The 111571-nt window shown below is 59.8% G+C and carries 112 protein-coding genes, 1 other RNA gene and 1 pseudogene (1 of these 114 cut by a window edge); 51 read left to right on the top strand and 63 right to left on the bottom strand.

Going from position 1 to position 111571, the window contains the following annotated elements; translation table 11 throughout:
* On the top strand, positions 1-186 hold the 3' portion of the coding sequence (locus CFE47_RS21145) for a carboxymuconolactone decarboxylase family protein (protein ID WP_286840149.1). Its footprint begins 168 nt before the window's first position; only the last 186 of its 354 coding nucleotides appear in the window; its start codon lies off the left edge, out of view; its stop codon occupies positions 184-186.
* Here CFE47_RS21145 and CFE47_RS21140 read toward each other — a convergent pair.
* Positions 164-1129, bottom strand: a complete 966-nt coding sequence (locus CFE47_RS21140) for a GlxA family transcriptional regulator (RefSeq protein ID WP_286840146.1) — start codon at positions 1127-1129, stop codon at positions 164-166. The two genes, CFE47_RS21145 and CFE47_RS21140, sit on opposite strands and share 23 nt — an antisense overlap.
* A 262-nt stretch (positions 1130-1391) precedes the next feature.
* Between CFE47_RS21140 and CFE47_RS21135 the strand changes: the two genes are divergently transcribed.
* A complete protein-coding gene (locus tag CFE47_RS21135) occupies positions 1392-2033 on the top strand; it encodes an HD domain-containing protein (RefSeq protein ID WP_286840144.1) in 642 nt (213 codons plus the stop codon).
* A 133-nt stretch (positions 2034-2166) separates the two neighbouring features.
* Here CFE47_RS21135 and CFE47_RS21130 read toward each other — a convergent pair whose 3' ends face one another.
* From CFE47_RS21130 to CFE47_RS21095, 8 genes are all read right to left on the bottom strand, one after another.
* Complete coding sequence (locus CFE47_RS21130) at positions 2167-3051, bottom strand: ABC transporter permease subunit (RefSeq protein ID WP_003176774.1); 885 nt, start codon at positions 3049-3051, stop codon at positions 2167-2169.
* Positions 3048-3968, bottom strand: a complete 921-nt coding sequence (locus CFE47_RS21125) for an ABC transporter permease subunit (RefSeq protein WP_185709766.1) — start codon at positions 3966-3968, stop codon at positions 3048-3050. Before CFE47_RS21125 ends, CFE47_RS21130 begins: the two co-directional genes overlap by 4 nt.
* Positions 3965-5107 (bottom strand): ABC transporter ATP-binding protein, encoded by a 1143-nt coding sequence (locus CFE47_RS21120; RefSeq protein WP_286840141.1) that lies wholly within the window; start codon positions 5105-5107, stop codon positions 3965-3967. The genes CFE47_RS21125 and CFE47_RS21120 overlap by 4 nt, the downstream gene beginning before the upstream one ends.
* A 64-nt stretch (positions 5108-5171) precedes the next feature.
* A complete protein-coding gene (locus tag CFE47_RS21115) occupies positions 5172-6266 on the bottom strand; it encodes a polyamine ABC transporter substrate-binding protein (protein ID WP_185709768.1) in 1095 nt (364 codons plus the stop codon).
* Positions 6267-6420: 154 nt separating this feature from the next.
* On the bottom strand, positions 6421-7515 hold the full coding sequence (locus CFE47_RS21110; RefSeq protein WP_286840176.1) for a polyamine ABC transporter substrate-binding protein: 1095 nt from the start codon (positions 7513-7515) through the stop codon (positions 6421-6423).
* A gap of 195 nt (positions 7516-7710) precedes the next feature.
* Entirely contained in the window at positions 7711-9075 is a 1365-nt protein-coding gene (locus tag CFE47_RS21105) for an aspartate aminotransferase family protein (protein WP_286840139.1), read from the bottom strand.
* 58 nt (positions 9076-9133) lie between these two features.
* Positions 9134-10492, bottom strand: a complete 1359-nt coding sequence (locus tag CFE47_RS21100; protein ID WP_185709770.1) for a glutamine synthetase family protein — start codon at positions 10490-10492, stop codon at positions 9134-9136.
* A 39-nt stretch (positions 10493-10531) separates the two neighbouring features.
* The gene (locus CFE47_RS21095) at positions 10532-11311 is read right to left on the bottom strand and encodes a gamma-glutamyl-gamma-aminobutyrate hydrolase family protein (RefSeq protein WP_286840137.1); all 780 of its coding nucleotides are present in this window, start codon (positions 11309-11311) and stop codon (positions 10532-10534) included.
* 278 nt (positions 11312-11589) lie between these two features.
* Between CFE47_RS21095 and CFE47_RS21090 the strand changes: the two genes are divergently transcribed.
* Complete coding sequence (locus CFE47_RS21090; RefSeq protein WP_003213894.1) at positions 11590-12966, top strand: glutamine synthetase family protein; 1377 nt, start codon at positions 11590-11592, stop codon at positions 12964-12966.
* Positions 12967-13196: 230 nt separating this feature from the next.
* Positions 13197-13826, top strand: a complete 630-nt coding sequence (locus CFE47_RS21085; RefSeq protein ID WP_185709772.1) for a TetR/AcrR family transcriptional regulator — start codon at positions 13197-13199, stop codon at positions 13824-13826.
* 119 nt (positions 13827-13945) lie between these two features.
* Here CFE47_RS21085 and CFE47_RS21080 read toward each other — a convergent pair whose 3' ends face one another.
* The 8 genes from CFE47_RS21080 to CFE47_RS21045 all read right to left on the bottom strand — a co-directional run bounded on the left by CFE47_RS21080 (position 13946) and on the right by CFE47_RS21045 (position 21147).
* Positions 13946-14161, bottom strand: a complete 216-nt coding sequence (locus CFE47_RS21080; RefSeq protein WP_003213899.1) for a TOBE domain-containing protein — start codon at positions 14159-14161, stop codon at positions 13946-13948.
* A 28-nt stretch (positions 14162-14189) separates the two neighbouring features.
* A complete protein-coding gene (ssuB, locus tag CFE47_RS21075; protein WP_185709773.1) occupies positions 14190-14996 on the bottom strand; it encodes an aliphatic sulfonates ABC transporter ATP-binding protein in 807 nt (268 codons plus the stop codon).
* Positions 14993-15778: an aliphatic sulfonate ABC transporter permease SsuC gene (gene ssuC / locus CFE47_RS21070; protein ID WP_185709774.1), complete on the bottom strand. Its 786-nt coding sequence runs from the start codon at positions 15776-15778 to the stop codon at positions 14993-14995. Before ssuC ends, ssuB begins: the two co-directional genes overlap by 4 nt.
* Positions 15779-15786: 8 nt before the next feature.
* Positions 15787-16935: an FMNH2-dependent alkanesulfonate monooxygenase gene (gene ssuD, locus CFE47_RS21065; protein WP_122488699.1), complete on the bottom strand. Its 1149-nt coding sequence runs from the start codon at positions 16933-16935 to the stop codon at positions 15787-15789.
* 25 nt (positions 16936-16960) lie between these two features.
* Positions 16961-17929, bottom strand: coding sequence for a sulfonate ABC transporter substrate-binding protein (locus CFE47_RS21060; protein ID WP_286840126.1), 969 nt, complete (start codon positions 17927-17929; stop codon positions 16961-16963).
* Positions 17930-18024: 95 nt separating this feature from the next.
* On the bottom strand, positions 18025-18618 hold the full coding sequence (gene ssuE, locus CFE47_RS21055) for an NADPH-dependent FMN reductase (RefSeq protein WP_124526829.1): 594 nt from the start codon (positions 18616-18618) through the stop codon (positions 18025-18027).
* Between the two features lie 238 nt (positions 18619-18856).
* A complete protein-coding gene (locus CFE47_RS21050; protein WP_032884255.1) occupies positions 18857-19495 on the bottom strand; it encodes a peroxiredoxin in 639 nt (212 codons plus the stop codon).
* Between the two features lie 290 nt (positions 19496-19785).
* Complete coding sequence (locus tag CFE47_RS21045) at positions 19786-21147, bottom strand: OprD family porin (RefSeq protein ID WP_185709776.1); 1362 nt, start codon at positions 21145-21147, stop codon at positions 19786-19788.
* 370 nt (positions 21148-21517) lie between these two features.
* Between CFE47_RS21045 and tauA the strand changes: the two genes are divergently transcribed.
* Positions 21518-22504: a taurine ABC transporter substrate-binding protein gene (tauA, locus tag CFE47_RS21040; protein WP_286840121.1), complete on the top strand. Its 987-nt coding sequence runs from the start codon at positions 21518-21520 to the stop codon at positions 22502-22504.
* A gap of 52 nt (positions 22505-22556) precedes the next feature.
* On the opposite strand, the gene argA is transcribed toward tauA, so the two are convergent.
* Both argA and argE read right to left on the bottom strand, forming a co-directional pair.
* Positions 22557-23858: an amino-acid N-acetyltransferase gene (argA, locus tag CFE47_RS21035; RefSeq protein ID WP_286840118.1), complete on the bottom strand. Its 1302-nt coding sequence runs from the start codon at positions 23856-23858 to the stop codon at positions 22557-22559.
* Positions 23859-23993: 135 nt separating this feature from the next.
* On the bottom strand, positions 23994-25142 hold the full coding sequence (gene argE / locus CFE47_RS21030; RefSeq protein ID WP_286840115.1) for an acetylornithine deacetylase: 1149 nt from the start codon (positions 25140-25142) through the stop codon (positions 23994-23996).
* Positions 25143-25300: 158 nt separating this feature from the next.
* Between argE and CFE47_RS21025 the strand changes: the two genes are divergently transcribed.
* A complete protein-coding gene (locus CFE47_RS21025; protein WP_286840112.1) occupies positions 25301-26668 on the top strand; it encodes a CYTH domain-containing protein in 1368 nt (455 codons plus the stop codon).
* A gap of 87 nt (positions 26669-26755) precedes the next feature.
* On the opposite strand, the gene CFE47_RS21020 is transcribed toward CFE47_RS21025, so the two are convergent.
* On the bottom strand, positions 26756-27226 hold the full coding sequence (locus CFE47_RS21020) for an Lrp/AsnC family transcriptional regulator (RefSeq protein ID WP_286840110.1): 471 nt from the start codon (positions 27224-27226) through the stop codon (positions 26756-26758).
* 126 nt (positions 27227-27352) lie between these two features.
* On the opposite strand from CFE47_RS21020, the gene CFE47_RS21015 reads away from it, so the two are divergent.
* The 6 genes from CFE47_RS21015 (at position 27353) to CFE47_RS20990 (ending at position 32592) form a co-directional block, all read left to right on the top strand.
* Positions 27353-27691: an ACT-like domain-containing protein gene (locus CFE47_RS21015; protein ID WP_286840108.1), complete on the top strand. Its 339-nt coding sequence runs from the start codon at positions 27353-27355 to the stop codon at positions 27689-27691.
* Between the two features lie 81 nt (positions 27692-27772).
* Entirely contained in the window at positions 27773-29452 is a 1680-nt protein-coding gene (locus tag CFE47_RS21010) for a GspE/PulE family protein (protein ID WP_286840106.1), read from the top strand.
* Between the two features lie 76 nt (positions 29453-29528).
* Entirely contained in the window at positions 29529-30449 is a 921-nt protein-coding gene (locus CFE47_RS21005; protein WP_105521176.1) for an SPFH domain-containing protein, read from the top strand.
* Positions 30450-30453: 4 nt separating this feature from the next.
* Positions 30454-30900, top strand: a complete 447-nt coding sequence (locus CFE47_RS21000) for an NfeD family protein (protein ID WP_286840105.1) — start codon at positions 30454-30456, stop codon at positions 30898-30900.
* A gap of 69 nt (positions 30901-30969) precedes the next feature.
* Entirely contained in the window at positions 30970-31284 is a 315-nt protein-coding gene (locus CFE47_RS20995) for a DUF2388 domain-containing protein (RefSeq protein WP_010564480.1), read from the top strand.
* A gap of 165 nt (positions 31285-31449) precedes the next feature.
* Positions 31450-32592: a DegT/DnrJ/EryC1/StrS family aminotransferase gene (locus tag CFE47_RS20990; protein ID WP_286840102.1), complete on the top strand. Its 1143-nt coding sequence runs from the start codon at positions 31450-31452 to the stop codon at positions 32590-32592.
* A 113-nt stretch (positions 32593-32705) separates the two neighbouring features.
* Here CFE47_RS20990 and gcvH read toward each other — a convergent pair whose 3' ends face one another.
* From gcvH to CFE47_RS20945, 9 genes are all read right to left on the bottom strand, one after another.
* Positions 32706-33089 carry a glycine cleavage system protein GcvH gene (gene gcvH / locus CFE47_RS20985; RefSeq protein ID WP_185709786.1) on the bottom strand — a complete coding sequence of 128 codons (384 nt, stop codon included), beginning with the start codon at positions 33087-33089 and terminating at the stop codon, positions 32706-32708.
* A 53-nt stretch (positions 33090-33142) separates the two neighbouring features.
* Positions 33143-34225, bottom strand: coding sequence for a glycine cleavage system aminomethyltransferase GcvT (gene gcvT, locus CFE47_RS20980; RefSeq protein WP_286840099.1), 1083 nt, complete (start codon positions 34223-34225; stop codon positions 33143-33145).
* Positions 34226-34381: 156 nt separating this feature from the next.
* Positions 34382-35998 carry an ABC transporter permease gene (locus CFE47_RS20975; RefSeq protein WP_286840097.1) on the bottom strand — a complete coding sequence of 539 codons (1617 nt, stop codon included), beginning with the start codon at positions 35996-35998 and terminating at the stop codon, positions 34382-34384.
* A 162-nt stretch (positions 35999-36160) separates the two neighbouring features.
* The gene (locus CFE47_RS20970; protein WP_185709789.1) at positions 36161-37165 is read right to left on the bottom strand and encodes an extracellular solute-binding protein; all 1005 of its coding nucleotides are present in this window, start codon (positions 37163-37165) and stop codon (positions 36161-36163) included.
* Between the two features lie 296 nt (positions 37166-37461).
* Positions 37462-38679, bottom strand: coding sequence for a 2-octaprenyl-3-methyl-6-methoxy-1,4-benzoquinol hydroxylase (locus tag CFE47_RS20965; protein WP_286840173.1), 1218 nt, complete (start codon positions 38677-38679; stop codon positions 37462-37464).
* 9 nt (positions 38680-38688) lie between these two features.
* On the bottom strand, positions 38689-39174 hold the full coding sequence (locus tag CFE47_RS20960) for a DUF4442 domain-containing protein (protein ID WP_286840093.1): 486 nt from the start codon (positions 39172-39174) through the stop codon (positions 38689-38691).
* Complete coding sequence (gene ubiH / locus CFE47_RS20955; protein WP_286840091.1) at positions 39167-40354, bottom strand: 2-octaprenyl-6-methoxyphenyl hydroxylase; 1188 nt, start codon at positions 40352-40354, stop codon at positions 39167-39169. The genes CFE47_RS20960 and ubiH overlap by 8 nt, the downstream gene beginning before the upstream one ends.
* Positions 40351-41673, bottom strand: a complete 1323-nt coding sequence (gene pepP / locus CFE47_RS20950) for a Xaa-Pro aminopeptidase (protein WP_286840089.1) — start codon at positions 41671-41673, stop codon at positions 40351-40353. The genes ubiH and pepP overlap by 4 nt, the downstream gene beginning before the upstream one ends.
* Before the next feature lie 20 nt (positions 41674-41693).
* Positions 41694-42251 carry a YecA/YgfB family protein gene (locus tag CFE47_RS20945; protein ID WP_105521187.1) on the bottom strand — a complete coding sequence of 186 codons (558 nt, stop codon included), beginning with the start codon at positions 42249-42251 and terminating at the stop codon, positions 41694-41696.
* Between the two features lie 138 nt (positions 42252-42389).
* On the opposite strand from CFE47_RS20945, the gene CFE47_RS20940 reads away from it, so the two are divergent.
* The 4 genes from CFE47_RS20940 (at position 42390) to CFE47_RS20925 (ending at position 43810) form a co-directional block, all read left to right on the top strand.
* Positions 42390-42599 carry a TIGR02449 family protein gene (locus tag CFE47_RS20940; RefSeq protein ID WP_007982902.1) on the top strand — a complete coding sequence of 70 codons (210 nt, stop codon included), beginning with the start codon at positions 42390-42392 and terminating at the stop codon, positions 42597-42599.
* A complete protein-coding gene (locus CFE47_RS20935) occupies positions 42596-42913 on the top strand; it encodes a cell division protein ZapA (protein WP_003176812.1) in 318 nt (105 codons plus the stop codon). The genes CFE47_RS20940 and CFE47_RS20935 overlap by 4 nt, the downstream gene beginning before the upstream one ends.
* 30 nt (positions 42914-42943) lie before the next feature.
* Positions 42944-43122, top strand: a non-coding RNA gene (gene ssrS, locus CFE47_RS20930) — 6S RNA.
* A 58-nt stretch (positions 43123-43180) separates the two neighbouring features.
* Positions 43181-43810, top strand: coding sequence for a 5-formyltetrahydrofolate cyclo-ligase (locus CFE47_RS20925; protein ID WP_286840170.1), 630 nt, complete (start codon positions 43181-43183; stop codon positions 43808-43810).
* Between the two features lie 7 nt (positions 43811-43817).
* On the opposite strand, the gene CFE47_RS20920 is transcribed toward CFE47_RS20925, so the two are convergent.
* A complete protein-coding gene (locus tag CFE47_RS20920; protein ID WP_010207387.1) occupies positions 43818-43967 on the bottom strand; it encodes a hypothetical protein in 150 nt (49 codons plus the stop codon).
* A gap of 195 nt (positions 43968-44162) precedes the next feature.
* Between CFE47_RS20920 and CFE47_RS20915 the strand changes: the two genes are divergently transcribed.
* From CFE47_RS20915 to CFE47_RS20900, 4 genes are all read left to right on the top strand, one after another.
* Positions 44163-44612, top strand: a complete 450-nt coding sequence (locus CFE47_RS20915; RefSeq protein ID WP_286840085.1) for an EVE domain-containing protein — start codon at positions 44163-44165, stop codon at positions 44610-44612.
* 142 nt (positions 44613-44754) lie between these two features.
* Positions 44755-45720, top strand: coding sequence for an HlyD family secretion protein (locus CFE47_RS20910; protein WP_286840083.1), 966 nt, complete (start codon positions 44755-44757; stop codon positions 45718-45720).
* The gene (rbbA, locus tag CFE47_RS20905; protein WP_286840080.1) at positions 45717-48434 is read left to right on the top strand and encodes a ribosome-associated ATPase/putative transporter RbbA; all 2718 of its coding nucleotides are present in this window, start codon (positions 45717-45719) and stop codon (positions 48432-48434) included. The genes CFE47_RS20910 and rbbA overlap by 4 nt, the downstream gene beginning before the upstream one ends.
* On the top strand, positions 48434-49552 hold the full coding sequence (locus tag CFE47_RS20900) for an ABC transporter permease (protein WP_286840079.1): 1119 nt from the start codon (positions 48434-48436) through the stop codon (positions 49550-49552). Before rbbA ends, CFE47_RS20900 begins: the two co-directional genes overlap by 1 nt.
* 96 nt (positions 49553-49648) lie before the next feature.
* On the opposite strand, the gene CFE47_RS20895 is transcribed toward CFE47_RS20900, so the two are convergent.
* Complete coding sequence (locus tag CFE47_RS20895; RefSeq protein ID WP_135290713.1) at positions 49649-50056, bottom strand: flagellar basal body-associated protein FliL; 408 nt, start codon at positions 50054-50056, stop codon at positions 49649-49651.
* A gap of 150 nt (positions 50057-50206) precedes the next feature.
* On the opposite strand from CFE47_RS20895, the gene CFE47_RS20890 reads away from it, so the two are divergent.
* From CFE47_RS20890 to glpT, 3 genes are all read left to right on the top strand, one after another.
* Entirely contained in the window at positions 50207-51184 is a 978-nt protein-coding gene (locus CFE47_RS20890) for an NADPH:quinone oxidoreductase family protein (RefSeq protein ID WP_286840076.1), read from the top strand.
* Positions 51185-51260: 76 nt separating this feature from the next.
* Positions 51261-51860, top strand: a complete 600-nt coding sequence (locus CFE47_RS20885; RefSeq protein WP_286840073.1) for a flagellar basal body-associated protein FliL — start codon at positions 51261-51263, stop codon at positions 51858-51860.
* 155 nt (positions 51861-52015) lie between these two features.
* On the top strand, positions 52016-53353 hold the full coding sequence (gene glpT / locus CFE47_RS20880) for a glycerol-3-phosphate transporter (RefSeq protein WP_135290715.1): 1338 nt from the start codon (positions 52016-52018) through the stop codon (positions 53351-53353).
* Here glpT and CFE47_RS20875 read toward each other — a convergent pair.
* Positions 53350-54006, bottom strand: a complete 657-nt coding sequence (locus CFE47_RS20875; RefSeq protein ID WP_185709801.1) for a gamma-glutamylcyclotransferase — start codon at positions 54004-54006, stop codon at positions 53350-53352. The genes glpT and CFE47_RS20875 overlap by 4 nt on opposite strands.
* Before the next feature lie 269 nt (positions 54007-54275).
* On the opposite strand from CFE47_RS20875, the gene CFE47_RS20870 reads away from it, so the two are divergent.
* Positions 54276-54758: a sn-glycerol-3-phosphate transporter gene (locus CFE47_RS20870; protein ID WP_286840067.1), complete on the top strand. Its 483-nt coding sequence runs from the start codon at positions 54276-54278 to the stop codon at positions 54756-54758.
* Positions 54759-54892: 134 nt separating this feature from the next.
* Here CFE47_RS20870 and CFE47_RS20865 read toward each other — a convergent pair whose 3' ends face one another.
* The 5 genes from CFE47_RS20865 to CFE47_RS20845 all read right to left on the bottom strand — a co-directional run bounded on the left by CFE47_RS20865 (position 54893) and on the right by CFE47_RS20845 (position 60125).
* On the bottom strand, positions 54893-55861 hold the full coding sequence (locus CFE47_RS20865; RefSeq protein ID WP_185709803.1) for a CDP-6-deoxy-delta-3,4-glucoseen reductase: 969 nt from the start codon (positions 55859-55861) through the stop codon (positions 54893-54895).
* Positions 55861-57327, bottom strand: a complete 1467-nt coding sequence (gene ubiD, locus CFE47_RS20860) for a 4-hydroxy-3-polyprenylbenzoate decarboxylase (protein WP_071490463.1) — start codon at positions 57325-57327, stop codon at positions 55861-55863. The genes CFE47_RS20865 and ubiD overlap by 1 nt, the downstream gene beginning before the upstream one ends.
* 156 nt (positions 57328-57483) lie before the next feature.
* Complete coding sequence (gene rho / locus CFE47_RS20855) at positions 57484-58743, bottom strand: transcription termination factor Rho (RefSeq protein ID WP_016973082.1); 1260 nt, start codon at positions 58741-58743, stop codon at positions 57484-57486.
* A 235-nt stretch (positions 58744-58978) separates the two neighbouring features.
* On the bottom strand, positions 58979-59308 hold the full coding sequence (gene trxA, locus CFE47_RS20850; protein WP_003213989.1) for a thioredoxin TrxA: 330 nt from the start codon (positions 59306-59308) through the stop codon (positions 58979-58981).
* A 121-nt stretch (positions 59309-59429) separates the two neighbouring features.
* Positions 59430-60125: a FadR/GntR family transcriptional regulator gene (locus tag CFE47_RS20845; RefSeq protein WP_185709804.1), complete on the bottom strand. Its 696-nt coding sequence runs from the start codon at positions 60123-60125 to the stop codon at positions 59430-59432.
* 256 nt (positions 60126-60381) lie between these two features.
* On the opposite strand from CFE47_RS20845, the gene CFE47_RS20840 reads away from it, so the two are divergent.
* From CFE47_RS20840 to CFE47_RS20825, 4 genes are read left to right on the top strand one after another with little or no spacing between them, the layout of a single operon-like run.
* Positions 60382-61167, top strand: coding sequence for a transporter substrate-binding domain-containing protein (locus CFE47_RS20840; protein WP_286840059.1), 786 nt, complete (start codon positions 60382-60384; stop codon positions 61165-61167).
* A gap of 15 nt (positions 61168-61182) precedes the next feature.
* Positions 61183-61851, top strand: a complete 669-nt coding sequence (locus CFE47_RS20835; protein WP_286840057.1) for an amino acid ABC transporter permease — start codon at positions 61183-61185, stop codon at positions 61849-61851.
* Positions 61848-62498 (top strand): amino acid ABC transporter permease, encoded by a 651-nt coding sequence (locus tag CFE47_RS20830; protein ID WP_286840055.1) that lies wholly within the window; start codon positions 61848-61850, stop codon positions 62496-62498. The genes CFE47_RS20835 and CFE47_RS20830 overlap by 4 nt, the downstream gene beginning before the upstream one ends.
* Positions 62485-63222, top strand: coding sequence for an amino acid ABC transporter ATP-binding protein (locus CFE47_RS20825; RefSeq protein WP_286840032.1), 738 nt, complete (start codon positions 62485-62487; stop codon positions 63220-63222). Before CFE47_RS20830 ends, CFE47_RS20825 begins: the two co-directional genes overlap by 14 nt.
* Positions 63223-63226: 4 nt before the next feature.
* Here CFE47_RS20825 and CFE47_RS20820 read toward each other — a convergent pair whose 3' ends face one another.
* The 4 genes from CFE47_RS20820 to CFE47_RS20805 all read right to left on the bottom strand — a co-directional run bounded on the left by CFE47_RS20820 (position 63227) and on the right by CFE47_RS20805 (position 67674).
* Positions 63227-63796 (bottom strand): DUF1120 domain-containing protein, encoded by a 570-nt coding sequence (locus CFE47_RS20820; protein WP_286840029.1) that lies wholly within the window; start codon positions 63794-63796, stop codon positions 63227-63229.
* The gene (locus tag CFE47_RS20815; RefSeq protein WP_286840026.1) at positions 63768-66224 is read right to left on the bottom strand and encodes a fimbria/pilus outer membrane usher protein; all 2457 of its coding nucleotides are present in this window, start codon (positions 66222-66224) and stop codon (positions 63768-63770) included. The genes CFE47_RS20820 and CFE47_RS20815 overlap by 29 nt, the downstream gene beginning before the upstream one ends.
* A gap of 6 nt (positions 66225-66230) precedes the next feature.
* Positions 66231-66935: a fimbria/pilus chaperone family protein gene (locus tag CFE47_RS20810; RefSeq protein WP_286840023.1), complete on the bottom strand. Its 705-nt coding sequence runs from the start codon at positions 66933-66935 to the stop codon at positions 66231-66233.
* Between the two features lie 106 nt (positions 66936-67041).
* Positions 67042-67674: a DUF1120 domain-containing protein gene (locus tag CFE47_RS20805; protein ID WP_286840021.1), complete on the bottom strand. Its 633-nt coding sequence runs from the start codon at positions 67672-67674 to the stop codon at positions 67042-67044.
* 482 nt (positions 67675-68156) lie between these two features.
* Here CFE47_RS20805 and ppx point away from each other — a divergent pair, with 482 nt between their 5' ends.
* Entirely contained in the window at positions 68157-69659 is a 1503-nt protein-coding gene (gene ppx, locus CFE47_RS20800) for an exopolyphosphatase (protein ID WP_185709812.1), read from the top strand.
* Positions 69660-69838: 179 nt separating this feature from the next.
* On the opposite strand, the gene ppk1 is transcribed toward ppx, so the two are convergent.
* Together ppk1 and hemB are read right to left on the bottom strand one after the other, a co-directional pair.
* The gene (gene ppk1, locus CFE47_RS20795; protein ID WP_286840018.1) at positions 69839-72061 is read right to left on the bottom strand and encodes a polyphosphate kinase 1; all 2223 of its coding nucleotides are present in this window, start codon (positions 72059-72061) and stop codon (positions 69839-69841) included.
* Between the two features lie 18 nt (positions 72062-72079).
* Positions 72080-73093, bottom strand: a complete 1014-nt coding sequence (hemB, locus tag CFE47_RS20790) for a porphobilinogen synthase (RefSeq protein WP_286840016.1) — start codon at positions 73091-73093, stop codon at positions 72080-72082.
* 209 nt (positions 73094-73302) lie between these two features.
* Here hemB and CFE47_RS20785 point away from each other — a divergent pair, with 209 nt between their 5' ends.
* On the top strand, positions 73303-73938 hold the full coding sequence (locus tag CFE47_RS20785; RefSeq protein WP_185709833.1) for a DedA family protein: 636 nt from the start codon (positions 73303-73305) through the stop codon (positions 73936-73938).
* On the opposite strand, the gene CFE47_RS20780 is transcribed toward CFE47_RS20785, so the two are convergent.
* A complete protein-coding gene (locus CFE47_RS20780) occupies positions 73919-75154 on the bottom strand; it encodes a sterol desaturase family protein (RefSeq protein WP_286840013.1) in 1236 nt (411 codons plus the stop codon). The genes CFE47_RS20785 and CFE47_RS20780 overlap by 20 nt on opposite strands.
* 116 nt (positions 75155-75270) lie before the next feature.
* Between CFE47_RS20780 and elbB the strand changes: the two genes are divergently transcribed.
* Positions 75271-75936, top strand: a complete 666-nt coding sequence (gene elbB, locus CFE47_RS20775) for an isoprenoid biosynthesis glyoxalase ElbB (RefSeq protein WP_286840011.1) — start codon at positions 75271-75273, stop codon at positions 75934-75936.
* A gap of 99 nt (positions 75937-76035) precedes the next feature.
* Here the strand turns inward: elbB and CFE47_RS20770 are convergent, their stop codons facing one another.
* Positions 76036-76485 carry a YaiI/YqxD family protein gene (locus CFE47_RS20770; protein WP_286840008.1) on the bottom strand — a complete coding sequence of 150 codons (450 nt, stop codon included), beginning with the start codon at positions 76483-76485 and terminating at the stop codon, positions 76036-76038.
* A gap of 37 nt (positions 76486-76522) precedes the next feature.
* On the bottom strand, positions 76523-78418 hold the full coding sequence (locus CFE47_RS20765; RefSeq protein WP_286840005.1) for a cytochrome c/FTR1 family iron permease: 1896 nt from the start codon (positions 78416-78418) through the stop codon (positions 76523-76525).
* A gap of 267 nt (positions 78419-78685) precedes the next feature.
* Between CFE47_RS20765 and CFE47_RS20760 the strand changes: the two genes are divergently transcribed.
* The 8 genes and pseudogenes from CFE47_RS20760 to CFE47_RS20725 all read left to right on the top strand — a co-directional run.
* Entirely contained in the window at positions 78686-80080 is a 1395-nt protein-coding gene (locus CFE47_RS20760; RefSeq protein ID WP_286840001.1) for a COG3014 family protein, read from the top strand.
* A gap of 10 nt (positions 80081-80090) precedes the next feature.
* Positions 80091-80462 carry a YcfL family putative periplasmic lipoprotein gene (locus CFE47_RS20755; RefSeq protein WP_185709820.1) on the top strand — a complete coding sequence of 124 codons (372 nt, stop codon included), beginning with the start codon at positions 80091-80093 and terminating at the stop codon, positions 80460-80462.
* Positions 80463-80497: 35 nt separating this feature from the next.
* Positions 80498-81085 (top strand): penicillin-binding protein activator LpoB, encoded by a 588-nt coding sequence (lpoB, locus tag CFE47_RS20750; protein WP_185709821.1) that lies wholly within the window; start codon positions 80498-80500, stop codon positions 81083-81085.
* Between the two features lie 3 nt (positions 81086-81088).
* Positions 81089-81829, top strand: coding sequence for a penicillin-binding protein activator LpoB (locus CFE47_RS20745; protein ID WP_286839997.1), 741 nt, complete (start codon positions 81089-81091; stop codon positions 81827-81829).
* A gap of 223 nt (positions 81830-82052) precedes the next feature.
* Entirely contained in the window at positions 82053-82268 is a 216-nt protein-coding gene (locus tag CFE47_RS20740) for a hypothetical protein (RefSeq protein WP_286839994.1), read from the top strand.
* Positions 82269-82644: 376 nt separating this feature from the next.
* A complete protein-coding gene (locus CFE47_RS20735) occupies positions 82645-83832 on the top strand; it encodes a reverse transcriptase family protein (RefSeq protein WP_286839991.1) in 1188 nt (395 codons plus the stop codon).
* Positions 83825-84556 carry a retron Ec48 family effector membrane protein gene (locus tag CFE47_RS20730; protein ID WP_286839988.1) on the top strand — a complete coding sequence of 244 codons (732 nt, stop codon included), beginning with the start codon at positions 83825-83827 and terminating at the stop codon, positions 84554-84556. The genes CFE47_RS20735 and CFE47_RS20730 overlap by 8 nt, the downstream gene beginning before the upstream one ends.
* A 94-nt stretch (positions 84557-84650) precedes the next feature.
* Positions 84651-84995 (top strand): annotated as a pseudogene (locus CFE47_RS20725) (penicillin-binding protein activator LpoB); the annotation flags it as partial.
* A 152-nt stretch (positions 84996-85147) separates the two neighbouring features.
* Here CFE47_RS20725 and CFE47_RS20720 read toward each other — a convergent pair.
* The 3 genes from CFE47_RS20720 to CFE47_RS20710 all read right to left on the bottom strand — a co-directional run bounded on the left by CFE47_RS20720 (position 85148) and on the right by CFE47_RS20710 (position 88316).
* Entirely contained in the window at positions 85148-85780 is a 633-nt protein-coding gene (locus CFE47_RS20720) for a LysE family transporter (protein WP_135290740.1), read from the bottom strand.
* A 71-nt stretch (positions 85781-85851) separates the two neighbouring features.
* Positions 85852-86406: a mechanosensitive ion channel family protein gene (locus tag CFE47_RS20715; protein WP_185709823.1), complete on the bottom strand. Its 555-nt coding sequence runs from the start codon at positions 86404-86406 to the stop codon at positions 85852-85854.
* Positions 86406-88316: an ATP-binding cassette domain-containing protein gene (locus tag CFE47_RS20710; RefSeq protein ID WP_286839986.1), complete on the bottom strand. Its 1911-nt coding sequence runs from the start codon at positions 88314-88316 to the stop codon at positions 86406-86408. Before CFE47_RS20710 ends, CFE47_RS20715 begins: the two co-directional genes overlap by 1 nt.
* Before the next feature lie 50 nt (positions 88317-88366).
* Between CFE47_RS20710 and CFE47_RS20705 the strand changes: the two genes are divergently transcribed.
* Positions 88367-88831: a TIGR02444 family protein gene (locus CFE47_RS20705; protein WP_286839984.1), complete on the top strand. Its 465-nt coding sequence runs from the start codon at positions 88367-88369 to the stop codon at positions 88829-88831.
* Here the strand turns inward: CFE47_RS20705 and CFE47_RS20700 are convergent.
* On the bottom strand, positions 88828-89610 hold the full coding sequence (locus tag CFE47_RS20700) for an AlgP family protein (protein WP_286839982.1): 783 nt from the start codon (positions 89608-89610) through the stop codon (positions 88828-88830). The genes CFE47_RS20705 and CFE47_RS20700 overlap by 4 nt on opposite strands.
* Before the next feature lie 193 nt (positions 89611-89803).
* Between CFE47_RS20700 and CFE47_RS20695 the strand changes: the two genes are divergently transcribed.
* Positions 89804-90481, top strand: coding sequence for an FKBP-type peptidyl-prolyl cis-trans isomerase (locus CFE47_RS20695; protein WP_286839979.1), 678 nt, complete (start codon positions 89804-89806; stop codon positions 90479-90481).
* 50 nt (positions 90482-90531) lie between these two features.
* Here the strand turns inward: CFE47_RS20695 and rsd are convergent, their stop codons facing one another.
* The 7 genes from rsd to CFE47_RS20660 form a co-directional block, all read right to left on the bottom strand.
* Positions 90532-90990: a sigma D regulator gene (gene rsd / locus CFE47_RS20690; RefSeq protein ID WP_286839977.1), complete on the bottom strand. Its 459-nt coding sequence runs from the start codon at positions 90988-90990 to the stop codon at positions 90532-90534.
* 210 nt (positions 90991-91200) lie between these two features.
* Complete coding sequence (locus CFE47_RS20685) at positions 91201-91722, bottom strand: disulfide bond formation protein B (RefSeq protein ID WP_286839974.1); 522 nt, start codon at positions 91720-91722, stop codon at positions 91201-91203.
* A gap of 237 nt (positions 91723-91959) precedes the next feature.
* Positions 91960-93201 carry a heme biosynthesis protein HemY gene (locus CFE47_RS20680; RefSeq protein WP_286839971.1) on the bottom strand — a complete coding sequence of 414 codons (1242 nt, stop codon included), beginning with the start codon at positions 93199-93201 and terminating at the stop codon, positions 91960-91962.
* Positions 93202-93206: 5 nt separating this feature from the next.
* Entirely contained in the window at positions 93207-94331 is a 1125-nt protein-coding gene (locus tag CFE47_RS20675; RefSeq protein WP_286839968.1) for a uroporphyrinogen-III C-methyltransferase, read from the bottom strand.
* Positions 94332-94372: 41 nt separating this feature from the next.
* Positions 94373-95122, bottom strand: coding sequence for a uroporphyrinogen-III synthase (locus CFE47_RS20670; protein ID WP_286839965.1), 750 nt, complete (start codon positions 95120-95122; stop codon positions 94373-94375).
* Positions 95119-96060: a hydroxymethylbilane synthase gene (gene hemC, locus CFE47_RS20665; protein WP_286839963.1), complete on the bottom strand. Its 942-nt coding sequence runs from the start codon at positions 96058-96060 to the stop codon at positions 95119-95121. Before hemC ends, CFE47_RS20670 begins: the two co-directional genes overlap by 4 nt.
* A gap of 138 nt (positions 96061-96198) precedes the next feature.
* Positions 96199-96945: a LytR/AlgR family response regulator transcription factor gene (locus tag CFE47_RS20660; RefSeq protein ID WP_185709957.1), complete on the bottom strand. Its 747-nt coding sequence runs from the start codon at positions 96943-96945 to the stop codon at positions 96199-96201.
* Positions 96946-97450: 505 nt separating this feature from the next.
* Between CFE47_RS20660 and argH the strand changes: the two genes are divergently transcribed.
* Positions 97451-98845, top strand: a complete 1395-nt coding sequence (gene argH, locus CFE47_RS20655; RefSeq protein ID WP_185709958.1) for an argininosuccinate lyase — start codon at positions 97451-97453, stop codon at positions 98843-98845.
* 143 nt (positions 98846-98988) lie between these two features.
* On the opposite strand, the gene CFE47_RS20650 is transcribed toward argH, so the two are convergent.
* Positions 98989-99648 carry a glutathione S-transferase family protein gene (locus CFE47_RS20650; protein WP_286839960.1) on the bottom strand — a complete coding sequence of 220 codons (660 nt, stop codon included), beginning with the start codon at positions 99646-99648 and terminating at the stop codon, positions 98989-98991.
* A 126-nt stretch (positions 99649-99774) separates the two neighbouring features.
* Between CFE47_RS20650 and CFE47_RS20645 the strand changes: the two genes are divergently transcribed.
* From CFE47_RS20645 to CFE47_RS20635, 3 genes are all read left to right on the top strand, one after another.
* Positions 99775-100059 carry a hypothetical protein gene (locus CFE47_RS20645; RefSeq protein ID WP_185709959.1) on the top strand — a complete coding sequence of 95 codons (285 nt, stop codon included), beginning with the start codon at positions 99775-99777 and terminating at the stop codon, positions 100057-100059.
* A gap of 96 nt (positions 100060-100155) precedes the next feature.
* Entirely contained in the window at positions 100156-100410 is a 255-nt protein-coding gene (locus CFE47_RS20640) for a TIGR02647 family protein (RefSeq protein ID WP_014720451.1), read from the top strand.
* A gap of 168 nt (positions 100411-100578) precedes the next feature.
* Entirely contained in the window at positions 100579-103419 is a 2841-nt protein-coding gene (locus tag CFE47_RS20635) for a class I adenylate cyclase (RefSeq protein WP_286839957.1), read from the top strand.
* Here the strand turns inward: CFE47_RS20635 and rnk are convergent.
* From rnk to cyaY, 3 genes are all read right to left on the bottom strand, one after another.
* Positions 103416-103829, bottom strand: coding sequence for a nucleoside diphosphate kinase regulator (rnk, locus tag CFE47_RS20630; protein ID WP_135311347.1), 414 nt, complete (start codon positions 103827-103829; stop codon positions 103416-103418). The genes CFE47_RS20635 and rnk overlap by 4 nt on opposite strands.
* Before the next feature lie 131 nt (positions 103830-103960).
* On the bottom strand, positions 103961-104179 hold the full coding sequence (locus CFE47_RS20625) for a DUF1289 domain-containing protein (protein WP_286839951.1): 219 nt from the start codon (positions 104177-104179) through the stop codon (positions 103961-103963).
* Positions 104180-104181: 2 nt separating this feature from the next.
* Positions 104182-104514 carry an iron donor protein CyaY gene (gene cyaY, locus CFE47_RS20620; RefSeq protein WP_034116382.1) on the bottom strand — a complete coding sequence of 111 codons (333 nt, stop codon included), beginning with the start codon at positions 104512-104514 and terminating at the stop codon, positions 104182-104184.
* Between the two features lie 238 nt (positions 104515-104752).
* Between cyaY and lptM the strand changes: the two genes are divergently transcribed.
* From lptM to CFE47_RS20590, 6 genes are read left to right on the top strand one after another with little or no spacing between them, the layout of a single operon-like run.
* Positions 104753-104914 carry an LPS translocon maturation chaperone LptM gene (lptM, locus tag CFE47_RS20615; RefSeq protein ID WP_074851643.1) on the top strand — a complete coding sequence of 54 codons (162 nt, stop codon included), beginning with the start codon at positions 104753-104755 and terminating at the stop codon, positions 104912-104914.
* A 9-nt stretch (positions 104915-104923) separates the two neighbouring features.
* A complete protein-coding gene (gene lysA, locus CFE47_RS20610; protein ID WP_286839945.1) occupies positions 104924-106171 on the top strand; it encodes a diaminopimelate decarboxylase in 1248 nt (415 codons plus the stop codon).
* Positions 106172-106174: 3 nt separating this feature from the next.
* Positions 106175-107005, top strand: a complete 831-nt coding sequence (dapF, locus tag CFE47_RS20605; protein WP_286839942.1) for a diaminopimelate epimerase — start codon at positions 106175-106177, stop codon at positions 107003-107005.
* 13 nt (positions 107006-107018) lie between these two features.
* Entirely contained in the window at positions 107019-107735 is a 717-nt protein-coding gene (locus CFE47_RS20600) for a DUF484 family protein (RefSeq protein ID WP_286839939.1), read from the top strand.
* Between the two features lie 2 nt (positions 107736-107737).
* Complete coding sequence (gene xerC, locus CFE47_RS20595; RefSeq protein WP_010207453.1) at positions 107738-108637, top strand: tyrosine recombinase XerC; 900 nt, start codon at positions 107738-107740, stop codon at positions 108635-108637.
* Entirely contained in the window at positions 108634-109329 is a 696-nt protein-coding gene (locus tag CFE47_RS20590) for an HAD family hydrolase (protein ID WP_286839934.1), read from the top strand. Before xerC ends, CFE47_RS20590 begins: the two co-directional genes overlap by 4 nt.
* Positions 109330-109475: 146 nt before the next feature.
* Here CFE47_RS20590 and sutA read toward each other — a convergent pair whose 3' ends face one another.
* Together sutA and CFE47_RS20580 are read right to left on the bottom strand one after the other, a co-directional pair.
* Positions 109476-109802: a dormancy-specific transcriptional regulator SutA gene (gene sutA, locus CFE47_RS20585; RefSeq protein ID WP_135289349.1), complete on the bottom strand. Its 327-nt coding sequence runs from the start codon at positions 109800-109802 to the stop codon at positions 109476-109478.
* A 402-nt stretch (positions 109803-110204) separates the two neighbouring features.
* Complete coding sequence (locus CFE47_RS20580; RefSeq protein ID WP_025856327.1) at positions 110205-111542, bottom strand: ammonium transporter; 1338 nt, start codon at positions 111540-111542, stop codon at positions 110205-110207.
* Positions 111543-111571: the final 29 nt, after the last annotated feature.

Below are 111571 nucleotides of genomic sequence, written 5' to 3'. Positions count from 1 at the left end.
ATTACCACGCGCTGCGACGGTTGCATCGGTGTGCACGCGGATGCGGCGATCAAGGCCGGCGCCACTCGCGAAGAAGTCGCCGCGACCCTGGCCACCGCAATCTCGCTGAACGCAGGCGCGGCGTATATCTACTCGCTGCGCGCGCTGGAAGCCTACGACACGCTCAAACCGGCGCAGCAAAATTAAGCCGGAACTGTTGCGGCGTCACGCCCAGCCGACGGTTGAACACACTGCGCATGTGCTGGGCGTCGCGAAAGCCGCATTGGTAGGCCACGGTTTTCAGCGGTGCGGGGCTGCTCTCGAGCATCACCCGCGCCGCGTCTACCCGTGCTCGCTCGACAAACTCCGCCGGAGTGATCCGTGCTTCGCGGGCAAACACCCGGGAGAAGTTGCGCGCACTCATGTTCGCCGCCTTGGCCAGGTCGGCGATGGTCAAATCCCCCGTCAGGTTCGCCAATACGTACAACTGCACCAGCGCCACCGCCGAGGTGGTTTCGGCGTGGGGTGTCAGAAATGGACTGAACTGCGACTGCCCGCCCGAGCGCTGAGTGAACACTACGAGGCGCTTGGCCACGCTTAGCGCGACTTCCGGGCCGTGGTCCTGAGCCAACAGGTACAGCGACAGGTCGATGCCCGCCGTCACACCCGCCGAGGTGTAGAGGTTGCCATCCTGCACATACAGGCGGTCGGCTTCGACCTGGGCCGTGGGGCACAGGCGCGCCAGGTCGGCGGCATCGTTCCAATGAGTGGTGACGGTCTTGCCGTCCAGCAGCCCCGCGCGGGCGAGCATGAAGGCGCCATTGCAGATCGAGCCGAAGCGCTGTGCTCTTTGGGTTGCGCCGCGTAGCCAGTCATCAAAGAGCGCGCCGAAGTCCTCGAAGGGCAACTGCGGGCCACCTGCGACCAGCAACAGGTCATAGGCGTTCAGGGCTTCGCTGTAATGCCGGTGTGCCTGCAATGACAAGCCGTTGGAGGCCGCCATGCTGCCGTGGCCGAGGCCGATGACTTCCAAGTGGTAATGGTCTTGCGGCGGTAGAAACCGATTGGCCTCGCAGAACACGTCCATAGGGCCGGTCACATCCAGCGACTGGACGCCGGGGAAGATCAAGATGGCGACGGTTTTGCTCATACTCACAAACACCTTTTCTAACTGGACAAACACAAAACCTCTGTGGGAGCTGGCTTGTCGGGTCGCCGCATCGCTGCGATGCAGGCACCCCGGTCCATCAGGTATACCGAGTTGATCCTATCGCAGGCAAGCCAGCTCCCACATTTGACCGAGTGCACCCTTGGCACGATGTGAAGGCACATTGGCCGGGATCGCTCCCTCGCCGCGATAGCCCCATCGCGGGCACGCGACCAGACTGGAATCTTTCCAGAGGAGCACCACCATGACCACCACCATCGCCGGTATCCAGATCCCCGACAGCGCCTTGGCCAAGGCCACCACCGAATACATCCGCGACGTCGAATCCGACCTGCTCTACCACCACTCCCGCCGGGTATTCCTGTTCGGCGCGTTGAGCGGTGAGCGCAAGCAACTGGCCTACAACCCGGAACTGCTTTACGTCGGCGCGATGTTCCATGACCTGGGCTTGGTCGAAGGCCATCGCAGTGACAACGAACGGTTCGAAGTGGACGGCGCCAATGCAGCGGCGGCGTTCCTCAAGCCCTACGGGCTGAGCGATGACGATATCGAACAGGTGTGGTTGTCCATCGCGCTGCACACCACACCGGGCGTGCCGCAACATCTGCGCCCCACCGTCGCGCTGGTCACGGCGGGCGTGGAAATGGACGTGCTGGGCATGGACTACGCAGCGTTTTCTACCGTGCAGCGCGAAGCGGTGGTACATGCGCATCCACGCGGTGAAGGGTTCAAGGAGTGCATCATCTGCGCATTTGCCGATGGTTTGCGTCATCGTCCGCAGACCACGTTTGGCAACGTGAAGACCGATGTGCTGGTGGATCAGGAACCGGGGTTCAAGCCGATGAATTTTGTGGAGGTGATTCGTAAATCGCCTTGGGCTGCCTGAAACACAACCTTATAAACACCACAAAACCACTGTGGGAGCTGGCTTGCCTGCGATAGCGGTGTATCAGTAAACAAATCAGTCACTGATAGATTGCTATCGCAGGCAAGCCAGCTCCCACATTTTGATCCGGTTTTTAGACCGGTGCAGGCGCCCGACGCTTGTCCGGCTGTTGCCAGCCATCCGCCGCCGCTTCTTCAATCGCTTGCTGGATGGCTTTCTTGCGGTGTTCTTCGGCACGACGGCTGAAGAACCACACCAGGAATGTCACCAGCGACACCGCCAACAGGATCAGGCTGGCCACGGCGTTGATCTCGGGTTTAACCCCAAGGCGCACCGCGGAAAACACTTCCATCGGCAAGGTGGTCGAACCCGGGCCCGACACGAAGCTGGCCAGTACCAGGTCATCGAGGGACAGCGCGAACGACATCATGCCGCCCGCCGCCAACGAGGGCGCGATCATCGGGATCGTGATCAGGAAGAACACCTTCCACGGCCGTGCGCCCAGGTCCATCGCCGCTTCTTCAATCGACAGGTCCAGCTCACGCAAACGTGCCGACACCACCACCGCCACATACGCCGCACAGAACGTGGTGTGGGCGATCCAGATGGTGACGATGCCCCGCTCCTGGGGCCAGCCGATCATCTGCGCCATGGCCACAAACAGCAGCAACAGCGACAGACCGGTGATCACTTCCGGCATTACCAACGGCGCGGTCACCAGGCCGCCGAACAGCGTGCGGCCCTTGAACTGGCTGATGCGCGTCAGCACGAATGCCGCCAACGTACCCAGCGCCACCGCTGCCACCGCCGTGTAGCAGGCGATTTCCAGGGAGCGCGCGACCGAGCCCATCAACTGGGTGTTGTCCAGCAGGCCCACGTACCACTTGATCGACCAACCGCCCCACACTGTCACCAGCTTGGATTCGTTGAACGAGTAGATCACCAGGATCAGCATCGGCAGGTAGATAAACAGCAACCCCGCCACCAGCATGAAGCTTGAGAAACTGACGCGCTTCATATCTTGCCCTCCATCTCTTTGGCTTGGCTGCGGTTGAACAGGATGATGGGCACGATCAGGATCGCCAGCATCACCACCGCCAGGGCAGACGCCACCGGCCAGTCACGGTTGTTGAAGAATTCTTGCCACAACACTTTACCGATCATCAGGGTTTCCGGGCCGCCCAGCAGTTCCGGGATCACGAACTCGCCCACCACCGGGATGAAGACCAGCATGCAGCCGGCGATGATGCCGTTCTTGGACAGCGGCACGGTGATTTTCCAGAAGCTGTTGAAGGTGCTCGACCCCAGGTCGGATGCAGCTTCCAGCAGGCTCTGGTCGTGCTTCACCAGGTTGGCGTACAGCGGCAGGATCATGAACGGCAGGTACGAATAGACCACGCCGATATACACCGCGATGTTGGTGTTGAGGATCTGCAGCGGTTCGTTGATCAACCCGATGGACATCAGGAAGCCATTGAGCAAACCGTTGTTGCTGAGGATGCCCATCCACGCATACACGCGGATCAGGATCGCCGTCCAGGTCGGCATCATGATCAGCAGCACCAGCACGGTTTGCATCTCTTTGCGCGCACTGGCAATGGCGTAGGCCATCGGGTAGCCGATCAACAGGCACAACAGCGTGCTGAAAAACGCCATTTTCAGCGAGCCCAGGTACGCGGCGATGTACAACTCGTCGTCGCCGAGCATCGCGTAGTTGGCCAGGTTGAGCACCAACTGCAGTTTCTGCTCAACGAAGGTGTAGATCTCGGTGTAAGGCGGGATCGCTACGTCGGCTTCGGCGAAGCTGATCTTCAAGACGATGAAGAACGGCAGCATGAAGAACAGGAACAACCAGAGGAAGGGGATCCCGATGACCACATGCCGGCCACCGGGTGTTATTCGTTGCAACTGGCGCTTGAGCTTCTTCATGTTCATGAGCGAAGTACCACGCCGCTGTCGTCTTCCCACCACACGTACACCTGGTCACCCCAGGTCGGTCGCTGGCCACGGCGCTCGGCGTTGGCGACGAAGGACTGCACCAGCTTGCCGCTTGGCAGTTCGACGTAGAACACCGAGTGGCCGCCGAGGTAGGCAATGTCATGTACCTTGCCGCTGGACCAGTTGTATTCGCAGGTCGGCATATCGGCGGTCACCAGCAGCTTTTCCGGGCGAATCGCGTAGGTAACGGACTTGTCCTGCACCGAGGTGCTGATACCGTGACCGACGTAGATGTTGCGGTCGAGGTCCTTGCAGGTGATGGTCGCGTGGCCCTCGGCGTCGTCGATCACTTCACCTTCGAAGATATTGACGTTGCCGATGAACTCGCACACCAGGCGGCTGGTAGGCGTTTCGTAGATGTCGATCGGGCTGCCGATCTGCGCAATCCAGCCCAGGTGCATGATCGCGATGCGCTCGGCCATGGTCATGGCCTCTTCCTGGTCGTGGGTCACCATGACGCAGGTCACGCCCACGCGCTCGATGATCTCCACCAGTTCCAGTTGCATCTGCGAACGCAGCTTCTTGTCGAGGGCGCCCATGGGCTCATCGAGCAGCAGCAGTTTCGGACGCTTGGCCAGGGAACGCGCCAACGCCACACGCTGACGCTGGCCACCGGACAACTGATGCGGCTTGCGCTTGGCGTACTGGCTCATCTGTACCAGCTTGAGCATCTCGGCCACACGGGCGTCGACCTCGGCCTTGGGGATCTTGTCCTGTTGCAGGCCGAAGGCTATGTTCTGCGCCACGGTCATGTGCGGGAACAAGGCGTAGGACTGGAACATCATGTTGATCGGCCGCTCGTAGGGCGGCATATCGGTGATGTCCACACCGTCGAGGTAGATGCGACCTTCCGTTGGGCGCTCAAAGCCTGCGAGCATGCGCAGCAAGGTGGATTTGCCCGAACCCGAACCGCCGAGCAAGGCGAAGATCTCGCCTTTCTTGATTTCCAGGGACACATCGTCCACGGCAATCGTCTCGTCGAACTTCTTCGTGACCCGGTCGATTTTGACCAACACCTGTTTAGGTGTCTGGTCGCCCTCGAGGGCTTTCTTATAGGCGCCGGAGGCAACTGCCATTTACGAAACTCCCAACAAAAAATTCTGTGCGCCCGAGGCGGGCGAACCTTGGATAGTTTGAGCCTTACTTGCCCGTCTTGACCTTGGTCCAGCTACGGGTCATTAAACGCTGCACTTTCGGGGGTAACTCGAAGTTGACGAACGTCCGGTCGAGAACCGCCTGCGGTGGGTAAACCGCTTCGTCGGTGCGTATCGATTGCTCCATCAGTTTGTCCGCCCCTGGATTAGGGTTGGCATAACCGACGTAATCACTGACCTGAGCGATCACCTCAGGTTGCAGCAAATAGTTGATGAAGGCGTGGGCCTCTTTGACGTTGGCGGCGTCCTTGGGGATCGCCAGCACGTCAAACCACAGGTTGCCGCCTTCTTTCGGAATCGCGTAGGCGATGTTCACGCCCTTGCCAGCCTCGGCCGCACGGGCCTTGGCCTGGAACACATCGCCGGAGAACCCGGCGGCCACGCAGATGTTGCCGTTGGCCAGGTCGGAGATGTATTTGGAAGAATGGAAATAGGTCACGTAGGGCCGCACTTTAAGCAGCTTCGCTTCGGCCTTCTTGTAGTCTTCGGGGTTCTCGCTGTTAGGGTTCAGGCCCATGTAATTGAGGACCGCCGGCAGCATTTCATCGGCCGAGTCCATGAACGACACGCCGCACGTCGCCAGCTTCTTCATGTTCTCCGGCTCGAACAAAACGGCCCAGGAGTCGATATGGTCGACACCCAGCACTTCTTTCACTTTATCGACGTTGTAACCGATGCCGTTGGTGCCCCACAGGTACGGCACGGCGTACTGGTTACCCGGATCGTTCTTTTCCAGGCGCTTGAGCAGCGCCGGGTCAAGGTTTGAATAGTTAGTCAGCAACGACCTGTCGAGTTTCTGGAACGCCCCGGCCTTGATTTGCTTGCCGAGGAAGTGGTTCGACGGCACGACCACGTCGTAGCCGGTACGCCCGGCCAGCAACTTGCCTTCCAGGGTTTCGTTGGAATCAAACACGTCATACACAGGCTTGATACCGGTGGCCTTTTCGAAGTTGGCCAGGGTGTCGGTGCCGATGTAGTCCGACCAGTTATAAATATGCACCGTCGGTGCGGCCTGCACGCTCAATGTCAGCGTGATACCTGCACCCACCAGCATGGCTTTGCGAAATAAAGAAATTGGCAAGTGGAGGTCCTCTTAAATAGTTGGGCCTTAAAGTTGTTGCCCGGCAACAAAACCGGCGCGCAACTTACCCTCGATAAACCGATCCGGCAAAACTTTCTGTCATTTATTTATGTCATCCGCCACCGCGGCATTCGCGGTGGCGGACAAAGACCGGTTACTTACCGGATTTGATCTTGGTCCAGCTGCGCGTCATTTCACGCTGGGTCGCAGCCGGCAAGTCAGCAATCGCGTAGAGCTTGGCTTGCACGTCCGCCGATGGGTAGATGCCTGGGTCGCTGGTGATGTCTTTATCCACCAGTGCTGTGGCTTTCTCGTTACCGTTCGGGAAACGTACGCTGTTGGTGATCCCGGCCATCACTTTTGGCTCAAGCAGGTAGTTCATGAACTTGTAGGCCGCTTCGACGTTTTCGGCATCTTTAGGGATGGCGACCATGTCGTAGAAGCTACCGGCGCCTTCTTTCGGAATGTCGTAGGCAACCTTGACCTTGCCGCCGGCTTCAGCCGCACGGGACTTGGCCTGTTGCACGTCACCCGAGTAACCCACGGCTACGCAGATGTTGCCGTTGGCCAGGTCCGAGATGTACTTGGACGAGTGGAAGTAACCGATCGATGGACGCAGCTTGAGGAACAGGTCCTCGGCTTGCTTGAGGTCGGCTTTTTTCTGGGTGTCGGTCGGCAGGCCCAGGTAATGCAGCGCTACTGGCAGCATTTCGGTAGGCGAGTCGAGGAAGCTCACGCCGCAGCTTTTGAGCTTGGCGAGGTTTTCTGGCTTGAGGATGAAGTCCCACGAGTCGATCTTGTCCACGCCCAGCGCAGCCTTGACCTTCTCCGGGTTGTAGCCGATGCCGATCGAGCCCCACATGTACGGGAAGGCGTGCTTGTTGTCCGGGTCGCTGACCGACACGGCTTTAAGCAGGGACTTGTTCAGGTTGTCGTAGTTGGACAGCTTGGACTTGTCCAGCTCCTGGTAGACACCCGCCTTGATCTGCTTGGCCAGGAAGTTGTTCGACGGTACGACGATGTCGTAACCGGACTTGCCTGCCAGCAACTTGGCTTCCAGGGTTTCGTTACTGTCGAAAACGTCGTACACCACTTTGATGCCCGACTCTTTTTCAAAGTTGGCGATGGTGTCCGGTGCAATGTAGTCGGACCAGTTGTAGACGTGCAGTACTTTATTGTCTGCCTGGGCCGCGCCCGCCATTGCGCCCATCAGGGACAAGGCGAGGAGGGTCTTGCCAGCGTTCTTCAAACCTAATGCCTTCATTTGGTGATGCTCCAATTTTTCTTTTTTGGGCCACGTTCTTACTAGGTTCTGCGGCCCGTCTAAAGGGCAACAAAACAGGGCGACAGTCTGGCAAGTTCTGAGGCCGGCTTTCAACCAAAGCCTCATTTATCACTGCTCAGGACGCAGCGCCCGAAAGCTGCTGCGTCCTGAGCCTAGCACTTAGCCCTGCAATGCCGCCAAAGTCAGGTCCAGGCACTGGCGAGCCTTGGTCACCAGCTCGTCGATCTCAGCCTTGCTGATCACCAGCGGCGGCGAAATGATCATGGTGTCGCCCACGGCGCGCATGATCAGGCCATTCTCGAAGCAGAACGTCCGGCAAATCATGCCAACACCACGGCCTTCGTAGCGTTTGCGCGTGGCCTTGTCCTGCACCAGTTCAATCGCACCGAGCATGCCTACACCGCGCACTTCACCCACCAACGGGTGATCAGCCAGTTCCCTCAGACGTTTCTGCAAATACGGTGCCGTTTCGTCATGCACGCGGTTAACGATTTTTTCATCGCGCATAATGCGGATGTTTTCCAGGGCCACCGCTGCGGCCACCGGGTGACCGGAGTAGGTGAAACCGTGGTTGAAATCACCGCCTTCATTGAGCACATCCACCACTTCATCGCGCACGATCAAACCGCCCATGGGGATATAACCCGAGGTCAGGCCCTTGGCGATGGTCATCATGTGCGGCTTGAGGTCGTAGAAATCGCTACCGAACCACTCACCGGTACGGCCGAAACCACAGATCACTTCGTCAGCGATAAACAGGATGTCGTACTTGGCGAGGATTTCCTTGATGCGCGGCCAGTAAGTGGCTGGCGGCACGATCACGCCACCGGCGCCCTGGATCGGCTCGGCAATAAAGGCACCGACGGTGTCCACGCCCAGTTCCAGGATCTTTTCTTCCAGCTGGTTGGCGGCCCACACGCCGAATTCTTCCGGGCTCATGTCGCCGCCTTCGCCAAACCAGTACGGCTGGGCGATGTGGGTGATGCCCGGGATCGGCAAGTCGCCTTGTTCGTGCATATACGTCATGCCGCCCAAGCTGGCGCCGGCCACGGTGGAGCCGTGGTAGCCATTCTTGCGGCTGATGATGGTTTTCTTGTTCGGCTGGCCTTTGATCGCCCAGAAGTGGCGGACCATGCGCAACATGGTGTCGTTGCCTTCGGAGCCGGAACCGGTGAAGAACACGTGGTTCATGCCGGCAGGTGCGATGTCGGAAATGGCCTTGGCCAGCTCCAGCACCGGCGGGTGAGCGGTCTGGAAGAACAGGTTGTAGTACGGCAGTTCTTTCATCTGCTTGGCGGCGGCGTCAGCCAGTTCATCGCGACCGTAACCGATCGCCACGCACCACAGGCCGGCCATACCGTCGAGGATCTTGTTGCCTTCGCTGTCCCACAGGTAAACGCCGTGGGCTTTGGTAATGATGCGCGGACCTTTCTCTTTCAATTGCTTGAAGTCGCTGAACGGCGCCAGGTGGTGATCACTGCTCAAGGCTTGCCATTCACGGGTTTGCGGGTTGTTGCTGGACATACCAATCTCCTAGACTTTTCAGTGAAGGGCGCGCCGTTTAAAGGGCGCGCCCGGCGCATCAGACGGCGAAGAGCAGGAATTCCCGCTCCCACGAACTGATCACGCGCTTGAAGTTTTCATGCTCGGCCCGCTTGACCGCGACGTAGCCTGTGATGAATTTCTGACCCAGGTATTTCTCGATGGTCTTGCTGTTTTCCATGCGCTCCAGGGCGTCTTCGATGGTCAACGGCAGACGCAGGTTGCGCCGCTCGTAACCACGACCCACCACCGGCGCGCTCGGGTTATGGCCTTCGACCATGCCGATGTAGCCACACAGCAAACTGGCGGCGATCGCCAGGTACGGGTTGGCGTCGGCACCCGGCAGACGGTTTTCCACACGACGGTTTTGCGGGCCGGCATCCGGTACGCGCAGGCCGACGGTGCGGTTTTCTTCGCCCCATTCCACGTTCACCGGCGCCGAGGTATCGGGCAGGAAGCGGCGGAACGAGTTCACGTTGGGGGCAAACAACGGCAGCAATTCAGGAATGAACTTCTGCAAGCCGCCAATGTGGTTGAGGAACAGCTGGCTCATGGTCCCGTCTTCATTGGAGAAGACGTTCTTGCCGGTGGCGATGTCGATGATGCTCTGGTGCAGGTGCATCGCACTGCCGGGCTCGCCGGTCATGGGCTTGGCCATGAAGGTGGCAGCCACGTTGTGCTTGAGCGCGGCTTCACGCATGGTGCGCTTGAACACCAGGATCTGGTCGGCCAGGGACAGGGCATCGCCGTGACGGAAGTTGATTTCCATCTGCGCAGTGCCGTCCTCGTGGATCAGGGTGTCGAGGTCCAGTTCCTGCAGTTCGCACCAGTCGTAGACGTCTTCGAACAACGGGTCGAATTCGTTGGCGGCTTCTATAGAGAAGGACTGGCGACCGGTCTCCGGGCGACCGGAACGGCCGATCGGCGGTTGCAGCGGGAAGTCCGGGTCTTCGCAGCGCTTGGTCAGGTAGAACTCCATCTCCGGCGCCACGATGGGCTGCCAGCCTTTATCGGCGTAGAGCTGGAGGACTTTCTTGAGCACGTTGCGTGGCGACAGCTCGATCGGGTTGCCTTGCTTGTCGTAGGTGTCGTGGATCACCTGGGCGGTGGGCTCGATGGCCCAGGGCACCAGGTAAACCGCGTTCTGGTCGGGCCGGCAGATCATGTCGATGTCGGCCGGGTCGAGCAATTCGTAATAGATGTCGTCTTCGACATAGTCGCCGGTCACGGTCTGCAACAGAACGCTCTCGGGCAGGCGCATGCCTTTTTCGGCGATGAACTTGTTGGTCGGCGAGATCTTGCCACGGGTGATGCCCGTGAGGTCGCCAATCATGCATTCGACTTCTGTGATCTTGTGGTCTTTCAACCAATCGGTGAGCTGGTCGAGGTTGTTACTCATAAATGCCTCTGGGCTGGGTTTCCTGACATCCATTAAAGGTCAGGCGTTGGTTGACGCAGCATCCGCGTCGCGTTGCATCGCCCGCTTTCGACAGGCGGTGCCAAATGCCTGGAAGATCGCGAGATAGTGCGGGTTAGAGCTTACCTGCCATTCGGGGTGCCATTGCACTCCTAAAGCAAAAGCCTTGCCCTCTTTCACCGAGAAAGCTTCGATCAAGCCATCGGGCGCCGTGGCTTCGACTTGCAAGCCGGGCGCAAGGCGGTCAACGCCCTGGCTGTGAATCGAGTTGACCTGAATCGTCGGCGGCAACCCCAGGCTTGCCAATACCCCATTCGGGGAGATCGCCACGGCGTGCGCCGGACCGTACTGGACGTCCAGCGGTTGGGTGTCGTCTTCGCGGTGATCCATCATGCCCGGCACTTCATGAACCTTCTGGTGCAGGCTGCCGCCAAAGGCCACGTTCATCTCCTGGAAACCCCGGCAAATGCCCAGCACCGGTACGCCTGCGGCAATCGCGGCGCGCAACAGCGGCAGGGTGGTTTGGTCCCGTGCAGAATCATGAGCAGTCCCGGGCGCGCTGGCCGGACCGTCGTAGTGAAAGGGTTCGATATTGGAGGGAGAGCCGGTAAACAGGATGCCGTCCAGACCGTCAAGAATATTGGCCGGTTCGAACAAGTCCCCAAGGGACGGAATGATCAATGGCAAGCCCTTGGCAGCGGTGGCCACTGCACGGACGTACTTGTCGCCACTGATGTGATAAGCATGCAGACCAACCTGTTTGGAGCAGGCGGTGACGCCGATTAACGGCAGGCGAGACATGAAGCACCCCGGTATTATTGCTGTTATGGGTTTGAATCGAGCTTAGCCTTGTTCATTTTTTTACACAACACCCCCGTAAAAAATACAACACGGCCCGCTCAAGCCTGCGAGTCCCAAGCCCCCCAAACCCAAAAAACCGCCCCAAAAAGCCCCAAAAAAGCCTCCGAGGCGCTTTTTTAGGGCAAAAAAGGCCTCGCTTGACTTCGGCATGCCGTTCGGGTTGACTGAAACCAGAAAAGATCAATGATTGATATTTTTAACAACAAAGGTGTTGCATCATGTCGGTACCCCCGCGTGCCGTTCAGCTTAACGAAGCGAACGCGTTCCTTAAGGATCATCCTGAGGTTCTGTACGTAGACCTTCTAATTGCGGATATGAATGGTGTGGTGCGCGGCAAGCGCATCGAACGCACCAGCCTCCACAAGGTTTACGAGAAGGGCATTAACCTGCCTGCCTCTTTATTTGCCCTGGATATCAATGGCTCGACGGTGGAAAGCACCGGCCTGGGTCTGGACATCGGTGATGCTGACCGAATCTGTTATCCGATCCCTGACACCCTGTGCAATGAACCCTGGCAAAAGCGCCCTACCGCGCAACTGCTGATGACCATGCACGAACTTGAAGGTGAACCTTTCTTCGCCGATCCGCGCGAAGTGCTCCGCCAAGTTGTAAGCAAATTTGACGACCTCGGTCTGACCATCTGCGCAGCCTTCGAGCTTGAGTTCTACCTGATCGACCAGGAGAACGTGAACGGCCGCCCACAACCTCCCCGCTCGCCGATCTCCGGCAAACGCCCGCACTCGACACAGGTCTACCTGATCGACGATCTCGACGAATACGTCGACTGCCTCCAGGACATTCTGGAAGGTGCGAAGGAGCAAGGCATTCCCGCCGACGCCATCGTCAAGGAAAGTGCCCCGGCGCAGTTCGAAGTGAACCTGCACCACGTCGCCGACCCGATCAAGGCGTGCGACTACGCGGTATTGCTCAAGCGTCTGATCAAGAACATCGCCTACGACCATGAGATGGACACCACCTTCATGGCCAAGCCTTACCCAGGTCAGGCAGGCAACGGTTTGCACGTACACATCTCCATTCTGGACAAGGACGGCAAGAACATCTTTGCCAGCGAGGATCCCGAGCAGAACGCCGCATTGCGTCACGCAATCGGCGGTGTGCTGGAGACCCTGCCCGCCCAAATGGCGTTCCTGTGCCCTAACGTCAACTCCTACCGTCGTTTCGGCGCACAGTTCTACGTGCCGAACTCGCCGTGCTGGGGCCTGGACAACCGCACCGTGGCGATTCGCGTACCGACCGGCTCGTCCGACGCCGTACGTATCGAACACCGTGTGGCCGGTGCCGACGCCAACCCTTACCTGCTGATGGCTTCGGTGTTGGCAGGCGTGCACCACGGCCTGACCAACAAGATCGAGCCTGGCGCACCGGTGGAAGGCAACAGCTACGAGCAGAACGAACAGAGCCTGCCGAACAACCTGCGCGATGCCCTGCGCGAGTTGGACGACAGCGAGGTGATGGCCAAGTACATCGATCCTAAATACATCGATATCTTCGTCGCCTGTAAGGAAAGTGAGCTGGAGGAGTTCGAACACTCCATCTCCGACCTTGAGTACAACTGGTACCTGCATACCGTCTAAACGGCGGCTGCAATAAAAAACGCCACAGGCTTTTGGTCTGGGGCGTTTTTTTATGGGTTTTTCCAGGTAGACCGAGGTGGATTCATCGCAGGCAAGCCAGCTCCCACAGTTGACCGAGTTCCAACGTTGAAATGCAGTCAACTGTGGGAGCTGGCTTTCCTGCGATGGCGGCCTTGAAGACAACACCCATTCCTGCTCATACAATGCCCGCTGCCTTGTAGGAGACTTCCATGACCACCCGCCCCGCCGCCCCTCGCAAACCCCGCGCCCGCAGCCAGGCCCGGATCGACGCGATTCTCGACGCCGCCCGCACTCTGCTGGCCGCCGAAGGCGTGGCCGGTTTGTCGATCTACAGCGTGGCCGAGCGGGCGCAGATTCCACCGTCGTCGGTGTACCACTTTTTCGCCAGCGTGCCGGCGCTTCTAGAGGCGTTGACCGCCGATGTGCATGCCGCTTTCCGCGCGGCCATCCAGGCGCCTATCGACCACGAATCACTCAAGCACTGGCGGGACCTGTCCTACATCGTCGAGCACCGCATGCTCACCATCTATGACCAGGACGCCGCCGCCCGCCAGTTGATCCTGGCGCAACATGGGCTGACCGAAGTGACTCAGGCTGACCGTCAGCATGACTTGGAGTTGGGTGATTTGATGCTTGCGGTATTCAACCGCCACTTTGAAGTGCCGACACTTCCCAGCGATGTGGATGTGTTTGCGTTGGCGCTGGAGCTCAGTGACCGCGTGTATGCACGCTCGGTGCATCAGCATGGGCTGATCACGCCGCGTATGGCGGAGGAAGGGATGCGGGTGTTTGATGCGTATGTGGGGCTGTATTTGCCGGCTTATCTGCCCAAGCGTTGAGGCCTGTGGTGGCAGGTAAGGCCTCATCGCAGGCAAGCCAGCTCCCACATTTGACTGTATTCACATATCAAAATGTGGGAGCGGGCTTGCCCGCGATGACGGCCTCAAAACGACGCCAATCACAACTTGGCGATCGACACCTCAGTGGATTTAACGAAGGCAATCACCTCACTGCCAATCACCAATTCCAGCTCTTTGACCGAGCGGGTGGTGATCACGGAAGTCACGATGCCCGACGCGGTCTGCACGTCGATTTCCGACAGCACGTCGCCTTCGACGATTTCCTTGATGGTGCCTTTGAACTGGTTACGTACGTTGATCGCTTTAATAGTCATGTCGTTCTCTCTTCGTAGGACAAGTGAGTTATTGAGCCCAACGCAATTGCGTAGGCAGCGGTGAAACAGGTTCGGGTTCAGGCGGTGTGCCAGGCAACGACAGCACACGGTTAAGCACTTCGGCCTCCAGCGCAGCCAGGCGATATGAGCCACGCGCCCGTGGGCGTGGCAGGTCGACAATCAGGTCAAGACCGATTTCGCCGTCTTCGATCAGGATCACCCGGTCGGCAATGGCGACGGCTTCGCTGACGTCGTGAGTCACCAGCAACACGGTGAAACCGTGCTTCTGCCAGAGGTTTTCGATCAGTTGCTGCATCTCGATGCGGGTCAGGGCATCCAATGCACCCAACGGTTCATCGAGCAGCAGCAGGCGTGGCTGGTGAATCAGTGCGCGAGCCAGGGCCACACGTTGCTTCTGGCCACCGGACAACGCCGCCGGCCACTCATTGGCACGCTCGGCCAGGCCGACCGCTTCCAGCGCTTCCAAGGCTTTGGGGCGCCAGTTGCCTTTAAGGCCCAGGCCTACGTTGTCGATGATCTTTTTCCACGGCAGCAAGCGCGCTTCCTGGAACATCAACCGCGTGTCTTCAATCGCTTCGCTCAGCGGTGCGGAGCCGGCCAGCAGCTCGCCGCCACTGGCCTTGTCGAGGCCGGCCAGCAGGCGCAGCAAGGTACTTTTACCGCAACCGCTGCGACCGACCACGGCCACGAACTGGCCTGCCGGAATATGCAGGTCGATGTCCTTGAGTACTTCACGCGCACCAAAGGCTTTGCGCAATTTGCGTACCGCCAGCGGAATCCCTTTGAGCAGGCGTGGAGGTTGTTGAGCAGTCATGCCGCACCTCCTTTTACTTGATAAGCCGGGTGCCAGCGCAGCCACACACGCTCCAGGCCACGGGCGGCCAGGTCGGCCAACTTGCCGAGGATGGCGTACATGACGATGGCCAGTACCACCACGTCGGTTTGCAGGAATTCACGGGCGTTCATCGCCAGGTAACCGATGCCGGAGCTGGCCGAGATGGTTTCCGCCACGATCAGCGTCAACCACATAAAGCCCAGGGCAAACCGCACGCCCACCAGGATCGACGGCAGCGCGCCCGGCAGGATCACCTGACGAAACAGGCTGAACCCGGACAAGCCATAGCTGCGCGACATTTCCACCAACGCCGGGTCGACGTTGCGGATGCCGTGGTAGGTATTCAGGTAGATCGGGAACAGCGTGCCGAGTGCGACCAGGAAAATCTTCGCCGTCTCGTCAATGCCGAACCACAGGATCACCAGCGGGATCAGCGCCAAATGCGGCACGTTACGGATCATCTGCACCGAGCTGTCCAGCAGGCGTTCGCCCCATGTCGACAGGCCCGTAATAAAGCCCAGGGCCAGACCGATGCTGCCACCGATCACAAAGCCCAGACCCGCCCGCCAGCCGCTGATGGCCAGGTGGGTCCAGATCTCGCCGCTGGCGACCAGATGGACCCCGGCTGCAATCACAGCGCTGGGCGCCGGCAGAATGCGCGTCGACAACCAACCTGCCGACACCGACAACTGCCATATCGCCAGCAATAAGATCGGCAGCACCCAGGGCGCCACGCGATGGCTCAATTTTTCATAGTTCATGGGCTGCCTCAGCTCGCCGACGCAGCTTTGGGAAGGATATCGTTGGCGACCATTTCGCCGAACGGGCTCACATACCCAGCGCCTTTGGGCAGCTCGGGACGCTCGATATCCAGGTGGGGGAACAGCAACTCAGCGACCCGATACGACTCTTCCAGGTGGGGATAACCGGAGAAGATAAACGTGTCGATACCCAGGTCCGCGTATTCCTTTACCCGTGCCGCAACGGTCGGGCCATCGCCTACCAACGCAGTACCGGCCCCGCCACGCACCAAGCCTACGCCGGCCCATAGATTTGGGCTGACTTCGAGGTTGTCGCGGCTACCGCCGTGCAAGGCAGCCATGCGTTGCTGGCCCACTGAATCAAAGCGCGACAACGAGGCTTGAGCACGGGCGATGGTGTCGTCGTCCACATGGGAGATCAGTTTGTCGGCGGCTTTCCATGCCTCTTCGTTGGTTTCGCGCACGATCACATGCAAGCGAATACCAAAACGCAGGGTGCGCCCGAGCTTTTCAGCCTTGGCCCGCACTTGTGCAATTTTTTCCGCCACGGCGGCCGGAGGTTCGCCCCAAGTCAGCACCATTTCCACTTGCTCGGCTGCCAGGTCCTGCGCCGCGTCGGAGGAACCGCCGAAGTACAACGGCGGACGTGGCTGCTGGATCGGTGGGTAGAGCAGCTTGGCGCCTTTGACGCTGATGTGCTCGCCGTCGTAGTCCACGGTTTCGCCTTCCAGCACACGGCGCCAGATGCGGGTGAATTCCACCGAGGCTTGGTAGCGCTCCTCGTGGCTCAGGAACAATCCATCGCCGGCCAATTCTTCTGGGTCACCACCGGTTACCAGGTTGAACAGCGCACGACCGCCAGACAAACGGTCCAGGGTCGCTGCCTGGCGCGCCGCTACCGTCGGGGAAATGATCCCGGGGCGCAGGGCGACAAGGAATTTCAAACGCTGGGTCACCGGGATCAGCGACGCCGCCACCAACCACGAGTCTTCGCAGGAACGGCCGGTGGGGATCAGCACCCCGCCAAAGCCCAGGCGGTCAGCGGCCTGGGCCACTTGCTGCAAATAACCGTGATCAACGGCGCGAGCGCCTTCGGCGGTGCCAAGGTAATGGCCGTCGCCGTGGGTAGGCAGGAACCAGAAAATATTGAGGCTCATGGAGTTGTCTCCTGAAGAAGTCGGATTACGGCGCTTTGGCAACGGCGGCGGGTGGAGTCCAGATCACGTCCTTGATGCTCAAGGGTTTGGGGATCAATTTGAGTTGGTAGAAGGTGTCGGCGATTTTTTGCTGGGCGGCGATCACTTCCGGGGTCAGGAACAGCGCGCCGTAGCCTTGGCGTTTCACCGAGGTCAGGGTGATGTCAGCTGGCAGGCCGAGCAGCGGAGCGACTTGTTCGGTGACTTCCTGGGGGTTGGCCTTGGACCACTCGCCCACAGCGCGCACTTCTTCCACCAGCGCCTTGATCACTTCCGGATGTTTTTCGGCGTAGGGCTTGGTGGCCAGGTAGAACTGATGGTTGTCGGCGATGCCGGTGCCGTCACGCAGGGTGCGGGCTTGCAGTTGTTTCTCGGCGGCGGCCTGGTACGGGTCCCAGATCACCCACGCGTCCACGCTGCCACGTTCAAACGCGGCTCGGGCATCGGCGGGCGGCAGGAACACCGTCTGGATGTCGGTGTATTTCAGGCCGGCATCTTCCAGCGCACGCACCAGCAGGTAGTGCACGTTGGAGCCTTTGTTGAGCACGACTTTCTTGCCCTTGAGCTCGGCCACGGATTTAATCGGCGAGTCTTTCGGCACCAGGATCGCTTCGCTGGTGGGTGCCGGCGGCTCGTAGGCGACGTAGAGCAGATCGGCGCCGGCAGCCTGGGCGAACACCGGCGGCGTCTCGCCGGTGACACCGAAGTCGATGGAGCCGACGTTCAGGCCTTCAAGCAATTGCGGGCCGCCAGGGAACTCGGTCCACTGCACGTTCACGCCTTGGGCGGCCAGGCGCTTTTCAAGCGTGCCCTTGGCCTTGAGCAGCACCAGGGTGCCGTATTTCTGATAACCGATCCGCAGGGTCTCGGCGGCTTGGGCTTGAACAATGGCGCCGAAGGACACAGCCGCAGCAAACAGTGCGACCAGACCACGACGCAAGATGACAGTGCGCATGGCGCTCTCTCCACATAGTGCGATAAGGGGGTTGGCTGCACCTGCTTGGCCGTTGGCGGCTGAGTAAGGTGAGTGCTTCTACAAAACGGTACGGCTCAAATGCTCCAGCGAGCACTCAACAAACGTTCATTCAACACATGGGGGTCCAGCGGTTTAGGGCGACGGGCCATGGCGCCGTACAGCGTCTCCAGGGCCTCGTGTAAACGGTGTTCAAGTACCGGCACCAATTGCGCCTGGGCACTGCCTTCGGCGTAAGCGATCTGGCTGTCTTCGGCAAAGATGCCGTGGAGCAATTCCTGGGCTTTCAAGGCCGACAACACCGGCTTCAAGGCGTAGTCCACTGCGAGCATGTGGGCGATGCTGCCACCGGTGGCCATCGGCAAGACGATCTTGTGAGCCAGGGCGCGTTCGGGCAGCAGGTCCAGCACGGTCTTCAGTGCACCGGAGAACGAGGCCTTGTACACCGGCGTGGCGATCACCAGGCCATCGGCGTTGGCCACTTGCTGCAACAGGTCAATGACCTTGGGGCTGTCAAAGCGTGCATGCAGCAAGTCTTCAGCCGGGAAGTCCCGTATCTGGTAACTCACCACTTCCACACCTTTGTCTTGCAGCCACTGACGGGTTTTTTCCAGCAGGACCCCGGAGCGGGAGCGCTGGCTGGGACTGCCTCCAAGTGTTACGACCAACATGCAGGAATTCCTTGAGCAAGTGCCGGCGGTTCGCTGTGTGGCGATGGCGCCAAGATGGAACAGACCATATCAGTTGATTTATATATCTTTAAATCTCATTTTTTCATGTGTTTATTCTTTAAATGCATATAAGGCTTATTAATCGCCAGGCGAAAAAAAAGGCCGTGAAAACGGCCTGAAAACCCCTGCATTGTGAGACGGGTCTTACTCAAATTCTGTGTTGCCTGTAATGACGGTATCAGCGGTTTGGCTGCGGGGTCAGGCGCAGGTATGGCTTCACTGCGCGGTAACCTTTGGGAAAGCGCTTCTTGATCTCTTCCTCGTCCTTGAGCGATGGCACGATCACCACTTCATCACCGTCCTGCCAGTTGGCGGGCGTGGCGACTTTGTAGTTGTCGGTCAACTGCAGCGAATCAATGACCCGCAGGATTTCGTGGAAGTTACGGCCGGTGCTGGCCGGGTAGGTGATGGTCAGGCGAATCTTTTTGTTCGGGTCGATCACGAACAACGAGCGCACGGTGAGGGTGTCATTGGCGTTCGGGTGGATCAGGTCGTAGAGGTCCGAAACTTTGCGATCGGCATCGGCCAGGATCGGGAAGTTGACGATTGTGTTCTGGGTTTCGTTGATGTCTTCGATCCACTTGTGGTGCGAGTCCACGGGGTCTACCGACAGTGCGATGGCCTTGACACCGCGCTGGGCGAATTCGTCCTTGAGCTTGGCGGTAAAACCCAGCTCCGTGGTGCACACCGGGGTGAAGTCCGCCGGGTGAGAAAACAACACACCCCAGCTATCGCCCAACCATTCGTGGAAACGAATCTTGCCGGCGCTGGAATCCTGTTCGAAGTCGGGGGCGATGTCGCCCAATCTTAGGCTCATGGTGTGGCTCCTGGTGAGTGCTTATTGAGCCTACTGTGCATGCATTGGAGTTTATTTAAAAAGAATAAATATCGATTTATCTAGACGATAAAGGAATATTAAAAATCTGTTCATTGGACGCCGCAGCGGGCGAGGAGCAACATCCGCTTCAAGGTTCGAGAAGGCCTTGAGACGCTGTACAAGAGGGATTCAGGAAGGGCTTGCGGGGGTTTAGCCCGACTTGAAAGTAAAGCAACCTTGCCCGGCAAAGGCCGGGCAAGGTTTTACAGACTTACAACAGCTTCACGCTACTAGAACAGTGGCAGCGAGTAGCTGACGATCAGGCGGTTTTCGTCCTGGGAACGAGTGTTCGCCAGGTCGGTACGCCACATAGCGTTTTTCCAGGCAACACCGAGGTTTTTCAGCGGGCCTTCCGGGATTACGTAGGCAACAGTGATGTCACGTTCCCACTCGGATTGACCGGTCAGCTCAGCACGGGTGGAGGTGACGGTGTCGATGTCGGTACCTTTGAGGTAAACAACACCGGCAGTCAGGCCAGGTACGCCGACTTTAGCGAAATCGTAAGCGTAACGTGCTTGCCAGGTGCGCTCGCCAGCACGGGCGAACTTCTGGATTTGCATGTCGGTAGTGATGTAAGCCGACGAACCGTCGCCCTGGTTCAACCAAGGGAAGTCGCTGCTGCCATTGCTCACCTGGTAACCACCACCAAAGGTGTGACCGGCAACGGTGTACAGGAACAGGCCGCTGTACAGGTTGTTATCAACCTTACCCCTGCCTGATGCAAAACCCTGGTAGTTACCACTGGTGTAGTAAGCGGCGGTGTTGCCGTTTTTACCGTCGTCAGAGCTGTTGAAATAACGCAGGTCAGACTTCAATACACCTGGGCCGATTGCCCAGTTGTGGGTCAGGCCCAGGAAGTGCTGCTTGTAGAAGTCTTCCAGATTGCCGTAGTAGTACTGGGCAGTCAGGTCTTTGGTCAGCTTGTAGTCACCACCGGCGTAGTAGAACTTGTTGCTGAACTTGCCAGCGCTGTAGTTCGAGCTGGCGTTTGCGCTAGCAATCGACAGGTTTTCGTTGTTGCTGGAGTTACGACCCTTGGCTTTTTCGATCTGGCCGGCAACCAGTGTCAAATCCTTGATGTCGTTGGTGGTGATCTGGCCGCCTTGGAAGGTTTGCGGCAGCAGACGACCATCGTTGGTCACGATAACCGGCAGCTTAGGCTGCAGGGTGCCCAGCTTCAGTTCGGTTTGGGAGATCTTGACCTTACCGGTCACGCCCAGGCTGGCGAAATCGTTGACGGCAGTGTTGCCATCGCTTGGGAACACGGTGCCACCGGAAGCGGTGCCAGTGTAGTTACCGTGTTCTGCATGGCTGGAATCGAGGCGTACGCCGTAAAGGCCGATCGCATCAACACCAAACTGGACAGTACCTTGGGTGTAACCCGAGATGAAACGCAGGTCGAAGCCTTGGCCCCACTCGGCGTTTTTGCTAGCCGAGTTGGATGTGCCGCGGTGACCATCGCGGTTATCAGTGTTGATGTAAAAGTTACGCAGACCCAGGGTGGCTTTGCTGTCTTCGATAAAACCAGCAGCGCTTACCTGTTGGGCAATGCCAGCGACAGCCACAGCCAGCGCCAATGTTGACTTCTTCATGTACCGCTCCTCTCATTTCTAATTTTTGTATTTCTTTGGTCTCGGGTCTGACGCCCTTGATCCACAGATGCGCGATTAGCACCGGATAGTGACTACCAAGTCAATCGTAACCTTGTGTGTCTACTACCTTCGTCTAATCGCAGTTAATTTGGTCCCTGCAGGGTAATGAGTTTTTCATACACCCAAAAAGAATTGTTTCATTCTTTTTCATACGATTTAGGCATAAGGCTTTCCATGAGGCGGGAAGGTCCGGGGGGACAAACCGCTCCATAAGCTAATGCCTAAAGGGTATTTGTTAGCGCTTTTTTAGATCGATTAGTGTGGCCGTAGGGTTTCACACGTCACCCACGATCAAAAAGGCGACGCCATCATGGCCAAAGGCACATCCTCCCGTCAATTTGTTACAGTTTTTGTGTCACTAATACTTTCTTTTGGTGTCAAAGCGGCCGATTTAACCGTCGGCTACCAAACCGGCATCGATCCAAGCAAGGTTCCCCAGGCCGACGGCCTCTATGAAAAGGCAATCGGCGAGAAAATTGCCTGGCGTCGATTCAACAGTGGGCCAGAAGTCGTAACGGCTATCGCCTCGGGCGACGTGCAAATCGGCAATCTCGGCTCCAGCCCTCTCGCAGCAGCGGCTTCGCGTAATCTACCGATCGTGGCATTTATCGTATCGGCGCAGATCAATGCTTCTGAAGCATTGGTGGTGCGCAACGGCAGCGGCATCGACAAACCCGAAGACCTGGTCGGCAAGACCATCGCCACACCCTTCGTTTCGACCTCTCATTACAGCCTGCTCGGCGCCTTGAAGCATTGGGGCCTGGACAGCAAAAAAGTCAAAGTGGTGAACCTGCAACCCGCCGAAATTGCTGCCGCGTGGAAACGTGGCGATATCGACGGCGCGTTCGTGTGGTCGCCAGCGCTTGGCGAAATCCGCAAGACCGGGAAAACCCTGACAGACGCGGCCCAGGTGGGTCAGTGGGGCGCGCCCACGTTTGAAGTGTGGGTGGCGCGCAAGGATTTCGCGGAAAAACATCCTGACGTAGTGGCCAAGTTTGCCAAGGTCACGCTGGACGCCTTCGCTGAATACGCCGCCCATAAAGACGGCTGGACAGTGGACTCTGAACCCGTGCAAAAAATCGCCAAATTGACAGGCGCCAATGCTGCCGACATTCCAGAGTTGCTAGCCGGCACTACGTTCCCGGATGCCCAGGCACAGCAAACCGATGCGCTGCTCAAAGGCGGCACGGCGAAGGCAATTGGGGAGACGGCGAAGTTTTTGAAGGAGCAGGGAAAGGTTGAGGCGGTGCTGCCGGACTACTCAGCTTATGTGACTGACAAATTCGCCCGAGACTAAATGCAATCCAATGTGGGAGCGGGCTTGCTCGCTCCCACATTTTAGGCCGAGTTCACAGGGCCTTTTCGAAGATCTTCGAATTGCGCTGATAGTTGTACAGCGACGCCCGCGCCGATGGCAGGCGATCAACCGTGCTCGGCACAAAGCCGCGCTCACGGAACCAATGGGCGGTACGCGTGGTAAGGACGAACAACGTCTTCAAGCCCTGTGCCCGGGCACGGGTTTCGATGCGCTCCAGCAACTCATCCCCGCGCCCGCCATGGCGGTACTCGGGATTCACCGCCAGGCACGCCAGCTCGCCCGCATCCGAATCCGCGATCTGGTACAGCGCCGCACAGGCGATGATCATGCCTTCGCGTTCTACCACGCTGAACTGCTCGATCTCGCGCTCCAGCACTTCCCGCGAACGGCGCACCAGAATGCCCTGCTCTTCCAACGGGCTGATCAAGTCCAGCAAGCCGCCCACGTCTTCAATCGCCGCTTCGCGCACCAACTCGAATTGCTCCTGGGCCACCAGCGTACCGCCGCCATCCCGGGTGAACAGTTCGGTGAGCAAGGCGCCATCTTCGGCGTAGCTGACGATATGACTGCGCCCTACTCCGCCACGGCAGGCCTCGGCGGCCGCATCGAGCAGTTCAGCCTGGTAATTGCTTTTGCCAAGCCGTTGCAGGTGCGCCGGCACTTGTTGTGGGCGCAACTCACGCACCAGGCGGCCGTGCTCATCGATCAGGCCCATGTCGGCGCCAAACAGCAGCAACTTGTCGGCACCCAGGTCGATGGCGGCGCGGGTGGCGACGTCTTCGCAGGCCAGGTTGAAAATCTCACCGGTCGGCGAGTAGCCCAGCGGCGACAGCAGCACGATGGAGCGCTCGTCCAGCAAGCGGTTGATGCCCTTGCGGTCGACACGGCGCACTTCGCCGGTGTGGTGATAATCCACGCCTTCAAGCACGCCAATCGGGCGCGCAGTCACCAGGTTGCCGCTGGCCACCCGCAGGCGCGAACCCTGCATCGGCGACGAGGCCATATCCATGGACAGGCGCGCTTCGATGGCGATACGCAGATGGCCCACCGCATCGATCACACATTCAAGGGTCGGCGCATCGGTGACGCGCAAGCCTTCGTGGTAAGCCGGGACCAGACCACGCGCTTCAAGACGCGCTTCGATCTGCGGGCGCGAACCGTGCACCAGCACCAGCCGCACGCCCAGGCTGTGGAGCAGCACCAGGTCGTGGACGATATTGCCGAAGTTGGGATGTTCCACACCGTCGCCGGGCAGCATGACCACGAAGGTGCAGTCCCGGTGAGCGTTGATGTAAGGGGAAGCGTGACGAAGCCAATTGACGTATTCGGGCATAACACCTGGGCCTGTAATAAAAAGCAGCCGAAAAAGGATGAATCGTGAAAACGCACAGCGGGCTGATGGTTATCGTCGGAACAGGCTTGGCGACACGCTCGCTCTCCTTTTATGTACGAACAGGCAAGGGTTAATTTATGCAGGTTTCAGGCAGTAATGCTCGATCAGTTCTCGCAATAGACGCACTGTAGGCGTCAAGCGTGACATTTCGAGGTACTCACCCGGCTGGTGGGCGCAGGCAATATCGCCGGGGCCAAGCACCAGGGTTTCGCAACCAAGGCGCTGAAGATAAGGCGCTTCGGTGCCGAACGCTACTGCTTCGGCACGATGACCGGTCAATCGTTCCGCAACCCGCACCAACTCGGCGTCTTCGGGCTGCTCAAACGGCGGCACTTCGGGGAACAACGGCGCGAAGTCGATCTTGACCTGATGACGCTCGGCCAAGGGTTGCAGCTTCTGCCGAATGGCATCGCGCAACACCTGGGGGTCCATACCCGGCAGCGGCCGCAAGTCGAACTCCAGCGAACACTGGCCACAGATGCGGTTGGGGTTGTCGCCGCCATGGATGCAACCGAAGTTCATGGTCGGCTGCGGCACGCTGAATTGCGGGTTGCGGTATTCGCGCTGCCAGGCCAGGCGCAGGCCGCGCAATTCACCAATGGCATCGTGCATGGCTTCGAGGGCGCTGTGGCCCAGGCTTGGGTCTGACGAATGGCCACTTTGGCCTAGGATATCGATGCGCTCCATCATCACGCCTTTATGCAGGCGGATCGGCTTGAGGCCCGTCGGCTCGCCGATCACCGCTGCACGGCCCAGTGGGCGCCCCGCCTCGGCCAGCGCTCGGGCGCCGGACATGGAGCTTTCTTCATCGCAAGTGGCAAGGATCAGCAGCGGCTGCTTGAACGGCTGGTCCAGCAGCGGCAACACGGCTTCAATGGCCAGCGCGAAAAAGCCCTTCATGTCGCAACTACCCAATCCTACCCAGCGGCCGTCGACTTCCGTCAGCTTGAGCGGATCGGTCTTCCACAGCGCCGCATCATAGGGGACGGTGTCGCTGTGACCGGCCAGCACCAGGCCGCCGGGGCCGCTGCCGAAGCTGGCCAACAGGTTGAACTTGCCGGGACTGACTTGCTGGATGTCGATGACGAAACCCAGATCCCCCAGCCAGCCGGCGAGCAAATCGATCACCGGGCGGTTGGTCTGGTCGAGAGACGCTTGGGTGCAACTGACCGATGGCGCGGCAATCAGCGCGGCGAACTGTTCTTTCATGGACGGTAACGGCATGCGCGGTCTCTCAACTTCCCGGATGAGCCCCACTATAGAGCCATCTGCACGACACAATAAACCGTTGCGGCACGTTGCCGGGCTCAGTCCTGTACACTGCACGACCTTGGCAGCCACACTTTTCCCCGGCTGCGCTCCCGATCCTGGATTTTCCGGCCATGCAGAAAGAAACCGAAATCAAGCTCCGCGTCAGCCGCGAAACACTCGCCGCGCTGCGTGAGCACCCGTTACTGAAAAAACGCAACAAAAGTGGCTGGGAACGCCGTGAGTTGATGAACCAGTATTTCGACACCCCCGAGCGCGACCTGGCCCAGGCCAAAGTCGCCCTGCGCCTGCGCAAGGACGGTGACGACATCATCCAGACCCTCAAGACCCGCGGCCAAAGCATCGCTGGCTTGTCGGAGCGGAACGAGTACAACTGGGACTTGCCCAAAGCCAAGCTCGACGTAAAGAAACTCGACGGCGAATGCTGGCCCGAGCAACTGGCCGAGCTGGACAAAAAGACCCTCAAGCCGATCTTCACCACCGACTTCGTGCGTGAACGCGCCGAAATCGCCTGGGGTCGCGGCAAGGCCAAGGTGGTGATCGAAGCCGCCCTGGACCTGGGCCACGTGGTGGTCGGCAAGCAGAAAGAAGAAATCTGCGAGCTGGAGTTGGAACTGCGCGAAGGCGAACCGGCAGCCCTGCTGGAATTGGCCGCCGAACTGGCCGCCACCCTGGCGCTGATGCCGTGCGATATCAGCAAGGCCGAGCGCGGCTACCGCCTGTACGATGCGAGCAGCTATTCACTGAGCCTGCCGGCGCCGCAGATCCACGCCGAAATGCCGCTGGATGATGCCTTCGCCGCGATCATGTGGCACCTGCTGGGCAGCAGCCAGCGCCTAGCCGAACAATATCGCTTCAATGGCCACTGGCGCCTGCTGCAAGACTGGGTCGACAACCTCGGCGAACTGCGCGCCCTGGTCGGCAGCCTCGGCCAGGCCGCACCGCGTCAATCCACCAGCGAACTGCGCAGCGCACTCGATGCCCTGCTGGAAGACTGGCGCCCACTGGTACAAGCCGGTGACGACGACGAAGACATCCGCAAGGCCGCACCGGAGCAATTCGCCGAAGAATTGGAAGACGTGCGCTGGGGTCTGTTCTCGCTGAACGCTTCGCGCTGGCTGCTGGCCCGCACCTGGACCGCCGACCGCAACGTGCGTGGCAACCGCCAGGGCGCCGCGCAAATCACCAACTGGTTGCCGCGCCTGCTGGCCGACGACGCCGTCGCCCTGCAACTGCCGCGTTACCAGCAGCAGCCGGAAGACCTCGCCGAGCAACTGCCGCGTATCGAGCGTATCCAGGCGTGGCTGCACCATGCGCGTCACGTGGTGGACATTCCGGAGCTGGACCGTTTGTACGGTGAGCTGAACAAGCTGGCGCAATTGGCCAACCAGCCGATCACCGATGAGTCGCTGGATGCGCGGATGCATCAGGCGATTGCGGTGTATCAGAACCGGGCCTGGAAGACTTTGCTGCGTCTGTAAGGACGCCTTCGCGGGCAAGCCCGGCTCCCACACTTGGAATGCACACCACTGTGGGAGCCGGGCTTGCCCGCGATGAGGCCAGCACTGTCAGCGCAACACTGGCAGGCTGGTGGTCGACTTGATCTCAGAAAGCGCCACAATCGAATTGACCTCCTGAATCCCCGGCACCATCGACAACTTCTCAAAGAAAAACCGCTCGTACGCCTCAATATCCGCCGTCACGATGCGCAACAGAAAATCCACTGCCCCCATCAGCACATAACACTCCAACACTTCCGGAAACTCGCGAATCGCGTCGGTGAACTCGGTGAAGTTGGAACGCCCGTGGGCGTTGAGTTTCACCTCGGCGAAAATCTGCGTGTTCAGGCCAATTTTCTTGCGGTCCAGCAGGGTCACCTGGCCACGAATCACCCCCTCCTCCTTGAGCCGCTGAATCCGCCGCCAGCATGGCGATTGAGACAGGCCCACCTGCTCGGCGATCTGTGCACTGGACAGCGAGGCGTCTTCTTGCAACAGGGCCAGGATGCGGCGGTCGTAGGCGTCCAACTCGCTATGCATAAAAATACCTTTGAAAGTGCTTAGATTGGATTAAACGATTCAATCATCTGCCATTTATGCTCATCTTAGATAAGAAATCTCCCGTGGCGAATGTAAAAATTTCTCCATCGAATCTGGAGAACACCCATGCATGCCGTCGAAACCACTCTCCCCGTGACCCGCGTCGATGCGTGGGCCGTCAACAGCGCCCACTGCCAGGCGCATTACCAAATCGTCGCCGAGGCAGAACCTGACGTGCTGTGTCGGGTACTCAACTATTTCGCCCTGCAATTCCTCACGCCTCGGCAGGTAGCGGTGAACCGGGAAGATGACCTGATGAACATCGATATCGTGATGGACGGCCTCAGTTGGCACCGCGCCCAGGTGATCGGTGAAAAGATTAGAAACCTGATCAGCGTGTGCTCGCTGGAGATGTGGCCGGCTGATTCCGTGGGGCCTGAGGAGATGTTGGCGGTTGCTCGGTAAAAGCCTGCAATACACGCTGGGAGGAGGAAATCCAAGCGCTGGCTAGCCTGGGACTACGCCCGTTCCCCCCAGGAAAACTCGATGCCCATTGATCAACGATTGGAACTGCAGGCGTTATTACCCGCCTTGATCGAGGCCGGACTGATACCCGCTGATGTTGCAAAACGCTTGTCGGTACTGCCGGCGAGGGACACTGAGCATCCGCTGGAATGCATCGCCGCCCATAACGTCTGCCTCGAAACCCTGACGCAATGGCTTGCCCGGCATGCGGGGCAACCGTACCTGCGTATCGACCCATTGCAGATCGATGTGGCCACAGTGGTCCCGCTGATGTCCCATGGGTTCGCCCAACGCCATGCCATTCTTGCGGTCGCGCTGGACAGCCACACCGTTACCATCGCCAGCGCCCAGCCCTACGTCAGCGCCTGGGAAGCCGGGCTAGCCCAGGTGCTCAAGCGTTCGATCAAACGCGTAGTGGCCAACCCCCAAGCTATCCGGCGCTACATCGACGAGTTTTATCGGCTGGCCAAATCGGTCAGTGGCGCCGACCAGAAGATCGCCGCGCCCGGCAATTTCGAACTGCTCAACTTAGGTGCCAGCGACCAGGAGCCGGATGCCAACGACGCGCATATCGTCAATATCGTCGACTGGTTGCTTCAATACGCCTTCGGCCAACGGGCAAGCGATATCCATATAGAACCGTGTCGGGAACAAGGCCGCGTGCGCTTTCGGATTGATGGGTTGCTGCATGACGTCTATCAGTTTCCACCCCAAGTAACGATGGCAGTGATCAGCCGCCTGAAAAGCCTCGGGCGAATGAACGTGGCCGAAAAACGCAAACCCCAGGACGGCCGGGTCAAGACCAAAGGTCCGGCAGGGGCGGAAGTGGAGTTGCGCCTTTCCACGTTGCCCACCGCATTCGGCGAAAAACTGGTGATGCGGATCTTCGACCCGCAGGTGTTGCTCAAGGGCTTCGACGAGTTGGGCTTGTCCAGTGAAGACCAGCAGCGCTGGCACGCCATGACGCGCCAAACCAACGGCATCATCCTCGTCACCGGCCCGACCGGTTCGGGCAAGACCAGTACCCTCTACACCACGCTCAGGCAACTGGCGACCCGGGAGGTCAACCTGTGCACGGTGGAGGACCCTATCGAGATGGTGGAGCCCGCCTTCAACCAGATGCAGGTGCAACACAATATCGACCTGACCTTTGCCAGCGGTATCCGCGCCCTGCTGCGCCAGGACCCGGACATCATCATGATCGGCGAAATACGCGACCAGGAAACCGCCGAGATGGCGATTCAGGCCGCGCTGACCGGGCACTTGGTGCTCTCGACCCTACACACCAACGACGCGCCCAGTGCCATCAGCCGTTTGCAAGAGCTGGGAATTGCTCATTATTTGATCAAAGCTACGCTTATAGGAGTGATGGCACAGCGCTTGGTGCGGCTCTTGTGCCCCCATTGCAAGCGCGCAACAGGTTCCGCCCATGAAGCCATCGGATGCGTAGAGTGCCGTAACAGCGGTTACCAGGGGCGCGCAGGGGTCTACGAAATAATGCTCATGGACGAGACGCTCAAGGCACTGATCACCCCCGGTGCGGATCTGCAGGTACTGCGTCAGGCAGCGGTTGCGCAAGGCATGTGCAGTCTGCGAATGGCCGGCACACAAAAGGTTGACGCCGGCCTTACAACGATGACCGAGGTCTTGCGAGTAACGCCTGGGGATTCAGTAACAAATGCTTTGATTACCGGGGCGTGAAACCGTTCTTATCCGTGACGAGACCGTTACAATCGGCGACCGTCGTTTCACTGACACCATTAGATAGGGAATCGTTATGCAGATCGGAACCGTACTGCTTCTTTTCGTGGGTTTGGCCGTGGCCATCCTGTTCATGGGCTTCAAGGTGGTACCTCAGGGCTACCAGTGGACCGTCGAGCGTTTCGGCCGCTATACCAACACCCTCAAGCCCGGCCTGAACATCATCATCCCGGTCATGGACCGCATCGGTCGCAAGATCAACGTGATGGAAAGCGTGCTGGACATCCCACCGCAGGAAGTCATCACCGCTGACAACGCCACCGTGCAGATCGACGCCGTGTGCTTCTTCCAGGTGGTCAACACCGCCCAGGCCGCCTACGAGGTCAACAACCTCGAGCACGCCATCCGCAACCTGCTGCAAACCAACATCCGTACCGTGCTCGGCTCCATGGAACTGGATGCCATGCTCAGCCAACGGGACGGCATCAACGAAAAACTGCTGCGCACTGTCGATGAAGCCACCGCGCCGTGGGGCATCAAAATCACCCGTATCGAGATCAAGGACATCAGCCCGCCCGCCGACCTGATGGCCGCCATGTCCGGCCAAATGAAAGCCGAACGGATCAAGCGTGCGCAAATTCTCGAAGCAGAAGGCCTGCGCGCGTCGGCGATCCTGACCGCCGAGGGCAAGAAACAGGCGCAGATCCTAGAGGCGGAAGGTAGCCGTCAGGCTGCGTTCCTGGAGTCCGAAGCACGTGAGCGTCAGGCCGAGGCCGAAGCCCGTGCCACTCAGGTGGTATCGGAAGCAATCGCGTCGGGCAACGTGCAAGCGGTCAACTATTTCGTCGCACAAAAATACATAGACGCCCTGGGCAAACTGGCGTCGGCCAACAACAGCAAGGTCATCCTGATGCCGCTGGAAGCCAGCCAGGTGATTGGTGCCGTTGGCGGCATCGGCGAGATCGTCAAGGCCACCTTCGACAGCAAGAAAGGCTGAAGCCATGTGGGACTTCCTGCAGCACCTGTCGTTCTGGGATTGGCTGGCACTGGGCACGGTGTTGCTGATTCTCGAGGTATTCGGCGCCGGTGGTTACCTGCTGTGGATGGGCATCGCCGCAGCCGCCGTGGGCGTGATCAAGTTTCTGGTTCCGCCCCTGGGGCTGGAATGGCAACTGTTGCTGTTCGCCGTGTTGTCGATATTGACCGCGGTGTACTGGTGGAAGCGCCAGCGCAGCAGCGCCAAGGCCAGCGACCAGCCGGGGCTCAACGAGCGAGGGTCGGAGTTGGTCGGGCGCACCTTTGTGGTGCATCAGGCCATTATCGAGGGCCGAGGCAAAGTGAAAGTCGGTGATGGCGTCTGGATCGTCACCGGCCCCGACACTCCTGTAGGCGCTCAAGTACGGGTGATTGGTCAGAATGGTGCGGTTTTGAAGGTTGAAACTGTTTAGTCGGCGATGGAACTCGGTTGGGCTAACTACAATCATAAAGTACAGATCACCCAACCGGAGTCACCCATCATGCGTCTTAAATATGCTGTCGTAACCCTTGCTGTGCTTTCCCTTCCTGTCGGTTCAGCGATGGCCGACAGTTTCTGGCGCAACGTCATCTCGTCGGGTGCCACAACTGGCTCGACGTACCTGACCTTCAAGGATCACAAGTTGGTAGTCGCTGCACAGGACGACGCCGGCAGCTTCGTTGCCAGCGACGGTGGTATCCGTGGCCCATACCTGGAAGCCGCCATGCAGAAAGTCCGTGCCGACAACCCTGGCCTGCAAGCCACCGACATGGAACTGGCCAACGCCATCCTCGCGAAAAACGCTGTTACCGAGTGATTCCACATGCTCTAAAAAATGCCGCTTTCCCAAGCGGCATTTTTTTGTCTGCGCGATGACGATTCATTCACGGGTGACAGGCTATATTCAGTCGTGCCGTGCAACCATGCCGGTACTGATACGTCTTTTACTCATCGCCAATCTGAAACGGATGCCTTCGTCGTCATGAGCCAACAGCCCTTTCTGCCGTTCTCCAAACCCACCATCGATGAAGCCACCATCTCGGCAGTCGGCGATGTACTGCGCTCGGGCTGGATCACCAGCGGGCCAAAAGTGCAGGCATTCGAAGCTCAGCTGTCGGAATACTTTGGCGGGCGCCCAGTGCGCACGTTCAACTCGGGCACCTGCACCATGGAGATTGCCTTGCGCATTGCGGGTATCGGGCCTGGGGATGAAGTCATCACTACGCCGATCTCCTGGGTCGCAACGGCCAACGTGATCCTGGAAGTTGGCGCCACGCCGGTGTTTGCCGATATCGATCCGGTGACCCGCAATATCGACCTGGCCCAAGTGGAAGCCGCGATCACTCCACGGACCAAGGCGATTATCCCGGTGTACCTGGCCGGCCTGCCTCTGGACATGCCGATGCTTTACGCGCTGGCCAACAAGTACAACCTGCGCATCATCGAAGACGCCGCCCAGGCATTGGGATCGAGCTGGGATGGCGAGCGCATCGGCGCCACCGGCGACTTCGTGTCGTTCAGTTTCCAGGCCAACAAGAACATCACCTCCTCCGAAGGCGGTTGCCTGGTATTGAACAACGCCGAAGAAGCGCGTCTGGCCGAGAAATATCGCCTGCAAGGCGTGACCCGCACCGGTTTCGACGGCCTGGATGTGGATGTGCTGGGTGGCAAGTTCAACATGACGGACATCGCCGCCGCCATCGGCCTGGGGCAGTTTGCCCATATCGAGAAGATCACTGCCCATCGCCAGAACCTGGCGCGTCACTACTTCAAATGCTTCGGTGCCGATTTTGAAGAACAATACGGCGCACAACTGCCGCCGGCGGATTTCGAAAACAGCAACTGGCACCTCTTTCAACTGGTGCTACCGGAGCGTCAGGACGGCTTGCCCGCCCGCGCTACTTTCATGGAGCAGATGCAGGCCCATGGCGTCGGCATTGGCTATCACTACCCGCCGATCCACATGCTGAGCCTTTATCGGGCACAGGGGTTCAAGGAAGGCATGTTCCCGGTGGCGGAGAAGGTGGGGCGTTTGATCGTGTCGTTGCCGATGTTTACGGCGATGACTGAGGCGGATGTGGAGCGGTCGGTGGCGGCGGTCAAAGCGGTGCTGAAAGCAGGTTAAGCACCACCACAATCAAATGTGGGAGCTGGCTTGCCTGCGATGCAGACACCTCGGTGGATCAGTCACACCCCGGTGATGCTATCGCAGGCAAGCCAGCTCCCACACTGGTTACTTTATTCGCCGATGGCGGCTTTGTAGCCAGCAGCATCCAGCAGTTTTTCCAGGTCAGCCGGGTTGCTTGGCTTGAGCTTGAAGATCCACGCACCGTAAGGGTCGGAGTTCAACAGCTCAGGCTCGCCGCTCAGGGCATCGTTGACCGCAATCACTTCGCCAGCAATTGGCGAGTAGATATCCGAAGCAGCCTTCACCGACTCAACCACACCGGCCTGATCAGCCGCAGCAAATACGTTGCCGACTTCGGTCAGTTCAACGAACACCACATCACCCAACGCTTCCTGGGCATGGTCGGAGATACCGACGGTCACGGTGCCGTCAGCTTCCAGACGAGCCCATTCGTGACTTTCGGCAAAACGCAGGTCCGCAGGGATATCGCTCATAGTCTGTGTCCTCAAGAAGAAATGTCAGCGGCCTTTGGCCTGCCAGAAATAGGTTAGATCAAGGTTTTACCATGGCGCACGAACGTCGGTTTGACCACCCGAACCGGATACCACTTGCCGCGGATTTCCACTTCGGCCCGGTCGGCCGTCGCCGTCGGAACGCGCGCCAAGGCAATGGATTTGCTCAGCGTGGGAGAGAAACTACCACTGGTGATCTCTCCTTCGCCAACATTGGCGATACGAACCACCTGATGAGCGCGTAAAACCCCACGCTCTTCCAGCACCAACCCTACGAGTTTGAACTGCACGCCCGCCGCCAGTTCGGCTTCCAGTGCAGTGCGACCGATGAAATTGCGCCCAGCAGGTTCCCACGCGATGCTCCAGGCCATATTGGCAGCCAGAGGTGAAACCTCCTGGTGGATATCCTGGCCGTACAGGTTCATTCCGGCTTCCAGACGCAAGGTGTCGCGGGCGCCGAGACCGATGGGCGAAATACCCGCGCCCACCAGATCGTTGAAAAAGCCTGGCGCCTGATCAGCCGGCAGGACAATTTCCAGGCCGTCTTCACCGGTGTAGCCGGTGCGGGCGATAAACCAGTCACCGTCTACCTGGCCCTCGAAAGGCTTGAGCTGGTGAATCAGGGTGCTGCGCGATTGGGTGACCAACTCGGCGATCTTCTGCCGGGCATGGGGTCCCTGAATGGCCAGCATCGCCAACTCGGGTCGCTCGTGCAGTTGCACCTGGTAGTTATCCAGCTGCGCCTGCATCCAGGCCATGTCCTGGTCGCGGGTGGCGGCATTGACCACCAGCCGGTAACCGGCGTCGGTGCGGTAGACGATCATGTCATCCACGACGCCGCCCTTTTCGTTGAGCATGGCACTGTACAACGCACGGCCGCAGCTGTGCAGGCGATCCACATCATTGGCCAGCAAATGCTGGAGCCATTCCTTGGCCTGATGGCCTGTGATATCGATCACGGTCATATGGGATACATCGAACACCCCGCAGTCGCGTCGCACCTGATGGTGTTCTTCAACTTGAGAGCCGTAATGCAGGGGCATATCCCAACCGCCAAAATCGACCATTTTCGCGCCGAGGGCGAGATGCAGGTCATACAGAGGCGTACGCTGTCCCATGGGTTTCTCCTTCCGGGCTTGGCGAAGGTACGCAGCGTTGCTGTTTGCGCTGGACGCCTTGATTTACAAGGCTTGCAGCCACTTACAGCAACCCGATCCGAAAGACGGAGCGCACCGAATGCCGCGCATTGTAGCCGCAAGCCGTAGGACTGGCACCTAACCGATTTGCCGTGCGGAGCGTCGAATCAGCCCGATCACTGGCAGCAAGCCTACCAACACCAGGGTCAACGCCGGCAATGAGGCCCGCGCCCACTCGCCTTCACTGGTCATTTCAAAGATGCGAACCGCCAGGGTGTCCCAGCCGAACGGGCGCATCAGCAGGGTTGCGGGCATTTCCTTGAGCACATCGACAAAGACCAGCAGCGCTGCGCTCAGCGTCCCCGGCAGCAACAACGGCAGATACACTTTGCAAAACAGTCGCGGTCCGCTCACACCAAGGCTGCGCGCGGCCTCCGGCAACGATGGGCGGATTCGCGCCAGGCTGTTTTCCAGCGGTCCATAGGCCACCGCCAGGAAGCGCACCAGATACGCCAGCACCAGCGCCGACAGACTGCCCAGCAGCAACGGCTTACCCGCGCCGCCGAGCCAACCGGACATCGGCACTACCAGCTCTCTATCCAAGTAACTGAATGCCAACATGATCGACACCGCCAGCACTGAACCCGGCAAAGCGTAACCAACGTTGGCCAGGCTAATGCCAGAGCGGATTGCCCGTGTGGGTGCCAGGCGGTTGGCAAACGCCAATACCAGCGCCACGCTGACGGTGATCAGCGCGGCAATACCGCCCAGGTAGAGGGTGTGGAGGATAAGGCCCGAATAGCGCTCATCCAGATCGAAGCGACCACGTTGCCAGAACCAGGCGACCAGCTGCAGCATCGGGATGACAAAGGCACAGGCGAATACCAAACCGCACCAAGTGCTGGCCGCTGCCGCCTTGAAACCGCGCAGGTGATACAACGCCTTGCCCCGTGGCCGTTCATTGCTCGGACGGCTGGCGCCACGGGCGCGGCGCTCGCCATACAGCACCAGCATCACCACCAGAAGCAACAGGCTGGCGAGTTGGGCCGCGCTGGACAGACTGAAAAAGCCGTACCAGGTCTTGTAGATGGCGGTGGTGAAGGTGTCGAAATTGAACACCGAGACCGCGCCGAAATCCGCCAGGGTTTCCATCAACGCCAGCGCCACACCCGCCCCAATCGCCGGCCGCGCCATCGGCAGGGCTACGCGCCAGAACGCCTGCCACGGCGATTGCCCGAGCACCCGCGCAGCTTCCATCAAGCCTTTGCCCTGAGCCAGGAACGCGGTACGCGCCAGCAGGTAGACGTAGGGATAAAACACCAGCACCAAGACGATGATCACACCGCTGGTAGAGCGCACACGTGGCAAACGCAGGCCTGTGCCAAACCATTCACGCAGCAGGGTTTGCACCGGGCCCGCAAAGTCCAACAGGCCGACAAATACAAAGGCCAGTACATAAGCAGGGATCGCAAAAGGCAGCATCAACGCCCAATCGAGCCAGCGCCGCCCGGGGAATTCGCAGAGGCTGGTAAGCCAGGCCAGGCTCACGCCGAGCAAGGTCACGCCGACGCCCACGCCCAACACCAGCGTCACGGTGTTGCCCAGCAAGCGTGGCATCTGGGTTTCCCAGAGATGGGACCAGATTTGCGCATCGATGCTTTGCCAGGACAGCAGCAGCACGCTCAGCGGCAGTAGCACCAGGGCGGCGACGGTGAACACCGGCAGGTACCAGCGGCGTTGGGCGGGGTGGGCCAAGGAAAAACTCTCAGGCAAATGAAGATTTCGAAGTCACTGCTAACTAATGTGGGAGCTGGCTTGCCTGCGATGCATCACCTGGGTATCACTGATACACCGAGGTGACTGGATCGCAGGCAAGCCAGCTCCCACACTTGAACTGCCATATTTTCTAAAAGTGTGTCAGTTCCAGCCGGCCCGATCCATCAAGCGGATCGCCTCGGCCTGGCGCTTACCCGCCACTTCCACCGGCAGGGTGTCTGCCACGAACTTGCCCCACGTCGCCACTTCGGCTGACGGCGGTACGGCAGGGTTGGCCGGGAACTCCTGGTTCACATCGGCAAAGATCTTCTGCGCCTCAGGCGTGGTCATCCACTCCACCAATGCCTTGGCCGCTTCCGGGTGCGGCGCATTCTTCGTCAGGCCGATGCCCGACAGGTTCACATGCACGCCACGGTCGCCCTGGTTCGGCCAGAACAGCTTCACTGCCAGGTTTGGGTTCTGCTTGTGCAAACGGCCGTAGTAGTAGGTATTGACGATGCCCACGTCGCACTGCCCGGCGTTGATCGCTTCCAGCACGGCGATGTCATCGGAGAACACATCGGTAGACAGGTTGTTGACCCATCCCTTGACGATTTCTTCGGTCTTGGCCGCGCCATGGGTTTCGATCAGGGTGGCGGTCAGCGACTGGTTGTAGACCTTCTTCGCGGTACGCAGGCACAGGCGGCCTTCCCACTGTTTGTCGGCCAGCGCTTCGTAGGTGGTGAGGTCACCCGGTTTTACGCGATCGGTGGAATAGGCGATGGTGCGCGCGCGTAGGCTCAAGCCGGTCCAGGCGTGGCTCGAGGAGCGATATTGCAGGGGAATATTCTTGTCAATCACCGGGGAGGTGAACGGTTGCAGGATGCCCATTTGCTCGGCCTGCCACAGGTTGCCGGCATCGACGGTGAGCAGCAGGTCGGCGGTGGCGTTTTCGCCCTCGGCCTTGATGCGCTGCATCAGCGGGGCTTCCTTGTCGGTGATGAACTTGATCTGAACGCCGGTCTTCTGGGTGTAGGCGTCGAATACCGGCTTGATCAGTTCGTCGATGCGCGATGAGTAGACCACGACTTCGTCGGCCGCCTGTGCGGTGGTGCTGCCGATAAGGGTGAGTGCCAGGGCAGTCAGGAGGCGCTTGGGTGCCAACATGGGTGCGGTCTCTCATTTGCAAAAAGAGAGCAAATGATAAGGACTCACATTTGGTAACGCTCGGTGGAGGCGTTACCAGATGTTGCATAGCTATGATTTGTGCTGAAACTATCTACACCTCTGTCAACGGCAAAAGCGCACCTGTAGTGAGCGGGCTTGTCCCGCGCTGGGTGGCGAAGCCGCCCCACAACCAAGCACCTAGGTTTTTCTGAAGCACCGCGGCGTTCTGGTTAGGGCGGCTTCGCCACCCAGCGCGGGACAAGCCCGCTCACTACAGGTTGTGTGGAGACTCATGCTCAGGGTTTGGCGAGCTCAGGGAGATCGCCAGACAGGCCGAGGGCTTGTCGCACGAACACCGCCTTGGCTTCGGGCATCTGGTCGACCAGTTTCAAGCCGGCATTGCGCAACCAGCGCAGTGGCAATTGGTCGGCCTGGAACAGTCGTTCAAAGCCCTCCATCGCCGCCATCAAGGCCAGGTTGTGGGGCATGCGTCGGCGCTCGTAGCGGCTCAGTACTTTCACATCCGCCATGCGCTCGCCGCGTTCGGCTGCCGACAACAGCACCTCGGCCAAGGTCGCCGCATCCAGGAAGCCCAGGTTTACGCCCTGCCCAGCCAACGGGTGGATCACGTGAGCGGCATCCCCGATCAACGCAAGGCCTTCGGCCACGTAGCGCTTGGCGTGTCGTTGACGCAATGGCACGCAAACACGTGGATCGGCGCTGAGCACAGTTCCCAGTCGGCCTTCAAAGGCGCGTTCCAGTTCACGGCAGAAGCGTTCATCATCCAGCGCCATCAAGCGCTCCGACTCAGCCGGCGTGGTCGACCAGACGATCGAACACCAATCTTCCTGCCCATCGCGCACCAGCGGCAAAAACGCCAGCGGGCCGGTGTCGGTAAACCTCTGCCAGGCCGTGCGCTGGTGCGGCTGGCTGCTGCGCACGCTGGTGACGATGGCGTTATGCAAGTAATCCCATTCGCGGGTTGCGGTGCCGGTCAGGCGGCGCACGGCGGAGTTGGCGCCGTCGGCCGCCACCACCAGCGGCGCACGCAGCTTGCGGCCATCGGCCAGGGTCAGCAGCCAGTCGTCGCCGGAGCGGCGCATCTGCTCCAGGCGTGCGTTGGCCAGCAGGCCTAGGTCACAGTCGTGCAGGCGATCAAGCAAGGCGTCCTGAACCACGCGGTTCTCAACGATATGCCCAAGCACTTCGGCGTGCACACTGGCGGCCGAAAAGTGGATCTGCCCAGTGCCGCTGCCGTCCCACACTTGCATTTCGCCGTACGGGCTGGCGCGCCGCTCGACGATGCCGTCCCACACGCCAAGACGCTCCAGGATGCGCTGGCTGGCGGCCGACAAGGCGCTTACGCGGGGTTCGAACGCTGCGTCATGGTCGAACGGCTTGACGCTCAGCGGGCTGCCGTCGAGCAGCAGCACCTGCAGGCCACTGCCCTGCAACGCCAGCGCCAAGGCGCTTCCGACCATTCCGGCCCCGACAATCAGCACATCTGCGCGCATGTCCATGCTTTAAGCCTGTCTCGCTGGCGGCTTGCGCCGCACGTAAAGGGTTTTGTCGACACGCGCCACCAGGGTGCCGGAGCCGTCATGAATCTGTACCTTGAGGTGGGGAAGGTACTTGTCACCACCTTCGGTCTGCCTGCGAATCTCGTCCAACAAGGCATCGTCGATAGAAAATTCGGCGTACACCGGGCCTCTGCCCGGCGAAATGAAATCAATGCTCGCGGCCTTGTCCCAGACGATGTAGTCGCGCCCCAGGTTCTCCATCAACAGCAGCATGTAGAACGGGTCGACCATCGAATACAGGCTGCCGCCAAACTGCGTGCCGACGTAATTGCGGTTGTACCAGCCCAGGCCCATGCGCACTTTCACATGGCGAAAATCCGCACTGAGTTCCTGTACCCGCACGCCCGCGCCGAGGTACGGCGGGTACAAGCTCAGGAACCAACGCAACAACCGCGCCTTGCCCAAGCGCTGGGTCAGCCAGTTACGCATCGGGGCGCGTGCCCAGGCCCATGGCCTGACGGGCGAACCAACGCTTGGCCGGCGGCAACAAGTCCAGGCCCAACAGGCCCATGTTACGGCCTAGCGCGACCAACGGTTGGGCGCTGCCAAACAGCCGTGTGACCTGGTCGGAGAAACCCACCGTCAGCTTTTGGTCGAGGCGCTGGCGCTCGCGATAGCTTTGCAGCGTTGCCAAGTCGCCGGGCACCGCAGGCCCGGCCAGCAGGGCCTCGGCCAAGGCATTCGCATCGCGCAGGGACAGGTTGAAACCCTGTCCGGCAATCGGGTGCAGGCTGTGGGCGGCGTTGCCGAGGATCGCCAGGTGCGAGCGTACTTGTTCTTCGGCTTCCACCAGGGTCAGCGGATACAGGTGGCGTGCACCCACTTGTTTCAGCGTGCCCAGGCGGTAGCCGAACACGCTTTGCAATTCGCTGAGAAAGGCGCGCTCGTCGAGGCTGGCCAGGCGCTGGGCGTCCATGCCGATACGCGTCCACACCAGTGCGCAACGGTTGTCCGGCAGCGGCAGCAACGCCATCGGGCCTTCATCGGTGAAGCGCTCGAAGGCTTCGCCGTTGTGGGCTTCGCTCGGGGTGATGTTGGCGATCAGCGCGCTCTGGTTGTACGGGCGGGTTTTCACGCCGATACCCAGTTGCTCGCGCAGGCCGGAGCGGCCGCCGTCAGCCAGAACAGCAAGGTCGCACTCCAGCACGGTTTCATCATTGAGGGTCAGGCGGTAGCCATCGGGCAGCGGTTCCATGCGCGTGACCTCGGCCGGGCAGCGCCAACTGACCACGTCCTTGTCCAGGCCCTGCCACAGGCATTGGCCGAGCCAGGCGTTTTCCACCACATAACCCAGGGCCGGCACGCCCTCTTCCATGGCAGACAACCGTGCGGTGGAGAAACGCCCACGGTCCGACACGTGAATCTGCTTGATCGGCTCGGCGCGGTGGGAGATGGCCTGCCACAGGCCCAGGCGCTGATAAATCTGCTGGGCGCCGTAGGACAGCGCCGACGAGCGTGCATCGTAGCTCGGTTGGTAGCTGTCACCCGGGGCGAACGGCTCGATCAGCACGATCTTCCAGCCCCGGGCCTTGGCCCCGGCCTGCAACGCCAGCGCCAGGCTGGCGCCTACCAGGCCGCCACCGATAATGGCCAGATTGACCCGGCTCATCGGGCAGCCGCCATCAGCGCTTCGATCTCGGCGACCGCCTTGGGTACACCGCTGGTCAGGATTTCACAGCCTTGCTTGGTCACTACCACGTCGTCCTCGATGCGTACGCCAATGCCACGCCATTTCTTTGCCACGTTCTGGTTGTCCGGTGCGATGTAGATGCCCGGCTCCACGGTCAACGCCATGCCCACTTCCAGCACCCGCCATTCACCGCCCACCTTGTACTCGCCCACATCATGCACATCCATGCCCAGCCAGTGGCCGGCGCGGTGCATGTAGAAGGCTTTGTAGGCTTCGTTGGCGATCAACTCGTCGACGTCGCCCTGCAACAAACCCAGCTTGACCAGCCCGGCGGTGATGACTTGCACCGTCGCTTCGTGAGCCTGGTTCCAATGCTTGTCCGGGGCGATCTCGGCAAAGGCGGCTTCCTGGGAAGCCAGCACAATTTCATAGATCGCCTTCTGCTCCGGCGAAAACCTGCCGTTGACCGGCCAGGTGCGGGTGATATCGCTGGCATAGCAGTCGATCTCACAACCGGCGTCGATCAGCACCAGGTCACCGTCCTTGAGCACCGCGTCATTCTGCTGGTAATGCAGGATGCAGCTGTTGCGTCCGGCGGCGACAATGGAGCCGTAGGCCGGCATTTTCGCGCCGCCCTTGCGAAATTCGTAGTCCAGCTCGGCTTCCAGGCTGAACTCATGCAACCCCGCACGACTGGCCTGCATCGCCCGTACATGGGCGGCGCAGGAGATTCGCGCAGCCTCGCGCATCACCTTCACTTCTGCCGCCGATTTATACAGGCGCATGTCGTGCAGCAGATGATCCAGGGCAACGAATTCGTTCGGTGGCTGGGCGCCAAGGTGCGCCTTAGAGCGGATCACGTTGATCCACTCCATCAGGTGACGGTCAAATTCGGCATTGCTGCCCATGGCCGAATACACCCGGTCGCGGCCTTCGATGAGGCCGGGCAGGATGTCGTCGATATCGGTGATGGGAAATGCGTCGTCGGCGCCAAAGTCGCGGATCGCGCCTTCGGTACCGGCGCGCAAGCCGTCCCATAGTTCGCGCTCGGCGTTGCGTTCGCGGCAAAACAGCACGTACTCGCCGTGCAGGCGGCCGGGCATCAGCACGATCACCGCTTCCGGTTCCGGGAAGCCGCTCAGGTACTGGAAGTCGCTGTCCTGACGGTACACGTGCTCCACATCACGGTTGCGGATCGCCACGGCGGCGGCCGGCAGGATCGCGATGCTGTTGGGTTCCATCTGCGCCATGAGCGCCTTGCGACGCCGGGTGTATTCCGCTCTGGGGATATGAATCATGGGCAGATGGGCTTCCTTACTTAGTGCAGCGACGGCTTTGGCGCAGCAGGTTCAGCGGACTTGCGCGTCTCGGTGAACAGTAGCAGCGGCGCAACGCGCAGGTATTCCATGACTTCCATGTAGTCGCCTTCACCGTCTTCGGACTCTTCCAGGGCGTCTTGCACCTGGGAGATCGCTGCCAGGTCCTGCAGCACTTCCTTGGCGTCGGTGCTCAGTTCCAGGCCGCCGGCATTCACGCCGAAACCGTGGAGGAAACCCTGGCACCATTGGCCCAGGGCGGCGGCACGCTCGGTGAGCGGCGCGTCATCGGTCGGCAGCAGCAGGACTACGGTGACGTCATCACCGGTCAGCTCGCCCTTGACCATTTCCTGCAGGCCGATCAGCGCGTTGCGCACGTTGTCTTCGGGTTCTTTTTCCAGCAGCTCGGCCACATCGGCCAGCCAGTTGTCGGCATCAAAGCCAACGCCGGTGCAGCTGCGGCCCAGCAACACGCCGTGCAGTTCGGCAGGCGAGCATGGGTGGCCGCTGGTGCTCAGCAGTTTGGAAAAAGCGTCGTACGGGGAGTTCTGAATGGGCATGGTGAGCTAGGCGCCAGACGGCGCAATGTCTAGAATGGAGCGCTGTATCCTAGCACCGGCAGACGTACCAAGACTATCAAGGGCGTCAGATCGTTTATCCTGAAGTTGCCATTCATCAGACAAATCCAGTGGAACCCAATGGAAGACACCGACCTGCAAGCGCTGATGGCCAGACTCGAATTGCTAATTACTCGGGTCGAGCAACTTAAGAGTCAAAACGGACTCCTATTAGCTCAGGAAAAGACCTGGCGCGAGGAACGCGCTCACCTCATTGAAAAAAACGAAATCGCCCGGCGTAAGGTCGAATCGATGATTTCGCGCCTGAAGGCCCTGGAGCAAGACTCATGAGTTCAAGCAATAGCGTCACCGTGCAGATCCTCGACAAAGAGTATTCGATCATCTGTCCCCAGGAAGAGCGCAACAACCTGGTGAGCGCCGCCCGTTACCTGGATGGCAAGATGCGTGAAATCCGCAGCAGCGGCAAAGTGATCGGTGCCGACCGTATCGCCGTGATGGCCGCGCTGAATATCACCCACGATTTGCTGCATAAGCAGGAGCGCCCTGACGTACAGGCCAGCGGCTCGACGCGCGAGCAGGTGCGCGACCTGCTGGAACGTGTGGACTTGGTGCTTTCCAGCGATTCAGACGCACCCAAGGGCTGATTGCCGCGACTGTTTAAGGTATACTCGCCCCACTCCCTGGCGTGTTTGCCAGTCGGCGATGTCCCTGAGCCGATTCGCACTACCCTGGAAGTTGCACGTTGGGCTGGTGTGCATGTCCGCTAGACGGAAAGCCTTAAAGCCTACTGCTTCTTCCACCTTGAACTTTCGGGTTCAAGGGCTAAGTCGACAGCGGCTCTGTCGGGGAGCCTGAATTCCCAAACTCAATGCCAGTCTTAGGACTGGCATTGTTTTATGAGCCGAAAAACCATGACCGAACCTGCGCCGCTTTCCCGTCCGCAACTTCGACGCATGTTGCGCAAAGCCCGCCGTGCACTCACGCCGAGCGAGCAGCGCCGGGCCGCCCTGGGCCTGTATCGGCAACTGGCACAGCACCCGCTGTTTCGCCGGGCCAAACACATTTCCCTGTATCTACCGACGGACGGTGAAATCGATCCGCGCCTGCTGCTGCGTGCTGCCCAGCGCCGGGGCAAGGCCACCTACCTGCCGGTGCTCAGCGCCTGGCCACGGACCAAGATGGTGTTCCAACGCGTGCGGCCGGGGGAAAAGCTGCTGCACAATCGTTTTCGTATCCTGGAACCGCGGGTCAATATCAGCCAGCAACGCAAGGTGTGGGCGCTGGACCTGGTGCTGCTGCCATTGGTGGGGTTCGATGATGCGGGCGGACGCTTAGGGATGGGCGGCGGTTTCTACGATCGCAGCCTCGCTTACCTGGCGCGTCGCCAAAGCTGGCGCAAGCCGACGCTATTGGGCCTGGCTCATGAATGTCAGAAAGTCGAACGGCTGGTACAGGCGAGCTGGGATGTGCCGTTGGCAGGCACCGTCACCGATAAGCAGTGGTATGTCGCGCAAACGCCGCTGGAAAAAGCGGCGTCTTGAAGAAGGGTTAACGCTTGAACGGTTGCGGCTGCTGCTGAGCCAGTTCGACCGGCGCATCGGTCTTGTTCGACCACAAGCTTTGCGCATACCCGGTGGTCACGACGCCCAGACCAAACAAAATAACCAAAATCCATAGTAAATCCGGTTTACGTTGCATCGATTGCCCCCCTTCAGGCACCTCGTACACGATGACAACAACGTTCCAAAGTAGTCCGTTGCAGCTGCGTCAAGCTTTAAAAGCCGGCATTCTGCGGTAACGTGAACCAACACGCAAACCTTGGCGCCAACCGACTGTCGGTTTGTCATCAAATTGCCAGACAACTTGCCCACTGCCTTTTTCAGGAGCCCAAAAATGGCCTACTGGCTGATGAAATCCGAGCCCGACGAACTCTCGATCAAGGGCCTGGAAAAGCTTGGCGAAGCCCGTTGGGACGGGGTACGCAATTATCAGGCGCGCAACTTTTTGCGGGCCATGGCCGAAGGTGACGAGTTTTTCTTCTACCACTCCAGCTGCCCGGAGCCCGGTATCGCCGGCATCGGAAAAATCATCAAGGCGGCGTACCCGGACCCCACCGCCCTGGAGCCGCAAAGCCACTATTTCGACGCCAAGGCCAGCCCAGAGAAAAACCCGTGGAGCGCCATCGATGTGGCCCACGTTGCAACCTTCCCCAAGGTGCTGGGCCTGGGCTACCTGAAACAACAAACGGCACTCGCCGAGCTGCCCCTGGTGCAAAAAGGCAGCCGGCTCTCGGTGATGCCGGTGACCGCAGAGCAGTGGGCGGCGGTACTCGCCCTGCGTTAACAACGACAGAACCCGACGGTCACGCGCCTGACGCATGCATCTGTGCGCCAGTCGGGTTAGGCTTGCGCTTCATTTGACCGGCATCAACCGCCTTCGGGCGCTGAGCGGTCAAACTAGGACGCTAATGCCGCAGGAAGCCGCCATGTCGACGAACCACCACGCCTCACGCCTTTTCGCCTTCGCATTGATCGCCCTGTTGCTGGGTGCCGGCGGCTTCGGTTACTGGCGCTCCACCCAGGATCGCCTGCCCGAAGGCCTGAGCATGGGCAATGGCCGCCTGGAATCCACCGAAGTGCAGATCGCCGCCAAGATCCCCGGGCGTCTGGCGGACGTGCGCGTGGACGAAGGCGACAAGGTACTCAAGGGCCAACTGCTCGCACGCATGGACACCCGCACCCTGGAAGCCCAGCGCGCCCAGGCCGAAGCCGAAGTGCTGCGCGCCAAGGAAAACTTCGCCGCCGCCGAAGCCAACGTGCAACTGCGCCAGAGTGAGCAACTGCTGGCCAACCAGGAACTCAAGCGCACCCAGGAGCTGTACAAGCGCGGCTTCGCCAGCACCCAGTTGATCGATCAGCAACAGGCGCGGCAGAACACCGGCAACGCCGCCGTGATCGCCGCGCAAGCCCAGGTCAACTCGGTAAAAGCCACCATCGGTGCGGCCCAGGCCCAAGTGGCCCAACTCACCAGCGAAATCGACGACAGCAGCCTGCGCGCGCCTATCGACGGGATCATCCAACTACGCTTGGCCGAGCCCGGCGAAGTACTCGGCGCCGGTGGACGCGTGCTGCTGCTGATCGACCCCAATGACCAGTACATGAACCTCTACTTGCCCGCCTCCGTCACCGGTCGCCTGACGGTTGGCAGCGACGCGCGCATCCTGCTCGACGCCCTGCCCCAACAGCCGCTGCCGGCCAAGATCAGCTTTGTCGCCGCCAAATCGCAGTTCACCCCTAAAGAAGTAGAAACCCGCGACGAACGCCAGAAACTGGTGTTCCGCGTCAAACTGCGGCTGACCCAACCCAGCGCCGTGCCCCAAGCCAAACCCGGCATGCCCGGCGCTGGCTACGTGCGCACGGCTGACATCGACTGGCCGGCCAACCTGCAATGACCGGCCTGGCGCTGCACGCCACCGGGATCAACCACCGCTACGGCAAGCAACAGGCACTGCTCGACATCAGTTTCAGCCTGCCGGCCGGCACGCGCTGCGGGTTGATCGGTCCGGATGGCGCGGGCAAATCGAGCCTGCTGGGGTTGATCGCCGGAGTTAAAAAGCTGCAGGACGGCCAACTGGATGTGCTGGGCGGCGCCATCGACGACCGCCGCCACCGCAACAGCCTGTACCCGCGCATCGCCTTCATGCCGCAAGGCCTGGGCGGCAACCTGTACCCCGAACTGTCCATCAGCGAAAACATCCGCTTCTTCGCCACGCTGTTTGGTTTGTCGAAGGACGACTGTGACCAGCGCATGCACAACCTGCTGCTGGCCACCGACCTCGCCCGCTTTGCCGAACGCCCGGCGGGCAAGCTTTCCGGCGGCATGAAACAAAAACTCGGCCTGTGCTGCGCACTGATCCACGACCCGGACCTGTTGATCCTCGATGAGCCCACCACCGGCGTCGACCCTCTGTCACGCCGGCGCTTCTGGGAGCTGGTAGAAAGCGTACGCCAGGAACGCCCGCAACTGACGCTGCTGGTGGCGACCGCCTACATGGAAGAGGCTGAGCAATTCGAACACTGCCTGATGCTCGACCGCGGCAAACTGATCGCCGACGGCCTGAGCAGTGAACTGGCAGCGGTAACACCCAGTGGCAAACTGGATGAAGCGTTCACCCACTTCCAGGGTGACAGCGCCCACAACAACCAGCCGCTGGTGATCCCGCCGCGTGAAAACGACACCACCGATATCGCCATCGAAGCCCACGACCTGACCCTGCGCTTTGGCGATTTCACAGCGGTCAACAAGGTCAGCTTCGCCATTGGCCGAGGCGAGATTTTTGGCTTCCTCGGCTCCAACGGCTGCGGCAAGACCACCACCATGAAGGTGCTCACTGGCCTCATGCCGGCCACGGAGGGCAGCGCAAAGCTGCTGGGCAATCCGGTGAACGCCAAGGACCTGGCCACCCGCAAGCGCGTGGGTTTCATGTCGCAAAGCTTCTCGCTGTATGGCGAGCTCAGCGTGCGCCAGAACCTGGTGCTGCATGCGCAACTGTTCGACTTGCCCAAGGCCGACAGCGGCCCGCGCATTGATGAACTGATCCAGCGCTTCGACCTCGGTGAGGTCGCCGAACAACCCTCTGGCGAGTTGCCCCTCGGCCTGCGCCAGCGTTTGTCACTGGCCGTGGCGGTGCTGCATCGCCCGGAAGTGTTGATCCTCGATGAGCCCACCTCGGGCGTGGACCCGGCAGCGCGGGATGACTTCTGGCGGCTGCTGATCGAGCTGTCCCGCGAACAAGGCGTGACGATCTTCCTGTCCACCCACTTTATGAACGAAGCCCAGCGCTGCGACCGTATCTCCCTGATGCACGCGGGCAAGGTACTGGCCTGCGACACACCGGACGCGCTGCAACAGCAATTCCATGGCGATACGCTTGAGGCGGCATTCGTCACCTGCCTGGAACAGGCCCAAGGCGAGCCCGAGCCCAGCGAGCCCACAGCTACCGTCAGCGAAGCGACCGCACCGCCGGTGAGCAAGCGCGGTTTCAGCGTGGCCCGTTTGTTGGCCGTGGCCAGCCGCGAAAGCAAGGAACTGCTGCGGGACAAAGTGCGCATGGCCTTCGCTCTGCTTGGGGCGCTGTTCATGATGGTGATTTTTGGCTACGGCATTTCCCTGGATGTGGAAAAGCTCGCCTTCGCCGTGTACGACCAGGACCAGAGCCCGCAAAGCCGCGCCTACCTGGAAGCCTTTCGCAGCTCACGTTATTTCGCCGAGCAACCGGCCATCCGCGACGCCAACGAACTGCACCGGCGCTTGCAGCGCTCGGAGATCAAACTGGCCTTGGAGATTCCGCCAGGCTTTGGCCGTGACCTGTACGCCGGGCGCCAACCCACCGTGGCTGCGTGGCTCGATGGCGGCATGCCGTTTCGCGCAGAGACCAGCCGTAATTATGTGGAGGCCGTGCACCAGGGCAATCTTCAGCAGTTGGCCGAATTGAGCAGCCGGCCACAGAACAACCAGGCTGCGGCCAAGCTGGAAACACGCTTTCGCTACAACCAGGACGTGGTCAGCGTCAACGCCATCGGCCCAGGGGTTATGGCGCTGATCCTGGCGTTTATCCCGGCAATGCTCACCGCGCTGGGCATCGTGCGTGAGAAGGAGCTGGGGTCGATCACCAACTTCTACGCCACGCCGCTGACGCGCCTGGAATTCCTGCTGGGTAAACAGGCGCCATATCTAGCCGTCAGCCTGGTCAACCTGGCACTGCTGGTGGCGATGAACCGCTGGTTGTTCGGTGTGCCGTTCAAGGGCAGCGGTGTGACGCTGGCATTTGGCGGCCTGCTGTACGTGCTGGCCACCACCAGCATGGGCCTGCTGATTTCCGCGTTCACCCGCACGCAGATCGCGGCGATCCTCGGCACCATGATCATCACCAGCCTGCCGACCATCCAGTTCTCCGGGCTGATCGTGCCGCGCTCGTCACTGGAAGGCGCAGCCGCATTGATGGGCACGCTGTTTCCGGCGGGGCACTTCCTGGATATTGCAGTGGGCACTTTCACCAAGGCCCTGGACCTGCGCCAACTGTGGCCGCAGTGCCTGGCGCTGTTCGGGTTCTTCATCGGGTTCACCGGGCTGAGCCTGATCATGCTCAAGAAGCAGGAGGCCTGATGCATAAGTTCGCGCACATCCTGCGGCTGGGTCTCAAGGAACTGACCAGCCTTCGCCATGACAGCGTTCTGCTGCTGTTTCTGTTCTACGCATTCACCGTGGCCATCTATATGCCTGCGGCCGGCTCGGTGATCGGGGTGCACAACGCCAGCGTGGCGTTTGTCGATGAAGACCACAGTGCACTCTCGCGGCAAATGGCCGAAGCCCTGCAACCGCCTGAGTTTCAAGCGCCAGCGCCCTTGGCCTATGACCAGTTGGACAAGGTCATGGACAGCGGCGAGTACACCTTCGTGATCAACGTGCCGGCGAACTTCCAGGCTGACTTGCTGGCTGGCCGCCAGCCCGGCGTGCAGGTGAACGTGGACGCGACGGCGATGAGCCAAGCGTTTATGGGCGCAGGCTATATCGGGCGGATTTTCCAGCGCGAGTTGCTCAGTTACAGCGGGCAAACTGACGCCGCCAGCAACACGCCCGCCCTGCTCACCACCCGCGCACTGTTCAACACCAACCTGGAGGGCGGCTGGTTCCTGGCGGTGATCCAGATCGTCAACAACATCACCATCCTCGCCATCGTGCTCACCGGCACCGCACTGCTGCGCGAGCGTGAGCACGGCACCCTCGATCACTTGCTGGTGCTGCCGCTGACTGCGCTCGAGATCATGCTGGCGAAAATCTGGAGCAACATGCTGGTGGTGGTGCTGTGTACCTGGCTGTCGTTGGAAGTGGTGGTGAAGGGGTTGCTTGGCGTGCCGCTGGCGGGGTCGCTGAGTCTGTTCCTGTTTGTGACGGCGCTGTATCTGTTTGCCAGTACGGCCTTGGGGATATTCCTCGCGACGCTGGCGCGTTCGACGCCGCAGTTCGGCTTGCTGGCGATCCCGGTGATCATCCCGATGCTGCTGTTGTCAGGCGGCAGTACACCGCTCGACAGCATGCCCGAATGGTTGCAGTGGGTGATGCAGGGGTCGCCGTCGACGCACTTTGTGAGCCTGAGCGCGGCGATTCTGTTTCGGGATGCTGGGGTGAGCGTGGTGTGGCCGGACTTGCTGGCGCTGGCGGGGATTGGGTTGGTGTTTTTCTTGGTGGCGTTGGCGCGGTTCAGGAAAAGTCTGGCGTCCTGAGGTGACTGTACCGCCGCCATCGCGGGCAAGCCCGCTCCCACAGGGAACTGCATTCCAATTGTGGGAGCGGGCTTGCCCGCGATGGGCGCGCTGCGATTATTGGATGATCAGGTTGTTGAACAGCAGGTCTTCCACCACCGGCTTGCCGGTTTCGTCGTTCATCACTTGCTGAGTCTGCTTCAGGGCTTCCTGGCGCAGTTTTTCCTTACCCTCAACGGTGCTCATGGTCTCGTTGGTCTGCTGGGTGAATAGCGCCACCAGTTGATTGCGGATCAACGCGTCGTTGGCTTTGACGGCGGCAGCGGCTTCGGGACCGGTCACACGCAGGGCGATGTCGGCCTTGAACACCTTGAGTTTCGCCGTGCCGTCCAGGCCGTAATTACCCACGAACGGCGGGCTGAGGCTGATATAGCTGATCTTCGGCGCCTCGCCTTCTTTGGCTTCTTCGGCCTGGGCTGCCATCGGCAAGGTCAGGGCCAGCATCAACAGGATCCACGCTTTCACAGTTCATTCCTCAAATTCGGTTGCCCGGTAGCATAACGCTAGCAAGGCTGAGCACAAGCTTATGGCGGCTTATCAGGCCTGGGCATGCTCGTTGACCCACGAGCGTACCCTCCTACACTTATCGGCCACGACACCAAAAGGAATAGTCCGATGAAAGCTGTGCTGTGCAAAGCCTTCGGCCCCGCCGAAACCCTGGTGCTGGAAGAGATCGAGAGCCCAGCGATCAAGAAGAACGAAATCCTGCTGGACGTGCATGCCGCCGGGGTCAACTTTCCCGACACGCTGATTATCGAGGGCAAGTATCAGTTCAAGCCCCCTTTCCCGTTCTCGCCCGGTGGCGAGGCTGCGGGCGTGATCCGTGAAGTGGGCGAAAAGGTCAGCCACCTGAAAGTCGGTGACCGGGTCATGGCCCTGACCGGCTGGGGCAGCTTTGCCGAGCAGGTCGCAGTACCGGGCTATAACGTGCTGCCGATCCCGCCTAGCATGGACTTCAACACCGCCGCCGCCTTCAGCATGACCTACGGCACCTCCATGCACGCGCTGAAACAACGCGCCAATCTGCAACCCGGCGAAACCCTGCTGGTACTCGGCGCCTCGGGCGGCGTGGGCCTGGCTGCCGTGGAAATCGGCAAGGCCATGGGCGCCCGCGTGATTGCCGCCGCCAGCAGTGCCGACAAACTCGCAGTGGCCAAGGCGGCCGGTGCCGACGAGTTGATCAACTACAGCGAAACCAACCTGAAAGACGAGATCAAGCGCCTCACCGACGGCAACGGCGCCGATGTGATCTATGACCCGGTGGGTGGCGACTTGTTTGACCAGGCCATCCGCAGCATCGCCTGGAATGGGCGCTTGCTGGTGGTCGGGTTTGCCAGTGGGCGCATCCCGGACCTGCCCGTGAACCTGGCGTTGCTCAAGGGTGCGGCGGTGGTGGGCGTGTTCTGGGGCTCGTTCGCCCAGCGCCAGCCCCAGGACAATGCGGCAAACTTCGCACAGCTGTTTGGCTGGTTTGCCGAAGGCAAGTTGAAGCCGCTGGTGTCGCAGGTTTACCCGCTGGAACACGCCGCCCAGGCGATCAACGACCTCGGCCAACGCAAAGCCGTCGGCAAAGTGGTGGTTCAGCTACGCTGACCGTAGTTTCATTTTGCCCACGCAGTGCCTGGGTGCATGATCGCGCCCAGGCACTTATTCACAGGCAGGAAGGGTTATGGTCAAGACGTTGCTGTTGGGCATGTTGATGCTGCTGTCGGTACAAGCATGTGCCCATAAAAAGGACGAAGCCCTCGGCCTCAGCAATGTCACAGTGTTGATCGTGCGCCACGCCGAAAAACCCGCCCAAGGCCCGCTGCTCAATGCCCGTGGCGAACAGCGCGCAGCGGCGTATGCGAGTTATTTCGACCCGCTGCAACTCAATGGCGTCTCTGTGGTACCGCAACGGTTGATCGCAACCAGCGACAGCAAGGACAGTTCACGCCCGCGCCTGACCCTCACCCCGTTGTCCCAACGCCTGCAACTGCCCATCGAGCAGCCGTATGCCGACAATGAAGTCGAGAAGCTGGTTAAATCGTTGCGCAAGTCCAACCAGGCGCAAACTGTGCTGATCGCCTGGCACCATGGGCATATCGATAAGTTGATCGCCGCGTTCGGCGGAGACGGCCCAGCCTTGACCGGCCTGCCGAAATGGCCGGAAAGCGTGTATGACTGGCTGATCGTGTTGCGCTTTGATGAGCAGGGCCAACTGATCGAGTCCCGCAGCCAGAAAGTCCAAGAGCATCTGCTCCCCGGCGATATCGCATCACTGCGTTAAAAAACGTCCTCGAATTACCCCTAAGCGACATGTTCGTAAAAGAACATGCGATTGCTCTCATTTCTTGTGCTTGCAGATAAGAGGCGATGCTATTTTCGGTAACGAAACTGTAACATTCGCATCCGCAGTCAAAACAAGAAATTTGGAGCTCTTGAATGTTTGCTTTCTTTCGTCCTGCCGCACACCAGGCGCCCCTGCCTGAAGAAAAAATAGACAGTACCTACCGACGCCTGCGCTGGCAGATCTTCGCGGGTATTTTCTTCGGTTACGCCGGGTACTACCTGCTGCGCAAAAACTTCTCCCTGGCCATGCCCTACTTGATCGACGAGGGTTATACCCGTGGCGAACTGGGCCTGGCGATGTCGGCCATCGCAATTGCATACGGCTTGTCCAAGTTCCTCATGGGCCTGGTGTCCGACCGCTCCAACCCGCGCTACTTCCTGACCTTCGGCCTGCTGGTGTCGGCGGGGGTGATGTTCATTTTCGGTTTCGCACCTTGGGCAACGTCCAGCGTGACCATGATGTTCATTTTGCTGTTCATCAACGGTTGGGCCCAAGGCATGGGCTGGCCGCCGAGCGGGCGGACCATGGTGCACTGGTGGTCGCAGAAAGAACGCGGCGGCGTGGTGTCGGTATGGAACGTGGCGCATAACGTCGGTGGTGGCCTGATCGGCCCGCTGTTCTTGCTCGGCATGGCGTGGTTCAACGACTGGCATGCGGCGTTCTACGTGCCGGCCACCGTTGCCTTGCTGGTGGCGGCGTTTGCCTTCATCACCATGCGCGATACCCCGCAGTCGGTGGGCCTGCCGCCGATCGAGCAATACAAGAACGACTACCCGGAAGGCTACAACGCCAGCCACGAAGAAGAGTTCAGCGCCAAGGAAATCTTCGTCAAGTACGTGCTGCGCAACAAAATGCTGTGGTACATCGCCTTCGCCAACGTGTTCGTCTACCTGCTGCGCTACGGCGTGCTGGACTGGGCGCCGACCTACCTCAAGGAAGCCAAGCACTTCGACGTGGATAAAACCTCGTGGGCGTACTTCTTCTACGAGTGGGCGGGCATTCCGGGCACGCTGCTGTGTGGCTGGATGTCGGACAAGATCTTCCGTGGCAACCGCGGCCTGACCGGCGTGGTGTTCATGGCCCTGGTGACCGTGGCGACCCTGGTGTACTGGCTCAACCCGCCGGGCAACCCGATGATCGACATGATCGCGCTGTTCTCCATCGGCTTCTTGATCTACGGCCCGGTGATGCTGATCGGCCTGCAGGCATTGGAGCTGGCACCGAAGAAAGCTGCCGGTACTGCGGCGGGTTTTACTGGCCTGTTCGGTTACCTGGGCGGTTCGGTGGCGGCGAGTGCAGCCATGGGCTACACCGTGGACCACTTTGGCTGGGACGGCGGCTTTGTGCTGCTGGTGGGCGCGTGCCTGCTGGCAATCGCGTTCCTGATCCCGACGCTGTGGCACACCAACAGCGTCAGCGCGGCGCGTTAATCGCCGCCTGAACAGCCCTTCGCACAACGCTTGAGCCGCGCCTCCAGGTTCTTATCTGGCATGGCGTGGCTACGCAGGGCGTTAACGGTCTGCTCGACATAATCGCGAGTGGTGCCGTAGCGCCCGCAAGCGCTCTCCAGCACATGGTTCAATACCTGGTCGGGCAAGTTACCCGCGTAGCTGGGCAAATGCCGCTCCAACACAAATCCCAACGCCTGCACCTGGGTGCCATCTTCAAGACGGCAACTGAGCCAATGCGGCCGGTAGGAGGGATATGGCATTTCGCGGCACCACAGTGCGTACAGCGAGGCTTCCAACTGATCTTCCGGCAGGCGGTAGGCGAACCCGCTGCAAGAGCCGCCGCGATCCAGGCCGAACACCAAACCTGGTAATTCCGGCGTGCCCCGATGCTCGTGGGACCACAGGTACAGGCCCCGGTGATAACCATGCACCCGCGCCCGCACGCGCTGGGTGGACGAACATTCCGGGCGCCAGATGAGCGATCCATAAGCAAACAGCCAGACCGGCCCACCCTTGTGCCGACCCATGGTGGCCTGCATCGAGCTCATCAATTGTTCGTGAGTGAGTTGCGGCCCAAGATCGAGTCGCGGAGGGTAAGCCAGTTGCATAAGATCGGATTCAATAACAGTCATGGCGGATCGCTGAGGTCTCCTTCGTGTCTGCGAGAGTTATTACGGGTTGTGAGTAACTTTAGCGCAATGGAACACACTGATGTGCCCGAATTAAATACCTTAAAAGCATAAGTAAAAGTATAAGCCTGGCGCCCGCTCGTCAGGATTGAGCCTGCCAATCCCGCTACTTTCAGCCTTGGTTCAGCCTGGGCCCGCCAAGAGCCTTCAAAATGGGGCACACATCACGACCCAACTAGCCGCCCATCAAATCGACTATCGAGGTCGCACCCATGAAAAAATTCCGACTGCCTGGCCTGTTGTTCCTGGCCCAGGCCACCACCGCGCTGGCCGGCGAAACGCCGGCTACCGAGGATGACAAAGGCTTCTGGTATGCACAGACCAGTGTCTATACCCGTCACTTTGCACCTGACCCGGACCACAACAACAACCAGGACCTGATTGGCCTGGAGCGCAACGAAGCGTCAGGCTTTGTGTACGGCGGCGCGACGTTTCGCAACTCGTTCAGGCAGCGCTCGTACTACGCCTATGCGGGCAAGCGCTATGACATGACGGACTACCCGGTGTATCTGAAACTGACGGGCGGGGCGATCCAGGGCTATCGCGGCAAGTACCGCGACAAGATCCCGTTGAACCGTTTCGGCGTGGCGCCGGTGATCATTCCGTCGGTGGGCACCCATTACGGGCCAGTGGCGGCTGAGGTGGTGTTGCTGGGGTTAAATGCGGCGATGGTGACGACGGGTGTGCGGTTCTGACACTGACACAGCGCGGTCCAATGTGGGAGCGGGCTTGCTCGCGAAAGCGTTGTGTCAGCCACCTATATGCTGACTGAATCACCGCATTCGCAAGCAAGCCCGCTCCCACATTTTGATCGGCGTGCGTCAGCGGCTCAGGGTCGAGGCGCGTAGGCGAATACGTCGGCACGCATCTGGTGCGCATCCATACCGGCTTCGACCAGCGCATCCAAGGTGCCGTAGATCATTGCCGGGGAACCACTGGCGTAGACGTGCACGGCCTTGAGGTCGCTGATGTCCTCGCACACGGCCTCGTGCAACAGCCCGCAGCGCCCTTCCCAACCGCACAGATCGCTGACGACTTTGTGCAGGAACAGGTTAGGCAGTTGCTGCCACTGGTCCCAGTGCTCGATGTCGTAGAAGTCTTCCGGGCGACGCACGCCCCAGTACAAGTGCACCGGGTGCTTGAAACCGGAAGCGCGGCAATGTTCGATCAGGCTGTGCATCTGCGCCATACCGGTGCCGGCAGCGATCAATACCAACGGCCCGTCAGGCAGCTCGGCCAGGTGCGTGTCGCCATAGGGCAGCTCGATGCGCGCCATCTGGTTACGTTGCAGTTGCGCAAGCAGGCTGCGTGCGCTGTCTTCGCGGACCAGCACGTGTAATTCCAGCTCGCGTCCGGCGTGGGGCGCCGAGGCCAGGGAAAATGCCGACTTCTCGCCATTCTCCCGCTCGATCATCAGGTACTGCCCGGCGTGATAACGCACTGCCTTGCCGGCCGGAGCCCGCAGGCGAACGCGCCAGACATCACCACCCACGTCTACGCACTCACTCAATTGGCACGACAACTTGCGCAACGGCAACTCTCCCGGCGCCAACACGCCATCCCACAACACAATGCAATCTTCCAGCGGCTCGGCGATGCAGGTGTAGAACTCACCATGGTCGCGAACCTCACCGGCTTGCTGCACCCGGCCCTCCACCAGTAGCGCGGCGCACACGTGGCACACACCGTTACGACACGCCTGGGGGCACTCATAACCCAGGCGGCGCGCGCCTTCAAGGATTCGCTCGCCAGGGACCAGCTCCAGCACGGCGCCGGAAGGTTGCAGGGTTACACGCATCAATCTATTCCCAATTCTTTCCAGATCGCATCGACACGGGCAGTGACGGCTTCATCCTTGACGATCACCCGGCCCCACTCGCGGGTGGTTTCACCCGGCCATTTGTGGGTGGCATCCAGGCCCATCTTCGACCCCAAGCCCGACACCGGCGAGGCGAAGTCGAGGTAGTCGATTGGCGTGTTGTCGATCATCACCGTGTCGCGCTTGGGGTCCATGCGCGTGGTGATGGCCCAGATCACGTCGTTCCAGTCGCGGGCATTGATGTCGTCGTCGGTGACGATAACGAACTTGGTGTACATGAACTGTCGCAAAAACGACCACACACCGAGCATTACCCGCTTGGCGTGACCCGGGTACGACTTCTTCATGGTCACGATGGCCATGCGGTACGAGCAGCCTTCGGGCGGCAGGTAGAAGTCGGTGATTTCCGGGAATTGCTTTTGCAGGATCGGCACAAACACTTCATTGAGCGCCACGCCGAGGATGGCCGGCTCATCCGGCGGACGGCCGGTGTAGGTGCTGTGATAAATCGGCTTGATCCGGTGGGTGATGCGCTCGACGGTGAACACCGGGAAGCTGTCGACTTCGTTGTAGTAGCCGGTGTGGTCGCCGTACGGGCCCTCATCGGCCATTTCGCCGGGATGAATCACGCCTTCAAGGATGATCTCTGCGGTGGCCGGCACTTGCAGGTCGTTGCCACGGCACTTCACCAGCTCGGTGCGGTTACCGCGCAACAGCCCGGCGAAAGCATATTCGGACAGGCTGTCCGGTACCGGGGTGACGGCCCCGAGGATGGTCGCGGGGTCGGCGCCCAGGGCCACGGAGACCGGAAACGGCTTGCCGGGGTGCTTTTCACACCACTCACGGTAGTCCAACGCGCCGCCACGGTGGCTCAGCCAGCGCATGATCACCTTATTGCGGCCGATCACTTGCTGGCGGTAGATGCCCAGGTTCTGGCGGTCTTTGTTCGGGCCCTTGGTGACGGTCAGGCCCCACGTGATCAGCGGGCCGACGTCGCCGGGCCAGCAGGTTTGTACCGGGAGCATGGCCAGGTCGACGTCATCGCCTTCGATGACCACTTCTTGGCACACCGCGTCCTTGACCACTTTGGGGGCCATGGCGATGATTTTGCGGAAGATCGGCAGTTTCGACCAGGCATCCTTCAAGCCCTTGGGCGGCTCGGGTTCCTTGAGGAAGGCCAGCAGCTTGCCGATTTCACGCAGCTCGCTGACTGACTCGGCGCCCATGCCAAACGCCACGCGCTCAGGGGTGCCGAACAGGTTGCCGAGTACCGGGATATCAAAGCCGGTCGGGTTCTCGAACAGCAGCGCCGGCCCCTTGTTGCGCAAGGTACGGTCGCAAATCTCAGTCATTTCCAGCACCGGGGAAATCGGCATCTGGATACGTTTCAACTCTCCGCGCTGCTCAAGCTGCTGCACGAAATCCCGAAGATCCTTGAATTTCATTAACCATGCCACCCGTAAAATAGGCGTACATCCTACCTGCTCTGGCGTCGGCTGGCAGCTTATCGCGGCGCATTTGGCTGCCGAACGTGCTTAAAAAACAGGCGAAAAAAAATGGCGCCCCTGAGGGCGCCATTCTTTCGGACCTGAAACGTCGTATTACTTACGCTTCATCGACAGGAAGAACTCGTCGTTGGTCTTGGTGGTTTTCAGCTTGTCGACCAGGAACTCGATGGCTGCAACTTCATCCATCGGGTGCAGCAGCTTGCGCAGAATCCACATGCGCTGCAGTTCGTCGTCGGCGGTCAGCAACTCTTCACGGCGGGTACCGGAACGGTTGATGTTGATCGCCGGGAATACGCGTTTTTCCGCGATGCGACGGTCCAGGGGCAGCTCCATGTTGCCGGTACCCTTGAACTCTTCGTAGATCACTTCGTCCATCTTCGAACCGGTTTCAACCAGTGCGGTGGCGATAATGGTCAGCGAGCCGCCTTCTTCGATGTTCCGCGCGGCGCCAAAGAAACGCTTCGGTTTCTCCAGGGCGTGGGCATCGACACCACCGGTCAATACCTTGCCGGAGCTCGGGATCACGGTGTTGTAGGCACGGGCCAGACGGGTGATGGAGTCAAGCAGGATCACCACGTCTTTCTTGTGTTCGACCAGGCGCTTGGCCTTCTCGATCACCATTTCGGCAACCTGTACGTGACGGGTTGGCGGCTCATCGAACGTCGAGGCAACCACTTCGCCGCGCACGGTGCGCTGCATTTCGGTTACTTCTTCCGGACGCTCATCGATCAGCAGCACGATCAGGTGAACTTCAGGGTTGTTACGCGCGATGTTCGCTGCAATGTTCTGCAGCATGATGGTCTTACCGGCTTTCGGCGGTGCGACGATCAGGCCACGCTGACCTTTGCCGATCGGTGCACACAGGTCGATGACACGACCAGTCAAGTCTTCAGTGGAACCGTTGCCGGCTTCCATCTTCATGCGCACGGTCGGGAACAGCGGGGTCAAGTTCTCGAAGAGAATCTTGTTTTTCGCGTTCTCGGGACGATCGAAGTTGATCGTGTCGACCTTGAGCAGGGCGAAATAACGCTCGCCTTCCTTCGGAGGACGGATCTTGCCAACGATGGTGTCACCGGTGCGCAAGTTGAAGCGACGGATCTGGCTCGGCGAGACGTAGATATCGTCTGGGCCGGCGAGATAGGAAGCGTCTGCAGAGCGAAGGAAGCCGAAGCCGTCCTGGAGAATCTCCAGCACGCCATCACCGGAGATTTCCTCGCCGCTTTTCGCGTGCTTCTTGAGCAGGGAGAAAATCACGTCCTGCTTGCGCGAACGGGCCATATTTTCTATGCCCATTTCTTCGGCCAGTTGGAGCAGGTCGGTAATCGGCTTTTGCTTGAGTTCAGTCAGATTCATATAGGAATGACGTAATCATTTATGGAGGGGGGAAATTAAGCTTTTGGCTTAATGAGGCCGCGCCGCGGAGAAGGCGACAGGATCGCGTACTAATCGAAAAGGAATGCGTCGGCGACGGCTTGCAGGGGGCAGTGGAGAAACCAGTGCGGGGCCGAATGTACCACCTGAGTTTCGGAGCGTCTAGCCCTGTTTCACGAAAAAGCCCCGCTATTTACGGGGCTTTTTTTAACGACGCTTAGATGTTCGCGTCGAGGAAAGCTTGCAGCTGGGACTTCGACAGCGCGCCCACTTTGGTTGCTTCGACGTTGCCGTTCTTGAACAGCATCAGCGTCGGGATACCACGCACGCCGTGCTTGGCCGGGGTTTCCTGGTTGTCGTCGATGTTCAGCTTGGCAATGGTCAGCTTGCCTTCGTAAGTGGTTGCAATGTCGTCCAGAACAGGAGCGATCATTTTGCAAGGGCCGCACCATTCAGCCCAGTAGTCAACCAGCACCGGGCCTTGAGCCTTGAGTACTTCGGCCTCAAAGGTCGCGTCGGTGACGTGCTTGATAAGATCGTTGCTCATGGATGTCTCCGGATTGTAAGCAAAAAAAACGTGGCCCATCATAGCCGCCCTTCCCCCGTTCAGGAAGCCGCCTCTGATTGAGTCTTGCTATGGTGGTGCATGAGTTTGGGTATCGCCCGGCTCACGACGCCACAGGGGTCACGAAGGCGATGCCGGTACGCAGCGCAGCGTTACGTACGTGTTCCTGCATGGTTTTCTGCGCCGCGCCACTGGCACGCCGGGCCAGGGCGCGCAGGATCTTGCGGTGTTCCTGCCAGGTCTCCATGGCTCGCTCCGGTCGGATGAACGGTAGCTTCTGGCTCTCCAGGAACACCTCGGCACTGGCACTCAGGATACTCACCATCGCCTGGTTACCACTGGCCAGCAGGATGCGCTGGTGGAATTCGAAGTCCAACCGGGCAGCCGCCTCGAAATCGCCGGCCTTGAGCACTTGGCGCATCGCTTCGACATTGTCTTGCAGGCTGTCCAGCTCATCGACCGTCAGCGTCACCGCCGCCAACCCCGCCGCGAAACCTTCAAGGGCATAGCGCAGTTGGAAAATATCCAGCGGCGTGGCCTGGGCGGCGAACGGCCAGGCAAACCCTGGCGACTCCTCGGCAGCCTGCACAAATACGCCCTTACCCGGCTGCACACTGACCACACCCAAGGCACTCAGAGAGGACAACGCCTCGCGCAGCGACGCCCTGCTTACCCCCAATTGCACCGCCAGGTCGCGCTGAGACGGCAGCGCATCACCCGGCCCAAAGCCTTGCTCCTTGATCAGTTTGCGGATGGCCTGCAGGGCCGCTTCCGGTACGGCTTGGGCGATGGAATTCATAAAAAACTCAAGGTTCCAGTCAACTGAGCGGCTAGTTGTAATGCTATTCGAAGTCGGCGGCAAGCCACGCCCCAAAGGGGCTCGCAGGGTTTTAGCGGCGCTCGAAAAGGGTGCAAAAAAGCCGGTAACTGTTCAGACCAGTAAGACCACCACAACCCAACAAAACCCTGCGCTGCAGACGATCCTGAAGGTGCTGGCATGGGCTGTGCACTGAGCAAAAATCAGAAATTTCCTTCGTCCTTCTCGGAGAGTTGCCATGACCAAGCGCTACAGCGCCCTGCTCACTGCCCTGTTTGCCAGCTTGATGCTGAGCCAGGCACCCGCCCAGGCCAACGGTCTGGAAGATATCGTCGCCCGTGGCACCCTCAAAGTCGCCGTGCCTCAGGACTTTCCGCCGTTCGGCTCAGTCGGCCCCGACATGAAGCCACGCGGCCTGGACATCGACACCGCCAAACTGTTGGCCGACCAGCTCAAGGTCAAGCTGGAGCTGACACCGGTAAACAGCACCAATCGCATCCCGTTCCTCACCACCGGCAAGGTCGACCTGGTGATCTCCAGCCTTGGCAAGAACGCCGAGCGGGAAAAGGTCATCGATTTTTCCAAGGCCTACGCGCCCTTCTACCTGGCGGTGTTCGGCCCGCCTGACGCCGCCATCAGTACGCTCGACGACCTCAAGGGCAAGACCATCAGCGTGACCCGTGGCGCCATCGAAGACATCGAGCTGACTGCCGTCGCGCCCAAGGAAGCCACCATCAAGCGTTTCGAAGACAACAACTCCACCATCGCGGCCTACCTGGCAGGCCAGGTCGACCTGATCGCCAGCGGCAACGTGGTGATGGTGGCGATCAGCGAACGCAGCCCCAAACGCGTACCGGCGCTGAAAGTGAAACTCAAGGACTCACCGGTCTACGTGGGCATCAACAAGAACGAGCCGGCGTTGCTGGAGAAGGTCAACCAGATCCTCGTCGCGGCCAAAGCCGACGGCAGCCTGGAAAAGAACGCGCTGCAATGGCTGAAAGAACCCTTGCCTGCCGATCTCTGAATGCGGAGCTGATTCATGGCGTATCAATTTGACTTTGTGCCGGTACTGGCCAACACCGACCTGCTGCTGCGCGGCGCGCTGTTCACCCTTGAGCTGACGGCCATCGGCGCGATTCTCGGCGTGGCGCTAGGCACCGTAGGCGCCGTGGTGCGGGCGTGGAAGGTTCAGCCGTTCGCCTGGTTCTTCGGTGTGTATGTCGAGTTGATTCGCAACACACCGTTCCTGGTGCAGTTGTTCTTCATCTTCTTCGGTTTGCCGTCGTTGGGCTTGAAGATCACCGAGTGGCAAGCCGCTGTGCTAGCGATGGTGATCAACCTGGGGGCCTACTCCACCGAGATCATCCGCGCCGGCATCCAGGCCATCCCACGTGGGCAACTGGAGGCCGCTGCGGCATTGGCGATGACGCGCTTCGAAGCGTTTCGCCACGTGGTGCTACTGCCGGCGCTGGGCAAGGTGTGGCCGGCCCTGAGCAGCCAGATCATCATCGTGATGCTCGGCTCGGCGGTGTGCTCGCAGATCGCCACGGAAGAGCTGAGCTTTGCCGCCAACTTTATCCAGTCGCGCAATTTCCGCGCCTTTGAAACCTATGCCCTGACCACCCTGGTGTACCTGTGCATGGCGTTGATGATTCGCCAGTTGCTCAACTGGATCGGCCGCCGGTTTGTGATGAGGAACAGTCGATGAGTGATTTTTCGTTCTGGGACATCGTGCGCAACTTGCTCACCGGCCTGCAATGGACGCTGCTGTTGTCATTGGTGGCGTTCATTGGCGGCGGCGTGATCGGTTTGCTGGTGATGACGATGCGCATCAGCAGCAAGGCGTTCCCACGCAATATCGCCCGCACGTATATCGAGCTGTTCCAGGGCACGCCGCTGCTAATGCAGCTGTTCCTGGTGTTTTTCGGCATTGCCCTGCTGGGTGTGGACATCTCGCCATGGCTGGCAGCCGCCATTGCCCTAACCCTGTTTACCAGCGCCTACCTCGCTGAAATCTGGCGCGGCTGCGTCGATTCCATCGCCCATGGGCAGTGGGAAGCCTCGGCCAGCCTGGCGCTGAACCCTTTGGAGCAACTGCGCTACGTGATCCTGCCCCAGGCGCTACGGATTGCCGTGGCGCCGACGGTGGGTTTCTCAGTGCAGGTGGTCAAAGGCACCGCCGTAACTTCGATCATCGGTTTTACCGAACTGACCAAGACCGGCGGCATGCTCGCCAACGCCACGTTCGAGCCCTTCATGGTCTACGGCCTGGTGGCGCTTGGTTACTTCTTGCTCTGCTACCCCTTGTCCCTCAGTGCGCGCTACCTGGAAAGGAGACTGCATGCCTCTGCTTAGAATTTCCGCCCTCCATAAATATTACGGCGATCACCACGTCCTCAAGGGCATCGACCTGACCGTCGAAGAAGGCCAGGTGGTGGCGATCATCGGCCGCAGCGGCTCGGGTAAATCCACCTTGCTGCGCACCCTCAACGGCCTGGAGTCGATCAATGATGGAGTGATTGAGGTCGACGGCGAATATCTCGATGCCGCCCGCGCCGACCTGCGCAGCCTGCGGCAGAAAGTCGGCATGGTGTTCCAGCAGTTCAACCTGTTCCCGCACCTGACCGTGGGCGAAAACGTGATGCTCGCGCCCCAAGTGGTGCAAAAAGTGCCAAAGGCCAAAGCCGCTCAATTGGCCAAACAGATGTTGGAGCGGGTCGGGCTGGGGGAAAAATTCGACGCGTTTCCGGATCGTCTGTCCGGCGGCCAGCAGCAGCGCGTCGCGATTGCCCGCGCCCTGGCCATGTCACCCAAGGTGCTGTTGTGCGATGAAATCACCTCGGCCCTCGACCCGGAACTGGTCAACGAAGTGCTCAGCGTGGTGCGCCAACTGGCCAAGGACGGCATGACCTTGATCATGGTGACCCACGAAATGCGCTTTGCCCGGGAAGTGGGGGACAAGCTGGTGTTCATGCACCAGGGCAAGGTGCATGAAGTCGGTGATCCAAAGGTGCTGTTCGCCGAGCCGCAGACGGCTGAATTGGCCAATTTCATTCGCACTACCGAAGCGCCAGCCTGATTGATCAGCCGGCGGGCACCAGCTCAAAATGCCCGCCGCCCTCCACGACGGTTTTGCTGCGAACAGCGATGGCCGCACCAGAGAGCCAGGTATCGACCTGCACCTGCGCCGAAAACGTGCGCCCTGTGGCGGGGACGCCCCCCGCCAGCACCACCAGCGTCTGCCCTGGCTGCAGACCAGTGCTGCGTGCCGCGTAATTGTGCACATGTGCCAGCTCAACAGGTCGTCCGTCCAACAACGGGTGCTCGAGGGTGAGATTGAAATAGCCATGTCGTCCCCATGCATAACGCTGGCCGTCGGCGGACACGCCTTGGAAACGCATCGCGATGACCGTCGCCTCGGGGCACACCACGTTCAAACGCACCGTACGCTTGCCCAGGAAGACGTCTTGGCTGCCGGACTGCTCCGCCCCACGCAACAATCCGTAGTCCACCACTGGCTGGCTCAGGGAGATACGGCACTGCGCGGCACTTGCCTCAACCGCCCATAAAAAGCTCACCAGCGCAGCGCTAATCCCTGAGGAGTAGCGGCCGATGCCACACACCTTAGCGACAAGTTGCCGAAGCTCTTTCATAAAACTGCCCCTCATAATTTTGCTCCGCCAGATCCAAATGCAGCACACAGGACGCCCCACTCGGCGAGGACACCGTTAAGGTTTTCGGAGCGTCGACATTGCTCAGGAAAATCATGCCGTCCGCCACCACCGTGGTCAGGAACGCGTTGTCTGCCCCCAACACCGCAGCCCCCTGGCTCAAAGGCCTCCCATCAGGGTTCGTCGCGCGCAGCAACACTCGCCTGACCTTCACCACGTCGAGGTCGACCTGGCGTGGCAGGCTTTTACCCTCCACTTCCAACTGACTGGCTTGATAAGCCGGCAAACCGGCAATAACCGCACTACCCCACGGGTCAGTCCAGACCGGACCTTGTGGCGTGGTTATCCGCGCACCGGCGATATCGCCCACCGAGGCCACGCCAAAAGTGTCTTCGATTCGATAGGGGGACAGCGTGATGCCAGTTGCGTGGGCAACAACGCCACCTTGTAGCTGCCCGCTGTAGCTGGTGCTGGAACTGTCACGATTTATTCCAACCCCCACCTGGGTGTAGCGGGACAACGCATTGAGCGTTCCCCCCAGCGTGTGTTGCTCACGTGTGCCCAAATCGTGGTCACTGCGCAGTTGATAGTTCAAGGCCTCATCAATGCGCTCGTCATAAGTAGCGCCGATGCTGGACCGCGCGCCCTGGCGTCGCGCATAAGTGCTGATGGAGCGGCTGCCCCCCAACGGAACACTCACTTGTAGGCGTACACCCACGCCATCGTCGTTACGGTCTCTGTCCTTGTCGCTGCCGGATTGGCCAACTTGCGAATCCACCGTTACACCCACGTTGGCGTAACGGAAGTTTTTGTTCCATGCGCCGTAGACGTGCTGGGAAGTGCGACTGTTGAAATGAGAACCACGCGTGTAACCGATGGAGAACCCGCCCAGTTGTGGATCTGACCAACTGAAACCTGCGGTGTATTGGTTTTTGAAACGCGACTGCTCACCTTCGCACACATTCCGCGCCAGCGTGTCGAGCACGTCACGGTAGCCAGGGGTCTGGGTTGTGGCGCTCACAGTCACCTGAACATCACCTGGCAATGAACTGCCGACGGCAATGCTGCTGCGCGCGCCCTTGTTTTTTTTCAGGTGGTCTCTAGACAGGTTATTGCGTACGCCAACGGAGAATCGTTGGGAAAAATTACTGTCCAGCGCCCAACCCACTGAGCTGTAGTCTTCGGTGCCCTGCAAGCCCGCGCTGAGTGCTGCACGCTTACCAACCGCCCAAGTGCCACTACCCATGGCCAACAGGGGCTCTTTCACGCTACTGCGCTCGGCATCGCGAACCTTTCCAATAGAGGCTGTGTACCCCGACTTCACCGGTACAGCCGCGCGAAATGAAGCCGCTGGCACTACAAAGCTGCGCTGCCCCCCGCGTGTTTCGATGACGGTGACATGAAGGTCGCTGGTCCCATTGAGCAGCGGCAGGTTGGTGAGGGAAAAAGGCCCCTGCGGCACGACCGTCGTATAGATAAGGACACCCGACTGCCTGACCTCAACCCTGGACTGGCTCAAGGCTTGTCCCTCGACCACCACCCCAGGATTGGCATTGCCCCCCCCAACACCATCAGGAAATAACTGCACGCCCGTCAACTGAACACCGGCGAACACCGGATTCACACTCGAGATCTGTCCCGCCTGGAACGTAGCGGCGAGCGGTTCCAAGTCCCTCTGTACGTAGGCATAGACGTGCTCAGCAGTGGTACTGCGGTCGTTGGCGATGTAGAACTGACGACTCCGGGCTATCCAGTCACCCCAGTTGAAACCAATCTCGGTCGAGGCCGAAAAATAGCGATGAGTGTCAGCTCTGGAGTGATTGTTGATTGCCTGAACATCGTAGTTAAGCAGTGCCGCTGTGCCGCCTCGGCTGTAATTGCCGGAGTTGCGCTGGATATCTCTCAATGCATTCGTGGGCACCACCAGCACCACTTCTTCCGTTCCTGGGCGCAATGTTGTGACCGTACTGGGGTAATCGCCTCGAAAATCATGGCACGCGCGTTCGGGGTCGCTACTTTTGTCGATCACACCGGAGGGTGTCCGCAAGCCGGCACGCTCCAGCAAACTGCGGGTAAAGCACAACTGCCCTGCGCTGTCGAAGCGCGCATCCGCCAGGCCCAGGCGTTCGCCATTGACCGTCAATTCGACAACCTGCACACCCTCATTGAAACGAGGGGCGTCGCGAAAATACCGGGCAACGGATGGATCGATACCGCGTGCCTGCAAAGTGGCGAGATCGAACCCGGCAATCGTCGCCACCCGCTCGGCGTGGGCCTGCTCGGTCACGCCGGACAACATGGCCAGACAAACAGAAAAACTCAGCCCATTACGCCGAAATAAATCTTCGGGCCATTGTTTTACGAGAACTTGCCTGTGACCTGCACCGTTGACTCGAGTGGTTTTTCTCATGGCCGTTCACGGTGCATTTGCGATTAGCAATGCGTCATAACTATCGACCGCAAAGCCGTAGACCGTGGCCGGCGCAAACGTGACCGTCCTGGCTCCAGGGACCGACTTGTCCAACTCAACATGCAACGCTTCACCCGGCAGGATGTAAGTACGGGGCAGTACGGCTTTTACTTTTTGGGGGTTGAGCTTGATGTCAGTCGCAAAACGAACCACATAAGGGCTGTCATTACGCACCTTTAGCGTGTTGGCGTGGAGGTGCCACGTCAGCAACTCCCAAGGGGCTTCATGCCGAGGCAAACCCTTGGGGTGCAAGATAAGCGGAAGGTTTTGCCGAAGACTTATGCCGATGGTCGCCCCCGATCCCGGTTGTGTTTGGGGGATGCCTTCGAAAGACACGCGCTTCAAACGCTGGGTCTTGAGCGGCTCGTTGGCAATGGACAAGAAGCGGACCAGTTGCTGCTCTCCCGCGTCGACTCGTGCAACAGGCGGGGTGACAACGATTAAAGGTTCGGGGTCTTCTGGAATATCCTCTATGACCGAATGCAGTAACGCGGGCGTGCTATCTGTATTGGTTACGTTGATGCTGGCTTCGCCGTCTGCCTCACTTAGCACGATGACAGTTGTTTCGGGGCGCATGCCGTCTGCGAATGCCGTAACAGGTAAAAATAAATTAACTAACAGACAACACGTAAAAACAATTCTAACCGCCATTCCAATACCCACTTCGCTTTAATGCAAGGTGAAATAAACCGCAGCCGACACAAGGCTATATCTCCAAAAAAGATAACCCCCGCATCGACTGCTTCATGACAACTACTTACAAGTAGCGCAGCTCTAGGGTGGCATGACCATCCAAACTGACTTGACTATTTAGATCAAGTTCGGATGTTTTATTGATCGTGGGACGAACTTCCAGGGTACCGGACACTGTGTTAACTGGAATTGGACCATATGAGCCAGTATGCCAAGTTGCAAGCGTCGCCGGTGCTGGCCCTAGATATTCACTGCTGCCTCGATACCAGGTTTTACCATTGTCAATAGATGTAATAGGCAGCCCCGCTTTTCCATCCACAACGGTATTGCGCGTTAGAACAAGATAACTGCCTATTTTTTTCCCTTGCGCCGTGGTACCCAAACCATAGCTATAAGTAGGGATAGGACTGGCAATACTCGAGCCTACGCGATTGTCGGTTGCCTTCAGGGCGATCAGCGCCTTGGCACTGCCTCCGCACTTCACCGCATACGGAGTGCTTTTCGCCGGGAGATGGGTGGGTGCAGTGGCACTCAAGGAGTTTGGATTGATGCTTCCGTAGTCAATAGTCGCGTTGGTAATAGTGAAGCTGCAGCTGACAGGAGCAATGTAGCCTTTGACGCGGAGGTCAGCCGCTTGAGCATTCAAACCTGCCACCGCAAGAAATAACCCGGCCAGCATTGCGAAATTCTTCTTCATTTAAAGCCACCTTTTAAGAGTGATTGGCATTACTTGAACCGCAAAGCATTTCCAATAAACGAGTAAACCCTCACCTTCCATGGCGCCTTGATCGATAAATAAATAACACCACGGCATCAGCGCCAGGCCGAAGTATTAACGCTTCGCCCTGCTATGAAAGCCGGAAAAAACATCGAAGATAGTAAGAACCCTCTGCGGTTCATCTTCAACTCCAGAGCGTCTAAAGTGGGAACACGAAAACAATAGAGTGGGACAAACCCAGTTTCTTGTAGGATCCTGTATACCGCCCAGCAATCACGTACACCTGAAATGCCTGAACTACAGAACTCACAGTTTTAGTAACACAACTGTCACATCTATTTCCTACAGGCAGCCTTCACGCGTCTGATTGAGACGAGGGACAAAATCCCTTGGCACAACGCGTTGGCGTCAGCGGTCGATCGTGGCACGATGGCGAGGTTATCGACCGAGACCCACAAACCATGCCGCAATCCCAAGCCAAGAATCTGTCCCTGATCGCCGCCATCGACCTGGGCTCCAACAGCTTTCACATGGTCGTGGCCAAGGCCCAGAACGGCGAAATCCGCATCCTTGAGCGGCTCGGCGAGAAAGTACAACTGGCTGCCGGCATCGATGATGAGCGTCAGCTCAATGAAGAATCCATGCAGCGCGGCCTCGATTGCCTCAAGCGTTTTGCCCAGTTGATCAACGGCATGCCTCTGGGCGCCGTACGAATCGTCGGCACCAACGCCCTGCGTGAAGCGCGCAACCGTGGCGAATTCATCCGCCGTGCGGAAGAGATCCTCGGGCACCCGGTGGAAGTCATCTCCGGTCGTGAAGAAGCACGCCTGATCTACCTCGGCGTGTCCCACACCCTGGCCGACACGCCCGGCAAACGCCTGGTCGCCGACATCGGCGGGGGCAGTACCGAATTCATCATCGGGCAAAGATTCGAGCCATTGCTGCGCGAAAGCCTGCAAATGGGCTGCGTCAGCTATACCCAGCGTTATTTCAAAGACGGCAAGATCACCCCGGCGCGCTACGCCCAGGCTTATACAGCGGCGCGGTTGGAGATCATGAGCATCGAGCACGCCCTGCACCGCCTGACTTGGGATGAAGCCATCGGCTCGTCCGGTACCATCCGTGCCATCGGCCTGGCCCTCAAGGCCGGCGGCCACGGCACCGGCGAGGTCAATGCCGAAGGCCTGGCGTGGCTCAAGCGCAAGCTGTTCAAGCTGGGAGACGCCGAGAAGATCGACTTCGACGGCATCAAGCCCGACCGTCGCACTATCTTCCCGGCGGGCCTGGCGATTCTCGAAGCGATCTTCGATGCCCTCGAACTGCAACGCATGGACCACTGCGATGGCGCCCTGCGCGAAGGCGTGCTGTATGACCTGCTGGGTCGTCATCACCACGAAGACGTGCGTGAGCGCACCCTCAGCTCGCTGATGGAGCGTTATCACGTCGACCTGGAACAAGCGGCCCGCGTGGAGCGCAAAGCCCTGCACGCCTTCGACCAAGTGGCCGAGGACTGGGACCTGGAGGACGGCGTCTGGCGCGAGTTGTTGGGTTGGGCTGCCAAGGTGCACGAAGTGGGCCTGGACATCGCCCACTACCACTACCACAAGCACGGCGCTTACCTGATCGAGCACTCCGACCTGGCGGGCTTCTCTCGTGAAGACCAACAGATGCTCGCCCTGCTGGTGCGCGGCCATCGCCGTAATATCCCCAAGGACAAGTTTGCCGAGTTCGGTGATGAAGGCATCAAGCTGATTCGCCTGTGCGTGCTGTTGCGCTTTGCGATCCTGTTCCACCACATCCGTGGCACTCAAGAGATGCCCCAGGTGACCCTGCGCGCCAACGGCGAAAGCCTGGACGTAGTGTTCCCGAAAGATTGGCTGGATGAGAACCAACTGACCCAGGCGGATTTTGCCCAGGAAGCGGAATGGTTGACGCGGGTGGGGTTCACGCTGAACGTGCGCTGATACGGTCTACAGGACTCTGAAAACAAGTGCTGTAGTGAGCGGGCTTGCCCCGCGCTGGGTTGCGCAGCAGCCCCAATAAGAACGCCGCGCTCTGTCAGACAGAGCGCGGCGTTTGGTTTTAGGGCTGCTGCGCAACCCAGCGCGGGGCAAGCCCGCTCACTACAGGATCGGAGGCGGGTTTAGTTCACCGTCAGGATTGGGCTGCCCAACCGCTCCAACAACGTCGCCTGCGCGCTGCGCGGGTTTTGGTTGCCGGTTGGCGTGTTGCGCACGTAGCGGCCGTCCGACTGCAGGCTCCAGCTGTGGGTGTTGTCGGTGAGGTAGCTTTCCAGCTCCTTCTTGACCCGCATGATCAGCTTCTTGCCTTCCACCGGGAAGCAGGTTTCTACGCGCTTATCGAGGTTGCGCTCCATCCAGTCGGCGCTGGAGAGGAACATCTGCTCTTCGCCGCCGTTGAGGAAGTAGAACACCCGCGTGTGCTCCAGGAAGCGGCCGATGATCGAACGCACGTGGATATTGTGCGACACGCCGACAATGCCCGGACGCAGGCAGCACATGCCCCGTACCACCAGGTCGATACGCACGCCCGACTGGCTGGCCTTGTACAGCGCGCGGATGATTTTCGGATCGGTCAACGAGTTGAACTTGGCGATGATGTGCGCCGGCTTGCCGTCGAGGGCGAACTGGGTCTCGCGGGCAATCATGTCGAGCATGCCCTTCTTGAGTGTGAACGGCGCGTGCAGCAGCTTCTTCATGCGCAAGGTCTTGCCCATGCCGATCAGCTGGCTGAACAACTTGCCGACGTCTTCACACAACGCGTCGTCGGAGGTCAGCAGGCTGTAGTCGGTATAGAGCTTGGCGTTGCCGGCGTGGTAGTTACCGGTACCCAAGTGCGCGTAGCGCACGATCTCACCGGCTTCGCGACGCAGGATCAGCATCATCTTGGCGTGGGTCTTGAAGCCGACCACGCCGTAGATCACCACCGCGCCCGCCGCTTGCAGGCGGCTAGCCAGTTGCAGGTTGGACTCTTCGTCGAACCGTGCACGCAGTTCGATCACTGCGGTGACTTCCTTGCCGTTACGCGCGGCGTCGACCAAGGCATCGACGATCTCCGAGTTGGCGCCAGAACGGTACAAGGTCTGGCGTACGGCCAATACGTGCGGGTCCTTGGCGGCCTGGCGCAACAGGTCGACCACCGGGGTGAAGGACTCGAACGGGTGCAGCAGCAGGATGTCCTGCTTGCTCACCACGCTGAAAATGTTCTCGCTGTTTTGCAGCAGTTTCGGAATCTGCGGGGTGAACGGGGTGTATTGCAGCTCCGGGTGGCTGTCCAGGCCAGTGATGCTGAACAGACGGGTCAGGTTCACCGGGCCATTGACCTGATACAGCTCGGACTCTGCCAGGTTGAACTGCTTGAGCAAGTAGTCCGACAGGTGTTTCGGGCAAGTGTCGGCCACCTCAAGGCGCACCGCATCGCCGTATCTACGCGAAAACAGCTCGCCGCGCAGGGCACGGGCCAAGTCTTCGACGTCTTCGGAGTCCAGCGCCAGGTCGGCGTTACGCGTCAGTCGGAACTGGTAGCAACCCTTGACCTTCATGCCCTGGAACAGGTCGTCAGCGTGCGCGTGGATCATCGACGAGAGGAATACATAATTGTCGCCAGCGCCCCCCACCTCTTCCGGTACCTTGATGATCCGTGGCAACAAGCGCGGGGCCGGGATAATCGCCAGGCCGGAATCGCGACCGAAGGCGTCGATACCTTCCAGCTCGACGATAAAGTTGAGGCTTTTGTTCACCAGCAACGGGAACGGGTGCGTCGGGTCGAGGCCGATAGGCGTGATGATCGGCGAAATCTCGTCGCGGAAATAACGGCGCACCCAGGTCTTGATCTTGGTGGTCCAGTGACGGCGACGGATGAAGCGGACCTGATGTTTTTCCAGTTCCGGCAGCAGGATGTCGTTGAGGATCGCGTACTGGCGGTCCACATGGCCGTGCACCAGCTCGCTGATGCGCGCCAGCGCCTGGTGCGGTTGCAGGCCGTCGGCACCCGCTTGTTCACGGGCGAAGGTGATCTGCTTCTTGAGGCCGGCCACGCGGATTTCGAAGAACTCGTCCAGGTTGCTGGAGAAAATCAGCAGGAATTTCAGCCGCTCCAGCAGGGGATAGGACTCATCCAGCGCCTGTTCCAGCACGCGGATGTTGAATTGCAGTTGGGACAGCTCGCGGTGGATGTACAGGCTGCTGTCATCCAGGTTGGTCACCGCGGCCACCGGCGCCGGCACAGGCGTTTCGGCTACCACGGCAGGCGCGGCGGGCTCCAGTTCCGGCGGGGTCTCGGTGACTTGTTCAACCACCGGGTGAGCGTCTTTTACGGCAACGTCTGTGAGTCCTTCGGTATTCATCGAGTGTTCCTGTGAGGGCTATTGTTGCTCTCTAAGCAATTGGGCAGCGCGGGCGGCGAAGTAGGTCAGAATGCCATCAGCGCCGGCACGTTTAAAGGCCGTCAGGGATTCAAGGATCACCCCTTCACTCAGCCATCCATTCTGTATTGCAGCCATGTGCATCGCGTATTCGCCACTGACCTGATAGACAAAGGTCGGTACCTTGAATTCCTCTTTGACCCGATAAAGGATGTCGAGGTAAGGCATCCCGGGCTTGACCATCACCATGTCGGCGCCTTCGGCCAGGTCGGCCGCCACTTCGTGCAGGGCTTCGTGGCTGTTGGCCGGGTCCATCTGGTACGAGGCCTTGTTGGCCTTGCCCAGGTTCAGGGCCGAACCCACCGCATCACGGAAGGGGCCGTAATAGGCGCTGGCGTACTTGGCCGAGTAGGCCATGATGCGCACATTGACGTGGCCGGCCAGCTCCAGGGCTTCGCGAATCGCCTGGATGCGGCCGTCCATCATGTCCGACGGAGCAACCACCTGGGCGCCCGCTGCGGCGTGGGACAAGGCTTGCTTGACCAGTGCATCAACGGTGATGTCGTTCTGAACATAGCCGTCTTCATCAAGAATGCCATCCTGGCCGTGGGTGGTGAACGGGTCCAACGCCACGTCAGTGATCACCCCCAGCTCCGGGAAACGCTCGCGCAACGCACGGGTGGCGCGCTGGGCAATGCCCTCCGGGTTCCAGGCTTCAGCCGCATCGAGGGACTTGAGCTCATGCGGCGTGACCGGAAACAGCGCCAGCGCCGGAATCCCCAGTTCGACCCAACCGGCCGCCTCGATCAATAGCTGATCGATGGTCAAGCGCTCTACACCTGGCATCGACGCCACGGCTTCGCGCCGATTCTCACCGTCGAGCACAAACACCGGCAGGATCAGATCGTTCGTCGTCAGCACGTTTTCACGCACCAGGCGGCGAGAAAAATCATCACGGCGATTGCGACGCAGGCGGGTTGCGGGGAACAGGCGATTGGCAGGGGTAAAGCTCACGACAGACTCCTGAGCCCGCGTAATACGGGCGAGCGTTGCAGTTATAAGCGGCCATTATGACGAAGGTATGACAGTTGTGCTTGCCGATGCGACCTGTAGTCGCATTCGTCGTTTATGTAGGAATTGTTCACTTCGTGACACATCTCGATACTTTCATGAATGTTCACGAAGGCGTAGGCTGCGCGTTCATTTCGCCAGCACCCCAGACCATGCTTCAACAATTTCTGCATGACTTCGGCTACTTTGCGCTCTTCCTGGGCACGTTCTTCGAAGGCGAGACCATCTTGGTTCTCGCAGGCTTCCTGGCGTTCCGTGGGTACATGGATATCAACCTGGTGGTGGTCGTTGCCTTCTTCGGCAGCTACGCCGGCGACCAGCTTTGGTATTACATGGGCCGCAAGCACGGCCGCAAGCTGCTGGCGCGCAAGCCGCGCTGGCAATTGATGGGCGACAAGGCCCTGGAGCATATCCGCAAACATCCGGATATCTGGGTGCTGAGCTTCCGCTTCGTCTACGGGTTACGCACCGTCATGCCCGTGGCCATCGGGCTTTCCGGCTACCCACCGTTGCGCTACCTGATCCTCAACGGTATTGGCGCTGCAATCTGGGCGCTGGCACTGGGCGCTGCGGCCTACCACTTCGGCGCGGTGCTGGAAGGCATGCTGGGCAGCGTCAAGAAGTACGAACTGTGGGTACTCGGCGCATTGCTGGTGCTGGGTTTCGGCCTGTGGCTGCGCCGCCGTTTCAAGAACGCGCGCATCGCCCGTGAAGCCTGTGCCGACGCCAAGGCCCGGCTCGCTGCCGAACCGGCCCCGGTCGAAGCGCCTAAGACGCCAATCGAGTAAGCCGGTCCCTGCAGCAGTAGAGACCGATCACACTGATCAAGCTGTAACTCAACAGGCCCAGCCAGCCCAAGTTGCTGGCCGGCCACAGCCCAACCAGCGGCGCCAGCCATACCAACGGCACGTTCAGCGCCAGGCGCGCCAGCTCTGCCTTGAGCGCCCACGGGCGATTTTCCAGGGCCACGCCCAAGGTAAACAGCCCCAACGCCATCGCACTCCAGCCCAGGACCAGCGCCGCCGTGGGCAGCCCCTCGCCGAAATTCATCAGGTAGCTACCAAAGCCTACATACGCCGCAAATTGCAGAGCGATATACACCTGCTGGCGCACGTCCAGCGGCACCTCGAATTTACGGAACTGACTCAGATCGTGTTTGGCCAGCGGGTACTTGGCCTTCACGTCCGCCGGGCGCCAACCGGTGCGCATGAACCAGATGCGCACCTTGTCCCACCCGCTTTCGGTACGGCGCGCATCACTCCACAGTTGTGCATAAAACTGCAGGTTGGCCCACAGCGGGTTCCAACTGGCCAGGGGTGTGGTCACACCGAAAATCACCGGTTCGTTGTCGTCTTCTTCCTGGAAGGTGCCGAACAGGCGGTCCCAAATAATGAACACCCCGCCGTAGTTGCGATCCATGTAGAGAGCGTTCTGTGCATGGTGAGCCCGATGATTGGACGGCGTGACGAAGAACCACTCGTACCAACCGAGCTTTGGCACATGACGGGTGTGCACCCAAAATTGATACAGCAAGTTAAGGGACGCCACGCTGATAAATACCACCAGCGGTACGCCGAGTACGGCCAGCGGCAGGTAGAAGATCCAGCTCAGCAGGAAGCCGGTACTGGTCTGGCGCAGGGCCGTGCTGAGGTTGTAGTCCTCGCTCTGGTGATGCACCGAGTGCGCGGCCCAGAGGATATTGCGCTCATGGCCCATGCGGTGCAGCCAGTAGTAGCAGAAGTCGTAGAACACAAAGGCGAACACCCAGGTCCACACGCTGTTCGCCGAAAGCTCGATCAGCGCCAGGTGTTTGAGGGCGAACGCGTAGGTCAAAATCCCCACGCCTTTGGTCAACAGACCCGTGGTGGTGGACAACACACCGGTGCTGAGGCTGTTGATGGCGTCCGCCACACGGTAGTTGCGCTCGCCACGCCAGCGGTCAGCGAGCAGCTCCACCACGATCAAGGCGATGAAAAACGGTACCGCGTAAGGCACGAAGTCCATGGTCTGGTCCGGTTTGTTTTTGTTACATCTAGATTAGGTGTAGCGGCGCCAGACCCCATTGGCAACAGGTGACAAATTAGTAGACATTTAACGCCATGACCCCAGGAGAAATGCCCATGAGCAAAAAGATTGCAGTGATCCTTTCCGGCTGCGGCGTGTACGACGGCGCAGAGATCCACGAAAGCGTGATCACCTTGCTGCGCCTGGACCAGCGCGGCGCTCAGGTCCAATGTTTTGCCCCCGACATTGCCCAGTTGCACGTGATCAACCACCTCACCGGCGAGGAGATGCCCGAGTCACGCAATGTGCTTGTGGAGTCGGCGCGGATCGCCCGAGGCGAAGTGGAAGACATCCGTGAAGCGAACGCCGATGACTTCGACGCGCTGATCGTGCCTGGCGGGTTTGGCGCGGCGAAGAACCTGTCGAACTTTGCCGTGGAAGGCGCCGGTTGCAGCGTCAACCCTCAGGTATTGGCGCTGGCCGAGGCGTTTGCCGAAGCCGGTAAACCGGTGGGGCTGATCTGCATCTCGCCTGCGCTGGCGGCGAAAATCTACGGCCCAGGTGTGACCTGCACCATTGGCAACTGCCCCGAAACCGCAGCGGCGTTGGACAAGATGGGCGCCACTCACCAGGAATGCTCGGTGGAAGATATCGTCGAAGACAAGGCGCGCAAATTGGTAAGCACACCGGCCTATATGGTGGGCAAGCGCATCAGCGAGGTGGCGTCAGGCATCAACAAGCTGGTGGATCGAGTACTTGAACTGACCCACGAAAACGACTGAGCAACCCATTGAATGTAGTGAGCGGGCTTGCCCCGCACTGCGGTATACCAGGCGCAACACGCTTACCTGACACACCGCGGCGCAGGGCAAGCCCGCTCACTACAACATCAGGCGTGTGAGGATCCGATCCAGGGCATTGGCAAATGCCTGCTTGTCCTTTTCCCCATAGGGCGGTGGCCCGCCGCCCATCTGGCCCTGTTCACGCAGGTCGGTGAACAGGTTGCGCACCGCGAGGCGTTCACTCATGTTCGCCGGACTGAACTCCTTGCCCCGTGGATCGAGGGCGGTCACGCCCTTCTTCACCAAGCGATCGGCCAGGGGCACGTCGCTGCAAATCACTAGCTCGCCGGGCACGGCATGCTCTACCAGGTAGTCATCCGCCGCGTCCGGACCGCTGGGAACCACGATCAGCTTCACGCACGAAAAGCTCGGCTTGATCTGGCTCTGCCCCGCCACCAGCACCACTTCGAACTGGCGCTTGAGGGCGAACTTGACCACCTGGTCCTTGGCTGCCCGAGGGCAGGCGTCGGCATCGATCCATACGCGCATAAACACTCCTCATATCCACCGCACTGACCGTGCACGCTCAAGCAGTAACACGGCGCTTTTCGGCCAGCCGACTGCGGCCATACAACACCACAATCGCCAGGATCGCCACCGCCTGCGCACTCAACGAATACGCATCGGCGTGAATACCCAGCCAGTCGAAGTCAAAGAACGCCACTGGCCGCGTACCGAAGATGCCAGCTTCCTGCAGCGCTTTCACACCGTGGCCAGCGAACACCACCGACAGCGCGCACAGCAGTGCTGCGTTGATGCCGAAAAACAACGCCAATGGCAACTTCGCCGAACCGCGCAAAATCACCCACGCCAGGCCCACTAACAGCACCAGCGCCGTTGCGCCGCCGGCCAACACCGCGTTGTGCCCGGCTGGGCCAGCTTGCAACCACAGGGTTTCATAGAACAGGATCACTTCGAACAGCTCGCGGTATACCGAGAAGAACGCCAACATCGCAAAACCAAAGCGCCCGCCGCCGCCCACCAGGCTGCTCTTGATGTAGTCCTGCCAGGCTGCTGCATGGCGACGGTCGTGCATCCACACGCCCAGCCACAGCACCATCACACTGGCGAACAGCGCGGTGCAGCCTTCAAGCAACTCACGCTGCGCACCGCTCACATCAATCACATACGCCGCCAACGCCCAGGTGGCCAAACCGGCCAACAGCGCCAGGCCCCAGCCAACGTTGACGCTGCGCACCGCCGATTGCTGGCCGGTATTCCGCAGGAACGCCAGGATCGCCGCCAGCACCAGGATCGCTTCCAGGCCTTCGCGCAGCAAAATCAGCAAGCCGGAGATGTAGCTCAACGACCAACTCAGGCCATCACTGCCCAACAGGCCGGCGGATTCGGTGAGCTTGGCCTTGGCCACATCCAGACGCTGTTGCACCTGCTCGATTGGCAAGCCGTCCTGCAACGACTGCCGGTAGGCCATCAGCGCCTTTTCGGTGTCCTTGCGCACGTTGGCGTCGACGTTGTCCAGGGAGCTCTCCACCAGCTCGAAGCCTTCCAGATAAGCGGCTACCGACAGGTCATAGGCCTGCTCGTGATCACCGTTGCGGAACGCGGCGAGGCTTTTGTCCAAGGTGGTCGCGGTGTAGTCGAGCAACTGCGCAGGGCCACGCTTGACCTGCGGCGGTTGCGCACGCTGGGCGCGGAAGGTCGCGGCAGCGGCTGGGCCGTTGGCAGCCAGCACTTCATTAGGGGTTTGGCGGGCCAGATCAGCGAGGTTGAAGGACTGCTCACTTTTTGCAGCGGCCGGCTCGGCGGTGAAGCCAGCGATATAGGTGGCTAGGTCCCAGCGCTGGCGGTCGTCCAATTGGTCGGCAAAGGACGGCATGTCAGTGCCTTCGACGCCCAGGCCGAGGGTGTTGTAGATCGCGTACAGACTCAGGCGGTCCAGGCGCGCCGCATCCGTCAGGTTGGCGGGCGGTGGTGTCATGCCCATGCCGGCCGGGCCATCACCGGCACCAACAGTGCCGTGGCACACCGAACAATGCTGGGCGTAAAGCGGTGCGCCGCGCGTCGGGTCTGGGGTGATCGCCGGGGCTTGGCTGACTTCATAGGCCACCGCCAACTGAGCGCCCAACTGCCGGGCCTGGTGCGCAACCGTCGCGCCCTCCGCGCGGGCTGTCACTGCCGCCAGCAACTCATCAACGCCTTTTACCAACTCAGCGCGTTCAGGCTTCTCTGGCAGGTCCGCGACCAAACCCTGCAAAACCCCAAGAAACTCCACCTGCTCACGGTATTCAGACTCATCGATGACCTTGCCCGCTTCCACGGTGGGAGGGTAGTCAGCGCCAATGTAGTCCAGCAAATGCAGGGCTTGTGGGGCGCCCTCGGCAGTCGCGGCCAGCAGGTTGAAGCTGCACGACATCAGCGCCGGCAACAGCAGCCAGGCGAGAAAACGGAAGGGGGCAGTCATGAATGAATCTCAAAGGGAAATACGAAGTAACACATTGTTGAGCCTTAAGAGGTTTGACTCAAGGCGTAAGTGATTTGGCGCTTGATAAGGCGAGACATTTTAGAAGCCCAGTGATGGCGTTGTGGAAGCCGCATCACATCAATAAGCCATTGTTTTGCCAGTAGCGGCGCTTATAATGCCGCGCCCTGTTAGTGCGAAAGGGAATTTCATTCCTCGTTTTCATGAGGAATCACCACACCGGTTGAACACTTTCAGGGAAGAAGCTGCATGGCTTTACGCGCCTTACCTCCGCTCGCGCTAGCGGCGGTTACCTTGCTCTCCGGCTGTTCGATGTTTCGCAGCTATGACACCGAGTTGCAAGCCACTAACCAGCAATTGGCCACGGGCAATGTCGACGGCGCCTTGACCCTGCTGGAAAAGAACAACACCGGCGACGACAAAGACCTGCTCTATTTCTTCGAAAAAGGTGAGTTGTTGCGCGCCAAGGGCGACCTGACGGGCAGCCAGACCGCATGGCGCAGCGCCGACCTGCAAGTCTACAAGTGGGAAGAGTCGGTCAAGTTCGACAGCGAGAAGTACCTCGCCCAGTTCGGCAGCTTCCTGGTCAACGACAAGGTGCGTCGCTACGAAGGCTATGACTACGAAAAAGTCATGCTGACCACCCAAATGGCCCTGAACCTGCTGGCCCTGAACGACTTCGACGGCGCCCGCACCGAAATCAAGAAGACCCACGAGCGCGAAGCCGTCATCGCCGACCTGCGCGACAAGGAATACCTCAAGCGCGAACACGAAGCCGAGCGCGAAGGCGTAACCACCCAGATGAAAGACCTGCGTGGCTACCCAGTGGAAGCCCTGGACGCGCCGGAAGTGGTCGGCTTGAAAAACAGCTACCAAAGTGCGTTCAGTCATTACCTGGCCGGCTTCGTCTACGAAGCCCTGGGTGAAAAAGACCTGGCCGCGCCCGGCTATCGCAAAGCCGCCGAACTGCGCCCCAATACGCCGTTGCTGGAGCAGGCGCTGCTGGACCTGGACAACGCCAAGGTCGGCGCCAATGAGACCGACGTACTGATCGTGGTCCAGAGCGGCCTGGCCCCGGCCCGCGACTCGATCCGCCTGCCGCTGCCGATCCCAATCGACGGCCACTTGGTCATCACCCCGCTGTCGTTCCCAGTGATCAAGGCTGACACGTCCACGGCGACGTTCGCCCAGATCGGTGTCGACGGCCAGCAACAGAACCTCACCGCCCTCAACAGCACCACCGCCATGTCCCGCCGCGCCCTGCGCGATGACATGCCGGGGATCATCCTGCGCACCACCGTGCGGGCGGTCACGCGTGGCGTGGCGCAAAACAACCTGAACAAGACCAACCCCATGGCGGGCCTGGTGCTGGGGATCGCCTCGGCGGTCACCGAAGGCGCCGACACGCGTACCTGGCGCACCCTGCCAGACATGACCCAAGTGACCCGCCTGCGCCTAAAACGTGGCGAACACCAGGTCAGCCTGCCCAACGCCCTGGGCGGCACGCTGGTAACAGTCAAGGCCGACCAGCGCTACCAAGTGATTACCCTGCGCGTGGTCGGCAACCAGGTGTTCGCCGGCGGCCTTGCGGCCCATGTGGTGCCGAGCCCTGCCACTCAAGCCATCGCCCTCAAACAACCTTAAGGAGCACGCTATGCGTCATTTCATCCTCGGCGCCCTGGCGCTGGTCCTGCTCGCCGGCTGCGCCACCCCGCCGCCGCCTGAGCCCGGCAGCGCCGCGAGCAAAGTCGTGGTGATGGGCAAGTTCAAGGGCATCGCCGTCGGCGCCATCCGCGTGGCACGCGAGAACGGCTTCCTCACCGCCAAGGTGCAGTTGAGCAACATCACCAGCAGCAACCAGACGATGTATTACCGCTTCGCCTGGCTGGGCGCCGACGGCTTCCCAGTGGGCGACGAAGAAACCTGGAAAGTGCTGAACCTGTACGCCAACCAGGCGACCTTCCTGCCGGCCATCGCCAACCTGCCTCAAGCCGCGGACTTCCGCCTTGAAGTGAAGACGCCTTGACGCCCACTCCTATTCAGCTCTGGAGATATATCCCCATGTTTGCACGCTTTTCGATCCTCGCCGTGGTCGCCGTCTTGGCCAGCGGTTGCTCCAACACTTCGCCCGTCCTGGGCAGCAAGAACATCAGCTACGGCGACACCAAGGCCGTGGAAACCGTGACCAACGAGTTCGGATCCACCGACCTGCAGATGATCGCCGAAACCATGACCCGCTCCCTGGCACAGTCCGGCATCCTGCAAGGCCGCCCGGTGGTTCAGGTGTATGACGTGAAGAACAAGACCAGCGAGTACATCGATACCCGCGAGATCACCACGTCGATCAAGACCCAATTGATGAAGACCGGCACCGCACGCTTCGCCAGCGACAACACCGACATGCAAAGCCAGGTCGACCAGCTCAAGCTGCAGAACCAGAGCGGCCTGTACAAGAAGTCCACGGTCAGCAAGACCGGCAACATGGTCGCCGCCAAGTACCGCCTGGAAGGCTCCATCAGCTCCATCGTCAAGCGCAGCGCGGACTACAAGGACGTGTTCTACAAGTTCAGCCTGCAACTGGTGGACGTCGAGAGCGGCCTGGCTGAATGGATGGACGAAAAAGAAATCCGCAAGACCACGGAGCGCTAAGCAATGCGTGCATGGATCGGCATGATCGGCCTGCTGTGCGCCTTTGGCGCCTCGGCCGCCCCGAAGATCGCGGTGACCGACCTGGCCTACGAGGCACGGGTCGAGCAATACATCCACATGGTTTCGGCCGGCAACAACTTCCAGGCCAGCGCCTACAACGCCAGCGGCGCGTCGAACTACAGCGAGTACGAAAGCCGTACCAGCTACATCGAGCAGACCGAACTGCGTAAGTTCAGCGGTGACATCAAGGGCGAGATCCTCAAGTCGCGCCAGTTCCAACTGGTGCAGGGCACGCCCTACACCGCCGATGCCAAGGGTGACGTCTACGACGTGATCAAGCGCATCAAGGCCGGTCACTTCAAAGGTGCGGACTACGTACTGTTCGGCACGCTGTCGGACATCGACTTCACCCAGGACATCAACGCCCTCGATCGCACCAACAGCTACTCGGCGGTGCTGGGCCTGACGTTGGTGGCGGATTTCAGCCTGATCAACACCCGCACCTACGAGATCACCTCAGCGTTTACCGCCATGGGCGAAGGCCAGGACACCAAATTGGTGAACAGCCGCGACGTGCGCGTGAGCCTGAACCGGCCGCGTGTGGTCAAGGAAGTGTCGAAAGCGTTGGGTGAGGACGTGGCGCGGCAGTTGGCGGAGCAGTTGGGTGGTGGCTATCAAGAGCCAGGCAAACCTGCGTTGCGCAATAACCTGCCAAGGGATGAGGCGCCGGAGATCTTGCGCTGAAACCTGCGCGGTGCCATGCGAGCGATGGGAAACAAATCCGTATATTGAATGTGATCCAAAACTCTGGTGGCCCGCAACAAACCTAGCTTACTGATCTCACATTACCTTACGGCAAAACCTGAATGCCATGGAAGGGAAATCCAATACGCTGAGCTCGCGCTCGACGAACACGATCTCACCAAGTAAGGTTCCCCACCGCTAAGACTTCCCCAAATGGTGCCTTATGAACAACGAGTCCAACGATTTAGATGCACTGTCGGAAAAAAACAATAAGCATCACCTTTCGAGTCTCATCAGCAGTGAAACTGCCAATGTCCTTGGCTCGCCCCACATCATAAATATTTTGCTCGACGTTCTGGTTTCTCACGGCCTTAAAAATGAGGCAATCGGCGCATTAGTGGCCGCTGAAGCGTACATAAATGCCAAAGAAGGCAAATAGCAACCCTTATTACTCATGCACAATCACGCAACCCACTAAATTTTAAGGATTTTATTTTTTTGTAATGGCCAGTTGCTTTCTCGGATGGACACCGATAGCATTCGAGATGCGTAAGCGTACCGCTTATATGCAGCAATCGATAATCAATGATTCTGGCTTTGCTCTTTAAGAGCGTCTACGAGATTATATATTTGTAGGCTTATGTGGAGGAGCCCTCGCACCTCCGCCGCCTCCTACCCGGAGGAGCAAGGAACGGTAGATTTAGCCATGTGAAGGATGGCAGTCGCCAGAAATCTATATCGATGAAAGCAGCATCCTTCACTGAACCCTAGCGTATGGGTTGGCTAAATCTATTTTTAAACACGGAAGTTAAAATTTGGCAGCGGTAAATCCAAAAAAAGTCACCTCAGAATCTATTGCAAACATCGATAGATTATGTGCAGCCCTGGACATTACAGCTGAAGAACTATGCCAAGTCCAGAATCTACACGAAGATGCCAAATATCAAGCATCCACCGTAGAGAAGAGTGATGGAAGTTTTAGAAAAATATATAACCCGGATTTTCGGCTTCGAAAAATTCAACGCCGGATTAACAAGAGAATATTCTCCAACTCTAAGGTTATAGCTTGGCCGGACCATCTATATGGTTCAGTCCCCAACCAGATAAATGATGATTTCGACTTAATAAATAAAGATTACGTTTCATGCGCCGCAAAACACTGCGGCGCGAAAAGCATTTTAAAACTCGACATCAAAGATTTTTTTGACAACATCCACAAAATCATTGTTCATGATATTTTCCTAAACTTCTTAAAATACCCACAAGACGTTTCTAGCGCCCTTGCGTCCATTTGCTGCCTTAATGATCACGTGGTCCAGGGCGCTCTTACCTCAAGCTACTTAGCAAGTCTTTCTCTATACGACGTCGAAGGATATGTAGTCGAAAAACTACACCGCAAGAACCTTGTTTACACCAGGCTTGTTGATGACATAACGGTATCATCTAAAACATCAAACTATGACTTTAGCTACGCAATCAATTTAATTGAGGGAATGCTTACTGAAAAGGAACTCCCTTTAAATAAAAAAAAGACGAAAGTTCAATATACATCTAGTGAGCCATTAACAGTTCACGGACTCCGAGTCGCATTTAAGCAGCCCCGTCTGCCTTCAGACGAGGTGGCACGAATAAGAACCGCCGTGAAGAATATAGAAACACTAGCTAAAGAAGTCGGTTATCGCACCACATTATCATATCGACAAGACTTCAACAGATGTATGGGAAGAGTAAACAAACTTAGCCGCGTGAATCACGAAAAACATTTAGGCTTGGTCAAGCGGTTAGTTAAGGTGTATCCCCTCCCATCAAAAAAAGATATCAGTCGCGCGGAAGCTATCGTGGCCCGACTTGAAAAAGACTATGCGTCAAAACATTCAACATACTGGTACAGTAAAAGATTTCACACAGCACATGAAAGATTGAACATACTTAAAAGATCGTTCCCCTGCGCTGAAAAAGCGCTTAGAAAGAGATTAAAATCTCTCAGGCCCATTTATGACTAAAAGACTGACTAAGATTTTTAAAGCTTACCCAGCCTTAGGCACGCTACTGCTCACTCTTACTTCTGTTGCAGCCGTAGGCCTGATGCTAAGCTTAATTATCTTTTTCAAGACCGGTATATCTGATAGCTTCAACAAAGACTTCTGCTTTAGCAATTTCTGCGTAGAGCACACATTAAGCCTTTTCAACCAACCATTATTAATTCTCAAAGAGACTTTAAATCTCCTTGTCGCCCTAGCGACTATCGGAGGCATTATAGTAGCCTTATTGAGCTATCTAAATAGCGTTGGTGCAACAGCGCTTAGCAACCACATCTCGCACTTCTCGATATTTCAGAGCTACTTGAGCAATGAAATATCTAAACGAGATAGAGTTTCCACATCATCAATTGATACGTTCCTTTGGTATAATTCTATTTTTTCTCAGTCTCGACTGGGACTTACTACGATATCTAGCGATTACGTCAAAATTATTGAAAGCATAAATAAAGAAATAATTAAATCTAATTTGCAAGCAGCAAAAGCTGAAAGTGGCGCGTTCAGGTATCGCCCACATCAAGAAAGAATAATTCAAACTATGCTCAACATTGGAATAGTCATCACACACCAACCAAGGAATGAATTTTATGAAATCGAAGATCAGATCCTCTCTTTAATTGCTACCGTCAACAAATCATTTTGCTATTCAGACCAAGTCCCCTCAATTGAAAAAAGACTTTACATCTAAGTATTTAAGCAGAGTATGAAAAGCTCTTGACCCAGCGTGTCTTTTACAAAAGTAAATATGGGACTTAGTTTCTACGCAGTTCTGCACTTTGCACGTCGAGTTCATCCAGGACATCAACGCCCTCGATCGCACCAACAGCTACTCGGCGGTGCTGGGCCTGACGTTGGTGGCGGATTTCAGCCTGATCAACACCCGCACCTACGAGATCACCTCAGCGTTTACCGCCATGGGCGAAGGCCAGGACACCAAATTGGTGAACGGCCGCGACGTGCGCGTGAGCCTGAACCGGCCGCGTGTGGTCAAGGAAGTGTCGAAAGCGTTGGGTGAGGACGTGGCGCGGCAGTTGGCGGAGCAGTTGGGTGGTGGCTATCAAGAGCCAGGCAAACCTGCGTTGCGCAATAACCTGCCAAGGGATGAAGCGCCGAAGATCTTGCGCTGAATCGCGATCTCACAAACACCACAAAACCAATGTGGGAGCGGGCTTGCTCGCGAAGGCGGTAGATCAGTCGGTCCATCTAGTGACTGACACTCCGCCTTCGCGAGCAAGCCCGCTCCCACATTTTGATCGGGTTCCTTCAGCCAAATCGCGATTTATGCCGTGGCGCGATGCAGACTGGCCAGGAACCCCGCAGCCCCCACGAACAGCCCCGCAAACGTGCGGTTCATACGCTTCTGCTGCTTAGGCGTACGCAACAACCGCAACACCTTCGACGCCAACCCCGTATACCCCGCCATCACGATCATATCGACCGCGATCATCGTCGCGCCCAGGATCACGTACTGGATCAGCAACGGTGCCTGCGGGTTCACGAACTGCGGCAACACCGCCAGCATGAATACCAACGCCTTGGGGTTGCTGGCATTGACCAGGAAACCGCGGAACATCATCGCCATCGGCTTGCCAATCGGGCGCACGGCCGCGTCATCGGTCATGTCCATGGGCAACGCGCGCCACTGTTTGATCGCCAGGTACACCAGGTACGCCACACCGAACCATTTGATCGCATAGAACGCAGTAGACGACGTGGCCAAAATGGCACCCAGGCCGCCGGCGACCACAGCAATCTGCATTGCCAAGCCAATTTGCAGGCCGATGGCGTTCCAGTAGCCGCGCACAAAGCCATATTGCAGGCCGCTGGACATCGAAGCGATGGCGCCAGCGCCGGGGGAAAGGGAGATGATCCAACTGGCCACGAAAAAGGCCAGCCATGTATCGAGTGCCATTACACACCTCGTATCAAATTCGTCGTAAGCGGTAAGCTAACTCCGAGCACCGAGGCCTGGCTATAGAATTTTTACGCGGGCGTGATCCAGCGCCGCACCGAACGCTGGAAGAACAGGCTGTTAGGCACCTGCACCATAGCGCTGTCGGTACCGGCTTCGGCCACTTCGATCAGTGTGGTGTACAGCAGGTTGATCGCCACGACCCGGCCTTTCACGCCCGGTTTGTCGACGGTGTCCACCAGCTCGACGATATCGCCAAGGCGAAACGGCCCCACGGTAAAGATCAAGATCGCGCACAGCAGGTTGGACAACACCGACCACATGGCGAAGAACGCCACCGCCGCCACCGCCACAAACCCCGACAGCGCGGTCCAGAGCACCGTGGCCGACACACCCAGACGGCCCAGCACGAAGATCAACGCACTGCCCATGATCAACCAACGCAAGCCACCGCGCAGTGGCATCAGCAGTTGCGGCGGAAACGGGTAACGCTCACCCAAGCGCGTGAGGCCCTTGGCCACGAAGCGCTGGGCGAGGTAGCCGGCCAGCAGGATCAGCAGGATTTGCACACCGATCCACACGGGCTCGATCCATTGTGCCGGCAACGGCAGCTGCAGCGCTTCCATCAGGACAGCGCCTCCAGCTCCGCTTGCAGGGACTCCAGCAGTTCGAGGGCTTCCATCCAGGTTTCCTCCAACTGCCCTTCACGCACCTTGAGCTTGGCCTGTTCGGCCAGCAGGTCGCGCAGCTCATCCTTGCGGGCGGCTTCGTACACGGCGCTGTCACCCAGGCTGGTTTCGATCTTGGCCAAGCGCTCATGCACCTTGCCCAGTTCGGCTTCCAGCTTGTCGGCTTCACGCTTGTGCGGTGCCAGCTGTTGGCGCAACGCAGCGGCGGCCTGGCGCTGGGCTTTCTTGTCGGTCTTGTCCGGGTTGACCGGGGTGTTGCTGACCGGCGCGTTGCGCAGGCGGTAATCCGTCAGCCAACGCGCGTAGTCATCGAGGTCACCGTCGAACTCTTCGACTTTGCCATCGGCCACCAGCAAGAAATTGTCAGTGGTGCTCTTGAGCAAGTGACGATCGTGAGACACCACCAGTACCGCACCGCTGAATTCCTGCAGGGCCATGGTCAGCGCCAGGCGCATTTCCAGGTCCAGGTGGTTGGTCGGTTCGTCGAGCAGCAGCAGGTTCGGGCGGTCCCAGGCGATCAGCGCCAACGCCAGGCGGGCTTTTTCGCCGCCGGAGAAATTCAGTACCGGCTCATCGATGCGCGCACCACGGAAGTCGAAACCACCGAGGAAGTCGCGCAGGGTCTGCTCGCGCTCGGTCGGCGCCAGACGCTGCAGGTGCAGCAACGGGCTGGCCTTGGAGTCGAGGGAGTCCAACTGGTGCTGGGCGAAGTAGCCCACCACGGTGTTCTCGCCACGGGTCAGGCGGCCGGCCAGGGGCTCAAGCTCACCCGACAGGTTCTTGATCAGCGTCGATTTGCCCGCGCCGTTGGGGCCGAGCAAACCTATGCGTGCGCCCGGCGTGAGCTGCAGCTTGACCTTCTCCAAGATGGTTTTGTCGCCATAACCCAGGCGTGCATCCGAGAGGTCCAACAGCGGGCTGGAGATTTTCACCGACTCGCGGAACACAAAGTCGAACGGCGAATCGACGTGGGCGGCCGACAGTTCTTCCATGCGTTCCAGTGCCTTGATCCGGCTCTGTGCCTGGCGCGCCTTGGTGGCCTGGGCCTTGAACCGGGCGATGTAGCTTTCCATGTGCGCACGCTGCGCCTGTTGCTTCTCGTAGGCCTGTTGCTGCTGGGCCAGACGCTCGGCACGGGCGCGTTCGAACGCGGTGTAGCCGCCACGGTATAGGGTGATTTTCTTCTGTTCGACATGGGCGATGTTATCGACCACGGCGTCGAGGAAATCCCGGTCGTGGGAAATCAGCAGCAAGGTGCCCTGGTAGCTCTTGAGGAAGTCTTCCAGCCACAGGATCGCATCGAGGTCCAAGTGGTTGGTTGGTTCGTCGAGCAGCAACAGGTCCGAAGGGCACATCAGCGCCTGGGCGAGGTTCAAGCGCATACGCCAGCCGCCGGAGAAGTCGGCGACCGGGCGGTCCATCTGTTCGTTGGTAAAGCCAAGGCCGGCGAGCATCTTGCGCGCGCGGGCATCGGCCGTGTAGCCGTCAGCACTGTCGAGTTCCGAGTGCAGGCGCGCCTGGGCGGCACCGTCCTGGGCTTTCTCGGCCTCGGCCAGGTCGTGTTGCACCTGGCGCAGGCGCAGGTCGCCATCGAGCACGTAGTCGATCGCGATGCGGTCCAGGGTGTCGATCTCCTGGCGCATGTGGGCGATGCGCCAGTCGGCGGGCAGCAAGCAGTCCCCGGAGTCCGGGGTCAGCTCACCCAGCAACAGGGCGAACAACGTGGATTTGCCGGCGCCGTTGGCACCGATCAGGCCGGCTTTGTGACCGGCGTGCAGGGTCAGCTCGGCGTCTTCGAGAAGACGTTGCGGGCCACGCTGTAATGTTAGGCTTTGAAGTCGGATCATAATGGCGGCGGAGTCTACCAGCTTCGTTGCCCGCTGGCTTGGGTGTGAATATGTGCGCTGACCTGTGGAGCTTTGCCCTCTCGACTTACGCCCGTCCGGGCGTCGAAGCCGCTTGCCTTCGTCTTCAGGAACAAGGTGCAGATGTGTGCCTGTTGCTCTGTGGTGCATGGTTGGAACAGCGCGGGGTCGCGCTTGAGCCGCAGCGTCTGCTGGCGTTGCAGCAGTTGGCCCGGCCATGGCGAGTCGACGTGATCGAACCGTTACGGCAGGTTCGGATGCAATGGCGCGCCCTGGCGCAGCAGGATGAACAATTGGCTGCGTTACGAGAGCGGATCAAAGCCCTGGAGCTGGATGCCGAACGAGAGTTGCTAGTGCGTCTGGAAGCGTTGGCACAGGGATGGCCGACGGGGGTGAAAGGTCAACAACAATGGATGGAAGGATTGGCGGCTGAGGATGCCGCCAACCTTGACCACGACGCGCTGCAGCTGCTGCGCGTCGTGGCCACCGGCACTTAGGAAGCGCTGGTTGGGGTGGTGCTCGGTGCTACCGGTGCAGGCGAGCTGCTGGCCGATGCGGTTGGAGCGGTGGACGCTGCCGGGGTTGCAGCAGGGGCTGCAGGCTTGGCCGGAGCTGGTTTGGCAGTGGCAGGCTTTGCAACAGCTGGTTTGGCGGCTGGCTTAGCGGCTGGTTTTGCAGCAGCAGGTTTGGCAGCTGGCTTAGCGGCTGGCTTTGCAGCAGCAGGCTTGGTAGCTGGCTTGGCGGCCGGTTTAGCAGCAGCGGTTTTAGCAACTGGCTTGGCGGCTGGTTTGGCAGCAGCGGTTTTAGCAACTGGCTTGGCGGCTGGTTTGGCAGCAGCGGTTTTAGCAGCTGGCTTGGCAGCAGCTTTTGCCGGGGTACGAGCACCCAACACTTTGGCTACGGCTTCCTTCACACGGCCAACGCCCTGAGCCAGTTTCAGGCTTTCTTGAGCATCTTTTTTGAGTTGGGAAATGTAGGTGCGGGTTTCGGCTTGGCGATCCTTGAGGGCGTCCAGCAGGTCCTCAAGTTCTTTGACGGCGTCTTTGGCTTTGGCTTGTGCCTTGGCCTTGCCGGCAGTGGCGGCGCCTTGCAGTTTGGTGCGTGATTTGTGCAGCTTCTCTTGCGCTTTACCGCGTTGCTTTTCCAGCTTGGCGAGCAGTTTTTCTGCATCGGCCAGGGCTTGGGAGCAAGCGCTTTCCAGATGTTCGAGCAAGCTGCCCGAGAGTTGTTGGAGTAAATGCAACGGGGTATTAACAGGCTTCTGTTTGGCCGACATGGTTTACCTCCTGGCTGACGTGGGTGCGGCTCATACTAGCCCTCTGCTCTTACCGCCGCTAGGGCATGTTGACAGTATCGTTTGCCTTGCGTTGCAACGTACGAAAATTCTTATCGATATAACGAAAATACGCGGCACTTTTTACCTACTCACACTGGCATAATCCGTCGCACTTTCGGCGGGAGAATGCCCCATGTCGCGTTACGTTTTTCTGGTGCTGGGCTTGGCGATTTCGGTGGCCAATGCGAGCGAGCAATCGCCACCCAAAACCCCTTCGCAGGATCAGCACGACCTCGCCTACAGCCTGGGCGCGAGTCTCGGCGAACGCCTGCGCCAAGAGGTTCCGGACCTGCAGATCCAGGCTCTGATCGACGGCCTCAAGCAGGCCTATCAAGGCAAACCCCTTGCACTGGAAAACACCCGGATCGAACAGATTCTTGCTCAACACGAAGCCCAGGGCGAAGCCGACGCGCAGGCTCCTCAAAGCGAAAAAGCACTGGCTGCCGAACAACAGTTCCTGAGCAAGGAAAAAGCCTTAAAAGGCGTACGCGAGCTGGCGGATGGAATCCTGCTCACCGAACTTGCCGCGGGCACAGGCGACAAGCCGTTGCCCAGTGACCAAGTCCAGGTGAAGTATGTGGGCCGACTGCCCGATGGCACCGTGTTTGATCAAAGCACTCAACCGCAGTGGTTTCGTCTGGACAGTGTGATCAGTGGCTGGAGCAGCGCATTGCAACAGATGCCAGTAGGCGCGAAATGGCGCCTGGTGATTCCATCGGCCCAAGCGTATGGCGCCGACGGTGCCGGTGAGCTGATCCCGCCCTACACACCGTTGGTTTTTGAGATCGAGTTGCTCGGCACTCGTCACTGACGCAATAAAAAACGGTGCGCAATGCGCACCGTTTTTTTATACCGCAAAGGTCAGGCCTGGGTGGCCGCCTCTTCCTTGTGCGCGTTATGCAGCACTTCGATCAGGCAGTCTTCCAACTCGAAACGCTCATGAAGCAGGCCACCCAGCTCCTTGAATTTTTCGGCAACACACTGGCCGGCATCACACAGATCGGTGAACGCCAGCAGCTTTTCGGTGATGACATCGATACGCGGGTAAATCGTCTCAGCCAAGTCCAGGCCACGCTGATCGTCGAAGGCTTCCGCCTCCTTGGTCAGTTGTTCGTAGACGCCGAAATGACCGGCTGATACGTAGTCCACCAACACACCGCAGAAGTCCTGCAGCGGTTCACGGTTCTCTGCCAGTGCTTCGGGCTTGGCGCCGAGAGCATCAAAGGCCCGAACCAGTTCGTGACGTGCCTTCAACCAGCTGTCGATCAGCTTGTGCACCCCACCCCAGCGTTCCTGAGCATTCTGACAACTTTCCAGCATGATGATCTCTCTTCCCTAGTAGGGGCGCTGCCGCCTGGTGCCCGCGCAACACTTCAAGGATAAAGCAGCAGCCGGACAAGGCCGCATCTGAAAAACGGTTTCTGTAACGCGTGCGGGCCAGATTATGCCCGCATGACTATGGCTTCAAGGTACGCAGGAGAGAAAGTTCATACAAGTGTTTAATCCCGCCCTACAAACCGCGCACTGCGTTTAGCGCCTCGTGAGGCGTAAGCACTGGCTAAAGAACAATCGCGAAAACTGCATGAATCCCAGCATCAGCATCGCTACGAAGAACAACAGACTCCACTCGGGAAGGCTCAATTCAAACAGGGTCCAGTTGATTTCCACGCAGTCAACAGTACCCTTGACGGTCAACCGCAACGCCTGCCAAAACGACAGGTTTTCAATCATGTAGTGCAGGCTGGGCCAACAGTCGGATGCCTGGTCTGGCGCGACGTTTTGTAGCAACACCTGGCGCACTGCGGTTACGGCACCCAATACCGCACAGCCCATGCTGGCCGCCCCATACCAATAGAGGGTGGAGCGTCGGGGGTTATGAAGGGCAGCGACCAGATTGATCAGTACGAAGGCCGCCAGGAAAACTCGCTGCATCTGGCACAGGAAGCAAGGACGCAACGACGCACCGAACTCAAGGTAAAAAGACCCAGCCAGCGTCAGCGCACCCGCCATGAACGCCAAAAAAAACAATGAACGTGAAGGGGCCAAAGACATGCTTTATCCGCATCGCGAAAGACAGGCCGCTACGTTAGAGGAAAGGCCCAATCCCTTTCAATACGCACCGCAGCAGACGATTCCGCGAGAGGCCAGGGACATCCCGTCAAAACATGGAAGACGTCGAACAATACAGCGTAGGATTTTACTGATAGCCGACCCAGCCCAACACTTTCGGGACCATCGAAGAGTTGGCTTTCAGACACCTCTGATCCAACCCTTCGACTCTGCCCTACATCAAGCTCGGGCGGGAACCGGCAATGGTGACGCCAACAAGCGGCTATCCAACAGGCCAAGACCTTCCTGGAACAGCTGATTACTGCGTTCGGTATCACCCAACTGGGCCAGCAAGCGTGCCAGCTCGGCACAGGCCTCAGGGTTGCGCTGCACTTGCAGGCTGCTTTCCAGGTAATCACGCGCCTTGCCCCACAGGCTGTTCTGCAGGCACAGGCGCCCCAACGTCAGCAGCAAGCTGGCATCGCCGGGATGGTCCTTGAGCCAACCTTCGGCAAATTTCAGTTGCCGGGCTGGATCACTGCCACGCAGCAAGCCATAGAGACGGATCAGGTGGCTGTCGTAGTCGCGCTTGATAGCAACACGCAACCCCTCCTCGGCCTTGGCATCGGCGCCCAGCTGGCGCAATTGCTCGGCATAGGCCAGGACCAGTTGCGGCTCTTGGCGCTGGGCGGACGTCAGTTGTTGCCAGGCTCGCTCGAGGGACTGCAAACCGGCCTCGCCCTGCTCTTCACGCTGGGCCGCCAGGCTAAGGTTCTCACCCCAGGCGCGGCGCTCCAGCTCAGCCAATTCACTGGCAGGCAGCACCTTGTCCTTGCGCAATTCCGGCAACAGGCGAATCACCGCCGACCAGTCGCCACGCTGCTGATGCAGACGCTGTAGTTGGCGCAATACTTGGGCATTGTGAGGATGACGCTCGCGCATGGCCTGCAAGGTGACCAGGGCACCCTCGGTGTCACCGCGATCCAATTGCAGCTGCGCGTGGCTCAAGGCAACCGCCAATTCAGCCTGGGGTTGGCGCTCCAAGGCGCGCTCCAGCAAGCCGTCCGCCTCCTCATAACGCCCCTGCTCATTGGCCGCACGGGCTGCGCCGAGGTAATACAGCAAGGGTTGGCGCTCGGCTTCGGCGGCACGGTGCAGGTGGCGTTCGGCACTCGCCCAGCGGCCTTCGGCGAGGTCCATCTGGCCCTGCTCAATGGCGATCTGCACGCGACGACTGCGGTTGCGCCGCGACCACGGGTTGACCACCCCACCGGAGGTGGTCACCAGGCTCAGCAGCACGCGAACCAGATAGATCGCCAAGCCTATGACGAACACCGCCACCAGAGTGGCCCACAGGCTCGACTCGTAATGCAGCACATGCGGGTAGGTAATCAGCACATAGCCCGTGTGTTTCGAAATGCCCACAGCCAGTGCCAGGGCGATCGCAATCGCCAACACCAGGATCACATAGAAACGCTTCATCGGCTCTACTCCTGCTTCGGCGACGTGGCCGCCGGCGTGGCCAACGCCTTGGCCTCATCGGCGGACAGATGCCGACGTTCAAGGTAGGCCTGCACCGCAGCCAGGCTCGCGGCCAGGTCCGGAGTCACCACCGAGACGGCCTTGGGCTCAAGCTCGGCAATACGTGCGAGCATCGCCTTGCTCTGCGGGTTATCCGGGTTGAAGTTGTCTTGCAGTACGCTGCGCGCCTCACCCAGCGAGCGGCTATACACCGCCGACTCGCCATTGAGCGCCGCCCATTGCGCCTGCTCCAGCGCCAGGCTGAGGGCCAGGCGCACCTGATTCAAGCCTTGGCCAGCCAGCAGCGGACGGACGTTGTCGTCCGGGTTGAAGTCGATACGGAAGTAGCGGGAAATCTGCTCCCACCACTGGCTCCAACGGCTGTCCGTATCCGTGGTCGGACGCCCTTGGGAAGCGGGATCGGTGAGCTGATATTCCGGGGCAATGGCCGCCAGTTGCACCACTTGGTCACGCAGCGCTGCCAGTTGCAGGTACAAGCCGGTACGGTCCGGCTGCTCGGTGCTGCGCAACGCGGCCAGGCTCTTGGCCAGTTGCTCGCGGGCTGCGTAGGAGCCTGGATCGCTCTGCTCACGCAGGATCTCGTCGGCGCCTTGCACCAGCGACTGGGCACTGTTGATGTCCTGCAGAGCTGACAGGCGCAAGCTCGCCAGTCTGATCAAATGCTCGGCTTCGGCCAAGCGCCAGTCCTGGCGACTAGCGCCTAGCACGGTTTCCAGACGCTGGCTCAGGCGCTGCTGGTCACCCTGCAGTTGGGCGACCAGGCGACGGCGCTCTTCCAGCTCATCCGCGCCCGGCAACTGCGCCAAACGCGCGGCCAACTGCTGCTGGCTCTGTTTAAGGGATTGGGCTTGATCGTCGAGGGTCTGCACCTGGCCCAGCTGCTGCTGGCTGCTGGCTTGCAGGGCACGGACCTGCCAGATCCCCCAACCGCCGGCGGCAACACCGGCGGCGCCCAACAACAAGGCGATAATTGCCAGGCCATTGCCACGGCGCGGCGTGCTGACCGGTGACTCAACCGGCGCATCGAGTGCGGGTTGGGTTTCATCTTTAGGCAAGGCTGTTTCGCTCACGTATCCGTCCTTTGCGTATCAGAGAGTGGCGGCGGCTTTCCTTAAAAGGTCGTGCTACGCAACGCCACTAACAAAGCCGCGGCACTCGCGCCACGACAATCCACAACTTTTTCTGCGCCAGCAGCCTGCGCCATCTCCAGGACTCGCGGGCTGGGCACGAACAACGGCAGCTGTGCCACCTGGGGCCAATCGGCGCCAGCCAGGGTTTGCAGATGTAAAAAACCCTGCCCACTGCTGACCACTACGCCGTTCAAGCGTTCCAACTGGATGCGTTGCGTCAGGACGCCCGCTTCGTAGGCCGGAAGGAAACGGCGATACAACTCCAGATAATCGACACTAGCACCTTGCTCGCGTAAACGCTGCGCCAGCAGCTCTCGACCGCCCTCGCCCCGCAGGATCAACACCCGCGCGCCGGGGCGCGCAACAGCCTCGCGCAACGCAGGCAATTGAAGCAAGGCCTCGCTGTCATCGCCAGTTTGCGGATAGTGAACGTTGAGACCGTGTTCGGCCAGTACCTGTGCGGTGGCCGCGCCGACGCTGAACCACGGTAGTTGCGGCCAGGCTTGATCCAGCTGTTGCGTCGCAAGGCGCGCGGCCGGCTTGCTTACCACGATCACCGCGCAATAACGGCCCAGGTTACGGAAAACGGCTTGCTGCTCAGGCGTGACCGCCAGCGGCTGAATATCCAGCAGTGGCAAGCTGCTGCTGAAAATACCGGCGTCGGACAACGACGCCGCCAGGGCCGTCGACTCCTCGGCAGGCCGCGTCAGCAGCACTCGCCATTCGGTCACTGCGGGCCGGCCTCGCCGTAGACCTTTTGCAGTATCGCGCCGGCGCCCTTGTCCAGCAGTTCTTCGGCAACCTGGATGCCCAGGGCCGAGGCGTCACGTTGCGGGCCACGCACTTCGGCGGTCAGCAGGGTGCCACCGTCCGGATCGCCCACCAGGCCACGCAGCCACAGGCTTTCACCTTCAAGCACTGCATAGCAGGCAATCGGTACCTGACAGCCGCCGTTGAGGTGCTTGTTCAGGGCGCGCTCCGCCGTGACGCGCACTTCGGTGTCGTGGTGATCGAGGGGCTTGAGCAGGGCGTGGATTTCAGTGTCGGCGGTGCGGCATTCGATGCCTACGGCGCCCTGACCGCCTGCCGGCAAGCTGTCTTCGACGCTGATGGCCGAGGTGATGCGATCTTCAAAGCCGAGGCGGATAAGGCCGGCGGCAGCGAGGATAATCGCGTCATATTCACCGGCGTCCAGCTTAGCCAAGCGGGTGTTGACGTTGCCACGCAGGAAACGGATCTGCAGGTCCGGGCGGCGAGTCAGCAACTGTGCCTGGCGGCGCAGGCTGGAGGTGCCGACGATACTGCCCAGAGGCAGTTCATCCAGGGATGCATAGGTATTGGAAACAAAGGCGTCGCGCGGGTCTTCGCGCTCGCAGATGCAGAACAGGCCCAGGCCTTCGGGGAAGTCCATGGGCACGTCTTTCATCGAATGCACGGCGATGTCAGCTTCGTTTTCCAGCAGTGCGGTTTCCAATTCCTTGACGAACAAACCCTTGCCGCCGATCTTCGACAGCGGCGAGTCCAACAGCTTGTCGCCGCGACTGACCATGGGCACCAGGGACACCGTAAGCCCAGGATGGGCCTGTTCAAGGCGTGCTTTGACGTATTCGGCCTGCCACAAGGCCAGGGCGCTTTTACGGGTGGCGATGCGGATTTCGCGAGAGGACATGGATCAATCCGTACTGAATAGATACGGCAGATAATAACAGCTCAGGCAAATGCGCTTTGATTTGAATCAGCAAGTGCGGGGCCTCCCTGGCCACGCCGCACCGGGATATGCAATGCAGACCACGCCGCAGCCCTTGGGCTAAAGCTGCTGCATCATTTTGCGCACACCGGCGACATGGCGCCGGCTAACGATCAAAGCGTCGCCGTTCAGCCCTTTCAGGAACAACTGGAAATGTCCCAGGGGCGTGCGTTGCAAGCGCTCTATGCGCTCGCGAGCCACCAGCGCATTGCGGTGGATACGTACGAAACGGTCGCCAAACTCATCTTCAAGGGCCTTGAGCGGCTCATCGAGCAAGACCTCGCCAGCCTCATGACGCAGGGTCACGTATTTGTGGTCGGCAATAAAATAGACCACCTGGCTCAGGGGAATCAGCTCGATACCTTTACGCGTGCGGGCGCTGATATGGCTTCGCGGACCGTTGCCACTTTGAGCAGCTGGCTGTGTCAGGGCGGCGAGTTGTACGCGGTTGGGACGCTCGGCTTTTTTCAAGGCTTTGAGCAACGCTTCGCCGCTCACCGGCTTGGCCAGGAAGCTCACACCGCTGGCTTCCAGCGTTTCCGCAGAAAACTCGTCCTGGCCTGCGCAAAACACCACGGAGGGCGGGGATTCTCGCTCGCTCAGGCGGGCGGCAACTTGCAGGCCATCAAGGCCCGGCATGCGGATATCAAGCAACACCACATCAGGCTTGAGGCTGTCGATCAGAGTCAACGCCTCCTCGCCATTGGTGGCGCTCGGCTCAAGGACTGTATAACCCTCGAGATCACTGACCAAACGGCTCAGTCGCTCGCGGGCTTGGGGTTCGTCATCAACGATCAGGACATTCATATTGCGCTGGATTCCTGCGTGAGTCTCGCACAAGGATAGCGTAGACAGGTGCGGTGACTTGCGTCACAGCGATCCACGCTAAGACTAGCGCGAGCGGTAAAAAGTGCCCTCGGAGTGGCACCCATATTTACCCGGACCTGTTCAATAACGCCCAAGACCTGCTGCCTTCGGGCACCGTCATAGGGTTTGCTGATACACAATCCGAATACCCCCCGTTTTAAATGGTTAGTCTGGGCTATGACCGCATCACCCGACTTTGGTGCATTCACACACTATCAGTCCAACTGTAGACGCTCACTGAGACGGCATTGCTCAATCGTCAAATATCGTTTCAATGTACCTCTATCTCCAGTCTCGTCCTGGACGCGTTCGACGGCAAGGCACTTAGCCATCCTTTGCACAAATAAAAATGCCGACGACCCGCAGCACCGCGTGCCCAGGCAACCCTGTTATTATCGCCGGCACACTTCCATGCCTCTTTATTAAGCAGATCACGAGCGAATCCATGAGCACCGACAAGACCAACCAGTCCTGGGGCGGCCGCTTCAGTGAACCCGTCGACGCCTTCGTCGCCCGCTTCACCGCCTCCGTCACTTTCGACCAGCGCCTGTACCGCCACGACATCATGGGCTCCATCGCCCACGCAACGATGCTGGCCAAGGTCGGCGTGCTGACCGACGCCGAGCGCGACAGCATCATCGACGGCCTGACCACCATCCGTGGCGAGATCGAAGCCGGTACGTTCGACTGGCGCGTCGATCTGGAAGACGTGCACATGAATATCGAGGCCCGCCTCACCGACCGGATCGGTGTGACCGGCAAGAAGCTGCACACCGGCCGTAGCCGTAACGACCAGGTGGCTACCGACATCCGCCTGTGGCTGCGGGACGAAATCGACCTGATCCTGTCCGAAATCACCCGCCTGCAAAAAGGTCTGCTGGAGCAGGCCGAGCGTGAGTCGGACACCATCATGCCCGGCTTCACCCACCTGCAGACCGCGCAGCCTGTGACCTTCGGCCACCACCTGCTGGCCTGGTTCGAAATGCTCAGCCGCGACTACGAGCGCCTGGTAGATTGCCGCAAGCGCGCCAACCGCATGCCCCTGGGCAGCGCCGCATTGGCCGGCACCACCTACCCGATCGACCGCGAATACACCGCGCAATTGCTGGGCTTTGATGCCGTGGGCGGCAACTCCCTGGACGGCGTGTCCGACCGCGACTTCGCCATCGAATTCTGCGCCGCCGCCAGCATCGCGATGATGCACCTGTCGCGTTTCTCCGAAGAGCTGGTGCTGTGGACCAGCGCGCAATTCCAGTTCATCGACCTGCCGGACCGCTTCTGCACCGGCAGTTCGATCATGCCGCAAAAGAAAAACCCCGACGTGCCCGAGCTGGTACGTGGCAAGAGCGGCCGCGTATTCGGCGCGCTGATGGGCCTGCTGACCCTGATGAAAGGCCAACCGCTGGCCTACAACAAGGACAACCAGGAAGACAAGGAACCGCTGTTCGACGCCGCCGACACCCTGCGCGACTCGTTGCGTGCCTTTGCCGACATGATCCCGGCCATCAAGCCCAAGCACGCGATCATGCGTGAAGCGGCGCTGCGCGGATTCTCCACTGCAACAGACCTGGCGGACTACCTGGTGCGCCGTGGCCTGCCGTTCCGTGACTGCCACGAAATCGTTGGCCATGCCGTGAAGTACGGCGTGGACACCGGTAAGGACCTGGCAGAAATGAGCCTGGAAGAACTGCGCCAATTCAGCGACCAGATCGAGCAGGATGTATTTGCCGTGCTGACCCTGGAAGGCTCTGTGAATGCCCGTAACCACATCGGCGGCACTGCACCGGCGCAGGTGAAGGCAGCGGTGGTGCGCGGCCAGGCGTTGCTCGCCAGCCGCTAAACCGAGCATTCAGCAACAACTCGTTTAAACCTGTGGGAGCGGGCTTGCTCGCGAAAGCGGAGTGTCAGTCGATACATTCGTCGACTGACACTCCGCTTTCGCGAGCAACCCCGCTCCCACATTTTGATCTACCACACTCCTGACTACTTCTTCGCAGCAACCATCGCCATAAACGCCGGCATTGCCGCTTCGCGGTCCGCCGCCACTTTTTGCGCGTTGGGCATGGCATGCAGCTTTTCCAGCAACACCTTGGCCGCCGGCAACCCGTCCAGTAAATCCAACCCAAACAGCTTCTCGCCCACACCACAGGCGAGGTTCACGCTGTACATGAAATACAGATCCGCCAGCGTAAAGCTCTCTCCCGCCACATACGGGGCAAACCTGCCGTGCCGAGCCAACGCGCCAACCCCCAGCAGCAACTCGGCCTTGGATTTGTCCTTGATTGCCTGCGGCACCGGCATGCCAAAAAACGCTTCGGCGAAACAGGCGCGGGCGGGCAGCTCGATATACAGCTCGATCTCTCGGCACAGAGCAAGTACCTGGGCGCGCTGGAACGGGTCTGCCGGCAGCAGCGAGGGGCCTTCCTGGGTTTGCTCGATGTATTCGAGGATCACACTGGTTTCGTTGATAAACCCTTGCTTGACCCCCAGCACCGGCACCTTGCCTCGTGGGCTTACCGCCAAGGCTTGCGGGGTTTGCCCGGCATAAAAAGGCACTTCTTCAAAAGACAGCCCTTTCTCCAACAGCGCCAGCTTGACCATGTTGTAGTAGTTGCTGACCGAGAATCCGTAGAGCTTGAGCATTGCGTCTGCCTCCAGGCCGGGAATGGGGTTGGCTGCAAGAGTTATAGATCCCAAGACTCCACCTGACCAGCAGCATCACCTGCCTGAATGGGGGTAGACTGGCGCCCTTTCCTTGAGGAGCCTGCCATGAGCGAGCCGACCGATATCGACAACGACGAAGAAGAATTCGCCGAGACCACCCTGATCGAAGCGATCGAGAACCAGATCGAAAGCGAAAACCCGCCAGCGGCCAAGGCGACGTTCAACAAGCTGACCTTGGTCGGTTATGAACGTGAAGAGATCCTGCAATTGATGGCCCACGTGCTTGCCGTCGAGATCGATGCGCTGCTGGAAGAGGACCGCGCGTTCAATACCGAATGGTATGAAACTGCGCTGCGCGCCCTGCCAACACTGCCGCCCGAAAAGCAATAATCCCGGCCCGCAGTTACACGCTGGACAGTTCGGCAAAGTGCGTTCACCTTATGGCCTGCTAGCCTCTAATAAATTCTTAGAAAGTCTGGAGTCCTTATGTCGTATACCCCTGAGTTGGTTGCCGAACTGGAAATCCTTGTACTCTTCCCATTGGACAGCACCAAGGAAGGTCTGAAAGTCCACCAGACCGCCGCCCCTACTGCCATCGCCGCTGCCAAGCGTCTCCACGCAAAAGGTCTTATTGACCAGCCGGATGGGGGCTATTTGACCAGCCTCGGTCGTGATGCAGCAGAGCAGGCCCAAACCCTGCTAACGATCCTGACCACCGCCAATACCAAAGAAGCCGCCTGACACCTGATCCCGCCCATGGAGTCCGCCGATTGCGGATTCCGAGGGCGTTGCTGTGGGCGGCACAGAATTCTGACGTCAAAAACCATTTCTCGCTAAACCTCCTACGCTACTGGCTGTAAACTCCTACACGGCCGCCCACGTCGGGCCCTGCGAGCCAACGAATTCGACATGACCCGCACCCATGAAATCCGCCCCGACCTGGACGAAGGCATCGACCGCAAGGTGCTGGCCCAGTTGCGCGCGCGGTTCATGGCGCTTAACGAAGGCCGCATGGCCCGGGCAATCGAAGGGCTGACACCACGCCAGCAAAGCGTATTGACCCTGTTGCCGCTGTTTTTTCACGTCAACCATCCGCTGTTGCCCGGTTATGTCTCCGGTAGCACGCCCGCCGGGCTGTCGAACTTCGAACCCGACGCCCAGGCCCTGACCGAAGCCCAGCGCCTGACCCGTTCGTTCTCCTACAAGCCGCGTCATGGCAACCCGCCACGGCCGATCCATGGACTGTTCCTGATGGGCAGCCTCGGCACCCTGGCCCAGGCTGACCAGAGCGACATGGACGTATGGGTGTGCCACGCACCGGATCTGGATGAGAACGCGCTGGCTGAACTGCGCAAAAAATGCCAATTGCTGGAAACCTGGGCCCTGAGCATGGGCGCTGAGGCGCACTTCTTCCTGATCGAGCCGACACGCTTTGTGCTGGGCGAGCGCGACACCCAGCTCAGCTCCGACGATTGCGGTACCACCCAGCACTACCTGTTGCTGGACGAGTTCTACCGCACCGCCATCTGGCTCGCCGGACGCACGCCAATCTGGTGGCTGGTGCCGGTGTATGAAGAAACCCGCTACGCCGAGTTCACCCACACGCTGATCTCCAAACGTTTTATCCGCGCCGATGAAACCCTCGACCTCGGCCACTTGGCGCGCATCCCCCCTGGTGAATTCATTGGTGCCGGGCTGTGGCAACTGTTCAAGGGCATCGAGTCGCCCTACAAATCGGTGCTCAAGCTGCTGCTGACCGAGGTCTATGCGAGCGAACACCCCAACGTGCATTGCCTGAGCCTGCGCTTCAAGCGCGCGGTGTTCGCCAACCAGATGGACCTGGACGAGCTGGACCCGTACATCGTGGTGTACCGCCGCATCGAGGAATACCTCAAGGCGCGCAATGAGCCAGAACGCCTCGAACTGGTTCGGCGCGCGCTCTATCTGAAGGTCAACCGCAAGCTCAGTGCCGGTCAGCGCAGTACCAGTTGGCAACGTTTGCTGCTGGAGCGCCTGGCCCACGAATGGGGCTGGGACCAACGCCAATTGGCGTTGCTCGATAGTCGCAGCCAGTGGAAAGTGCGCCAAGTGGCCTCCGAACGGCGCGCGCTGGTCAATGAGCTGAACTACAGCTATCGCTTCCTGACCCAATTCGCCCGCACCGAGCAGACCGTCAGCCTGATCAACAAGCGCGATCTCAACGTACTGGGCCGGCGCTTGTACGCCGCCTTTGAACGCAAGGCCGGCAAGGTCGAGTTCATCAACCCCGGCATCGCCCCGGACCTGGCCGAAGACACCCTGACCCTGGTGCAATCGCCCAACCGCAAGGAACCCGGCCAACATTACTGGGGCCTGTATAACGGCAACCTGACGGCCCAGGAGTCGGAACACTTCGCGCCGATCAAACGCAGCCGAGACCTGCTGGAAATGCTCACGTGGTGCCATCGCAACGGCGTGATCGACAGCAGCACCCGCCTGGCCCTACATCCAGGCGCCAGCGACATGACCGAATTCGAGCTGTTCAACCTGTTGGGCAGCCTGCAACAGACCATCGCCCTGCCCCTGGCCAGCGTCGATGAAGAACGCCTGCTGCGTTCGGCAGTGCCCGAGGACGTGTTGCTGCTGATCAACGTCGGCGTCGACCCGCTCAAGCATCACCGCGACCTGAACATCCTCATGACCACCGAGCGCACCGACTCCCTGAGTTATGCCGGTGTGCGCGACAACCTGGTACTGACCCTGGACCAGGTCACTCTCAATAGCTGGAACGAGGTGATGGTCAGCCGGTATGACGGCCCCCACGCCCTGCTCGACTGCCTGCGCGACTACCTCAATCAACTCCCGCCTGACCACTTACCGCGCCTGCGGGTGCGCTGCTTCTGCCACAACCGCGCGCAGTTCATTGCCCAACGCGTGGAAGAGATCTTCGACACCGCGCAAAACCTGCTGCTGGGCCAGTCCAACCACCGTTACCTGCTGCAAGTGCAGCAGCACTATCACGTGATGGAGTTGGTACCCGGCCAAGCCACCCATGTCTCCCTGGCAACCCAAGACGCGCTGATCGCCTACCTCAGCGAAGAACAGGCCAGCTACAGCCCGCTGCACCTGGACGCCATGGCCCTGGAAGACCACGACCTGGCGCTGCTGCTGCCGATGGGCATGGCCGATTGCGTGCAAGTGTTCTACCGGGTCAATGAAGGCTTCGCCGAGCTGTACGTGCTGGATGAGTTCAACGCGCTTTGGCAACAGCGCCTGCCGTTTCATGATGAGCAGAGCTTGCTGGCGCCCCTGCAGCGGTTTTTACAGTCGATCATCTACCGTCGGGATGCGCTGTCACCGCTGGACCCACAAGAACCGTTGGGCGCGGTGCAAACTTTGTATTACCAACTGTTGCCATCGGGCAGCAATCGCGCGCGCGGCATCGAACCTCGGCCAGCGCCGCAGAATCCGGCGAACAAACCGTTTTATGACGTACAGGCGATTATCGGCAAGGCCGCACCGGGCCAGGTGGGCATTACCCTGTACTGCAATCAGCGAGAGTTCTCCGAGCTAGAGTTTGGCGACCAGTTATTTGCCGTGGTCGCCCAGGAGATCGTCGGGCAGCGCCAGGAGACCGAACGCTACCGCTGCTACATCACCGACCTGGACCTGTCGGGCCTGCTCGGTGATGTACAAAGCCCGAGCAACCTGTACCTGCGTTACAAGTCCGAGCTGGAGCTGTCGCTCAACGAGGCGTTGAGCCAGCTTTAGAGAGGGAAAGCGCCGCCATCTTTGGGCTGGCCTTCCACGCTGAGCAATTCCAGCTTGAGGGTCTTGCCGCCGGGTGCCGGCCAGTCGATGTGCTGGCCCACTTGCAAGCCGAGCAAGGCACTGCCCACCGGGGCCAGGATCGAAATTTTGCCTTCGTCGGCGTTGGCGTGCTTCGGGTACACCAGAGTCAGGTGGTAGTCCTTGCCACTGCCTTGCTCACGGCAATGCACGCTGGAGTTCATGGTCACGACACCCGCAGGTACTTCATCGTGGCCAACCACGTCTTCGGCGCGGTCGAGTTCGGCTTGCAACGCTTCGACACCGGGAGACTCGTCGCCCAGGCGGTCGATCAGTTGCTCCAGACGCTGCACGTCAAGGCGGGTGAGGATGATGGACGGTGCGGTGGTCATGATTCAGGCAGACTCCTTTTTTCTGCACAAAAAAGCAAAACCCCGCCAGAAAAAGGCGGGGTTCTCACAGGCCTCGATGAGTTGAGGCGTAGCCGGACACTACCACAGCGTCACAAATAAACAAGACGACCTCAGGCGCGAGCCCTGCGCCGCTCGGCCTCGGCGCAGATCACCCGGCGCCGCGCATCGTCGGCGGAGCGCCATTCCCGGATGTCTTCCACATGACGGAAGCAACCGAGACAGACTTTCTCCTCGTCCAGGCGACACAAACTGATACAAGGTGACGGCACCGCCGGACTGACATTGCTGAACAGCGGCTTGGGCGGGCGTACAGGTGCAGGCTGAGTCACGATCAAATCTCGTCGAAATCCAGGTCAGCGCCGGACTGTTCCTTGGTAAGGCGAGCAAGCATTTCGCTCAGCAGTTCCTCGGTGGTGTCATGCGCCCAACGGTTTTCTTCTTCGTCGTAATCGAAGTGGAAACCACCAGTGCGTGCGGCCAGCCACAACTGGCGCAGAGGTTCCTGGCGACTGAAGATCAGTTGGGTGCCGTTTTCAAACTTGACGGTCAGCACGCCGGCCGAGTTTTCCAGGTCCACGTCCAGGCCGCTGTCGTCGAAAATATCTTCCAGCGCCTGCTGGGTCGAATCCACCAGGTCGTGAAAACGGGCTTCGGTCAAACTCATTGTGGCAACCTCAAAAGTGTCTGGTTTTGCTCAAGCGCCGCACGATACGGGCGAGCCTCGCCGATTGCAAAGGATACCGATTTCATCACGATTGGCGGTATGAAATATCCCTGGCCAGCGTAGTCCGCTTCTCGACTATCTCGGCAAACCCCCGCCGGACGGGTATTTCAGCGCATAGGCAAGCTGGCGGGTGGTCGGTATACTCGGGCGCAATTAATGCATATTCAAGGATTTCGCCATGAAGCGCCTGATCTCTTCCCTTGCTGCGCTCGTCGCGGTCGCTTGCCTCGTTAGTGCCTGTGGTCAAAAAGGCCCGCTGTACCTGCCCGATGACAGCAAAGACCCGAACGACCAGGCGCAAACGTCGCAATCCAAAGCGCATAAGCACGACACCTACTAAGGGAAACCCATGGACGCTTTTAACTACCGGGACGGCGAGCTGTTCGCGGAAGGCGTGGCGTTGTCCGCGATTGCCGAGCGCTTTGGCACCCCGACCTATGTGTACTCCCGTGCGCATATCGAAGCCCAATATCGCTCCTTCACCGACCCACTGGACGGCGTTCCACACCTGGTGTGCTACGCGGTCAAGGCCAACTCCAACCTGGGTGTACTGAATGTCCTGGCGCGTCTGGGCGCCGGTTTCGACATCGTTTCCCGTGGCGAGCTGGAGCGCGTGCTGGCCGCTGGCGGCCAGGCTGACAAGATCGTGTTCTCGGGCGTTGGCAAAAGCCGCGAAGACATGCGCCGCGCCCTGGAAGTTGGCGTGCATTGCTTCAACGTCGAGTCCACCGACGAGCTGGAGCGCCTGCAGGTCGTGGCCGCCGAGATGGGCGTTCGCGCGCCGATCTCCTTGCGCGTCAACCCGGATGTCGATGCCGGCACCCACCCGTACATTTCCACCGGTCTCAAAGAGAACAAGTTCGGCATCGCCATCGCCGACGCCGAGGACGTGTACATCCGCGCCGCTCAATTGCCGAACCTGGAAGTGCTGGGCGTCGATTGCCATATCGGCTCGCAACTGACTACCCTGCCGCCGTTCCTCGATGCCCTCGACCGCCTGCTGGCGCTGATCGACCGACTCGGCGAATGCGGCATCTACCTGCACCACATCGACCTCGGTGGCGGCGTGGGCGTGCGTTATCGCGATGAAGAACCGCCACAGATCGCTGACTACATCAACGCCGTGCGCGAGCGCATCGAAGGCCGTGGCCTGACGCTGATGTTCGAGCCGGGCCGCTATATCGTTGCCAACGCCGGCGTGCTGCTGACCCAGGTTGAATACCTCAAGCACACCGAGCACAAGGATTTCGCCATCGTCGATGCGGCGATGAACGACCTGATTCGCCCGGCGCTGTACCAGGCCTGGATGAATGTCACTACCGTGACGCCGCGCAATAACGAAGCCCGCGCCTACGACATCGTCGGCCCGATCTGCGAGACCGGCGACTTCCTGGCCAAGGATCGTCAGCTGGCCCTGGAAGAAGGCGACCTGCTGGCCGTGCATTCGGCCGGTGCCTACGGGTTTGTCATGAGCTCCAACTACAACACCCGCGGCCGTACCGCCGAGGTGCTGGTGGACGGTGATCAAGCGTTTGAAGTGCGTCGCCGCGAGACGGTAGCCGAGTTGTATGCTGGCGAAAGCCTGCTGCCGGAGTAAGCCATGCTGCTGCGTTTTACCAAGATGCACGGGCTGGGCAATGATTTCATGGTCCTCGACCTGGTCAGCCAGCACGCGCACATCCTGCCCAAGCACGCCAAACAGTGGGGCGACCGGCACACCGGCATTGGTTTCGACCAGTTGCTGATCGTCGAAGCGCCGAGCAACCCGGAAGTGGATTTCCGTTACCGGATCTTCAACTCCGACGGCTCCGAAGTGGAACAGTGCGGCAACGGTGCACGTTGCTTTGCGCGCTTTGTGCTGGACAAACGCCTGACCGCCAAGCGGCAGATCCGCGTCGAGACCAAGAGCGGCGTGATTGAGCTGGACATCCGCAGCGACGGCCAGATCAGCGTCAACATGGGCGCGCCACGCCTGGTGCCGGCGGACATTCCGTTCCAGGCCACCGAGCAGGCCACCAGCTATGAGGTCGACGTCGACGGCCAGGTCGTCGACCTGGCAGCCGTGTCCATGGGCAACCCCCATGCGGTGCTGCGGGTCAACGACATCAACAACGCGCCCGTGCATGAATTGGGGTCGAAGATCGAACACCACCCGCGCTTTCCGGCACGGGTCAACGTAGGTTTCCTACAGGTGATCGACCGTTCCCGCGCGCAATTGCGTGTGTGGGAACGCGGCGCTGGCGAAACCCAGGCTTGCGGTACCGGTGCTTGCGCCGCTGCTGTGGCCGCGATCAGCCAGGGGTGGATGGATTCGCCGCTGTTGATCGACCTGCCCGGCGGACGTTTGTCCATCGAATGGGCAGGCCCTGGCCACCCGGTGATGATGACCGGGCCGGCCTCGCGCGTATACGAAGGACAGGTCCGTCTATGAGTGAGCGAAGCTAATGACCGATAAGCCTCAAGTACCCGCAGAAGCGTCCCCGAGCGAAAGTCTGGAGGCCGCTGCCGTCGCGGCGTACCTCGAGGCTAATCCGGACTTTTTCGTCGACCACGAAGAACTCCTGCCGGCCCTGCGCATTCCCCACCAGCGCGGCGACACCGTCTCGCTGGTGGAGCGGCAAATGAAGATCCTGCGCGAGCGCAATATCGAAATGCGCCACAAGCTCTCGCACCTGATGGACGTGGCCCGCGACAACGACCGCCTGTTCGAGAAAACCCGCCGCCTGATCCTGACCCTCATGGACGCCTCCAGCCTGGAAGAAGCGGTAATCGCCGTCGAAGACAGCCTGCGCCAGGACTTCCAGGTGCCCTTTGTCAGCCTGATCCTGTTCAGCGACAACCCGATGCCGGTGGGTCGCTGGGTCAGCGGCAGCGAAGCGCAAACCGCGATTGGCGGCTTGCTGTCCGAAGGCAAGACCATCAGCGGCACGTTGCGCGAGCATGAACTGGACTTCCTGTTTGGCGCCGAACAGCGCAAGCAGATCGGCTCCACCGCCGTGGTCGCCCTCAGCCATCAGGGCCTGCATGGCGTGCTTGCCATCGCCAGCCGCGACCCTGCGCACTACAAAAGCTCGGTCGGCACCCTGTTCCTGACCTACATCGCCGAAGTGCTGGGCCGCGTTTTGCCACGCTTCACCACCGCCCTGCGCGCGGTGCGCTAGCCATGGAACGGCAACTGGACGCTTATTGCGCTCACCTGCGCAACGAGCGCCAGGTGTCGCCCCATACGCTGGAAGCGTACCGACGGGACTTGAACAAGGTCCTGGCGTACTGCGAAAAACAACAGATCAGCAGTTGGAAGGCCCTGGATATCCAGAGCCTGCGCAGCCTGATCGCCCGCCTGCACCAGGCTGGCCAATCCTCGCGCAGCCTGTCGCGCCTGCTGTCTGCGGTACGTGGCCTCTATCATTATTTGAACCGTGAAGGCCTGTGCGACCACGACCCGGCCAATGGCCTGTCGCCGCCCAAGGGCGAGCGACGCCTGCCCAAGACTCTGGACACCGACCGCGCCCTGCAACTGTTGGACGGCGCGGTAGAGGACGACTTCCTGGCCCATCGTGACCAGGCAATCCTGGAGCTGTTCTACTCCTCGGGCCTGCGCCTTTCAGAACTGACCGGCTTGAACCTCGATCAACTGGACCTGGCGGACGGCCTGGTGCAGGTACTCGGCAAAGGCAGCAAAACCCGCGTGCTACCTGTGGGCCGCAAAGCCCGCGAAGCCTTGCAGCTATGGTTGCCGCTGCGTCTTCTGACCAACCCGGCGGACGATGCCGTCTTTGTCAGCCAGCAAGGCCGCCGCCTGGGGCCACGGGCTATCCAGGTACGAGTCAAGGCCGCCGGCGAGCGCGAACTGGGGCAGAACCTGCACCCGCATATGCTGCGGCACTCCTTTGCCAGCCATATGCTGGAGTCCTCCCAGGACCTGCGCGCCGTGCAAGAACTGCTCGGCCACTCCGACATCAAGACCACGCAGATCTACACCCACCTGGACTTCCAACACCTTGCAACGGTGTACGACAGCGCCCATCCACGGGCCAAACGCATCAAGGGCGGCGACTCATGAGTATCAAGCTGATCACCTTCGACCTGGACGACACGCTCTGGGACAACGTACCCGTCATCATCAGCGCCGAAGCGTCGATGCGCGAATGGCTGGCCAACAATGCGTCCAAGGTCGGCGACTTGCCGCTGGAGCATTTCGCAGCCTTGCGCAAGCAGGTGCTGGAGCGTCATCCGGAGCTCAAGAACCGCATCAGCATCCTGCGCCATCGTGTGTTGCTGCACGCGTTTGAAGAGGCCGGTTATCCACAACCCGAAGCCGCACAAATGGCCGATGTATGCTTTGAGGCGTTCATTCATGCACGCCATCAACTCACACCCTTTCCCGAAGCCGAGCCCATGCTCCAAGCATTGCGCCAGCGCTTCCTGCTGGGTGTGATCACCAACGGCAATGCGGATGTGCAACGTGTTGGCCTGTCGCACTACTTCCACTTTGCCCTGCGCGCCGAAGATATCGGCATTGCCAAGCCGGATGCGCGCCTGTTCCAAGAGGCGTTGCAGCGCGGTGGGGTGGATGCGAGTGCGGCGGTGCATATTGGTGATCACCCGGGGGATGACATTGCCGGGGCGCAGCAGGCGGGGCTTCGGGCGGTGTGGTTTAACCCGACGGGTAAGGTGTGGGATGCGGATAAGCGCCCGGATGCCGAGATTCGTAACCTGTCGGAGTTGCCAGAACTGCTTCGCAGCTGGAACTGACACCGAACTCAATGTGGGAGCTGGCTTGCCTGCGATAGCGGTGGGCCAGGCACCACAGGATATTGCAGTGCCCTATTTCACTTTATTCCAGACATGAAAAAGCCCGCAGCGACGGCGGGCTTTTTCTTACAAGCAGGTGGCTGACCTCAGATAGGTCGGCTGCCGTACTTGTTATCCGGCTTCTTCGGTGGATCTGCCACCACGTTAGCCTCGACTTCCTGCACTTTGCCGCCTTTAGCGAGGAACTCTTCCATCGCGCGGGCCAGGGCATCACGCTCTTTGTTCTTGGCTTCAACGCTTGGCAGCTCATCTACCGACACCGCAGCCTTGGCTTTGCCTTTGGCAGTCGGAGCAGGTGCATCATCGCCACCGTCGTCGTCAGCAACGTCTTCCGCCGCCGCTTCAAGACCTTCTTCGGTGTCGTCTTCGTCACCTACTTCGAGTTCGTCGTTTTCCAGATCATCGTCGCTCATGTTCTACCTCATGACTTGCGAAAAGCAGATTAGTTATAGCCCAGCTTCGCCAACTGTCGAAGGCCGCCGGAAAAAAATCAACATCCACTGGATAACCAGTGGCTTATGCCCCATCACCGTGCACGGCGGCGAGGACTTTACGAGCACCGTCATGATCACGGTGCTCGTCCAGATAACACGTGGCACGCCTTCAGTTCTGCGCCCATCGGCGCGCATTCTAGCGCGCTCTGGGAAAAAACAAAGTGTCGAATACACCTACATGCCTGTAAGACATTCGCAGGGCGAAAAGTGCCCCGCGCGTACCAGCACAAACTCCAGGGAAAAACCGTTACAGCATTCTGAGACTGACAAACACCAGGCAAAAAAATGCCCGGCAAGCCGGGCATCTTTTTTTACGCGTACTTACAAGTTGTAGCCGCGTTCGTTGTGTTGTGCCAGGTCGAGGCCAACCGCTTCCTCTTCCTCGGTAACCCGCAGGCCCATGACCGCATCCAGCACCTTGAGGATGATGAAGGTCACGATGGCCGTGTAGATCACGGTGAAACCGACGCCTTTGGCCTGGATCCAGACCTGTGCAGCCACGTCAGTCACGGTGCCGAAGCCGCCCAGTGCAGGGGCAGCGAACACGCCAGTAAGGATCGCACCAACGATACCGCCGATACCGTGCACGCCGAATGCGTCCAGGGAGTCGTCGTAGCCCAGTTTGCGCTTGAGGCTGGTGGCGCAGAAGAAGCAGATCACACCGGCCACCAAGCCGATCACCAAGGCACCCATCGGGCCTACGGTGCCAGCGGCAGGGGTGATTGCCACCAAGCCTGCAACCACACCCGAGGCAATGCCCAGCGCGCTTGGCTTACCGTGGGTGACCCACTCGGCGAACATCCAGCCCAATGCCGCAGCAGCGGTAGCGATCTGGGTGACCAGCATCGCCATGCCGGCAGTGCCGTTGGCAGCAGCTGCGGAACCGGCGTTGAAGCCAAACCAGCCAACCCACAGCATCGCCGCGCCCACCAGGGTGTAGCCCAGGTTGTGCGGCGCCATTGGGGTGGTCGGGAAACCTTTGCGCTTGCCGAGCACGATGCACGCTACCAAGCCCGCCACACCGGCGTTGATGTGCACCACGGTGCCGCCTGCGAAGTCCAGCACGCCCCAGTCGCCCAGCAGCGAACCCGGGCCGCCCCACACCATGTGGGCAATCGGCGCGTAGACCAGAGTGAACCAGACGCCCATGAAGATCAGCATCGCGGAGAACTTCATACGCTCAGCGAAAGCACCGACGATCAGCGCAGGGGTAATGATGGCGAACGTCATCTGGAAGGTGACGAACACCGCCTCAGGGAACAGCGCCGCAGGGCCAGTGATGCTCGCTGGGGTCACACCCGACAGGAACAGTTTGGACAGGCCGCCCACGAACGAGTTGAAGTTGACGACGCCCGCTTCCATCCCGGTCGTGTCGAACGCCATGCTGTAGCCGTAGACGAACCACAGGATGGTGATCAGACCGGTGATGGCGAAGCACTGCATCATCACGGAAAGAATGTTTTTGGAGCGCACCATGCCGCCGTAGAACAGCGCCAGGCCTGGAATGGTCATGAACAGCACCAGCGCGGTGGATGTGAGCATCCACGCGGTGTCGCCGGAATTGAGGACTGGAGCAGCCACTTCGTCTGCCGCCATGGCCAGGCTTGGCATTACGATGGACAACAGGGCTCCGAGCCCTGCGAATTTACGCAGAGTCATATTGTTTTCTCCTGGGGCGTTGGGGTTTG

The sequence above is a fragment of the Pseudomonas sp. PGPPP1 genome (assembly GCF_002255865.1).
Classification (GTDB): Bacteria; Pseudomonadota; Gammaproteobacteria; order Pseudomonadales; family Pseudomonadaceae; genus Aquipseudomonas; species Aquipseudomonas cremoris.
The sequence above is the reverse complement of the archived record's forward strand: the minus strand, read 5'-3'. Positions and strand labels throughout refer to the sequence as shown.

Excerpts from the sequence above, each read along its gene's own strand:
- CFE47_RS21140 (WP_286840146.1), bottom strand. The coding sequence starts at position 1,129 with ATGAGCAAAACCGTCGCCATCTTGATCTTCCCCGGCGTCCAGTCGCTG.
- CFE47_RS21135 (WP_286840144.1), top strand. The coding sequence starts at position 1,392 with ATGACCACCACCATCGCCGGTATCCAGATCCCCGACAGCGCCTTGGCC.
- CFE47_RS21130 (WP_003176774.1), bottom strand. The coding sequence starts at position 3,051 with ATGAAGCGCGTCAGTTTCTCAAGCTTCATGCTGGTGGCGGGGTTGCTG.
- CFE47_RS21125 (WP_185709766.1), bottom strand. The coding sequence starts at position 3,968 with ATGAACATGAAGAAGCTCAAGCGCCAGTTGCAACGAATAACACCCGGT.
- CFE47_RS21120 (WP_286840141.1), bottom strand. The coding sequence starts at position 5,107 with ATGGCAGTTGCCTCCGGCGCCTATAAGAAAGCCCTCGAGGGCGACCAG.
- CFE47_RS21105 (WP_286840139.1), bottom strand. The coding sequence starts at position 9,075 with ATGTCCAGCAACAACCCGCAAACCCGTGAATGGCAAGCCTTGAGCAGT.
- CFE47_RS21100 (WP_185709770.1), bottom strand. The coding sequence starts at position 10,492 with ATGAGTAACAACCTCGACCAGCTCACCGATTGGTTGAAAGACCACAAG.
- CFE47_RS21095 (WP_286840137.1), bottom strand. The coding sequence starts at position 11,311 with ATGTCTCGCCTGCCGTTAATCGGCGTCACCGCCTGCTCCAAACAGGTT.
- CFE47_RS21090 (WP_003213894.1), top strand. The coding sequence starts at position 11,590 with ATGTCGGTACCCCCGCGTGCCGTTCAGCTTAACGAAGCGAACGCGTTC.
- CFE47_RS21085 (WP_185709772.1), top strand. The coding sequence starts at position 13,197 with ATGACCACCCGCCCCGCCGCCCCTCGCAAACCCCGCGCCCGCAGCCAG.
- CFE47_RS21080 (WP_003213899.1), bottom strand. The coding sequence starts at position 14,161 with ATGACTATTAAAGCGATCAACGTACGTAACCAGTTCAAAGGCACCATC.
- ssuB (WP_185709773.1), bottom strand. The coding sequence starts at position 14,996 with ATGACTGCTCAACAACCTCCACGCCTGCTCAAAGGGATTCCGCTGGCG.
- ssuC (WP_185709774.1), bottom strand. The coding sequence starts at position 15,778 with ATGAACTATGAAAAATTGAGCCATCGCGTGGCGCCCTGGGTGCTGCCG.
- ssuD (WP_122488699.1), bottom strand. The coding sequence starts at position 16,935 with ATGAGCCTCAATATTTTCTGGTTCCTGCCTACCCACGGCGACGGCCAT.
- CFE47_RS21060 (WP_286840126.1), bottom strand. The coding sequence starts at position 17,929 with ATGCGCACTGTCATCTTGCGTCGTGGTCTGGTCGCACTGTTTGCTGCG.
- ssuE (WP_124526829.1), bottom strand. The coding sequence starts at position 18,618 with ATGTTGGTCGTAACACTTGGAGGCAGTCCCAGCCAGCGCTCCCGCTCC.
- CFE47_RS21050 (WP_032884255.1), bottom strand. The coding sequence starts at position 19,495 with ATGAGCCTAAGATTGGGCGACATCGCCCCCGACTTCGAACAGGATTCC.
- CFE47_RS21045 (WP_185709776.1), bottom strand. The coding sequence starts at position 21,147 with ATGAAGAAGTCAACATTGGCGCTGGCTGTGGCTGTCGCTGGCATTGCC.
- tauA (WP_286840121.1), top strand. The coding sequence starts at position 21,518 with ATGGCCAAAGGCACATCCTCCCGTCAATTTGTTACAGTTTTTGTGTCA.
- argA (WP_286840118.1), bottom strand. The coding sequence starts at position 23,858 with ATGCCCGAATACGTCAATTGGCTTCGTCACGCTTCCCCTTACATCAAC.
- argE (WP_286840115.1), bottom strand. The coding sequence starts at position 25,142 with ATGCCGTTACCGTCCATGAAAGAACAGTTCGCCGCGCTGATTGCCGCG.
- CFE47_RS21025 (WP_286840112.1), top strand. The coding sequence starts at position 25,301 with ATGCAGAAAGAAACCGAAATCAAGCTCCGCGTCAGCCGCGAAACACTC.
- CFE47_RS21020 (WP_286840110.1), bottom strand. The coding sequence starts at position 27,226 with ATGCATAGCGAGTTGGACGCCTACGACCGCCGCATCCTGGCCCTGTTG.
- CFE47_RS21015 (WP_286840108.1), top strand. The coding sequence starts at position 27,353 with ATGCATGCCGTCGAAACCACTCTCCCCGTGACCCGCGTCGATGCGTGG.
- CFE47_RS21010 (WP_286840106.1), top strand. The coding sequence starts at position 27,773 with ATGCCCATTGATCAACGATTGGAACTGCAGGCGTTATTACCCGCCTTG.
- CFE47_RS21005 (WP_105521176.1), top strand. The coding sequence starts at position 29,529 with ATGCAGATCGGAACCGTACTGCTTCTTTTCGTGGGTTTGGCCGTGGCC.
- CFE47_RS21000 (WP_286840105.1), top strand. The coding sequence starts at position 30,454 with ATGTGGGACTTCCTGCAGCACCTGTCGTTCTGGGATTGGCTGGCACTG.
- CFE47_RS20995 (WP_010564480.1), top strand. The coding sequence starts at position 30,970 with ATGCGTCTTAAATATGCTGTCGTAACCCTTGCTGTGCTTTCCCTTCCT.
- CFE47_RS20990 (WP_286840102.1), top strand. The coding sequence starts at position 31,450 with ATGAGCCAACAGCCCTTTCTGCCGTTCTCCAAACCCACCATCGATGAA.
- gcvH (WP_185709786.1), bottom strand. The coding sequence starts at position 33,089 with ATGAGCGATATCCCTGCGGACCTGCGTTTTGCCGAAAGTCACGAATGG.
- gcvT (WP_286840099.1), bottom strand. The coding sequence starts at position 34,225 with ATGGGACAGCGTACGCCTCTGTATGACCTGCATCTCGCCCTCGGCGCG.
- CFE47_RS20970 (WP_185709789.1), bottom strand. The coding sequence starts at position 37,165 with ATGTTGGCACCCAAGCGCCTCCTGACTGCCCTGGCACTCACCCTTATC.
- CFE47_RS20965 (WP_286840173.1), bottom strand. The coding sequence starts at position 38,679 with ATGCGCGCAGATGTGCTGATTGTCGGGGCCGGAATGGTCGGAAGCGCC.
- CFE47_RS20960 (WP_286840093.1), bottom strand. The coding sequence starts at position 39,174 with ATGCGTAACTGGCTGACCCAGCGCTTGGGCAAGGCGCGGTTGTTGCGT.
- ubiH (WP_286840091.1), bottom strand. The coding sequence starts at position 40,354 with ATGAGCCGGGTCAATCTGGCCATTATCGGTGGCGGCCTGGTAGGCGCC.
- pepP (WP_286840089.1), bottom strand. The coding sequence starts at position 41,673 with ATGATTCATATCCCCAGAGCGGAATACACCCGGCGTCGCAAGGCGCTC.
- CFE47_RS20945 (WP_105521187.1), bottom strand. The coding sequence starts at position 42,251 with ATGCCCATTCAGAACTCCCCGTACGACGCTTTTTCCAAACTGCTGAGC.
- CFE47_RS20940 (WP_007982902.1), top strand. The coding sequence starts at position 42,390 with ATGGAAGACACCGACCTGCAAGCGCTGATGGCCAGACTCGAATTGCTA.
- CFE47_RS20935 (WP_003176812.1), top strand. The coding sequence starts at position 42,596 with ATGAGTTCAAGCAATAGCGTCACCGTGCAGATCCTCGACAAAGAGTAT.
- CFE47_RS20925 (WP_286840170.1), top strand. The coding sequence starts at position 43,181 with ATGACCGAACCTGCGCCGCTTTCCCGTCCGCAACTTCGACGCATGTTG.
- CFE47_RS20920 (WP_010207387.1), bottom strand. The coding sequence starts at position 43,967 with ATGCAACGTAAACCGGATTTACTATGGATTTTGGTTATTTTGTTTGGT.
- CFE47_RS20915 (WP_286840085.1), top strand. The coding sequence starts at position 44,163 with ATGGCCTACTGGCTGATGAAATCCGAGCCCGACGAACTCTCGATCAAG.
- CFE47_RS20910 (WP_286840083.1), top strand. The coding sequence starts at position 44,755 with ATGTCGACGAACCACCACGCCTCACGCCTTTTCGCCTTCGCATTGATC.
- rbbA (WP_286840080.1), top strand. The coding sequence starts at position 45,717 with ATGACCGGCCTGGCGCTGCACGCCACCGGGATCAACCACCGCTACGGC.
- CFE47_RS20900 (WP_286840079.1), top strand. The coding sequence starts at position 48,434 with ATGCATAAGTTCGCGCACATCCTGCGGCTGGGTCTCAAGGAACTGACC.
- CFE47_RS20890 (WP_286840076.1), top strand. The coding sequence starts at position 50,207 with ATGAAAGCTGTGCTGTGCAAAGCCTTCGGCCCCGCCGAAACCCTGGTG.
- CFE47_RS20885 (WP_286840073.1), top strand. The coding sequence starts at position 51,261 with ATGGTCAAGACGTTGCTGTTGGGCATGTTGATGCTGCTGTCGGTACAA.
- glpT (WP_135290715.1), top strand. The coding sequence starts at position 52,016 with ATGTTTGCTTTCTTTCGTCCTGCCGCACACCAGGCGCCCCTGCCTGAA.
- CFE47_RS20875 (WP_185709801.1), bottom strand. The coding sequence starts at position 54,006 with ATGACTGTTATTGAATCCGATCTTATGCAACTGGCTTACCCTCCGCGA.
- CFE47_RS20870 (WP_286840067.1), top strand. The coding sequence starts at position 54,276 with ATGAAAAAATTCCGACTGCCTGGCCTGTTGTTCCTGGCCCAGGCCACC.
- CFE47_RS20865 (WP_185709803.1), bottom strand. The coding sequence starts at position 55,861 with ATGCGTGTAACCCTGCAACCTTCCGGCGCCGTGCTGGAGCTGGTCCCT.
- ubiD (WP_071490463.1), bottom strand. The coding sequence starts at position 57,327 with ATGAAATTCAAGGATCTTCGGGATTTCGTGCAGCAGCTTGAGCAGCGC.
- rho (WP_016973082.1), bottom strand. The coding sequence starts at position 58,743 with ATGAATCTGACTGAACTCAAGCAAAAGCCGATTACCGACCTGCTCCAA.
- trxA (WP_003213989.1), bottom strand. The coding sequence starts at position 59,308 with ATGAGCAACGATCTTATCAAGCACGTCACCGACGCGACCTTTGAGGCC.
- CFE47_RS20845 (WP_185709804.1), bottom strand. The coding sequence starts at position 60,125 with ATGAATTCCATCGCCCAAGCCGTACCGGAAGCGGCCCTGCAGGCCATC.
- CFE47_RS20840 (WP_286840059.1), top strand. The coding sequence starts at position 60,382 with ATGACCAAGCGCTACAGCGCCCTGCTCACTGCCCTGTTTGCCAGCTTG.
- CFE47_RS20835 (WP_286840057.1), top strand. The coding sequence starts at position 61,183 with ATGGCGTATCAATTTGACTTTGTGCCGGTACTGGCCAACACCGACCTG.
- CFE47_RS20830 (WP_286840055.1), top strand. The coding sequence starts at position 61,848 with ATGAGTGATTTTTCGTTCTGGGACATCGTGCGCAACTTGCTCACCGGC.
- CFE47_RS20825 (WP_286840032.1), top strand. The coding sequence starts at position 62,485 with ATGCCTCTGCTTAGAATTTCCGCCCTCCATAAATATTACGGCGATCAC.
- CFE47_RS20820 (WP_286840029.1), bottom strand. The coding sequence starts at position 63,796 with ATGAAAGAGCTTCGGCAACTTGTCGCTAAGGTGTGTGGCATCGGCCGC.
- CFE47_RS20815 (WP_286840026.1), bottom strand. The coding sequence starts at position 66,224 with ATGAGAAAAACCACTCGAGTCAACGGTGCAGGTCACAGGCAAGTTCTC.
- CFE47_RS20810 (WP_286840023.1), bottom strand. The coding sequence starts at position 66,935 with ATGGCGGTTAGAATTGTTTTTACGTGTTGTCTGTTAGTTAATTTATTT.
- CFE47_RS20805 (WP_286840021.1), bottom strand. The coding sequence starts at position 67,674 with ATGAAGAAGAATTTCGCAATGCTGGCCGGGTTATTTCTTGCGGTGGCA.
- ppx (WP_185709812.1), top strand. The coding sequence starts at position 68,157 with ATGCCGCAATCCCAAGCCAAGAATCTGTCCCTGATCGCCGCCATCGAC.
- ppk1 (WP_286840018.1), bottom strand. The coding sequence starts at position 72,061 with ATGAATACCGAAGGACTCACAGACGTTGCCGTAAAAGACGCTCACCCG.
- CFE47_RS20785 (WP_185709833.1), top strand. The coding sequence starts at position 73,303 with ATGCTTCAACAATTTCTGCATGACTTCGGCTACTTTGCGCTCTTCCTG.
- CFE47_RS20780 (WP_286840013.1), bottom strand. The coding sequence starts at position 75,154 with ATGGACTTCGTGCCTTACGCGGTACCGTTTTTCATCGCCTTGATCGTG.
- elbB (WP_286840011.1), top strand. The coding sequence starts at position 75,271 with ATGAGCAAAAAGATTGCAGTGATCCTTTCCGGCTGCGGCGTGTACGAC.
- CFE47_RS20770 (WP_286840008.1), bottom strand. The coding sequence starts at position 76,485 with ATGCGCGTATGGATCGATGCCGACGCCTGCCCTCGGGCAGCCAAGGAC.
- CFE47_RS20765 (WP_286840005.1), bottom strand. The coding sequence starts at position 78,418 with ATGACTGCCCCCTTCCGTTTTCTCGCCTGGCTGCTGTTGCCGGCGCTG.
- CFE47_RS20760 (WP_286840001.1), top strand. The coding sequence starts at position 78,686 with ATGGCTTTACGCGCCTTACCTCCGCTCGCGCTAGCGGCGGTTACCTTG.
- CFE47_RS20755 (WP_185709820.1), top strand. The coding sequence starts at position 80,091 with ATGCGTCATTTCATCCTCGGCGCCCTGGCGCTGGTCCTGCTCGCCGGC.
- lpoB (WP_185709821.1), top strand. The coding sequence starts at position 80,498 with ATGTTTGCACGCTTTTCGATCCTCGCCGTGGTCGCCGTCTTGGCCAGC.
- CFE47_RS20745 (WP_286839997.1), top strand. The coding sequence starts at position 81,089 with ATGCGTGCATGGATCGGCATGATCGGCCTGCTGTGCGCCTTTGGCGCC.
- CFE47_RS20740 (WP_286839994.1), top strand. The coding sequence starts at position 82,053 with ATGAACAACGAGTCCAACGATTTAGATGCACTGTCGGAAAAAAACAAT.
- CFE47_RS20730 (WP_286839988.1), top strand. The coding sequence starts at position 83,825 with ATGACTAAAAGACTGACTAAGATTTTTAAAGCTTACCCAGCCTTAGGC.
- CFE47_RS20720 (WP_135290740.1), bottom strand. The coding sequence starts at position 85,780 with ATGGCACTCGATACATGGCTGGCCTTTTTCGTGGCCAGTTGGATCATC.
- CFE47_RS20715 (WP_185709823.1), bottom strand. The coding sequence starts at position 86,406 with ATGGAAGCGCTGCAGCTGCCGTTGCCGGCACAATGGATCGAGCCCGTG.
- CFE47_RS20710 (WP_286839986.1), bottom strand. The coding sequence starts at position 88,316 with ATGATCCGACTTCAAAGCCTAACATTACAGCGTGGCCCGCAACGTCTT.
- CFE47_RS20705 (WP_286839984.1), top strand. The coding sequence starts at position 88,367 with ATGTGCGCTGACCTGTGGAGCTTTGCCCTCTCGACTTACGCCCGTCCG.
- CFE47_RS20700 (WP_286839982.1), bottom strand. The coding sequence starts at position 89,610 with ATGTCGGCCAAACAGAAGCCTGTTAATACCCCGTTGCATTTACTCCAA.
- CFE47_RS20695 (WP_286839979.1), top strand. The coding sequence starts at position 89,804 with ATGTCGCGTTACGTTTTTCTGGTGCTGGGCTTGGCGATTTCGGTGGCC.
- rsd (WP_286839977.1), bottom strand. The coding sequence starts at position 90,990 with ATGCTGGAAAGTTGTCAGAATGCTCAGGAACGCTGGGGTGGGGTGCAC.
- CFE47_RS20685 (WP_286839974.1), bottom strand. The coding sequence starts at position 91,722 with ATGTCTTTGGCCCCTTCACGTTCATTGTTTTTTTTGGCGTTCATGGCG.
- CFE47_RS20680 (WP_286839971.1), bottom strand. The coding sequence starts at position 93,201 with ATGAAGCGTTTCTATGTGATCCTGGTGTTGGCGATTGCGATCGCCCTG.
- hemC (WP_286839963.1), bottom strand. The coding sequence starts at position 96,060 with ATGTCCTCTCGCGAAATCCGCATCGCCACCCGTAAAAGCGCCCTGGCC.
- CFE47_RS20660 (WP_185709957.1), bottom strand. The coding sequence starts at position 96,945 with ATGAATGTCCTGATCGTTGATGACGAACCCCAAGCCCGCGAGCGACTG.
- argH (WP_185709958.1), top strand. The coding sequence starts at position 97,451 with ATGAGCACCGACAAGACCAACCAGTCCTGGGGCGGCCGCTTCAGTGAA.
- CFE47_RS20650 (WP_286839960.1), bottom strand. The coding sequence starts at position 99,648 with ATGCTCAAGCTCTACGGATTCTCGGTCAGCAACTACTACAACATGGTC.
- CFE47_RS20645 (WP_185709959.1), top strand. The coding sequence starts at position 99,775 with ATGAGCGAGCCGACCGATATCGACAACGACGAAGAAGAATTCGCCGAG.
- CFE47_RS20640 (WP_014720451.1), top strand. The coding sequence starts at position 100,156 with ATGTCGTATACCCCTGAGTTGGTTGCCGAACTGGAAATCCTTGTACTC.
- CFE47_RS20635 (WP_286839957.1), top strand. The coding sequence starts at position 100,579 with ATGACCCGCACCCATGAAATCCGCCCCGACCTGGACGAAGGCATCGAC.
- rnk (WP_135311347.1), bottom strand. The coding sequence starts at position 103,829 with ATGACCACCGCACCGTCCATCATCCTCACCCGCCTTGACGTGCAGCGT.
- cyaY (WP_034116382.1), bottom strand. The coding sequence starts at position 104,514 with ATGAGTTTGACCGAAGCCCGTTTTCACGACCTGGTGGATTCGACCCAG.
- lptM (WP_074851643.1), top strand. The coding sequence starts at position 104,753 with ATGAAGCGCCTGATCTCTTCCCTTGCTGCGCTCGTCGCGGTCGCTTGC.
- lysA (WP_286839945.1), top strand. The coding sequence starts at position 104,924 with ATGGACGCTTTTAACTACCGGGACGGCGAGCTGTTCGCGGAAGGCGTG.
- dapF (WP_286839942.1), top strand. The coding sequence starts at position 106,175 with ATGCTGCTGCGTTTTACCAAGATGCACGGGCTGGGCAATGATTTCATG.
- CFE47_RS20600 (WP_286839939.1), top strand. The coding sequence starts at position 107,019 with ATGACCGATAAGCCTCAAGTACCCGCAGAAGCGTCCCCGAGCGAAAGT.
- xerC (WP_010207453.1), top strand. The coding sequence starts at position 107,738 with ATGGAACGGCAACTGGACGCTTATTGCGCTCACCTGCGCAACGAGCGC.
- CFE47_RS20590 (WP_286839934.1), top strand. The coding sequence starts at position 108,634 with ATGAGTATCAAGCTGATCACCTTCGACCTGGACGACACGCTCTGGGAC.
- sutA (WP_135289349.1), bottom strand. The coding sequence starts at position 109,802 with ATGAGCGACGATGATCTGGAAAACGACGAACTCGAAGTAGGTGACGAA.
- CFE47_RS20580 (WP_025856327.1), bottom strand. The coding sequence starts at position 111,542 with ATGACTCTGCGTAAATTCGCAGGGCTCGGAGCCCTGTTGTCCATCGTA.